A 113,689-nucleotide genomic window follows, 5' to 3' on the forward strand; every position below is an offset into this window, starting at 1 on the left:
CCGGCGGCCTCAGGGGTGCCGGCCAGGGGGCCCTGCTGGCCCAGGTGCAGTGCCAGTGCGGCGCCCGGGCCGGCGGCCTCCAACACGCGCGGCGACTCGAGGCTCTCGCCCTCGTCGAGGACCGTGCAGTAGAACATCACCTGACTGGGCCCCTCGAAGGTGACTTTGGTGTCGCCGTGCATCGGCACGGTGATGATGCCCGCGGCGTCGAGGCGGGTGGCGCACTCATAGGCCTTGGGGCCGTGGGCGCCGATCCAGATCGGGACGTCGATCGGGAAACGGATACCGGACCGGGGCGGGTGCATGAGGCTGACCACGGTGCCGTCGACCTCGGTGTCGCCGCCGGCGAGCAGGGTGCGCAGGTTCTCGGCGTACCGTTCCACGTCGGCCCACTTCGCCGGCTTTCGGCCGATGTAGGCGGCACTGGTGAATCCGGAGCCGATCCCGACGTCGAAGCGGCCCGGCGCGATCGTGGCCAGGTGAGCGACCAGCGCCGCGTTCACGACCAGGTGCCGCAGATGCGGGGTGAGGACGGCGATGCCGAGCCGGATGCGGCTGGTGCGGGCCGCGGCCATCGCCAGGGTGATGCCGGTGTCGGCGTAGGTGACCGGGACGTCGTACACGTAGGCGCGCTCGTAACCCAGCTCTTCGGCCAGCGCGATGTGGTCAGGGGTGTCGAGAGACGGGGGAAAGATCGCACTGACTTCCATCGTTGGTTTCTCCTCGATGAGCGTGGAGGTGAAGAAGAGCAGCCCGTCCGGGTCCGCGCTGTCCTCTCGACGGCGGAACCTGTGTGCATCGCCGGTGTACTCGAAGGACCGGGGATCTGTGAGCCGGGGAACTTCGACGCGTCAGGTACACCGTCACGGACATCTCGTCCCTCGGCCGGCCGGGTGGCGCGTCCTCATGGTGACCGCCGTCACGTCCTGCTGTAAACGAGGGGATTACGAAGAGGCCCATAAGCAAACCTGAGGATCCAGGGTCAGGCGCGTCGACGTGGTGCTAAGTCGTCTGATATTTCGGGTTTGAGATGATTATCGACACTGCTCCCCGCTTTCGTCTCGCAGCCGATCCGGTACGGATGCGGCACCGATTGCATGCAATGACGAAAAAACGGCAAGCCATGGCCGCGTCACCGGCACGAGTGGACGCGCACCCGGCAAGCCCCGACGAATCCGGTGAGGTTCAGCCTGCTTCGGCCTGGATCGGGTGCTCGGTGGCATGCGTGCGCAGGAACGAGACGACCGCGGCAGCCCGCCGGCTCAAGTGGTCGTTCTGCGGCCAGGCAACGACCACACGGTAGTCAGGAACGGTGCTCTCGAGCGGCACGCACGCCAGCGGCAGACCCTCCAGGCTTACGTTCATGGGCCAGCGCTGCAGCATCGGCGAGTAGCCCAACCCGCGTGCGACCAGGGAACGCACGACTTCGATGCTGGGTGAGCTGTGCACGACCTTGGGAGTCACGGCCGCGTGGCGCAGCAACTCCTCTATGTCGTTCGGGCTCGGATGCAGCGAGAACTGTACGAGCGGCTCATCGGCGAGATCGTGGAGCGTCACGCTCTCCCGGTCGGCCAGGGCATGACTCGCGGCCAGCAGAACGTAGGGGCGCAATGTCCGGATCGTTTCCATCGCCACGCCGGGCCCCAGGCGGTTGGCGTAGGTCAGTGCGATCTCGCAGGTGCCGTTCATCAGGGCTCGCCGGAGGTCTTCCTGCGCTCCCTCCACCACGGTGAGCTCGAGCCCGGGGTGCTGGCTCGCGAACGCGTCGTAGAGCGCGGGAATGTACAGGGGCGCCATGGTCGTGAAGCAGCCGAGGGTCAGCGAGCCGCGGAGATCGGAGCCCGGAGCGCGAGCCTGACTAAGAACGCCCGAGGCTGCAGCCAGGACCCGGCGAGCGTCGGCAAGGATGCCCAGCCCGGCTTCTGTGAGGGAAACGCCATGCCCGGGGTGACGCGCGAGCAGGCGCACACCGAGTCTGCGTTCCAGGTCGTTGATCCCTGCGGAGATCGCCGCCTGTGACACGTGCTCGGCCTCGGCCGCGGCTGTCATCGATCCCGAGTCCGCCACTGCCACAAGGTAGCCCAGCTGACGCAGTGAGAAGTTGGGAACCATGAGCAGCCACCTTACGTAAGCCTGAGTCGAGCGGTGACGCGGCCACAAAGCAGTCGGACAGGGCTCGCCCTCACCCAACCATCAGCCCGAGCGCCGTGCGACTGGTGACCCTTCACCATGCAGCACGGTCGGCTCGACCCGTCGCGGCCCTCCAGAGTGCGTGGCCACCGCCACGGGAGGGGGCGACCCGGCCGTGATCCCGTTGGCTGGGGCGTCGGCAAGCCTTCGGATTCGCTTATGACCCCCTTCACCACTCTCCGTTTTACAACGCGTCGTGCGGCTTGCCATCGTGTGACGACGCCCACTCGTGACACCGCGTCGACATTGCGCCTCGTTGCGCGAGCTGAAGACCAGGCAATGCGGACCGTCGACCGGCTCACGTCGTACAGCTTGAGGACGAAGGGGCATGCTCATGCCGCATTTCGCTCGCGTCGGCGAGTTCCCGCGCAAGCGCCACACCGTTTTCCGACAGCCCGACGGGTCTCTGTACTGGGAAGAGCTGATCGGCGAAGACGGATTCGTCGGCGACACTTCTCTCGTCTACCACCGCAACCCGCCGACCGCATTGACGGCTATCGAGCCGATCCCGGTCGCGGGCGAGGAACTGGTACCCAACCACCCGATCACGCCGCTGCATCTTCAGCCCCGGCTGCTGTCGCTCAAGGGCGATGCGGTTCTCGACCGGTCCACCCTGGTCGGCAACGACGACGTGCGCATCGCGTACGCGGTCGCCACCGAGACCAGCACGCTCTACAAGAACAGCGTCGGTGACGAACTCGCCTACGTCGAGAGCGGGCACGGGACTCTCGAGAGCACCTTCGGCCGGCTCGACGTATCCGAGGGTGACCACGTCATCGTCCCGACCTCGACCATCCACCGCTGGGTGGTACCCGACGGTGTCGAGCTGCGGCTGCTGATCGTGCAGGCGACCGGGCACATCGACCCGCCCAGCCGCTACCTGTCGGCGCGGGGCCAGTTCCTGGAGGGCACTCCCTACTGCGAGCTGGACATCCGCCGCCCCGAGGAGCTGGTGTTCGATGAGGGCACCGATGTTCCTGTGGTCGTCCGCACCCGTACCGGTCTGACCCGGCACGTGCACCGACACCACCCCTTCGACGTGGTCGGCTGGCACGGCGGCATGTACCCGTGGGCTTTCTCGATCTTCGACTTCGAGCCCATCACCGGCCGACTGCATCAGCCGCCGCCGACCCAGCAGACCTTCGAGGCCCGAGGCTTCGTGATGTGCGCCTTCGTCCCGCGGCTCCTGGACTACCACCCCGACGCGGTGCCAATCCCCCCGTCACACTCCAACGTCGACAGCGACGAGTTCCTGTTCTACGCCAAGGGCGCCGCCAACACGCGTCGTGGCAGTGGCGTGGGTATCGGCTCTGTCACGGTGCACCCCGCCGGGTTCATCCACGGACCCCACCCCGGCACCGTCGAGCGGGCTCTCGGTGCCGACCGGATCGACGAGTACCAGGTCATGCTCGACACCCACCGGCCCCTGATGATCTCGGCTGCCGCCCGTTCCGTCCTCGACGGGGACTATCCGTTCTCCTGGGCCGCCATGGAGGAGAAGGAGATCAAGACCGATGCGTGAACTCGTGCCCGTCCCCATGCAGGACTCGATGGGCGACGATGTCTATTCCGGGATCGCCCGAGCCGCAGGCCTGCTGTGGTGCGGCCGTGAGCGCGCCGACGCGGGGGCCGGGAACAGCGACACCGTCTTCGTGTACTTCCACCCGAGCTCGAACTTCGTCAACCACTACGCGCTGACGCCCACGGCCGCACTGGGCGTCGACGCGGTCGGCGTGGTGACGCGGTACGGCGGCAACGACACCCAGGTCATCCTCGAGAACTGCCTGGCCGACATCGGCTCGGTCATCCGTCACCTGCGCGACGTCGAGGGATACCGCAAGGTCGTTCTCGTCGGGAACTCGGGCGGCGGGGGCCCTGCGGCCTTCTACCAGTCCCAGGCCGAGACGCCGACCGTGCGCGACGCTCCCGGCGGCGGCGGTACCGACCTGACCAAGGCCACCCTGCCGCCGGCTGACGCGGTGATCCTGCTCAATGCTCACGCCGGCCGCGCCAGCCTGCTGTCGCAGTGGCTCGACCCCGCGATCGTCGACGAGAACGACCCCTTCCGACGTGACCCCGAGCTGGACATCTTCGTGGACCGCGGCGACGCCCTCGACCGCGGGTGGGTGCGTGAGTACCGTGCGGCACAGCTGGCGCGGATGGAGCGCATCACCGCCTGGGTCAGGGCCCAGCAGACCGAACTCGACGAACGCCACGGCGGAACGGTGCCCGACATGGCGTTCACCGTGCACGGCACATGCGCCGACCCCCGGTTCTTCGATGTGTCCCTGGACCCGTCCGACCGCGATCCGGGGACCCTCTGGGGCGACCCGGTGTCGGCGAACCTACGTCCCACGACGCCCGGCAGCACCACCACCCTGCGCTCCTGGTTGTCCCAGTGGTCCGTCACCGATTCCAACGGCTATGGACCCGATTGCCTCCGGCACGTCTCCGCGCCGGTCATGGTCGTCTATGCAACCGGCGACAAGGGCTGCTTCCCCTCCATGGCGCGGGACCTGTACGACTCCGTGCGGCATCCGTCGCGAAAGCTTCTCCCCGTCAAGGGCGCGGGGCACTACTTCGAAGGTCCGTCGCATCTGCTCACCGGTGCGGTCACCGAGATGGTCGACTGGGCTCTCGGTGTCTGAATGCGAGTTGCGTGCGTATCCGAGGTCCTGCCGGCTACGCGTCGGCAAACACTCCCTGTTCGCAGGGTCGGGCGTGGTCACCTGGGGTTCGGCGATCACCAAAGTTCACTGAGAGCTGGCTACCTGTCCCCCCGCAGCGGCGGGACAGGTCGCCAAGCTCACTGACGAGATGGGAGAAGACGGGCCGTGCGTGAGGTGCTGCACCAGCTGCTGGCCTGGTGGGAGGCCGGTCACAGCGTAGGCATGGGCACGGTGGTGGCCACCTTCCGGTCCGCCCCGCGGCCCCCTGGCGCTTCCATGCTGGTGGGGCCTGACACGTCCGCCGTCGGCTCGGTGTCCGGCGGCTGCGTCGAAAGCGCCGTGTACGACCTCGCCCAGGAGGTCGCCTGCTCCGGCACCCCGGTGCTGCGGCGCTACGGCGTCTCGCAGGACGACGCCTTCGCTGTCGGCCTCACATGCGGCGGCATCCTCGACGTCTACGTCGAGAAGGTCAGCCGGGACACCTTTCCCGAACTCGGCGCCATCGTGGCCGACATCGAGGCCGGTCGACCTGTCGCGGTCGCCACGGTCGTGGAGCACCCCGACCCGTCGTATGTCGGGAGACGAGAGGTGATCCACCCCGACGGCTCGGCCGGCAGCCTGGGGGAATCCAGGATCGACGACGCGATCCGCGACGACGCACTCGGGCTGCTGGCGGCCGGCCACCACGGCGCCCTCTCGTACGCCCTCGACGGCGAGCGTCAGGGAGAGGGGATGCGGGTCTTCGTCTGGGCGTTCGCCCCCGCGCCCCGGATGCTCGTCTTTGGTGCGATCGACTTCGCCGCGGCGGTCGCCCGGGTGGGCGGCTTCCTCGGCTATCGCGTCACCGTCTGCGACGCACGACCGGTGTTCGTCACCGCCGACCGGTTCCCCGGGGCGGACGAGGTGGTTGTCGACTGGCCACACCGCTACCTGACCGCCGAGCAGGAAGCCGGGCGGGTCGACGGGCAGACGGTCATCACCGTGCTCACCCACGAGCCCAGGTTCGACGTACCACTGCTGGAGGTGGCACTGCGGTTGCCCGAGGTCGGGTACGTCGGGGCGATGGGCTCGCGCCGTACCCACGACGACCGGATGACCCGGCTGCGGAACGCGGGACTGACCGAGGAGGAACTGGCCCGCATCTCCAGCCCCATCGGCCTGGACCTCGGCGCACGCACGCCCGAGGAGACCGCCATCAGCATCGCCGCCGAAATCGTCGCCGACCGCTGTGGGGCATCGGGGCAGCCCCTGGCCCGTCTGACGGGGCCGATTCACGGGCCGAGGCGGTCCGGGTCGTGACGGCGTCGCCGGTCGGCTCGGCAGACTCCGCAGTTCACATTCGCCGGGGACCTCGCGACTGCAGCGCGGCTGCTGAAGCTGGTCAACCGCTGCTGGGACCCAAGCACCGTCACGACGTTCGCCGACAGGGCGGTCATCGCATGGAGCACCAACCGCTGCCCGGCCTTCGAGGCGAACGCGCACCGCACAGGCTCCACCATCCCCCACGTCGGGTCGGCGAAGCTTCGACCTCCCAGGACCGGATCTCCAACCGACGGCGGTACGCCACCGAATCCGCGGTGGCGTTGTCGACGGCCCGCCCGGTTCAGAGGGAGTCGGGGAACGCCTGGTCCATTCCGAGCAGGCTGAGTGCGTATTCCTCCCGGTTCATCAGGGTGTTGTTCAAGCCGTGCCGGCTGGCGACTTCGAGGTCGCGCCACACCCGCTGAAGCGGGTTGGACAGCGCGAAGCTGCGGGTGCCCCCGATGTCGAGGAGCAGGTCGACGGCGTTGCGGAAGCTGCGTGTGGCGACGGCGGCGGCACCGCGAAGGTTCCCTCGCTCGGCGAGGCTGAGAATCCGGCCCTCGTGGGCCGCGCTGTCGATGGCGTCGGCGGCCCGGAGCAGATGGAAGCGACCCGTGTCGATCGCCGTGCGCGCGTCAGCGAGAGCGAGGCGGTAACTGGGAGCGTCACGGATGTCGCTGTAGGCGGCCGTGATCGGCCGACCCGACTCCATCGAGTCCAGCACCAGATCCCAGGCTCCTTCGGCCATTCCCATGAGCGGTCCCACGATGCCCAGACAGGCAAGAGTACCGATCGGAGCCCGGTAGCCGGGCTCCTCCGGGAGCCAGGCCGCGAACTTCCGTCCCGCGAAGGTCTCCACATCCAGCGTGAACTCACGCGGCACGTACAGATCGTCCGCGACGTAGGTGTTGCTACCGGTGCCGGCCATCCCCGCGACGTACCAGGTGTCCTCGATCGTGAGATCGGCCGCGGACATGAGGGCGAAGCGGACCTCCCGCAGTTGCCCGGCGTTGTCCAGTACCCGGAACGCGGTCAGCGTCCACTGTGCCTGGTGGCTGCCCGACGCGAACGGCCACTTGCCGGTGAGCCGGTACCCACCGTCCACCTCGGTTGCCGCTGCGACGGGCGTGAACTGGCTGATCGCCACATTGTGGGGATCGGTGTAGACGGCGGCTCGCACGTCGTCGGGGAACAGTCCGAAGGAGAAGGCGGTGGTGTTCGCGATGAACGCGACCCAGCCCGTCGAGCCGTCGCCACGCGAGAGTTCGGCGGTGACTTCCACCATGGTGCGCAGACCGCCGCCGAATCCCCCGGACGCACGCGGTGTGCAGACCTGGAAGAGTCCGGCGGACCGCACCGCGTCGGTCACCTCGTCCGTGAGTCGGCGATCGCGCTCCGTGCGTTCCGCGTTGTCCCGCAGGAGAGGGATCAGGTCATGTGCCGTGCGCACCAGCTTCTCGCGGGTAGCTGCTTCATCGGCTGCCGCTTCCGTGGGAATGACCGCGTTGATCGTCATGATGTGGACTTCCTTCGCGGCAGATGTCCGCCTGCCTTCGGGCTCCGGCCGAGTGGACGGAGCGAAATGGGGCTGCGATCGCGTCATTGCGCGCCCGGCACCATCTGGGACTGCTCGCTCAGCTGATGCCAGGTCCGGTTGTGGTAGACCAGCGGGCGCGGCGCGTCACTGCGGGCGGCGACGTCCGGCGCCGCGTAGTACGCATGGGTGGCGTTGACGACGACGAGCGTCGAGGCTCCTGCCGTGAAGGTGGCCGCGACGGTGCCGCGGATGCTCACCGGGGCCGCGACGAAGTGCGGCTCGCCGGTCACCAGTCGGGCCCAGGAGCCGGTGTCCGCGAAGCGGTCCGCTCCGCTCGTCGCACAAAGGAGCGCGAGGTCGACCTGGTCGGCCCCCAGCAGGTGCACGACCACGGACGACGACTCCAGGATCGTCGGCGTCGCCGACGAGAGGACCGACACCGAGAACACGAGCAGAGGTGGCGTCGCGCTCACCGATATCACCGATGTCGCCGTCAAGGCGACCGGGCCTCGGCCGGTATCGGCGGTCACGACCGCGACCCCGCCCGGGTGGTTGCGGAACGCCCCGCGGAAAGCCTCGGCCGACAGCCCCGGCTCCAGAGAGGATTCATCGATCAGCGCAACGTGCTTCCGCGTCTGATCACGGTCAGCGGTCTCGGACATAGGCAGCGTCTCCGGTCAACATCGTCGAAACGATGTGTTCATGGAACCGGAGGTGCCCACCTGCCCGCTTGCCCGATCTCACCAAATCGTTCGCCGTCGATTGCCCTGACGGACCAACTCCTCGCCGGGCGACCGGCATACGTGGCTGGTGGAGGAGAACCTGCGTCGGGGCCGATGACGACCGGGAGGCGCAGCGCGACGCGCCGTTCGAGCTGCCCGGGCCTGCGCACACCTGACGCCGTGGATGACAGTGTTTTTCGCGACGACCGATGCCCATGTCCCGACGGCGGAGCAGGCCTGTTGCCGCCGGCGCCGGGCGGTGTCCGACGGCACGCCAGACGCGCCGTATACGTGAAGTTCTCCACGTATACGGCGCGCCTGCGAGGCCTCGTTCGACCTACTCTCGGCCCGCGGGGGCTCGGACGCCGGGCCCACGGCGAAGGGCACGCCGCGGGAGCCGGGTCACCGGGTTCCCGCCCTGCTCAGTAGGCGACGCTGAACCGTGTCCGGTGGTGGACCGGCGTGTCGATCTCGTCGACGAGCGCGATGGCGTAGTCGGCACCGGAGATGGAGGACTTGCCCTCGGCGTCGGCAAGCAGCACCTCACCACCGACGCGGTAGGTGCCGGTGCGCTCACCGGGGGCCTGTGCGCCGAATTGGGCGGCCGGGCTGAGGTAGAACCAGTCCGCGTCGGTGTCGGCCGCCCGCAGCACGTCCAGGGTCTGGGCATGCGCGACTATCTCGACCTTGACTGCATCCGGGAGATCGACGGTGTCGAGCAACCGCGGCCCGCCCTCCGTCACGTGCAGGCTGCCCGCACCGCCCACCACGCCGAGCCGGGCGCCGCCCTCGACAGCCGCCTTGAGGAGTGACGGGATGAAAGCGGGCAGGAACGGCTCGCCGCCAAGGCTGCTGCGGACCGTGACGACCAGCACATCGGACTTGGCCGCCAGGTCGCCCACGAGAGCCTCGTCAGCAAGGGAACCGGCGACTGGGGTGAGGCCGGGCCGAGGCTCGGCGGAGCCGGTGCGGTTGACCGCGAGTACTGCGTGCCCGCGGCGCAGAGCCTCGTCGATGATGTGGCCGCCGGCGTAGCCGGTCGCACCGAACACAGTGATGATCGCCATGATTTGCTCCCTCGGTAGGTAGTTAGGTCATGAGCGGGACAGGGCCGGTCTGGCTGCGAGTCCGCGCAGCGATCCCTGCACGCGCCGCCGCACTCGAGTGTGGAAGACACCACTACCGCACGCCACCGTCGACGTACTCAAGGGTCCGACAGCACGTGAGGAGCGCCGGAGCGCGGCGGTGGGAACGGTCAGTCCCGGGTGGCGGGGAGGGGCAGGAAACGCCGGAAAGCGGGGACGGCGACAGCGGCGACAAGGACATGCATGACCATCAAGGCGATGACGGCGCCCCAGCTGGTCCCGGGCCGACTGTCGGAGACGCCGACCATGATGTCCGGGATCAGGCTGACGATCAGGATGACGGGCACGAGGGTGCGCAGCAGCCTGTCCGGGCGTGCCGAACGCGCGCGGATGATCGCCCAGGCGGCAGCGGCGATCAGGACACCGAAGACGGTGAGGGGGGCGTAGGCGGAGAGCTGGAGGGGCTGGAAGTCGTCCGAGGCACCGGCGGCGTGGGCTATCACGGCGACGACGGCGTTGACGGCGATGGCGACGACAGCGGTGCCGATCAGACCGCCGGCGATGACGAGGCCGCTGGGGCGCGCCGGGTGGGCGGCGAGCTGGTGGCTCATGGTGTTTCTCCGGATCGTATGAGGACGGGCGGGGAAGCAGGTGGGGTCAGCCAGCTATGACGACGGAGCGGCGGCTGGTGGTGGTGTCGGTGAGCGCGGTGAGCATCCAGGTGGCGACGTCTGCGCGACTGATGGTGTCCGCCATACGCAGGGTGGCCGACCCGGGCACCAGCTTGGTGACGCCGGTGGCGGGACCGTTGGTGAGGCGGACGGCGTGGACGAGGGTGTAGTCGAGGTCGCTGGCGCGCAGCGCGTCCTCGGCGGCAGCCTTGTCCTTGACCATGGCGCCCATTGCCGTGCTGGACATGAACTTGGCGGGTCCGCTCAGGCGATCGCGCAGCACCGCGAAGGAGGACAACTCCACGAACCGACTGACACCGGTGGCGCCGGCTCCGGAGATGACGGCCCGCGTGGCGTCCGTGATGACGGATCCGCCGGTGGCGCCGAGCGTGCTGATCACCGCACCGACGCCCGACATGGCCTGCGTGACGTCACCGACGTCGGTGGCCTGCCCGGCGACCACGTCGAGGCCGGGCTGAGCATCCAGCTTCTCGGGTGAGCGGACCAGCGCGCGGACGGTGTGCCCCGCGGCCAGGGCATGATCGACGACCAGGCGTCCGGTGGCACCGGTAGCACCGAGTACGAGCAGCTTCATGGGGGACCCCTCAAGGCTTCGACGCTGCTCGGAACCCCCGGGCAGTTACTTAAAGCGTTAACTTAAAAGTAGCGCCAATGACTTCAAGCTTCAAGTGAAGACTAGGTGACTTCACTTCAAGCATGAAGCGTTCGGTACATTGGAGGGCATGACGAACACCCCTGCTGACGAGGCACCCCGCTGGCTTGACGAAGAGGAGCGCCACGCCTGGCTCGGACTGGTCGGCATCTTGCGGCGCCTGGAACACGCGCTCGACGCGCAACTGCGCGACGAAGGGCTGACGCACTTCGAGTACGGGGTGATGGCAGCGCTGTCGGAGGCGCCGCAGCGGGAACTGCGCATGAGCTCGCTCGCCGCGTTCGCCGAGGGCTCGCTCTCTCGCCTGTCCCAGGTCGTGGCCCGGCTCGAACGCAAGGGGTACGCCCAGCGCCGCCCCGATCCGGCCGACGGCCGTTACACCCTGGCCACCCTGACCGACGAGGGGTACGAGAAGATCGTCAGCACTGCTCCCGGCCACGTCGCGGAAGTACGCCGCCTGGTGTTCGACCCGCTGACCAAGGCGCAGGTCAAACAGCTCGGCCACATCGGCCAGCGCATCCTGCACACCATCGCCCCCGACCCCTGCGACGCTGACCGCGGATGAGACTCCTCGGGCCGGCGGGACGTGCGCCCATGGGCTCGGCTGCCCGGTCCCCCGCGACGCCGGAGCGCCTCACGGAGTGAACACCCAGACATGTCGGTTCACATGGCTGGGTGCTGCGCGTCTCGTGCTTGTCGGATGCTCCCGAGCGACCGCGCCGCCCGAGGAGAGGTACGACTGCTGTCACGGTTCATGCACAAGGCCGACTCGTCTCATCACGGCCCCCGGTGGCCGTACCCGCGACCTCGTTCGCACGGCCTTCGCCGGGCCGGCGAACTCGGACAGCTGGACCGGGGCACTTCCACACGAGCGTGTCAGGAGCTCCAGGGCAACGTGGTGCCGAGTCGTTCCGCGAGTTCGTGGGCGCTGATGCCGTACGTCTCCCGGATGCGTACGCCGTCGGGGCCGACGTCGAAGACGCCGTGGTCGGTGTAGACGCGGCTGACGCAGCTGGCGCCGGTGAGCGGGTAGGTGCACTCGGGTACGAGTTTCGGTTCACCGGAGCGGGTGAAGAGCGTCATCATCACGTAGACGTCCTTGGCGCCGATGGCGAGGTCCATGGCGCCCCCGACGGCGGGGATGTCCTCGGGCCTGCCGGTGGTCCAGTTGGCGAGGTCGCCGTTGAAGGCGACCTGGTAGGCGCCGAGGACGCAGACGTCGAGGTGTCCGCCGCGCATCATGGCGAAGGAGTCGGCGTGGTGGAAGTAGGCCGCCCCCGGCAGCTCGGTCACCGGGACCTTGCCGGCGTTGGTCAGGTCGGGGTCGACGGCGTCGCCCTCGGCCTTGGGGCCCATGTGGAGCATGCCGTTCTCGGTGTGCAGCACCACTCCGGAGTCGGCGGGCAGATGGTCGGCGATCTTGGTGGGCTGCCCGATGCCGAGGTTGACGAAGGAACCGGCCGGGATGTCCCGTGCGATGACGGCGGCCAGCTCGTCCATCGAGAGCTGATGGTCGGCGCGCACCTGATCGCTCGGCGTGATGGTCATCGTGCCCCCTGGACGGTGTAGTGCCGGGCCGCCACCTGGACGATCCGGTCGACGTAGATGGACGGGGTGACGACAGCCTCGGGATCGAGTTTCCCGGCATCGATGACCTCGTCGACCTGGATGATGGTCGTCGTCGCGGCCGTGGCCATGACCGGTCCGAAGTTGCGGGCCGTCTTGCGGTAGACGAGGTTGCCCATCGCATCCGCGACGTGCGCTCCGATCAGCGCGTAATCGCCCTTGATCGGGTACTCCAGCAGGTACTTCCGGCCGTCGATCTCACGCTCCTCCTTGCCCTCGGCCAGCGGCGTGCCGACCGCGGTCGGGCAGTAGAACGCGCCGATACCGGCACCGGCCGCGCGCATCCGCTCGGCGAGGTTGCCCTGCGGCACCACCTCCAGCTCGATCCTGCCCTCGCGGTAGAGGCCGTCGAAGACCCATGAGTCGGCCTGGCGCGGAAAGGAGCAGAGCACCTTGCGCACCCGGCCGGCGGCCAGCAGCGCGGCCAGTCCGACGTCGCCGTTGCCCGCGTTGTTGGACACGATCGTGAGGTCCTTCGCCCCCTGCCGGATGAGCGCGTCGATCAGGTCGAACGGCATCCCGGCCAGGCCGAAACCGCCGACCAGGATCGTGGACTCGTCCTCGATGCCGGCGACGGCCGCGTCGGTGCTTTCGAGGATCTGCGCCCGGCTCATCGGTCCGCCCCCGTGACATCGCAGTTCTCGAGTACGACGGCCAGCCCCTGACCGACCCCGATACAGATCGCGGCGACGCCGTAGCGCTGCCCCGTCTCCCGCAGCACCTTGGCCAGCGTGGCGAGGACGCGACCACCGGAGGCGCCCAGCGGGTGCCCGATCGCGATGGCGCCGCCCTTCTGGTTGATGATGGCGGGGTCGATCTTCCAGGCGTCGACGCAGGCGAGCGACTGCACGGCGAAGGCCTCGTTGAGCTCGACCGCGCCCACCTGGTCCCAGCCGATCCCGGCCCGGGCCAGCGCACGGTTGGCGGCCTCGACCGGGGCGTAGCCGAAGGCCTGCGGCTCCAGCGCCAGCACGCCGCGTCCGGCGATACGGGCGATCGGGTCGGCGCCGATTACGGCTGCGGCCTTCTCGCTGCCCAACAGCACCGCGGAGGCACCGTCGTTGAGCGGACTGGCGTTGCCCGCCGTGATGGTGCCGCCCTGCTCCGCCGTACGGAAGACCGGCTTGAGCCCGGCCAGAACCTCTGGCGTGGACCCGGCCCGGATGCCCTCGTCGCGCGTCAGCCCGACGCCTCCGACCGGCACCACCAGGTCGTCGTAGAAGCCCGACTCCCAAGCCTCGTGGGCGAGTTGGTGGGAGCGGACGGCGAACTCGTCCTGCCGCTCGCGGGAGATGCCGAAGCGTTCCCGGAGCTGCTCGTTGGCCTCGCCGAGGCTGATCGTCCACTCCTTCGGCATCCGCGGATTGACCAGCCGCCAGCCGAGCGTGGTCGAGACGGCGGTGACATCGCCGGCCGGGAACGGCTTCGCAGACTTCGGCATCACCCACGGCGCCCGCGTCATCGACTCCACGCCACCGGTCAGCACCACCTCGGCATCGCCGGACTCGATCGTGCGACTGGCGATCATCGCCGCGTCGAGGCTCGAACCGCACAGCCGGTTGACCGTGGTGCCGGGCACGCTCACCGGGAGCCCGGCGAGCAGCGCGGCCATACGGCCGACGTTGCGGTTCTCCTCGCCGGCTCCGTTGGCGTTGCCCCACACCACGTCCTCGATCGCGGCGGGGTCGAGGCCCGGGACGCCGGCGAGCGTCGAGGTGATCGCGGCGGCGGCGAGGTCATCGGGGCGGACGCCGCCCAGTGCGCCGTTGAAGCGCCCGAACGGGGTCCGTGTCGCGGCGTAGATGAAAGCACTCATGGCAGCGACGCTAATCGCGGGCCGCGATATTCTGAAGTACTCATATCCGAGCCGATTGATATGGACGACATATGGATCTGCGCCACCTGAGGTACTTCGTGGCGGTGGCCGAGGAGCGGCACTTCGGTCGTGCCGCCGAGCGGCTCCACATGGCCCAGCCGCCGCTCTCCACGCAGATCCGCCAGCTCGAAACCGAACTCGGCGTGCAGCTGCTCCGCCGCACCACGCGCCGCGTGGACCTCACCGAGGCGGGCCGGGCCTACCTGGAGCGGGCGCGCGGGATCCTCGCCGATGTCGACGAGGCCAGCATTCACGCACGGCTCGTCGCCGCCGGTTCTGTGGGCCACCTTGCGATCGGGTGCGTGGGCTCGGCGACGTACAGCCTGCTGCCCGCCCTCTCGCGGCGGCTCACGGAGGAACTGCCCGGCGTCGACTTCTCCTTCCGCGGCGAGATGCTCGCGCCCGACCAGGTCGACGCGCTGCGCACCGGCGCGATCGACGTCGCGTTGCTGCGCCCTCCGGCAGCCGACCTCTCCCTCACCGTGCACACCCTGCGCCGCGACCGACTCGTCGTCGCCGTACCGGTCGACCACCCCCTCGCCCGCCGGAAACGGCTGCGCGCCGCGGACCTGGCCGGCACCGACCTCATCGTGCACTCCGCCGACCGCCGGTCCGTGATGTACGACGTCGTCCTGGGCCTCCTGCGCGATGCCGGCATCGAGCCGCACATCCGCCACGAGGTCGGCGAGACCTCGACGCTGGTCACGCTGGTGGCCGGCGGCCTCGGCGTCGCCGTCGTACCCGAGCCGGTGACCGCGCTGGCCCTCGACGGCGTGGCCTACCGACCGCTGACCGGAGCCGACGCACGCGTGGAACTTGCCGTGGCCCACCGCGCGGACCGCTCCGAGCCGCACCTGGGGCGCACCGTGGGAATCATCCAGGCGATGTTCTGAGACGTCCACCGACGCCGGACACGGTTCGGCGTGGGCCGCGGGGGCGAGGGTGAGACCGGAGCCTGCGGATCTTGACTCAAGCTCACCTGGCCACTCTCGGCGACGAGGGTGTGCGGAGGCAGCGCGTCGAGGTCGATGTCGGCGGTGCTCGTTGGAGGACCATCCTCTGTGCAGCCCCCCGGCCTGGGACCACGCGCAAGGCACCGGACCAAACGCTCAGTCAGTCGTGTCGGCCGAGGGTGTCGGTCAGCGGATGTCGCCGGCGGTTTGTACGCCACTCCAGCGGCTGGTCTCGGCTGCCAGGTCCAGGGGTTCGATGGGCACAGAGGTCGCGTACGCGGCCCACTGCTCGCGCGGGAGCATCCACATGATCTCGAATTCGTTGCCATCGGGGTCTGCGCCGTAGACGCTCTTGGTTGTGCCCCCGTGGCTGGACTCTCCGGTGTACGCGCCGGCCTCGGCCAGTATTTCGCGGGCGTGCTGGAGCTCCTCGATGGTGTCGACCTGCCAGGCCAGGTGGTAGAGCCCGATCCCGCCGCGCCGCTTGGGCGGCGTGGACGGGCCGACCCCCATCAGGCCGAGATCGTGATCATTGACGGAGCGCGGCAACCGCAGAAAGACGGCCCGGCCCCGGGCCTCACGCGCGGCGACCTCCATGCCGAAGACCTCGGTGTAGAACCGCTCGGATCGCGCCACATCGGCGACGAACAGAACGGCATGGTTGAGTCGCACCGGACCGATACTCATCGGGATCCTCCTTGTCGTGAATGCTCGGGAAAGCGTTGCTGGATGGCCCCGCGTCGCTCGGGGGATGCGCGGCAGGCAGCGTCGCCGGCCCCACGTCCCCCGAGCGGTGGTGTCACTGAGCCAGGGTGAATCCGCCGGTCCAGGAGGTCTTATCGCCGGCGGCGAGGATGAGTTGCAGGAAGCAGAGTGCCTCCAGCTCCCGAGCCCGCTTGAGGCCGCCCTCATCCACGGCGCGCAACCCGGCGGCCATGACCACGCCGGCGAGCAGCGCCTTGGCGTCCGCGTCGTCGCCGGTGAGCAGCACGGTGTTGTCGCCCTTGCCGACCAGGTCGGCAAGGCCCTGACCCATGTGCCCCGTGCCGATGATGCTCATGTGTGTCATGACAACCTCCACGAGTTGTAGCTACAACCATGTCACATCGACCAAGTTGTAGCAACAACTATTTTGGTGACATACTGTGCCGCGTGGACACGCGATGGCTCACCCGGGAACAAGTGGCGGCATGGGTACGGCTGGCTGCCGTACTGGAGTTGCTGCCGACAGCCCTCGACAGCCAACTGCGACGCGACGCTCAACTGACGCACTTCGACTACTACGTACTCGCCCTGCTCTCCAAGGCGCCCCAGCGCACGATGCGGATGGCCAAGCTCGCCCAGAGCACCACGGCCACCCTCGCCCGACTCTCCCACGTGGTGCAGCGCTTGGAAGGCCGCGGTCTGCTCGATCGCGTTCCCTGCCCGACGGACCGGCGCGCCACCAACGCCCGCCTCACCGAGGCCGGCTGGCAAAAGGTGCAACAGGCCGCCCCGGGCCACGTGACCTTCGTACGAGACCACGTGATCGACGCGCTCACACCCGACCAGGTCGTCCAACTCGCCGACATCACCCAAGCCATCCTGCACAGGCTCGACCCCAATGCCGGCCGGGCCGACACGACCCGGTCGCACGGCGCGCCCGACTAGCCTCTCGCCCTCGCGAGTGCGAGAGGCCGTGGCCGCGCGCCGGCCGGGACGCAGCTGCCCGGAAACGTCAGTCCATCCATTCCGCAGCGACATCAGCGATGCCTGGTCCGCCGCGGGACCGCGGACCGTCTGTTCGGTGAACAGCTCATAGGCCTTCGTCAGTATCAGCGTGTACAAGCACCCCTGCCGCCTGGTCCGGTGGCGCACCGACAACTCGGCGGAGTCGATAGTGATGGCAGCATGCCGCTACCCCTACTGCACGACCATGTCGCCCGGCTCCGGACACCGCAGATCAAGCAGTTGCCTCACGCGGGGAGGCCATCCAGCACCAGGGACGCAGGCGGCCGGCACCGCACCCTCTACGCCCACCCGTCGGCTTGGAGAGAGCCGCGGTCAGCACCGGAAGAGCGCTCTGCACTCCCCGATCCCAGATCATTCAAGTTTCAATACCTCCTCGAGAGAAGGCCCCGTGCCCGGTCCCATAGTCCACTGGTCCGCCGCCGAGACGGAACGCGCCGGAACACCCCTGGTCCTAGCCCTCCACGGCTGGGGCGCCGACGAGCGGTCCTTCGCCGACCTGGCACCGCAACTGCCTGCCGGGACGACCGTCGCCTCCGTCCGGGCGCCCATACCGGCAGGCAGCGGCTATACCTGGTTCGCCAATCGCGGCATCGGACGGCCGCTTCCGGACTCGATCGCCGACACCGCCCGCTGGCTCTTCGACTGGCTCCACACCGTGCAGCCACAGCATTCCTCCGTCATCGTGCTCGGCTTCTCGGGCGGAATGGCCATGGCCAGCGATCTGATACTCGCACGCCCCGGGGAGTTCTCCGCCGCCGTCCTGCTCTCCGGCACCCTGCCCTGGGACGCGGCCCTCCCGGAGGAACCCGGCCGACTCGGCGGTCTCCCTGTCTTCTGGGGGCGCGACACCGAGGACCAGGTGATCCCGGCCGATCTCGTCGCACGCACCGGGACCTGGCTCCGCGAGCAGTCCGGGGCAGTCCTGCGTGAGCACACCTACCCGGGCCTCGGCCACGCCATCAACGCGAAGGAAGTGGCGGACATCCGCAACTTCCTCACCGCGCTCCCCACACCCGGCGCCGGGGAGTCGGCGTCAGGAACGTGAAGGGCACTGTCACGTCGGCTGACTCGTGGGAGTCAAGTCGGTCAGGCTGAGGAGGCTGTCCGTGGCGGACGCATTGTCGTCGCACAAAGGGCAGCGGTACCCGGTCTGGGAAATCTCCCGCTGACAGACAGGCGCGCGACGCGAGATCACACACACTGGCCGGCGCCCGGAAATCAGCCACACCGCACGGGTCGCAACGGCGGCAGCGGCCCTCGATACGACCGCCGTACCGACCAGGAGGCAGCCCTGCGCGACAAGAACCTACGCGACAATCTTCGCGACGGAATCGCGAGCCTGCTGCGCGATGCGGTCGTCCGTGGTGTCGTCCGCCCCGCCGATGCCGATGGCGCCGATGACCTCCCCGTCGGTCGTCACGATCGGCACACCGCCGGCGACCGGCAGAAGGTTGGAGTCGAGCAGATGGGGAGGCGCCACCTGCATCTGCGGGGATGCCGCGAAGGCCGCGAACTTGGCCGTCGGGACACCGCTCACGGCCGAGGTGTAGGCCTTGCGTCGCGCGGTCTCCACGCCCAGGAGCCCCACACCGTCGTCGCTGAGGAGAACCTTCGTGACACCACTTCGGTTGACCACGACAGCGCACACCTTGTGCCCCTCGGCCCTCCCTGCCTCCAGCGCGGCGAGTGCGGCGCCGTGTGCGATCTCGTAGCTGAGCGGCTCTCGCATGGAGGGGTCCCTTCCCTGGGCGACCGGAAGATCGATCGGCCGCCTTCCGTGAAGTCCGCTCAGTATGCAGCCATCGAGCATAAATGTGAAGCGAGGATCGCATTCACATCTTGCCCGGCCCGGACCTCACCGCGCCGGCGTCCCGAGCAGGTACAGGCAGGCGACGCTCACCAGCTCGTCGGTGAGCTGACGCCATGTCAGCGACTGGTCGGACTCGAACAGTTCGCCGTACAGCACGCGGTTCTGACAGGTCCCGTAGATCAGGCGATAGACGACATCCACACGCACCTCCGGCTCCGGCGCGTCGATCATCGGCGCGATCGGCTCCAGGAACTGCCGGAAGACTCGGGCGGCGTCGATGGCGGCCTCGGAGCCGACCCGGGCCACCGCGGAATCGGTGGCGCCCGCAGCCAGGAAGACCCGCATCAGGCGCTGGTGCGCTTGATACGTCTCGGTGAGTCCGGCGACCGCGGAGGCGACCAGTGCGGCGGGATCCGTGCGCAGCGGAGTGAAGCGGCGGATGATGTCCGCGCGGAACTGGTCGATCATGTCGTGCTGCAAGGCCGCGATCAGACGTTCCTTGTCGCCGAACCGCCGATAAACGCTGCCCACCGAGACGCCTGCCCGGGCGGCGACGGCCGCGACGGTGAGCGCCTCGGTGCCGCCCTCTTCGAGCAGGGCCGTGCCTGCCTCCAGGATCCGCTGCTGGGTCAGCCGGCTACGCGCCTGCTGCGCTGGCGGTAGATCGAGCGACGGTTCGATACTCACCGCACCAGCGTATACGGCGCCAACATCCCCTCCAGCGGCCTCCGTACACGCACCGCCGGACGTGACCAGCGGTGCACTCAAGCGCCCTTCCACCCCCGCCCGACCCCCTGCTGACCGATCAGGCCCTCTGCCCACGAGCACCTGAACATGACCCTTGACGCACTCCCATGTTAAATGCGAATGTGAATTAACAATCCTATTCGAGGTCGCACACGACGGTGCCCTCGCAGGCGCCTCCCCGCAGTCCTGCATGCCCCATCTGCTGTGCACCCGAGCCGCACGGGAGACGCAACGATGACCACCACTTCAGAGGTCGACACCGGCACGGCCTACGGCCGCCCGAAGCCTTCGTACAACGCACGCCTCCGCGAGGTGGGGCCCGGCACCCCCATGGGCGAGGCTCTGCGCCGCTACTGGCACCCGGTCGCCAGCTCGGAGACGCTCGTCGCCGGCGCGCTGCCGCAGAAGACCCGTGTCCTGGGCGAGGACCTGGTCGTGTTCCGGGACGGGCAGGGCAACCCCGGTGTCGTGATCGAGCGCTGCACCCACCGCGGCGCCAGCCTCTTCTTCGGCCGCGTGGAGGACGACGGCATCCGCTGCTGCTACCACGGCTGGAAGTTCGACGTCCAGGGCCGCTGCATCGAGCAGGCCTGCGAGCCGGCCCTGGGGCGCAGGCGCGACGCCGCCCGTCAGCCGTGGTACCCCGCCGAGGAGCGTTACGGTCTGGTCTTCGTCTACATGGGCCCGCCCGAGCTCAAGCCCGAACTCCCCCGCTACGACGCGCTGGAGAACCCCGCCGAGGGCGAGAGGTACTTCGCCAGCTGGCCGGTCCCGCACGCAGCCGTCCTCGGCATGCCGGCGGACTTCAGCTGGCTCAACATCTACGAGAACTCCGCCGACCCGACGCATGTCACCTGGCTCCACTCCACGCACAGCGGATACCAGATGCTGGGCACCGGCACGTTCGGCTACCCCGAGAACTTCTTCGACCCGGCCACCATCGCCGAGCGCCTGACGTACGAGCGCACCGACCACGGCGTGAAGTACACCCAGCGGTTCGAGGTCGAGGGTGAGGACGGCGAGGTCACCGAGTACGGCTTCGCGGTCGACCAGCACCTGCCCAACGTCTTCGGCCTGCCGGACTACGTGAAGGTGACCCCCGACGGGCGGTCGGACCAGTTGCTGTGGGTCGTGCCCTCCGACGACACCAGCCACCGGGTCTTCTTCTCGATCCGCACGAACGACCCCGAGCGCATGGTCCGCTTCGTCATCGGCATCGCGCAGGACGGCAGGCAGAACCACGAGCTCACCAACGAGGAGCGTCAGAAGTTCCCGGGCGACACGGAGGCCCAGGGCTCGCAGGGAGCGATCACCCTGGACTCCGAGGAGACCCTGGCCACCGGGGACCGCGGCGTCGTCATGCTGCGTCGCATGCTCCTGACGATGGCCGACGATGTCGAGGCGGGGCGCGACCCGATCAACATCATCCGCGACGCGTCGGAGGTCCACCACGTCGAGACCGGCGTCTTCACCCTCGGCAAGAAGCGCCCGGCGGACGACACCGCCGACGCCCCGGCCACCGCCGGCATCTGAGCAGGAACCATGAGCAACGAATGGCTCGACACCATCGTGGTCGGCCGGCGCGACGCGACTGCCCGGATCGTGGTACTCGACCTGGTCAGTCCTGACGGCTCCGAGCTCCCGGAGTTCGCCGCCGGCGCCCATGTCGACGTCATGGTGGACGGTGGCGCCGGGCTGGTCCGCCAGTACTCCCTGTGCGGGCCGCCGCACGACCTCACCCGATACCGGCTGGCGGTGCTGGCCGAGACGGAGTCGCGCGGCGGCTCGCTGGGGATGCACCGGCTCAGCAAGGGCGACCGTCTGCGGATCTCCCGTCCGCGCAACAGGTTCGGCGTGTCGGACGAGGCACGTCGCCACCTGCTGGTGGCCGGCGGTATCGGCGTCACACCCCTGCTGGCCATGGCGCACGCGCTCGAAGCCAAGGGCGCGGAGTACGAGCTGCACTACTGCGCTCGAAGCAGGGCGGATGCCGCGTTCCTCGACGAGCTGGAGCACAATCCCTGCGTTCGGCTCCACTTCGACGACGGCCCGGACGAGCAGCGACTCGGCATCGCCACCGACCTCGGCCGGCCCGACCCCGGGACGGCGGTCTACGTCTGTGGTCCCGGGGGCTTCATGGACTTCGTGATCTCCTCCGCACTAGAAGCCGGATGGCCTGGCGACGCGATCCACAAGGAGCGCTTCGCACCCGTGGAAGACACCGCCGCGCACACGGCCGGAGCGACTTTCAGGGTACGGCTGGCCAGGTCCGGCGGCGAGTACGAGGTCAAGGACGGCGAGAGCGTCCTCGACGCCCTGCTCGCGGGCGGCGTCGACGCCCCTTACTCATGCCAGCAGGGGATCTGCGGTGAGTGCATCGTGCGCGTACTCGCCGGAGAACCCGACCACCGCGACGACATCCTGACCGACCGCGAGCGCGCCGACGGCATGTTCACCACGTGCTCGTCACGAGCACGCTCACCGATTCTGGAGCTGGACCTATGACCACAACGCCCACCACCGCCACCACCACCACCGTCCAGGCGATCGAACAGGCAGAGGCCGCATGGCTCGCCGCTCTCGTCGAAGGCGAGAAGGCACTGATTCCCCTCATGCTCGAGGACAGCCGTGTCGTCCACGGACCGGTCGGGAAGGTCGACGACCGGGAGACCTGGGCCCACTTCCATGTGACCCGCCGCCGCTCCGTCTCCGCGAAGGCCACGGAACTGGCCATCACCGTGCGTGGCAACACCGCGATCACCACGTGTTTTCACGAGATGTACACCGTCCTGGACGAGAGCATCGCGCCGTTCCCGATGCAGGAGACGGTGACGAAGGTCTGGGAAGAGACCGACGAGGGCTGGCGCCTGGCGCACATGGTCATGGGCAGGCGTTTCCCGCCGGTCTGAGGTCCCACTGAGCCGGTCACATGCCTCCTACACCACTGTTCGATGAACGGACAAGAGGGTTCAGGACGTGCCGCCGGGCAAGGAAAGTTCGACATACATGGTTGGTACGGCGATCGCCACACATGGTTCATGGCGATCGCCGCTGTCGTGAAGGTAGGGCAACACATGTCAACCACTGAGATTCAGGCACCCACCTCAGGCGCCGTCCGCACCAGTGACCTCTTCATCGCGGGCGAGCACGTCGCGGCCACGGACGGCCGCTACTACGAGACCACCGAGGCCCTGACCGGCGAACCGATCGCACGGGTCGCCGCGGCCTCCGTCGAGGACGTCAACCACGCGGTGGACGCCGCGGCCGCCGCCCTCCCGGAGTGGTCGGCCCTTCCGCCGGCCGCACGGCGGTCGGTCCTGGAACGTGCCGCCGTCCTGCTCGGCGAGCGCACCGACGACATCGTCGCCACGATGAGCCGCGAGATGGGCGCCACCCTGCCCTGGTGCGGCTTCAACGTGCACGTCGCCAAAGGCATGCTCGTCGAGGCGGCGGCCCAGGCGTACGCGGCCGTCGGCGAGGTCATCCCGTCGGACGTGCCCGGCCTCACCGCCCTCGGCGTACGTCAGCCGGTCGGCGTTGTCGTCGGCATCGCACCGTGGAACGCACCCCTGATCCTCGGCGTACGTTCCATCGTGTGGCCGCTGGTGTGGGGCAACACCGTGGTGCTGAAGTCCTCCGAGCAGACACCGCTCACCCAGGCCGCCATCGTCCAGGTGCTGCACGACGCCGGCATACCCGCCGGAGCGGTCAACCTCATCAGCAACGCGCCCGAGGACGGTCCAGGTGTCGTCGAAGCGCTGATCGCCCACCGCGCCGTCACGCGCGTGAACTTCACCGGATCGAGCCGGGTCGGCCGTATCATCGGCGAACTCGGCGGTCGCCACCTCACCCGTGTCGTGCTCGAACTCGGCGGCAAGGCGCCCTTCCTGGTGCTCCCCGACGCCGATCTGGAGGAGGCCGCCGCGGCGGCGAGCTTCGGTGCCTTCATGAACCAGGGCGAGATCTGTATGTCGACCGAGCGCGTCATCGTCGACAGAACCGTCGCCGACGAGCTCTCCTCCCGCCTGGCCGAGCGTGCCTCCAAGCTCGTCGTCGGACCCCCGAGCGACCCCGCCTCCCAGGTCGGTCCGCTGGTCCACGGCGCCGCCCGCGACCACGTGGTCGCACTGATCGACGACGCCCGTGGCAAGGGCGCCCAGGTCCTGGCCGGCGGCACGGCCGACGGCCTGTTCGTGAAGCCCACCGTCCTGCGCGGAGTGACGCCGGACATGCGTATCTACACCGAGGAGACCTTCGGTCCGGTGGTCTCGATCATCGAGGTGGATTCGACCGACGAAGCCGTCACGGTGGCCAACGACACCGAGTACGGACTGTCCGCCGCGGTCTTCGGCAAGGACGCGGCCGCCGCGCTCGACGTGGCCCGCCGGATCAAGTCCGGCATCTGCCACATCAACGGCGCCACCGTGCACGACGAACCCCAGATGCCCTTCGGCGGTGTCGGCGCCAGCGGCTGGGGCCGGTTCGGGTCCCGCGCCGCGCTGGAGGAGTTCACCGAGTTGCGCTGGATCACCATCCAGTCCGGATCCCGCCACTACCCCATCTGACCTGCGCAACGAGATCGATCGGAGATCGAACCATGTCGCAGGCCGACGACGACCGCCACGAGATCCGGCGGCTCACCGAGAACTGGGCGCTGTGGCGCGATGCCGGTGACTGGAGCCGCTTCGCCACGGTGTGGCACCCGCACGACGGCTGGATGAGCGCCACCTGGTTCCAGGGAAGCGCCACCGACTTCATCAAGGCCAGTCGTGAGGGCTTCGAGAACGGTGTCAGCATCCTCCACTTCCTCGGCGGCCACACCGCGGACGTCGTCGGCGACCGGGCCGTCGCCCAGACGAAGATGACCATCAACCAGCGTGCGAACGTCGACGGCGTCGAGGTCGATGTCGTCTGCATCGGCCGCTTCTACGACTTCCTCTCCCGCCACGAGGGGCGCTGGACCCTCGTGCGCCGACAGCCGATCTACGAGAAGGACCGGCTCGACGTCGTGGATCCCGCGGCCTCACTGACGCTGGATGCCGAGCTCCTGAAGCGATTCCCGACCGGCTACCGGAACCTGGCATACCTGCAGACCAAGGCGGGTTTCACGGTGCGGGACGGGCTGCCCGGTCTCACCGGCACAGCCGTCGAACAGCTCTACGAAGAAGGCAAGCAATGGCTGGCAGAGGCCCGATGAAGTTCACCCACGAAACCCTCCCCCAGCGGGTCGTGTTCGCAGCCGGGGAATCACCCGCCTCGGTCGCGGCGGAGGTCGAGGCGCTCGGCGGTTCCAAGGTCATGCTGATCGCGTCGGACCGCGAGAAGGAGCTGGCCGACCCGATCGCCGAGAAGATCCCGGTCGTACTGCGTCACGAGGAGGTCGTGATGCACGTACCGGTCGAGGTCGTGGGGCGAGCCCTGCGGGCCGCGGTCGGCGCGGAAGCGGACATCCTGGTCAGCGTCGGCGGCGGCTCGACCACGGGTCTGGCCAAGGCAGTGGCGCTGACCACCGGGCTGCCGATCATCGCGGTCCCCACCACGTACGCGGGCTCCGAGGCGACCAACGTGTGGGGTCTGACCGAGGGTGAGACCAAGACCACCGGTGTGGACGACAAGGTGCTGCCCGCGTCGGTCGTCTACGACGCAGCTCTGCTCACCACGCTGCCCGGCGAGATGACGGTGGCCAGCGGCCTGAACGCGATGGCGCACTGCGTGGACTCGATGTGGGGGCCCCGAGCCGACCCGATCGACCGGGCACTGGCGCAGGAGGGCATCCGCGCGCTGGCGACCGGCCTGTCGGCGGTGGCCGACGACTCGACCGGCGTCGAGGGCATCGAGCAGACGCTGTACGGCGCCTATCTCGCCGCTGTCGCGTTCGCCTCGGCCGGCTCCGGGATGCACCACAAGATCTGCCATGTCCTCGGCGGCATGTTCAACCTCCCGCACGCCCAGACCCACGCGGTCGTGCTGCCGTACGTGCTGGCCTTCAACGCCCCGCACACCCCCGAAGCTGAGGCGCGCATCGCCCAGGCCTTCGGCTCCCAGAAGGCGAGCGCCGGCCTGGCCGCCCTCCGCGAGGTGCTGGACGCGCCGAGGGCGTTGCGCGACTACGGCATGCCCGAGGACGGCATCGCCAGGGCACTGGGACCGATCATGAAGGCGATCCCGGCCAACAACCCCACTCCCGTCACCTACGCGAACCTGACCCTGCTGCTGCAGGCGGCGTGGGCCGGCGAACCGATCAACTGAGAGAGGCCGCCATGGCTACCTACGTCAACCCCGGCTCGGCCCAGGCGGCCGGTGCCCACGGCGCGATCTACCGTGACGTGTCGCCGGAGCAGCAGGCGGTCGAGCAGCAGCTCGTCGACAACGTCGTGGCCTCCTTCGACCTCTGCGAGGACCCGCGACTGCAGGAACTCATGACCTCCCTGGTCAAGCACGTGCACTCCTTCATCCGAGAGGTCCGGCTGACCGAGGAGGAGTGGGGGACGGCGATCGACTTCCTCACCAAGGCCGGTCACATCACCGACGAGGTCAGGCAGGAGTTCATTCTGCTGTCCGACACCCTCGGCGCGAGCATGCAGACGATCAACGTCAACAACCAGGCCTACCAGGGCGCCACCGAGGCGACCGTCTTCGGGCCGTTCTTCGTCGAGGACTCCCCCGCGATCGAACTCGGCGGCGACCTGGCCTTCGGTGCCCCCGGCGAGCCCTGCTGGGTCGAGGGCACCGTCACCGACACCGACGGCGCCCCGCTCGCCGGCGCGTTGATCGAGGTCTGGGAGGCCGACGAGGACGGGCTGTACGACGTGCAGTACGAGGCCGGCAAGCGTGCCGGCCGGGCGCACCTTTTCTCCGCGGCTGACGGCGGCTACCGCTTCTGGGGCCTCACCCCGACGCCGTACCCGATCCCGAACGACGGACCCGTCGGCAAGATGCTCGACGCGGTCGGCCGCTCACCGCTGCGCGCCAGCCACCTGCACTTCATGGTGTCCCACGAGGGTGCGCGCACGCTGGTGACGCACATCTTCCCCGAGGGCGACCCGATCGGCCGCAAGGACACTGTCTTCGGTGTGAAGGACTCGCTGATCAAACGGTTCGAGCGGCAGCCGGCCGGCTCGGCGACGCCCGACGGCCGGGCCATCGACGGCACCTGGAGCCGGGTGCGCTTCGACATCGTCCTCGCCCCCAAGGGCGTATGACCGCTTGCCGCTCTGCTTCTCCGACCGGGGAGGCAGTTCCGGCGCCGTTTCACACTGACGAGCGGCGCTTCGCCTCGCCCGGGGCCAGTAGGCCGTCCACCACCAGTCCGGCCAGGGCCTCCGCCCTGGCGAGACGTTCCGCCTGCGACAGCCGCCCGGGGCGGCCCAAGCGCCGGGCGAAGGGCTCCTGCACCAGCCCGGCCACGGGAGCGATGATGGCGAAGAACAGGACGTCCATCGGGACCCGTACCACATGCCCGGACGCCATCAGCCTCTCGATGCCGGGCACGACGAGAGCCAGCGTCGGCTCGATGTAACGCTCGTAGAGGTAGTCCAGCCGCTCGGTGTCCCGTCCGGATTCGTCCGCCATCAGCAAGGCCAGATGCGGTTCGCCGATGTTGACCCGGTAGAACTCCCTGACGAACTGCCGCACCACGTCCTCGTCGCCGCTCCCAGGCGCGGCGGGTGCCATGCGCGTGAGTTGAGCCCCGAGCGCGGCGTCCACCACGGCTCGCCAGAAGGCCGCCTTGGACCCGTAGCGGTCATTGATGAAGGTGTGGCTGACCCCGAGACGGCGCGCGAGCTCCCGCGCGGACGCCCGGTCGTAGCCCAGCTCCGAGAACGCCTCCAGGCCGCGCAGCAGGACGTCCCGCTCCGGGGGTACCGCGGCGGAATCCGCACCGGGGCGACCCGGGCGTCGAGTGGTGCTCGATCTATCTCCCAAGTGTCCCCCTCAGCCGGCCGTACGGACGTGTCCGCCAGTCTGACCAGCGTAGTCGCCCGGATCGGCACAACCAGCACGGGTTGACACCGGCCCGGCGGCAGATAAACTGACAGCTGTCGGATATTAGGCGGGACCGTCCATGCGACACACCCCCGGACAGCCGCTCGCGTCATCGGGCGACTGTTCGCCGACCCCCTTCCCCGCGCAACAGGTTTCCCCCAACACGTAACCGCGTTCATCGAGAGTACGAAACAGTTTCGTTCACGAAGACTGTCATCCGTGCAGAACCTCCGCGCAAGGAGCCACCATGCGTAAGACCACCGCCGGCGCGGCCGCCATCGCCTCCGCGCTGATCGCCTCACTCACACTCGCCTCAGGCGGGCCCGCCACGGCGACGACCGCCGCCGACCCGACCGCGGCGCACCACACCGCCTCCACGAAGGGGCTGACCCGGACCGGCCTCCCGGTTCTCATCGACCCCGCCGCAGACCTCACTTACGACCCCGCCCAGTCCAACCAGTCCTGGTACGTGACAGCGCACGTGACCGCCGGGGGCCACCGGTACGGTTTCCTGGCCCACTACCTGAACTCCAGCTTCGGCGAACGAGGGGGCGCCATCTCTAGGGTGTCGATCGTCAACGAGGACACCGGCTGGTACACGAAGTCGGAGATCGCCCTCCCTTCCGCGACGGGACTTTCCGACAAGCAGGGCGTGGACATCCACACCGACAACATCACCTGGACCGGCGACGCCAGGGAGATGAAGCTGCGCGCCAAGGTCCCCGAGGGGACCATCGACGTCACTCTGCGCCCCCGCGGAAACACCCTCTACAACATGGGCACGGGCTACTTCCCCATGTTCGGTGACGCGGAGTACTCCAACTACGAATACGCCCTGCCCACCGTGGACACCTCCGGGTCCCTCACCCTGAACGGCCGCGCCGAGAAGGTCCGCGGGCAGTCCTGGGTGGACCGCCAGTGGGGGCCCCTCCCCGACCTCAGCACGGGCCACGGCTCGTGGTCCTGGATGAACCTCAACCTGTCCAACGGCGACAAGGTCAGCGTCTGGAACCAGAAGTACGACGACAAGAAGAACAACTTCGCGACCATCCTGAAGCCCGACGGCACCCAGACCCTCACCGAGGCGACCCTCACGCCCGACGAATCCACCCTCTGGACCAGCCCGGCCACCGGAAAGCGCTACCCCACGCGCTGGAAGGTCACCATCCCGGGCGAGCACGCCAAGCTGAACGTCACCGTGTACGCCGAGGGCCAGGAACTGACAGTCCCCTCACCCGGCTACGAAGGCAGCGCCGCCGTCACCGGCACCTACGACCACCGCCCGGTCACCGGCGCCACCTACATCGAACTCACCAACGGACAGTAGCCGTCCACGACCGCTCGACACCGGCGAACGCTGTGGCCGACCGGGGGCGCCTCCACAGCGTTCGCCCAGGCTTCGCGGGAAGGCGCACCACATCGCGAACACGAGGCCCGTGGCGGGCGCCGGCCCATGGTCAGGCCGACAACAACTCCGCGAAGTCGCGCGGAAGCCGCGCCCCGTGGCGGTCGACTGATGCCCGCCGGACTGAAGCGAAGATCCCTCGCGTGATCTCGTTGTCCTGGACGAGCGCGGTCATCCCCGGGTGTCTTCACCGGAGAACTCGGCCTTCCCCCGTTCACCTCAGTAGGTGCAGCCCCGCCGCCGAGCTCCAGTTCACGGACCAGGGCCCGACGCCGAGTTCGTCGGTCCGCCAGCACATCCCGGCAGCGAGATCGGGGACCGCGTACGCGACCCGGATGACCATGCTGGTCGTCCTCGCGCGGGTCCAGTGGCGCGGGTGGTGATCGACATCGGCCGTCTCCGCTACGTCGGCGGGCGGGTGAAGCCGGAGGCGCCGCCGTCCACCGGGAGCGCCGCGCCTGTGATGTAGCCGGCTTCGGACGAGGCCAGGAAGAGCACGGCGTCGGCAAGCTCGTCCGGCTCTCCCTCTCCGAGCATGGGAGTGCTGAGCCTGACCCGCTCCCGGAACGCCTCGGCTCCGTCGGACGGAAGTCCCGCCGTGCGGGCGGTGATGTCGGTGTTCATGCCGCCCGGAATGACGATGTTGACCCGGATCCCCTCGCCGATGACTTCGGCGGCGAGGATGCGTGTCAGGTGCTCGAGTGCGGCCTTGCTGGTTCCGTGGGCGACGGTTCCCGTGCCGTCCCTTCGGCCGGCTGCCGGGCCGCAGAAGACGACGGCCCCGCCAGGTGCGAGCAAGGGCCTCAGACCCTGCACGAGGAAGAACGAACCCTTGACGTTGGTGTCGAACACCATGTCCCAGGTCGCTTCGTCCATGTCGTCGAGGCGCTTGACGCCCGCCTGCCCGGCGTTGAGGAAGGCGGCGTCGACGTGGTCGACCCGTGCGGCGACCTCCGTGACCGCGACCTTGATGCCGGCCGACGAGGAGAGATCGGCTGTCACGGCGATCGTGCCGTCTCCGATCAGATCGCTCGCGGTCTTCAGCCGGCCCGGGTCCCGCGCGATGATGATCACGCGTGCGCCCTCTCGCGCGAAGGCCTGCGCGGCTGTCAGTCCCAGTCCTCTGCTGCCGCCGGTGACGAGGCAGGTCTTCCCGAGGAAACGCTGACGCCGGTTCTCGACGGTCGGGTCGCGAAGTCCGGCGTCAGTCGTGTCTTTCACAGTTCTCCTCTCCTTCGTGGGGGGGCAGGAGTGAGGGATCAGGAGGTGCGGTTCACGCGTCGATCTCGACGCCGCCGAACGGTGCTCCACCGTTCAGGACACGCTCCTCCGGAGGAATCGGCGCGAGGCTCACGCGTACGTCGATGCATGTCGGCCGGCGGGCCGCGAGGGCGGCCTCGATCGCGGGGCGGAGCTGGTCGAGTTCTGTGACGTCGACGCCGTCGGCACCGAGAGCTCGTGCCACGCCGCTGTAGGAGCCGTTCGCCAGGCGGTTGTTGGTGACACGGTCCTGTCCGTAGAAGAACTGCTGTGTGTGCAGTGTGGCGCCCCAGGCCTGGTTGTTGAGGACGATCACGACGACCGGGAGCCCCGCCCGGACGAGGGAATCGAACTCGGCGAGGCTGTAGCCGACGGCACCGTCACCGGTGACCAGGATCGTCGCCTTGTCGGACGCCCCGTACTGCGCGCCCAGGGCCACGCCCAGGTTGCTCCCCATCGAGCTGAGGTAGCCGTGCCCGAGGTAGTGCGCCAGCGGCGCGAGGGCGATCGTCTCGGAGAGCCACAGCTCGGTCAGGGCGCCGTCGACGACCACGGTGGCCTGGTCGGGGACGCTCTCGGCGATCGTGCGGACCGCGAGGTACGGGTGGATCGCGTCGTCCTCGTGCTCCTCGGTCTCGGCGGCGAGTGCCGAGCGCCGGGTGGCCGAGATGTCCCGCAGGGTGGCCGGCCAGTCGCCGCGCCCGGAGGGTACGGGGCTGTCGCCCAGACGCTCGTTCAGCAGGCCGACCGTGCCGATCGGATCCGCCTGGACACCGAGTTCCACATCCTGCAGGCGGCCCAGTTCACGGCCGTCGGGGTCGATCTGGAAGATCCGCGCGCTCTTCGGGAGCAGTCGGCCCGTGCCGAACTGTGTCGTCATTCCGAAGCGCAGCCCGAGCAGCAGGACCAGGTCGGGCCGCTCGTCCTCGGGGACGGTGGCCAGGGTCTGGATGAGACCGACGTGCTGCCCGGAGCCGACGATCGCCCCGAGGCCCTCCCAGTCGGAAAGCAGGGCCACTCCGGTGCGTGCGGCGAACTCGTGCAACTGGGCCCGCGCTTCGGCGGTGACGAAGGACTTGCCGACCAGCGCGATCGGCCGCTGGGCGGCTCCGAGCGCATCGATGATCCGATCGACGGCACCGGCGGGGGCAATGCCGGTGCCGTCGATCTCGACGCGGTAGTCCTCGAACTCGTCGACGTCGATCTGCCGGCGCAGGACGTCCCAGGGAATGTCGAGGAGCACCGGGCCCTTGGGCTCGGACTGCGCGGTGCGGATCGCCTGGGCGACCAGACGGGGGATCAGGTCCGTACGGGTGACGCGGTGCGCGAACTTGGTCACCGGGGCAGCCATGGCGACCTGGTTGAATCCGGCCTGCTGGTCGTTGACCTCGTCCGTCTCGAGAGGACCGGAGCCTGTGATGTAGAGCACGGGGGTCCGGTCCAGATAAGCGTTGGCGATCGAGGTCAGCACGTTGGTGAAGCCACCGCCGGCCGTGACGACGGCGACACCCAGGCCCCCGGTGACCCGTGCGTAGCCCTCGGCCGCGTGACCGGCGTTCATCTCGTGACGCACGTCGACGACCCGGAGCTTGGCGTCCATGGCCTCCTGGAGAATGGGGTCGATGTGCGCTCCGGGCAGGCCGAAGGCGACGTTGACTCCGGCTCGCTGCAACGTACGCACGACAAGCCCACTACCGGTTGCGGTTGCCATTCGATGATCCGCCCTTCGGGACGTGCTCAGAGTTTCAAAAAAAGACGCTGGGGACAGGGCCATGTCTCACTGCCTCCCGTACCGGATTCTCGGGTGTGGCCTGGATGACGACAATGGCCGTGTTCGTTGGACGGTCAACGCCTTGTTCGACACAAAAAGGCCGAGACCCGTCGACCGGACCGCGCAAGGAAGGGAAGTCGGACTTACGACCATCCGGAATACGTTGGTGTGTCGTTCCGGGCGATGCAAACTCCACCGGCTCGATATCCGCCTGGCGCCCGGCCGGTACTCGGAGACTGCCGCGAGGACGGCGCGATGCGGCAGCTCAGCACTTCCCCTGCGACCGCCTCGGCGACCAGGTTCCGGACCCGCGTCGCCGCCCGTCCAGCCGGTCAGCACGGCCGCCGGGCCGACGTCGATCACCTCGGCCCGCCGGGGCGGGAAGAGGTGAAAGCCGCAGCGCCGTGCGGCACCGAGGACACCGCCCACAGCTCGCAGCCTTGGCAGATACACCCGGCCGTCAGCCGGTCCGCGAGCTACATCTTGCGCTCGACGATCCGGCGTTGGATCTCGGCGAAGCCGTCGGCCAAGATGTCCAGTTGCTGTTGAGTGAGGGTATCGATCACCAGTTCCCGGACCAGGCCGACGTGACCGGGTGCCGCGCGGCTGATCAACTCCACCCCATACGGAGTGACAGTGGCGATCACTCCGCGGTCGTCGGTGGCGCAGGCTCTGCGACTGACCAGTCCTTCCTTCTCCATTTGCACGATCTGGTAGGTCAGGCCGCTCTTGGTGACCGCCAGCGCTTCGGCGAGCGCCAGCATCCGCATCGACCCGTCGGGGGCGCCGGCGAGGCGAGTCAAGATGCCGTACTGCACGTGGGACAGCCCGGCATCGGTGCGCAACTGCTGATCGAGCACCCGGTTGAGCAGCGTGCTGGCGGTCACGAACGTGCGCCATGCCTGCTGCTCGCGCTGGTCCAGCCACTTGGATTCGTCCACAGGTCCAAACTATCATCACTTGTTCAAGTTCGAACTACCTGTTAGCTTCACCTTGTAGTTCAAGTTCGAACGACTCGCTTCTGTGCGGCGCCATTGTGTGGTGAAAGCCGCGGCGGGTTCGAGCAACCTTTCAAGGAGGAATGTCATGATCGATCGTCGCGCTGTGCTCCGCGGCAGTGGCGCTGTCGCCGCGGGCGCCCTTGCCATCACCGCAGTGGAAAGCGGCAACGACCCGGCGTTCGCGTCGGTCATGCCCGCGCTGATGGGCAACCCGGCCGAAACCGGCGAGTCGCTGGGCTACCCCACGCACCTGACCCACCAGGAGCGGCGCAATCTGGAGACCTTCGACGAGTTGGACTTCGTCGTCTACTCCGGCCAGCAGTGGGACCGAGTCCGTGAAAGCCACTCGGACAAGATCCGCGCGCACTGGCCCGACGGGCACTACACCGACGGCCTGGCCGCGCACATCGAGGACCTGAAGTTCCAGTTCATCTTCGCGCCCGACACGCGCACCGTCGACCACCCGGTCCGTGTGGCCAAGGACAACTTCACCGCCGTGACCGGAGTCAGCACCGGTACGTTCACCCGGCCCATGCCCGACGGCAAAGGCGGCTTCTACCCGCCTACCGGCAAGAAGTACGCCATCAACCTGGTCACCGTCGGCATCTGGAACAGAAAGGGTGTGATGGACGAGGAATTCATCATCTACGACCAGCTGACCTTCATGCGCCAACTCGGGCTCGCCTGAATTCCTTCCTGCGTAGCCGAATTTCCGGGTCTCCATCGGAGCCGTCAGCGCGGGACCACCGCTGTCGCCTCCGGGGGCGAAGACGACAATCGGCTGTCCGGGGCGCAGGCTGAACGACTCCGGAGCCGAGCCCGCCCGGTGACGACGCCGCAGCCGAGCGGTCCCGTCAGGTGCAGAGGGATGCCCTTCGGACGGACAGATGTCTTCCCTCGCTCCCAGCCGTGACCAGTCCCGGGAGGCACATGTGCCTCGCGGGACTGACGTCACACCGAGGCCGAGACGGCGATTTCCGGGTCGTACTCGTAGATCCAGCCGTTCGCCCTCAGCGGGTCGGCCTGCGAGTACGCCAGGTCGCGGGCCTGCTGCTCGGGGCCGTCCGGAAGGTGGTTGATGTGGGACCTTCCGTGCGACACCTCCTGCAGGCGGGCCGTGCGGCGTCGACGGAGTTCTTCGTAGCGCCCCAGCGCCGCGAACGGGTTGTCCCGGTCCTCCGCGAGGCACAGGGCCAGGACGGCGCCGTCCTCGATCGCCTGGGCAGCGCCCTGGGCGAAGAACGGGAACATCGGGTGGGCCGCGTCACCCAGCAGGGTCGCGTTGCCGCGGTTCCAGTGGTCGAGGGGCTCGCGGTCGAGCAACGCCCAGCGTCCCGGCGTGTCGGCCGACCTGATCAGCTCCACCAGACGCGGATCCCAGCCGTCGAACTCGTCGAGCAGTTCCCCGAGCGTCGCGGTGGCCGTCCACGACTCGACACTGCTCGCCCCGGCCGGCGCGAAGGCGACGAGGTTGACGTACTCCCCGCCCGAGACCGGGTAGTGCACGAGGTGGTGGTCGGGGCCGATCCAGAGGGTCTGGGCGTGCCGCCTGGCGAACTCGGGCGCCTTCTGTGCCGGCACGAGGGCCCGGAAGGCGCAGATGCCCGACTCCCTGGCCTGAGTCGGCCCGACGATGGCGCTGCGCACGCGTGAGTGGACTCCGTCGGCACCGATCAGGATGTCCGGGCGAACCGTCTCGCCGTCCTCGAACCGCAGAACCGCCTGGTCGCCTTCGAACTCGACCGAGACGCAGCGCCTGCCGAGGTGGATCGAGTGCTCGGGGACAGCCGACGTCAGGGCGGCCAGCAGGTCGGCACGGTGGGCGGCGTAGGTGTGCTCGCCGTACAGGCGCTTGCACCCGTCCTGCAGGTTCTCCGCGGAGAGGACGACGCCGTCCTCCCAGCGCCGGAACTCCCAGCCGATCTCCATCTGCACCGCGCGCTCGATGAACCGGTCCAGCACACCGAGACGCCGGAGCAGGCGGGCGGCGTTGGGGGCGATCACCAGGCCGGCTCCGACCTCGGTCAGGGCGGCGGCCTGCTCATAGACGTCACTCTGGAATCCCTTGCCGCGGAGGAAGGCCGCGGCAGCGAGGCCTCCGATACCGCCACCGAGGATCGCGATCCTGGGGCCTGCTTCCGTATTCATCATGCTCTTTCACTCCCGTGGACCTCTGGCGAGGCGATAGCTGGCTCCTGCAAGAGTTCGGCAAGGTGCGCACTGAAAGAACTGTTCTATCCATTCAACGAACATTGAAGGTAAGGTGGCCGCTCGGGGCAACACATCATGAAGGAGAAGCCCATGCCTCGTGCGAACGAGCCAGGACGCACCGTCAGCTCCCGACTCTGGGATCTACTGTTCGCCTTTGACCCCAACAACACCGAGCTGACCCTCGCCGACCTGGTCCGACGCACCGGCATGCCGCACGCCACCGCCAGGCGCCTGACACTCGAACTCGTGGAGGCCGGCGCACTGGAACGCACCAGCGACAACCGCTTCGCGATCGGTCTGCCGCTGTGGCGCCTCGGGACCCTCGCGCCACGCGCCGAAACGCTCCGCAGCGCCGCGCAACCGTTCGTGGAGGACCTGTACACGGCTCTTCGCCAGCACGTACAACTGGCCGTCCTCCAGGGCGACCAGGCCGTCATCATCGAGCGGCTGTCGGCCGTCAGCGCCGTCGCTCTGACGTCGCAGGTCGGCGGCCTTCTGCCGTTGCACTGCTCAGGAGTCGGCAAGGTGCTGCTGAGCCACAGCAGTCCGGCCTTCATCGACGAGGTGCTGGCCGGAAGGCTGCGAAGGTTCACTCCCAGGACGATCGTGGACCCGGCCGAACTCCGCAGCGAACTGGCGTCCTGTCGCTCGACCGGAACGGTGGTCGTCAAGGAAGAGCTGAGCGAAGGCGCCGAGTCGGTCGCGACGCGCATCATCGACAGCAGCGGCAAAGTCGTCGCGGCCCTCTCCGTCGTCGTGGCCGCAGGCTCGATCAAGCTGCAAGCGGCCGTTCCCTCGCTGGTCGCGAGCGGACTGGGATTGTCCAGGAGCCTCGGCTGGAGGCCAGGCATCCCCATTCGCACCTCGTGACCTCTCACGAGGGGAGGGAACCGACACATCATGCCGACGGCTGCCGTCGGGAGAGATGCATGGCGCCGAGGCGCCGGCCCTCGCCGAGCGAGAACCACACCCTGGCGGCCACGGCCTGCGTCGGCAACGGCGGCAGGCCGGGCAGGCGCCGGATGCGCATCTTCTGGAAGCACGTCACGACAGCCCGTCCGCCACGCTCCAGGCAGGTCACCTCCCTGGTCTCGGACTCGACCGCGGCTCCCATGGACGGCGTTGCAGTCGAGAAAACGCTCTACTCCATGGACATTCCCGACCGGACCGTGAACGATCACGCAGTCGGGGAGCATGAGTTCACGCTGTTCCTCGTCGCCGTTCGTGATCGCGACGAGCCACGCGGCCTCCGCCCCGACGACCGTGGCCGGTATGCGGGCGTGGGTCCTGCTCGTCTCCGGGTGTGTCGTCACTGTTCGACTCCTGCCCGAGCGTGCCTGTCCGCCGCATCGTGTCCGCCGTGGCCCGCCGCGACTGCTTCTCCTGGGACGAGGTGGAGTCACGGCGGGCGCTCCGGCTGTGTGCCGGCGCCGACACGTTCGTCAGGCGGTCAGCCTTCGAGGGTGTGCGGATCGTCGTCGAGATGAGTCCGGCCCACACCGCCGCGCGCGCCGACGAGAACAAGTGCCGCCGCCACGAGAGCAGCCACTCCACCGAGCACGTACGCGATGGAGTAACTGCTGCTGAGGGCGTCGAAAGCGACGTCCTTGAGCGGGTTGAAGGGCACCGCCTGACCGTTCGGCAGCGTGATGGTGGCCGGCACCGAGTTGGCGCCGAGCGGACCCGATGCCACGGCGTGCACTGCCGCCTCGAGTTGTGGTCTCTGATCCGCGGGAGCATGGGCGGCAGAGGCTTGGAAGGCCTCGTAGGCCTTACTCAGCGCAGGGTCACCGGCCAGCTTGCGGGCGATCTCGTCGGCGGCCCGGCTCAGCGCGACAGCGCCGGCGATCGCGGGACCGAGGGCGAACCCGAGGTCGCGGAACGTGCTCGTGACACCGCTCGCCATACCGGCGAGGTGGTTGGGCAACGTGTTGACCGCGACCGCGGTGATGGAGGCGAAGGCGAGTGCCGAGCCGATACCGGCGAGAGTCAGCGGCCCGGCGATGGCGCTCAGCGCCCGGCTGCTCGTCGGAACACCGGCGAACCACAGCCCGCTGGCGCCGATGAGGGTCAGGGCTGTGCAGAGAACCCACCGGGGGTTGTAGCGCTCGAGCAGCTTGGAGGTGAGAGGCAGCAGTACGAAGCCGATGCCTCCGAAGAAGAGGTAGGCGACGGAGCTCTGCAGTGGGCTGAACCCCTGGATGATGGTGAGCCGGATACTGGTGCCGTACATGATCACGAGGAACGCGAACATACCGATCAGGGTGACCACCGAGTTCATGGCGAAGGCCCGGTTCCTGAACACGCTCAGGCGAAGGAGCGGCTCGGCCGCACGGTTCTCCGCGAAGACGAACAGCGCGAGAAAGACGGCTGCGGCGAGGAACGCGATGACGATCTGCGGTTCCCCCCAGCCGCTCTCGGAGCCCTGGATCACGGCGTACATCAGGGCGAACAGGCCAACCGCGGCCGTGATCTGACCCGGCCAGTCGACGGATCGGCCCTCGGGCGCGGAGGAGTTCTGGGCGAGGGCCAGCGACAGGACCAGGCTCACCGCGGCGATGACGAGGACACCAACGAAGGCCCAGCGCCAGTTCGCGTTCCCGACCCAGCCGAGTTCGATCTTGGCGGAGAGCCCGGCCAGCAGCGGTCCGAGGAAACCGCCGACCGAGAGTGCGGTGGCCCAGATCGCCACGCCACGCGCGCGTGTGGCGGTGGTGTGTGTGCCGGCCGCCACCATGGCGAGGCTTGTCGGGAAGATGGCCGCGGCCCCGACACCGTTGAGGACCTGGGCAAGGATCAGCCACGTCACGCGCGTGTCGGTCGAGGATCCCCCGCCGGGCACCAGGACCGCGAGAGCCGAGCCCACGACGATGAGCGCGGCGCCCCCGATGAGCAGGCGCTTACGGCCGAACAGGTCACCGAACACGCCGAAGCCCAGTCCCAGCGCGGCGACGGGAAGCATGAATGCCTCGGTGATCCAGGTCAGTTGCGCCGAAGACGGCGCGAGATCCTGCTGGATGAGCCCGTTGATGAGCGAAGGGACGGAAAGGGCTATCTGCGCGAGGCACACGGCGAGAACCACCGCGACCAGGGTGCGCGGGGTCAGGGTGTATCTGCCACCCTCTCCCTCTACCGCCTTGGGTGAATCGATCTGAACCATGGACGACTCCTTGGCGCAAAGCGCCGCTGTCGGAACCGGCGTCCGCTGCCGGACCCTGTTGTGGGTGCATCTGTCGCGGCCATCCCGGCAAAACCGCTGCCGTGCCGCCCCTGGACCTTGCGGAGACCTCCGCGCCGTCCTTCCACCGGACCTGATTCAGGACACTCGGCGCGGTAATCCGGCCAGCCGAGCAGCGTCAAGCTAGGAGTGACCCCCGTCACGCTCAACGGTCATGTTCATTAGACGAACAAGCCGCCGCTGATCCCCGGTCCCGAAGCGCACCATCCCTGGAGGACGGCCTTGCCGCTGCCGCCCGGAAGGAGCAGTGACCCATGGCTGGGATGCTGACGGGCAGAACCGCCGTCGTGACCGGAGGCAGTACGGGCATCGGGCAGGAGATCGCCCGCAGGCTCGCGGCGGAGGGAGCGGACATCGCGGTCGCGGACATCGATCCGGCCGACGAGACGCGGGACCTCGTCACGGAAACCGGTCGGCGATTCCTCAGCGACAAGGTCGACGTCTCGGACGAGGACGCGATCAACGGGTTCGCCGCCCGGGTCCGACGTGAGCTCGGCGCCGCCGACATCCTGGTGAACAACGCGGCCGTCGTTCTCCTGGCCGATATCGACCACGTGACCTTCGACGAATGGCGTCGCACCTTCGCCGTCAACGTGGACGGCCCCTTCCTGGCCTCCAGGGCGTTCCTGCCCGACCTGAAGGAGTCCGGGTCGGGACGGATCATCAACATCACGTCCTCCAGCTACTGGACCCCGCCGCCTCCCTTCGTCTCCTATGTCTCCGCCAAGGGCGCGCTGAACGGATTGACCTCCGTCCTGGCCGCCAACCTCGCCACTCACGACATCACCGTCAACGGCGTCGCGGCGAGCCTGGTCCGGACGGCCACGGCCGCGGAGAAGACGAGCGAGTTCTTCTTCGAGCAGACCTTGCGCATGCAGAACATCAAGCGTGTGCAGATGCCGGCCGACGTCTCGGGCGTCGTGGCGTTTCTCGCCTCCGACGACGCCGCGTTCATCACGGGGCAGATCGTCGTCGCGGACGGCGGAGGCACGCGCCGCTGAGGGGGCCCTTCGGAGGGGGCACCCGCCCCCTCTCGGCAACCTCCTGGTCAGCTCCGGCGATGAGATGGCCGTCGACCCGCGCTCCCCGCGCCGGATCCGCACGGTCGAGCGGTGGCATCACCCGACCGCGAGATCCTCCGCAGTCGCATCCTGGGTGACGTGATGCCCGGAAGGGCGTTGTGCGCTCAGGGCCGCCTGACTGTACGACGGATGCGGAGACGGCGGATGCGATTGACATGCTCCTCGGGCTGAACCCCGAGGATTCTGGCCGTCCTCACCTGTTGCTGTGCGCTACGCGGCACAGGTTCGAGTGGGGATTCCGTGGCTTCCTGCTTCTTCGCGCTGTGCCGGGACGAGTCCCGGTCCTACCGGCGCTCCGCAGGCCGATACCGCCAGTCCGGCGGCCTGTTTGACGTTGATCGCGGCGTTGTGGTCGCGATCGTGGACAGTGTTGCAGGCGGGGCAGGTCCACTCCCGCACATGCAGGGGTTTGGGCCCGTCCCGGTACCCGCAGGTCGAGCACACCTGGCTGGTGGGCTCGAACCGCCCGATCTTCACGAACGTCCGCCCGTACCGCTGCGCCCTGTACTGAAGCATGTTCACGAACTGGGCCCAGCCCGCATCGTGCACACTCTTGGCCAGCCGGGTACGCGCGAGTCCGGATACCGCCAGGTCCTCCACCGCGACCGCTTGGTTCTCGCGGATCAACGTCGTGGAGAGCTGGTGGTGGAACTCCTTGCGCGCATCGGCCACCCCCGCGTGAGCGCGGGCGACCTTCAGACGGGCCTTTTCCCGGTTCTTCGACTCCTTCTCCTTGCGGGAGAGTTCCCGCTGGGCTTTCTTCAGCTTCTTCTCCGCCCGGCGCAAAAACCTCGGGCTGTCGATCTTCGTGCCGTCGGAGAGGACAGCGAAGTGAGTGAGGCCCAGGTCGATGCCGATCGCGGCCTCGGGGTCCGGATCGTCCCAGCGGGCCCGGTCCGTCTCGTCGTCGGTGTCGATGACGAAGCTGGCGAAGTACCGGCCCGCCGCATCCAGGATCACCGTCACGCTGGAGGGCACTGCGGGCAGGACACGCGACCACTTCACCCTCACGTCACCGATCTTCGGCAGGGACAGCCGCCCGGCCTCGGTGATCTTCCAGCGGGCGTTGGCGGTGAACCGGATCGCCTGCCGGGTGTCCTTACGCGACTTGAAACGCGGCGCACCCACCCGCTTGCCCTTGCGCTCCCCTTTATGGGAGGCGAAGAAGTTCCGGTACGCGGCCTCGACATCCCGCAAAGACTGCTGCAGCACCACCGAGGAGACCTCACCCAGCCAGCAGCGCTCGACCGTGTGGCGGGCCTGGGTGATCAGCCGTTTCGACAGCTCGGCCGCGCCCGGGTACGGCAGGTCCGCGGCACGGGCGACCTCCCGGGCCCGTACTGCGTCGTTGAACACCACCCGTGCGCACCCGAACGCCCTGGCCAACGCCGTGCGTTGACCGGGCTCCGGGTACAACCGGAAGGCATACCGAAGCTGCATTCGCCGATCGTACGAACACACGACACCCCCTGTCGCCGGGAACAGCCGTTCTCCACCTCACCCCTGCGGCCCGCAACGTCCGGCTCCGCCGCAACGACACCGTGTCGCTCCGCCCCACAATCACGAGATCGGCTTCACCACCGGCGTGAACGCCGATGCACTGCCGATGAACCCGGTAGCGGGACGGCGCCCAGGCATGAACCGGGACAGCCAAGCGCTCCTGCCGGCCGACGGACTCGTCCGTCGCAGGCTCGGTGGCGTCCGACCGGCGCAACAGCCCTCGCACCGTCCCCGGGGCCACTCCGCTCACCGCCGGATCACATGAGCCCGCGGCGCGTGCACGTCTGGGGTGCCGGACCGGAACGTACCGATGATCAGGTGGGCGCCAGGAGTCGAGCCGGCTACCACTCACGTGATTAGTATGTTGACATAGGTTTACTTTCATAGGTAACTTGGAGTCGTGACCGGAATCAGTGAGGCTCGTCCGAGCCAGGGCGTCGACCAGGTGGCCGCAGGCCTCGTGGCGTGTCTGCCCGCGCTGAACCGGTACGTCAAACAGAGCATCGACCGGCGACTGCCCTACCCTCAGCTCCCCGAGCGGCAGTTGGCCCTGCTCCAGTACGTTGCCGAGCACGACGGCGCGACCGTCCACCAGGCTGCCGACGCTCTGCGGATGATGCCGAACAACGTCAGCGCCCTGGTCACCCGCCTCACCGACGCGGGCCTGCTGGAACGGCACCAGGACGACGCCGACAAGCGCGTCGCGCACCTGCGTGTCACCGCCGAGGCCCGGCAACGTATCCGCCAGGCCGAGGACGTCGCGGCGCGACAACTCGCGGCCGCGCTACGGACTCTCACGGACGGCGACCGCGACGCCCTCGGCTCGGCGCTCGGCGCCCTCGAGGCTCTCACCCGGCGCCTGCGCGACCACTCCGCCGCCTGACCGTTCGGCCCTGCTCCATTACACCCACCGCCCTTGCCGCCGCTGCGGCAGGGCTGGGTGTGCTGCCCCTTGCGCAGGCCCCGCACACAGCTCGCTCCCACATGTCCACGCGCCCCAGCCGCGCTCCGCACGTCCCGAGGACAGCTCACACATGTCTGTCACCGCTGTTTCCACAGCGCACACTCCCGTATCCGACCCCCACCCCCGCGGTCTTCGCGCCAACCCCTGGCTGACGCTGATCGCCGTCGGGCTCGGTCTGTTCATGGTCGGCCTCGACGGCTCCGTCGTCTCGATCGCCAACGCCGAGATCGCCCGCGACCTGAGCGCCACCACCGCCGAACTGCAGTGGGTCACCAACTCCTACCTGCTCGCCCTCGCCGCCGCCCTCATTCTCGGCGGCAAGCTCGGCGACCGCTTCGGCCGCCGCACCGTCTACCTCGTCGGCGTCGTCGGATTCACCGTCGCGTCCGTCGCGATCGGCCTCGCCGGCTCGGTCGAGGGTGTCATCGCCTTCCGGGCCTTGCAGGGCCTGTTCGGTGCGCTGCTCATGCCCAACACCCTGGCGTTGCTGCGGGCGGTGTTCCCGCCGAAGAAGTTCGGCATGGCGGTCGGCATCTGGGCGATGATCTCGTCGGTGGCCACCGCGCTCGGCCCGATCGTCGGCGGACTGCTCGTCCAGCATGTCAACTGGGAGTCCGTCTTCTACATCAACGCCCCCATCGGCGTGATCGCCCTGGTCTTCGGTCTCGTTGTACTGCCGCAGTCCAGGAACGAGGCGGCGGCGAGCGAGAAGTTCGATGTACCCGGCGTCGTGCTGCTCGCGCTCGGACTGATCGCTGTCGTCTTCGGCGTCGTCAAGGGCGAGACGTGGGGCTGGACTTCGGCCGGCACGTTCGGCGCGATCGGCGGCGGCGTCGTCGTCCTGGTCCTCTTCGGCTGGTACGAGACTCGTGTCGCGCACCCTCTCCTGCCCATGCGGCTGTTCCGCAACCCGGCTCTGACCATCGGTACGATCGTCACCGCGCTGAACTTCTTCGTCCTGCTCGGCGCGATCTTCTTCGTGATGCTGTACCTCCAGAACGTGCACGGCTTCACGCCCGTGGAGTCCGGTGTGCGCACCCTGCCGCTCAGCCTCGCCTCCATGGTGGCCTCGCCGCTCGGCGCGAAGCTCACCGAGAAGTTCGGCCCGCGCCTGACCATGCCGCTCGGGATGGTGTTCCAGGCCGGCGCCGCGTTCGCGATGCTCGCGTGGAGCGCCGACTCCTCGTACGCCGCCATGTGGCCGCCGTTCGTCGCGCTCGGTCTCGGCGTCGGCATGGTGATGGCCGCGTCCTCCGACGCGATCGTCGGCAACGCCCCCGTCAAGGACGGCGGCATCGCGGGTGGCCTCCAGGCCACCTCGCTCCAGGTCGGCGGCGCGCTCGGCACCTCGGTACTCGTCTCCCTCATCAGCAGCCGCGTCGGCTCGACTCTCACGGACTCACTGACCGACGCCGGCGTTCCCCACTCGGCGGCCGCTCGCTTCGGGGAGGCGAAGGACGCGGTCGCGATGGGAGTCGCCCCGGTGTCCGACGCGATGCCCGCACAGCTCAGGGCAGCCGTGGTGGAAGGCAGCCACACCGCCTTCATGACCGGCGTCCACACCGCCGTCCTGGTCACCGGCATCCTCGCCCTCGTGGGCGCCGCCCTGGCGGCGTTCGGCCTCCGAGGCCGGGAGGACGGAAACCACGAGACCAACGAGAACAACGAGCACGACACGAAGGTGCCGACCCCGGCCGCAGCCGCTGACCGGGCCTCCGCCGGCGTCCCGGTCAAGTCATCACCCTGATCTCGCGGGGGGGGGCCGGCAAGTGGGCCGCGTGGTGGCCCACCCGGACGGTTCGTACACGGTGGAAGCGCCGGACGCGGGAAGCTGCGTGCTCCATCGCCTCCGCCGACGGCTACCAGCCGCAGGCGTCCACCGTCGTGGTCGGCGGCAAGCCGGTCTCGTACGACATCCTGCTTCGAGTACACGGTCACGGCGGCCGACTACACGCCGAAGGCCACCCACCTGACCGTTCACGGCTCCGGTGTGGAAAGCCACGACATCGAGCTCTCCCACTCGGGCGAGTGACACTCGCCCGGTCGGACACGCCCTTGCGTTCCGGACGTGCCCGGCCTGGTGGTGAAGGACCCTGGACCCGGTGAACCCGGACCGGTGGCGGCGGCCTGTCGCCACCGGCCCGGGTTCACCACGAAAGTTCTTCCGGCTCTGACTCGACATCGGCGAGGACCGCTACCCGAGCATCTGGGACACCGTGGCGGACGGTACCGCCTCTCAGGACCAGTACAGGCGCAACGGCAGGGACTGCAGATGCCGGACGGTGAGTTCACGCTGGTAGGCGAGCCGCTCCGGTGGGACCGCCGGCTCGAAGCGTTGCACCGTGCCCAACAGCACCTCCACAGCGATGCGCACTTCGAGGCGGGCGAGGGCGTGCCCCAGGCACGTGTGCGCTCCCCGGCCGAACGCGAGGTGCGCGTGGGGCGAGACACGATCGAGGTCCAGCTCGTCGGGCCGTTCGACCAGCTTCGCGTCACGGTTGCCCGCGCCGAAACTCACCAGAAGACGAGCGCCGGCCGGAACCGGACAGCCGCCGATCTCGGTGTCACGGGTCGCGGTCCGGAACAGTCCCTGAACCGGCGATTCCAGCCGCAGCGACTCCTCGACGAACGTGGCGAGCCGCGACGGGTCCTGCCGCAACCGGTCAGCCAGCCGCGGATCCTCGGCCAGCAGCCTGGCGCTGCTGCTGATGGCATCGGCGGTCGTCACGTTACCGGCGAACAGCAACTCGATGACAAACAGCGTGGCGTCCTCCGCGCCGAGGCCGGCGGCCGCGATCGTATGCAGAATGGTGGTCTCCTGCTCGACACCGGCCGCAGCCTCCAACGCCGGGGCCAGGAGGGCACCGAACTCCTCGCAGGCCAAGCTGAAGCCGGCCGGGTCGGGTGAACCGACGAGGGAGGAAAGCACCTTCTCCGAGAGCCGCCGCATCACACCGGTGTCCGCTTCCGGGATGCCCAACAGCGTGGCGATGACGGCGATGGGCAGCTTGACGGCGAAGTCGGTCACGAAGTCGACCTCCTCCCGTCCACGCAGGCCCTCGATCAGCTCCGCGCACATCGTCCGGATCTGCGGCTCGAAGCGGGCGACCCGGCCGGACGTGAACGCCCTGGCCGCCAGCCGCCGGCGTCGACTGTGCTCCGGAGCATCCGTGGTGACCAGATAGAACGCGGCCCCCGTCTGCTCACTCCCCGGTTCGACCGGCGTGAGTCCGAGCGTGTCGCGCGAGGAGAAGGTCTCGACATCACGCAGCACCGTGTCGACGTCCTCGGCCCGAGTGACCATGAAGGCGCCCGCCTCCTCGACGAAGGGCACGCCTCGCTCTCGCAGTTGGGAGTACAGCGGGTAGGGGCAGTACGCGGCCTCGGGTTCGACCTGGATATTCCTGTCATGGCTGGACATGGGTTGCTCCCTGTTGTCCGTTCAGCAGCTCACTGACATGGGGAAGACCTGACCGGCCATGCTGCATGGACTCCGCCCGTGCCGACAGAACAGCACCGTTGAACGAACAACACCTGCCGCCTGATGAGAGCTGCCGGGTCGGAGAGACGTGGTGCCGTAGCCGCCGGCAGGTGAGCACTTTCGCCGCCGAAAGCAGTCGAGTTCTGGTGTCAGACCCTGCCCCTGCTGGTCGGCCGGGAGGCCGGATCGCTGATGGGGTGGCGTGCCCGCCGGGCAGTGGGGCGTGAGCACACCGGCGCCGAGGTCAGCTGGACCGTCGCCCATCGCACCTTCGTCGCGCGTCCCGGCGCGGAGGACCAAATCCTGCGTATCGCTCGGCAGTTACGGCTCAGGACGCCCGACTCCTCCCCCTCGACAGGGCGCTACGCCTCACCTTCAGTCGCTGTCGACAAGGCCTGGACCGCCTGGGTGACATCCGTACGGAGGTCGTCGAGGCTGTGGTCGGGGCCGAGCACCATGCGCCGCAGCTGCGGCATGGCGATGCTCCAGCCGGTCAGGGCAAGGGTGAAGAACACGCGGGCGCGGGCGTCGCCGGCCCGGCCGCCCGACGCCGCGGCGTCGATCTTGTCCTGGTAGTGGGCTGTACGGGCCTCCTCCGCGGGAACCGGCCGGTCGCCGATCTCCAGTGCCTCCCACATGACGAGCCGCAACGCCTCGGGGTGGGCATGGTGGTAGTCGAAGAGACGCCCGGCGTATACGGGGAGGTCCTCGCTGGGGGGTACGGCGTCGGCGAGGTCGGCCAACACATGTTCCAGGACGACTGCGAAGAGCTTGTTCTTGTCGCCGAAGTAGTCGTAGATGGCGCGCTTGTTGGCCTTGGCCTCGGCGGCGATACGGTCCACCCGCGCACCGGCGACGCCGTGCGCGGCGAACTCCGCGGTCGCCGCCGCGAGGATACGTTCCCTGGTCGCTGTGGAGTCGTAGGCCATGCATCCCATGCTAACGAACTGGTTCGTTTGACGTATCAAAGGTGGTCGTGTCAGGGTCGAAATTCGAACCATCCAGTTCGTTCGGTTGGAGATATGTGATGTCCCGGAACGATCCGCCCCTTCCCGAGTCGCCGGGCATGGGGCGCAGGCTTCCCCTCCTCATGGCGCTGGCCTGCGGTGTCAGCGTCGCGAACGTCTACTTTCCGCAAGCCCTGACCCCGCTCATCGCCGACGGTCTCGACATCTCTCCGGCCACGGCGACGGTCGTGGCGACGGTGACCCAGCTCGGCTACGCGGCCGGGCTCTTCCTGCTGGTCCCGCTCGGCGACCGCCTGCCGCGCCGTCCGCTGATCACCGGACTGCTCGTCGTGACCGGCCTCGCCCTGCTGGCCGCCGGTCTCGCCCCGGCCTCCGGTCTGCTGCTCGCGGCCGGCAGCGTGGTGGGCCTGGCGACCGTGGTCCCGCAGCTCCTGCTTCCCATGGCCGCGGGGCTGGTCGAGCCGGACCGGCGTGGCAGTGTGATCGGCACCCTGCAAGCCGGACTGATCGGCGGCATCCTGCTGGCCCGCACCTTCGGTGGCGTCCTGGGCGAGCACCTGGGCTGGCGTGCGCCGTACCTGGTCGCCGCCGCTCTGACCGCACTGCTCGCCGTGGTCCTCGGCCTCGCCCTGCCCAGCACCGCCCCCGCCGTACGGGACCGCTACCCGACGCTGCTGGCCGACACCCTGCGCCTGCTCCGCGACGAGCGGCAGCTTCGGCGTTCCGTGTACTTCCAGGTCACCGTCTTCGGCGGGTTCAGCGCCGCCTGGACGGCGCTGGCCCTGCTGATCACCGGCCCCCGGTACGACATGGGAACCCAGACCGTGGGCCTGCTGGCCCTGATCGGCGCGGGCAGCATGTTCTGCGCGCCGACGGCCGGCCGCCGGGTCGACCGGCTCGGCGCCGACCGGTTGAACCTGTGGTGCATCCTGGCCGCCCTCGCCTCGGCGGCGGTGCTCACCGCAGGTCTGCTGGGCGGAGCGCCGGGGCTCGTGGGGCTGGCCGTCGGGCTGCTGCTGCTCGACGTGGCGGTGCAGTGCGGCCAGGTCGCCAACCAGGCCCGCATCTTCGCCCTCCGGCCCGAGGCTCACAGCCGTCTCAACACCGGCTACATGACCTGCGCGTTCCTCGGTGGCAGCGCCGGTTCATGGCTCGGCACGCGCGCCTACACCGCACTGGGCTGGGGCGCCGTGTGCGCGCTGATCGCCGTCACCGGGATCATCGCGCTCGCCACGTACACGACCGGCCGCCCCAGGCGCTACGGCAGCCAGGGCGACCGGCTCCAGCCGGTTGCCTCCGCCCGCTGAGCACCGGCGCGATCAGCGCCTGATGCACCGGTGCCGGCCGTAGGCACGCCCCCGCCCCTGGGCGGGAGGCCGGGTGGTAACTGCCGTATGGGTAAGCACAGTTACCAGGCTTTAGCTGCGGCCCGTGTGTTGGCGATCGGCCGAGAACGTCAACCCGAGCGGCGGGCGAACTCGTACCTCTCCCCCGCAGACCGAATCTCGCACACCCTCTTCGAGGCGACCGGAAGTACTCCGTTAAACGTCGGCGCGGGCTCTGGCTCCCCGTCAGCCGGGCCTCTTGGACCACGCCGCCTCGACCGCGTCGGCGAGGGCTTCTCCCTTGGCGAAGCCGTAGTACGCGGCGAACTGCAGCACGATCTCGTCCATCTCCTCCTTGGTGATGTCGCCGGAGTGGAGCGCGGCGGTGACGTGCGACCGCAGTGGGACGGGCGAGTCGTCGAGGGCGACGCAGGCGACGGTGATGATCCGGCGTTCGCGACGGGTCAGTCCGGGGCGCTGCCACACATGGCCGAAGACGAAGCCGAGGATGCCGGCTTGCCGGTACGGCGAGTTCGTGGGCGGTGCGGGGAGGAGGTTGACGTCCGTGAATTCCTCGGCGCCCCGCTTGAGTCGCTCGTCCCAGGCGTCGGGACCGAGCGTGTCGTTGCCCAACTGGGGCCAGGGCGGTGTCTGTTCGCCGCGCTCACGATGGATGCGGTCCCACTGTCGGGCGACGGCGCCCTCCAGGTGGGAGGCCTTGGGCCAGCCGCAGTACACCGCGAAGTGCAGGACGAACTCCAGCATGGGTTCCAGGGCGATGTCGCCGGACGCGAGTGCCGCGTGGACGTGGTCCTCGATGGGCTGGGGTGCGTCGGCTGCGGCCACGCAGGTCAGGGTGGTCCAGCGGCGGTCCCGGCGGCTAAGGCCGGGGCGCGACCAGACCTCGCCGTACAGGAAGTCGCGTGAGGCACGGCCGAACGGGGTGCGAGCCGTGGGCGGTTGGCGGTCGGGGAGCACGTCGGTCAGGGTCCGCACTGCGGGGTTGTCGTTCATCTCGGTCTCCTGGGGCGGGAGTTCGGGCGGGTCGTCACGCTCACGCACGGATGAAGACGTTCTTGGTCTGGAGGAACTCGTACAGGCCCTCCTTGCCGCCTTCTCGTCCGTAGCCGCTCTGCTTGTAGCCGCCGAAGGGGGCGCCCGGGGGCTGGCCCGAGGCGCCGTTGACGAGGACGGTGCCCGACTGGAGCTGCGGGACGACGCGTTGGACGCGGGAGACGTCTCGGGTGTGCAGGGCGGTGCCGAGGCCGTAAGGGGTGGAGTTGGCCAGCTCGACCGCCTCGTCCTCGGTCTCGAAGGGGATCAGGGCGAGCACCGGGCCGAAGACCTCGTCCCGGCCGACCTCGCCGTACGGATCGACGTCCGCGAGGACGGTCGGGTCGATGAAGTAGCCGTCACGGTTGTCCGGGGGCAGGGTTGAGGGGTCGGTCGCGTGGCCGCCGACGACGACGCGGCTGTCCTTCGCGGCGCGTTCGACCATGCCGAGGATGCGTTCGTGCGCTGCCTTGCCGATGACCGGACCGAGTGCCGTCGCCTGGTCGAAGGGGTCGCCGACGCGGAGGGCGGCAGCCGCCGCGCCGGTGGCGGTGACCACCCGGTCGTACACTTCGCGGTGGACCAGCATCCGGGTGGTGAGGTTGCAGCCCTGGCCGGAGAGGGTGAAGCAGGAGCGGACGGTCTCGGTGACGGCCTCGTCGAGGTCGGCGTCGGCGAAGACGATGTTGGCCGTCTTGCCGCCGAGTTCGAGCACGACGGGCTTGAGGGTGTGGCGGGCCGCGTCGAGGATCTTCTTCGCGGTCGGGATGCCGCCGGTGAAGGAGATCTTCGCGACGTCGGGGTGGCGGACCAGCCGGTCGCCGGCTTCCGGGCCGCCGGGCAGGACGTGCAGCACGCCCGGGGGCAGCCCGGCCTCCAGGGCGATCTCCGCGAACCGGGCCACGGTGAAGGGTGCCAGGTCGGGAGCCTTGACCACGACACAGTTGCCGGCCGCGAGCGCGGGGGCGACCTTCATGCCGACCGACATGATCGGGCCGTTCCAGGTCAGGATGATCCCGACGACGCCGTACGGCTCGGGCACGGTGTAGTCGAGGCCGGGCACCATGCGGGGGCTGGGCGGGATGGTGGCGCCCTCCAGTTTGTCCGCCCAGCCGGCGTAGTAGCCGAACCAGCCCGCGCTCAGATGGGCCAGGGCCGCGGACGTGCGGATGGGCACACCGAGTTCGAGGGCGTTGATCCGGCCGAGCTCCGGCACACGCTCAAGCATCAACTCCTCCACGCGCTGGAGGATGCGGCGGCGTCGGTCCGGGGACATCCCCCGCCACTCGGGGAAAGCGTTCTTGGCCGCCGCGACGGCCGCGTCGACCTCCTGCGGCCCGGCGAGCAGGACGGTGCCGTTCGTGCGGGCGGTCGCGGGGTTGACGTGGTCCTGCGGGCCGGCGGAGGTGCTGTCGAACCAGGTGCCGTCGACGAGGGGGCCGGTGGTGCCGAGGTCATGGGACAGGGCCGTGGTCATGTCGGTGCCGCCTTGGGGTCGTCCGGGTGGGGCGGGGGTCAGGTCGCCGGGCGCCGGCCCAGCGTCGCCAGGGTGTGGGTGGTCAGGTCCGCCAGGGTCTGGGGCCGGGCGGCACGGGCCGTGTCGGCCACATCGAGCAGCAGGCCGACGTCCTTGTGCAGCAGGGGCAGGGCCTGACGCAGTCCGTCGGTGTTGAAGCCGGAGGCGGCGAGGATGGCCGCCGCACGGCTTCCTCCCGTGCCGTGGGCCAGTACCTGCGCGACGGCGGCCCGGTCGATGCCGAGGCCGTCGGCGAGCGCGTAGGTGTCCAGCGCCAGGCCGACCTGCGCGGTGAACACGAAGTTGTTGAGCAGCTTGGCGAGTTGGCCGCTGCCCAGCGGTCCGAGGTGGATCACCGGGTCGGCGAAGGCGCCGAACACCGGGCGGCACCGGGCGACGTCCGTCTCCCGTCCGCCGGCCATGACCAGCAGCCTGCGCTGTGCGGCAGCGCCGCCTCCCCCGCTGACCGGGGCGTCCACGACGGCGATCTCCCGTTTGGCGGCCTCGTCGGCGACACGCCGGCAGGTGTCGGGGTGGACGGTGGAGTGGATGGCGACGACTCCTCCGGGAGCCATGCCGGTCAGTACGCCGTCGGGTCGCAGCAGTACGTCCTCGACGTCAGCGTCCGCGACGACGCACAGGCACACGAGGTCGCTCGCGGCGCCCAGGTCTGCCGGCGTCGCGGCCACAGTGCCAGCCGTGTCGGCGAACCCGTCCGTCGACGTTCGGCGGCGCGCCCACAGCGTCAGAGGGAAGCCCTCTTCGGCGATCCGGCGGGCCATCGGCGCGCCCTGGCTGCCCAGTCCGATGAAGCCGACCCGTGTGGTGGGTGCGTTCGCGCCGGTCACAGCCGGGTGACCCAGCCGCCGTCGACGCTGATCGTCTGCCCGTTGATCCAGGCGCCGGCCGGGGAGGCGAGCAGGAGGAGGGGGCCCAGGAGGTCTTCGGCGGGGGCGGACTTCTTGCCCGGGATGGCGGAGGCCAGGGCGGCGCGTATGGGGTGGTCGGCGGGGAGGCTGCGCATCCCGGGTTCGTTCTCGACCAGGCCCGGCGCGATGGCGTTGACGTTGATGCCGTGCGGGCCGAGGGAGCGGGCGAGGCCGACCGTGACGTTGACGAGGGCGAGTTTGCTGACGCCGTAGATGCCGCCGCCCATGAAGGCGCCGGCGGAGACCTGGTTGATGATCCGTCCGCCGCCGCGTTCGATCATCGACGCCTTGACCGCGCCCGCGCAGACGACGGCGCCGAACACGTTGACGCGCATGACCCGGTCGAACCAGTCGCCCGGCAGGTCCAGGATGTCGACCTGGGGGATTTCGGCCATCAGGGCGGCGTTGTTGACCAGGATGTCGATGCCGCCGAAGGCGTCGGTCGCCTGTGCGGCCATGTCGGCGGCGGAGGCGCGGTCGGTGATGTCCACCCGCACGCCGAGTGCGTGCAGGCCGTCGGCGGCGAGAGCCTTGGCGGCCTGCTCGGCGCCCTCGCCGTTGAGGTCCGCGAGGACGACGGAGGCGCCGGCTTCTGCCAGTGCGCGGCCGTAGACCTGGCCGATGGCACCGGCGCCGCCCGTCACGACGGCGACCTTGTCGTCCAGGCGGAGCCGGTCGATGGTGCTGCTGCTCATGGGGCGTCCTTCGTCAGACGGGACAGGTAGGCCTCGACATCGGCACCGTGTTCGCGCAGTTCCTCGGCGGCTTCGGGTGCGGTGAGGATGAGGAAGCGGTCGTGGGTGACGCCCTCGGCGACGAGTTCTCCGACCGAATCGGCGTCCAGGACAGGGAAGTTCGGGCCGCGGGGCGGGGCCGGTTTCCCGTAGAAGGCGATCTGCTCGACGATGTTGGTGGCGACGCCTGCCGGGCACAGGCAGGAGACGCCGATGCCGCGCGGACGCAGGTAGAGGGCGAGTGCCTCGGACAGTCCGACGACGGCGTGCTTGGTCGCGGTGTACGGCAGCCGGTCGTACCCGTAGGGCAACAGGCCTGCCGTGGAGGCGGTGTTGACGATATGGCCCGACCCCTGCTCCAACAGGTGAGGCAGGAAGGCGAGGTTGCTGCGGACGACGCCCAACAGGTTCACGTCGACGACGCGTTGCCAGGCTTCCAACGGGATGTCCTCGACGGGGCCGACGGCGAGGATGCCGACGTTGTTCATGACCAGGTCGATCCGCCCGAAGCGGTCGAGGGCCAGCTTCCGGACCGCCTGAAGGTCGTCGAGGCTGGTCACGTCACAGACCGCGGGGACAGCCCGGTCACCGAGTTCGTCGGCGACCGTCTGGGCCCGTTCGTCCACGAGGTCGGTGACGACCACCCGCGCGCCGCGCCGGGCGAAGGCATGGGCGGCGGCACGGCCGATCCCGCTGCCGGCACCGGTCACCACCGCCACGGCGTTGTGCAGATCGATGCTCATCGGACGCTCGCTCCTCCGCTCGCGGGTGGGAATGCGGGTGTTCAGGGGTACAGCGGCAGGGCGGGCTCGCTCGGTCCGCTCTCGCCCAGCACGACCTCGGTCGTGGCGGAGAGCGGGGCCCGGAGGAAGCCGACCAGGCCGTCCAGCAGGTCACCGACGTGAACAGCGAAGGGCAGCACGCTTCCGCCCCGCGTCCGGGTCCGCTCACGTTGGGCGGCGGCGTGCACGCCGAAGGCGAGAACCTGCGCGATGCGATGACCGAGCAGCGGTTCGGGAAGATGCGGAAGGAGCGCGCCGATCCGCTCGACGAAGTCGGTGGTGGGCTTGGCGAGTTCGGCCGGAAGACTCTCGAAGAGATCCCGGCGACCGTGTTGCTGAAGCATGGCGACGAAGCTGAGGTAGTGGCTGCCCTCCTGCTCGCCCTGTTCCAGGACGGGCAGGATGTGGCATTCCACCCACGCTCGGAGATCATCGGGGCGCCGGCGGGCCACCAGCAGCCGCCGCCGCTCGTTCAGGTCCGGCAGGCGGTACTCGAAGATCTCCTGGACCAGGCGTTCCTTGGATCCGAAGTGGTACTGCACCGCCGTGTTGTTGCCGTTCCCGGCCTCCGCGCTGATCTGGCGCAGGGACACCCCTTCGAGGCCGTGGACGGCGAAGAGCCGCTCGGCGGCCAGGACGATCTGCTGTTTCACGGACGGTTGCACCACGGCGGCAAACCCCTTGGAGATTCTTGTTATGCAGGTTCGAGAATTCTATTTCCGAATATCAGGGATCTATCTGCGTCGTGCCGTGAAACCAACTGCCTCAACAGTCAGCCAACGGAACGGGACGACGGAGCGGCCGAGGGCGGGAACACCCGCTCACCGCTCCGGGCGTCGACTATCCCGATGGCCTCGATCGGGCAGGACTCGGCGACTTCCAGCACCTCTTCGGAGGCCGGCAGGCTCTCGGACCGCGCCCGTCCCTGTCCGTCCTCGTCGAGACGGAACTCCTCCGGTGCGGCGGCCACACACAGGCCCGTGCGGACGCAGACCCGCTTGTCGACCGTGACGGTCCAGCGGTCGGCCATCACCGGGCTCCTTCGACGACCAGCGGCAGGGTCTTCCAGCCGCGTACGGTCGAGGTCTGCGCCAGTTCCGCCTGGTCCCAGTCGACGTCCCAGCCGGGGAACAGTTGCAGGAGTTCCTCCGCCGCGATCCGGCCTTCCAACCGGGCCAGGGCGGCTCCCAGGCAGTAGTGGGCGCCGACACCGAAGCTCATGTGCTGGCTGACCCGGTGGATGTCGAAACGGTCCGGATCCTCGAAGCGCCTGGGGTCACGGTTCGCGGCCGCCTGGACGAACAGGATCGCGCTGCCCGCCGGCACGGTACGGTCGTACAGCTCGACGTCCTTGGTGACGTACCGCGCGGTGAACGGGCCGGTCGGCTCGAAGCGCAGGATCTCCTCGATCGCGTTCGGGATCAGGGACGGGTCGGCGGCCAACTCCCGTCGCGCGTCGGGGAATCGTGCCATGAGCGCGCCGAACCAGCCGACGAGGCGGCCCGTCGTCTCGTTGCCGGCGCCGGCGACGACCGTGCAGTAGGTGAGGACCTCCTCGTCGGTGAGGGTGCGGGTGACGCCGTTCTCGTCCTCGAACTCGGCGGTCATCAGCTCGGTCATGAGGTCGTCGGAGGGATGCTTCTTGCGCCACTCGATGTAGTCCCTGAAGGCGTCCGTGCTGAGGATCTCCTCGTGGTTGATCTTTCCGCCGTCCTGGGTGCCCAGCGTGTCGTCGGTGTAGTCGCGGATGGCGGGCTGGTCGGCCTCCGGGATGCCCAGCAGCATGCCGATCACCCGCATCGGCATCTCCGCGCCGACGGCCTCGACGAGGTCGAACCGCCCTGCCCCGGTAACCGGTTCGAGAGCCCGGCGGCAGAAGGCGCGCACGCGCGGTTCCAGGGTGGCGATACGGCGGGGTGTGAACACCCGGGCGAGCAGGCGGCGATGGATGTCGTGGACGGGCGGATCCTCGAAGATGAGGGTGCCGGGCGGGAGTTGGACGTCCGCCTGAACGATCTCCAGAATGTCCCCGCGCGCGGAGGAGAAGGTCTGCCAGTCGGCGAGACCGCGCTGTACGTCGGCGTAGCGGCTGACGGCGTAAAAGTTGTGCTTGGCGTTGTGGTACAGCGGCGCCTCTTCGCGGAGCCGGGCGTACAGCGGGTAGGGGTCGCGGGCGAGGGCGGGGTCGTAGGGGTCCCAGTAGATCGTGTCGGTGGTCGTCACGGACACAACTCCTCTGCTGTACGGCTCACTTGAGCAGGGCGCCGGCGTCGATGGGCAGGGTCACTCCGGTGATGAAACGGGCCTCGTCGGAGGCGAGGAACAGGACGGCGTTGCTGATGTCCAGCGGCTCGACCCACGGGGTGGGAAGCACGTGCATGCCCTGCGAGACGGCCGCGAAGTCGTCGACCGTGGGGTTCTCCAGGTCGGGGCGGAACATCCGGTAGGTGGCCTCGTGCATCACCATCGGCGTGTTCACCTGGGTTGGGTGCAGGGTGTTGACACGGATTCCGCGCGCTCCGAGCTCCCCTGCCATCGTGCGCATCAGCCCCACCACGCCGTGTTTGGCGGCGATGTAGTGACCGATGTTCGCGTAGCCCTTCAGACCGCCCACGGAACTCGTCAGGATGACCGAACCGCCCCGGCCGCCCGCCACGATGTGCGGGGTGGAGACCTTGGCGGACAGCCAGACGCCGGTCAGGTTGACGTCGATCATGTCGCGCCAGGTCTTCTCGTCCATCGCGTCGAGCGTGGCCCCGTCGCTGCCGATACCGGCGTTGGCGACGACGATGTCCAGCCGCCCGAACTCGGCGACACCGTCGTCGACCGCGGCCTTGAGCGCGTCGTGGTCGCGTACATCCACCTGCACGGCGTGGATGCGACGGCCCAGCTTCTGTACCTGGTTGACGGTCTCGTCCAGGTCCTCGGGCGTGGACATGGGGAAGGTGACGCCCTCGAGCTGCTTGCAGACATCGACAGCGATGATGTCGGCGCCTTCTTCCGCCAGCCGTACGGCATGACTGCGCCCTTGACCACGGGCTGCTCCGGTGATGAAGGCGACCTTGCCCTCGACTCGTCCGGGCATGACTGACCTCGATTCGTGAGTGAGCTGGAGTGCGGCGAGTTGGGTGGCATGGGCGGGAGAGGCCGGCCGGACATGGAGTAAGCGGCCGTTGGGGACCGATGCGAGGAGGAGCGGTGCGGCGACGCGCTGTTTCACGGACGGTTGAACCACGGCAGCAGACCCACTGGAGATCCTTGTTATGCAGGTTCGAGAATTCCATTTCCGTATGACAGGAATCTAGATGCGTGGCGGTGTGAAGTCAACTGCCTTAACAGTCAGTCAATGGATCGGGGGAGCGGAGCGGCCGAGGGCGGGAACACCCGCCCACCGCCGTCCGTTTCCGCGATGGAGATGTCCTCGACCGGGCAGGACTCGACACTCCCCGTCACTGGCTCGAACGCCGGGAGGGCCCGCGTCGAGGAGGAGCGGGAGCGGCAGATCCTCCTCATCACCGCGAGGAGACCCGGGCCGAACTCGCCGCGCGCGCCGAACGCCACCGCGAGGCGCATCCGCAAGCGCTCACCCACCGTCTCGCGAAGACGGGCAACGAGCTGCTGCCCGAGGCGTCCCCGACCGTGCCACTCACGCTGACGACGGCCCTCGGCCGGGTCATCATGATGTGGAGAACACGTTGGGCATGACGGCTCGTCACGCGGAAGCCCTGGCCTTCGCGGAGCAGTTCCTCCAGCGCCACGAGGGTGGCGACGCGGAGACCTGAGGGTGCGCGCGAATCACATTCTGATCAGTGGTAGATCTTTGTTCGCGTCGTCGAGGAGGGTGAGCACACCGTGGATCAGGCAAAGGCACGTGGACCGTACGCCAAAACACCGGCCCGCAGGGCGGAGATCGTCCGCGCGGCCCGCGGCAGCTTCGCCGAGCACGGATACGCCAAGGCCTCCCTGCGCGACATCGCGGAACGGGCCGGCATCACCCACGCCGGGCTCCTGCACCACTTCCGCAACAAGGACGAACTCCTCGCAGAGGTGCTCGCCGACCGCGACTCCGAGGAGTGGCAGCGGGGCTTGGACGAGGTCGAGCGACCGGACCAGCTCGGCCCCTACCTCGCCGAACTCGTCCGCCACCACCAGAAGACCCCCGAGCTGATGCGGCTCTGGATCGAACTCGCGGCGGCGGCCTCAAGGCCCGATCACCCGGCGCACACCTACTTCGTCGAGCGTTACGAACGCAGCCGCGCCCAGTTCGTCGACGGATTCCCGGACGAGGCGGCCCGCGGCAGGCTCCGTGAAGGCGTCAGCCCCGAGAGCGCCGCGGTTCTCTTCCAGGCCGTGCTCAATGGGCTCCAGCTGCAGTGGGTCCTCGACCAGAACCTCGACATCGTGGGGCCTGTCACTGACTTCGTCCGACTGCTGTTCACCCGGGACGACGCCGTCGACGCCGTGTGATCAGTCCCGGACAAGGTCCAAGAGCGGCCGAGCCGTGCCGCAGACACTCATACAGTCGGTGTCACCCAGCACCGCAGCCCGCCGAAGGGATGCTCCCGCGCCCCTGAACCACCCTGGGTCCTTGTGCGCAGTTCGAACGCAGGCACGGTGAGCATCTCCCGTGCGGGGCACCCGCGTCGTCGGCGCGGCACGGGCGCGGCGGCGCTCGGCGACGGCCATCGGCCGCCCAGCGGGACACAAACCCGCCCACAAATGTAACGCTCGGGTTACGAAACCGCCCCACACTCTTCCTTCCCCTGTGATCCCGGTTTACGTTCCAGCAAAAACCAACCACTTGGTAAGTGTTGACGCTGGGGCACAGGCCCGCCCGAGCACGCATCGACGCCCCGGCTGCCCGAGCGCCGCTGGACCGTCACTTTCGTCAGTCAGGAAGGCAGTCGACGATGACCGAACTCGCTCCCGGATTTCTCTGGGGCGCATCCACAGCACCGCACCAGATCGAGGGCAACAACCTCAACAGCGACTTCTGGGCGAACGAGGGACGCATCCCTGGCATGGAGCGCAGCGGCGACGCCTGCGACAGCTACCACCGTTACCGCGAGGACATGCGGCTGCTCGCGGACGCCGGCCTGAACGCCTACCGCTTCGGCATCGAATGGGCTCGCATCGAGCCCATCCCCGGCCTGGTCTCGCGCGCCGAACTCGCCCACTACCGGCGCATGATCGAGACGGCCTTCGAACTCGGCCTGACCCCGGTCGTGACCCTGCACCACTTCACCAGCCCTCTCTGGTTCTCCCAGGAGGGCGGCTGGCTCGGCGACCGGGCCATCGACAGGTTCCGGACCTACGTCGAGACGGTCACACCGATCCTCGACGGCGTCGAGTGGGTCGTGACCATGAACGAGCCGAACATGCTGGCCATCATGGTCGGCATGGCGCGGGCCTTCCAGAACCCGCAGGCCGACGGGGCGTGGCAGAGCCCCACCCTCGACAACGAGGGCCCGCGCCCGCAACTGCCCGCCCCCGACGTGGTGATCGGCGCACGGCTCGTCGAGGCACACCAGGCCGCGCGAAAGGTGCTGCACGAGCGGACCGACGCCAAAGTCGGCTGGACGGTCGCCAACCGCGCCTTCGTGGCCCGTCCCGGAGCGGAGAACAACAAGCGGGATCTGGAATACGTCTGGGAGGACCTCTACCTGGCCGGGTCGCGCGGCGACGATTTCGTGGGCGTGCAGTCGTACTCCAGCCAGTGGGTCGATCTGGACGGCATCGAGCCCCACCCGCCGCACCCGGACAACACGCTCGTGGGCACCGCCTACCGGCCCGACGCGCTGAGCATCGCGGTACGTCACACCGCCAAGGCCACCGACGGGCTGCCGATCCTGGTCACCGAGAACGGCATCGCCACCGGCGACGACACCCGCCGTATCGCCTACACGGGCGAAGCCCTGGAACATCTCGGCAAGACGATCGCCGACGGCGTGGACGTACGCGGCTATCTGCACTGGAGCCTGCTCGACAACTACGAGTGGGGCCACTGGGAGCCGACGTTCGGCTTGGTCGAGGTCGACCGCGAGACGTTCGAGCGCCGCCCCAAGCCCTCTCTGGCCTGGCTGGGCGAGACCGCCCGCCGCGGCCGGATCTGACCACACCGTCACAGGAGGACACACCGTGCAGGTTTCCGTACCCGACGTCTCGTCGAAATCCCTGGCCGAACTCGTCTCACTGACAGGGCGGCGCGCCGTCGTGACCGGCGCGAGCCAAGGGCTGGGCCGAGCCGTCGCCGAGCGGCTGGCCGAAGCGGGAGCTCACGTGCTCGTCGCGGACATCCGCGACGAACTCGCCACCGCCGTCGCCGAAGACCTCAACACCCGGGGGCAGGGCCGTGCCCTGGCCGCCCACCTGGACGTCACCGACTCCGACAGCGTCGTGGCCGCCGCCGACCTCGCGGTCCGGGAGCTCGGCGGGATCGACATCTGGGTGAACAACGCCGGGATCTTCCCCAGCGTCCCCGCCTTGGAGATGTCCGACAAGGCCTTCGACGAGGTGTTCGCCGTCAACACCCGCGGGGTCTTCCTCGGCTCCCGGGAAGCGGCTCGCCGGATGAGCGAGGCCGGACACGGGGGCGTCATCGTCAACGTCGTCTCCACGGCCGGGTTCCGTGGCACGGCCCCCGGGCTCGCCGCGTACGTCGGCTCCAAGCATGCGGCGCGCGGCCTGACCAGCCAACTCGCCCTGGAGTTCGCCCCGTTCGGCATCCGGGTGCTGGGCGTCGCACCGACGTTCGTACCGACCGAGGGAAACCTGGCGGCAGCCGCCGCGGCAGGGGTGGACTCCGAAACGATCATGTCCGTGATGCAGCCGGGCCCCCTCGGCCGGCTCGGCGTGCCCGACGACGTCGCCCGGGTGGTGCTGTTCTGCGCCAGCGACCTCTCGGCCTTCATGACGGGCAGCACGCTCCTCGCGGACGCCGGCGAAACGGCTTGAGGCGCGCCGCCCCGACCACCACGACCGCTCCGATCACCCGGTAGGAACTCCATGCTCTCGCCCCGCACCACGCCCACCCGCGATGTCGTCGGCCTGGACGGCCTGTGGCGGTTCGCTCTCGGTACCCGGGCCGGCGCCGCCCCCTGGGCCTCGCGCCTCGCCCCGCCGCTCGAAGTCCCGGTGCCCGCCAGCTACAACGACCTCTTCGTGGACCCGGAGATCCGTGACCACGTCGGGGTCGTCTGGTACCAGCGCGACGTGCGCGTGCCGCGCGGCTGGAGGGGTGAGCGTGTGATCCTGCGCTTCGGGTCCGTCACTCATGCCGCGCAGGTCTATGTGGACGAACGGCTCGTGGCCGAACACACCGGCGGCTACACACCGTTCGAGGCGGACCTGACCGGCGTCGTCGAGCCGGGCGCCGAGTTCCGGCTGACGGTTGGCGTCGACAACCGGCTGACGAACCTGACCATCCCGCCCGGCACCGTCACGACCGGCCCCGACGGCCGCGAACGGCAGTCGTATCTGCACGACTTCTACAACTACGCCGGCATCGCCCGGCCGGTCCGCCTCTACAGCATGCCGACGACGTTCGTCGGGGATGTCACCGTCGTCACCGGGCGGGACGGTTCGGCCGGCACCCTCGGCTACAGCGTGGAGACCGCCGGTGTGCACGCCGAGACGGCCGCCGTGCGGGTGCGCGCGGTGGACGAGGCCGGCCGGACCGTCGCGGAGGGGACGGGCCACGAGGGTGTCCTGCGTATCGAGGACGTCACCCTCTGGCAGCCGGGCGCGGCCTACCTCTACGACCTCGTCGTGGAACTGGCCGTGAACGGCGATCCGGTGGACAGCTACAGCCAGCCCTTCGGTGTCCGGACCGTCGAGGTGCGCGGCACCGACTTCCTCATCAACGGGGAGCCGTTCTACTTCACCGGATTCGGCAAGCACGAGGACACCCCGGTCCGCGGCAAGGGCCATGACGACGCCTATCTCGTCCACGACTTCCAGCTCATGCAGTGGACGGGCGCCAACTCCTTCCGCACCTCCCACTACCCCTATGCCGAGGAAGTGCTGGACTTCGCCGACCGGCAGGGCATCGTCGTCATCGACGAGACCGCCGCCGTCGGCCTCAACCTGGGTGTCCAGGGCGGACTGACCGGCGTTCCCCCGACCCCGACCTTCGCGCCGGAGAACTTCGGCGGGACCACGCGGGACGTCCACGCCCAGCACCTGCGGGAGCTGATCGAACGGGACAAGAACCACCCGAGCGTGGTGATGTGGTCGCTCGCCAACGAACCCGCCTCCAACGAGGACGGCGCCCGCGAGTACTTCGAGCCGCTGGTCGAACTGGCCCGCAAACTCGACCCGACCCGGCCCCTCACCTACTCCGCCGTCATGTTCGCGACACCGCAGAACGACCAGATCGGCGACCTGTTCGACGTCCTGAGCATCAACCGCTACTACGGCTGGTACCTGTTCACCGGCGACCTCGCGACCTCCGAGGGATACCTGGAGCAGGACCTGCGCGGGTGGGTCCAGCGCTTCGGCAAGCCCGTCATGATGTCCGAGTACGGCGCCGACACCCAGCCCGGCCTGCACTCCGTCTGGGACGCCCCGTGGAGCGAGGAGTACCAGAGCGACTTCCTCGCCATGTACCACCGCGTCTTCGACCGCATCCCCGAGTTCGTCGGCGAACACGTGTGGAACTTCGCCGACTTCCAGACCTCGCCCGGCATCCACCGTGTCGACGGCAACAAGAAGGGTGTGTTCACCCGTGACCGGAAGCCGAAGTCGGCCGCGTTCGCGCTGCGCCAACGCTGGCAGGGCCTGGAAGGCGGCAAGCCCGGCCAGACCGCGGCCGACTGACACCTCGCGCGCTGGAGGGATGCGGCCCCGTCCTCGGCGCGACGACCGGGAAGCCGCCGGGCCGGCCGACCCGCGCCGGCACACTGCACCGAACCGGTCACTGACGGCACGGACCCGGCGACGCAGGGCGTGCGTTCTGCCGTCCTGCCGACCCTGTCCGTACCTTCCATCACACCGGTGCGGACACGCGGCCCGACGACCGTAGGGGCGGGCACCATCTCCGCCCATCGTGAGCGGCAGGACCCAGCGCCACCCCGTGACGGGACCCGTCGGCGGTACGGCGTCGACCGTACCGCCGGCGTCCCGGCAGCCAGGACCGCTTCGTTCCACCGCTCCCATCGCTCCTCGGCGGAGCTGATGGAGTTACCGCTCCACCAGGGCAGTTGCCATGCGACCGGGGGTCCGGCTCGCGCACCCAGCCCGGGCGAGCTCCGTTCCGCGCGCCCGCCCACCCTGTCCGTACTCCCCCGGCAGCCGCCGCCGCGCCCTGCGACCATGTTGACGAAGGAGTCTCCATGCCTCACGACGACCGGGACGTCAGGGTGGTGCTGCCCCCGTCCACAGCCTCACCGCAGGACGCCGACCAGGCTCCCGCCCCACCCGAGATCGAGGCGCCGCCGCTGCAGCGGGTCACCAGGGGCTACCTCGTCTGGCTGATGATCGCCAGCTTCGGTGGCTCCCTGGCCCTGATGGTCCCCCTCGCCTACTCCCTCGCTGTGCGCATCGACGACCTCGCACCCGGGCACGAGGAGCGGCTCGGCTACGTCACCGGGTCCGCGCAGTTCGTCTACCTGGCCCTCAGCCCCCTGATCGGCCTGTGGAGCGATCGCACACGCTCCCGGCTCGGCCGTCGTACCCCCTTCATGATCGGCGGCGCCCTGCTCGGCACCACCGCGCTCGTCGGGGTCGCCCTCGCGCCGTCGGTCCTGCTGCTGGGCCTGGCCTGGGTGGTCGGCATGATCGGCTGGGCGACCGCCGGGCAGGCGATCCAGAACGTCCAGGCGGACCGGGTGCCCGAGGAGCAGCGGGGCCGGATCTCCGCCCTGACCAGCGTCATGACCCAGATCGCCCCGGTGCTCGGCATCGGCCTCGCCTACGCGGTGGCCTCCAGCACGTTCCTGGTGTTCCTGGTCCCGGGCGTCCTGGGTGCCGCCATGGTGGTGCTCTTCCCCGTGCTCAAGCCCGAGGGCGACTCCCGCGCGCTGGTACACAGCGGCGGTGTGACGTTGAAGGGCATGGTCGCCAGCTACGGCTTCAACCCACGCAAGTGCCCGGACTTCGGCTGGAACTGGCTCGGCCGCTTCGTCTTCTTCATGGGCCTGTACTTCAACACCACCTTCGGCACCTTCTTCTATGCGCAACGGCTCGACCTGCCGGTCAAGGAAGTCGCCGGGATCGTGGCGGTCATCGGGACCATCGGCGTGGTGGCCGCGGCGGGCGGCGCCATCGGGGGCGGCTTCCTCTCCGACAAGCTCGGCCGGCGCAAGCTGTTCACGCTGATCGGCTCCACGGTGTTCGTCGCCGGGGCCGTCACCGAGGCGTTCGCCCACTCACTGCCCCAACTGGTCGTCGGCGCGGTGCTGATGCAGTTCGCCATCGCCCTGTTCAGCGCCGTCGACCAGGCGATCGTGTTCGCGGTCCTGCCGGACCGGGCCCAGGCGGGCCGATACCTCGCCGTCGTCGGCTTCGCGCAGAAGATTCCCAGCGCCGTCGCCCCACTGATCGCCCCGCTCGTCATCACCCTGGGTGTCACCTCGGGCGGTGAGAAGAACTACACCCAGCTCTACCTGCTCGGCGCGGTCCTGGCCCTGGTCGGTGGCCTCATCGTCAAGTTCAAGATCAGGTCGGTCCGATAGGCCCCCTCCCGGCCGTCGCCCCGAGTAGCGTCCTCCGAATTCCGAGAAGGCACATCATGCGCAACGCTCCGTTCGACCTGACCATCGACAGCGGTGGAGACGACTTCCCCGTGTCAGGGCCCGCGCCCCGGTTGTCGTGGAGGCCACCGTCCGACACAGCGCACCCGGTGGCGTACGAGGTCCAGTGCACCGTCGACGGCGAAGCACGGGCCACCGTTACCACCGCCGTGGGCGAGCACCGTTTCCTCCCCTGGCCCTGGGCGCCGCTGGACAGCGGTCGCCGGGTCGCCTGGCGGATCCGGGCGCCCGCCACCGACGGCGACTCGCCCTGGTCGCAGTGGCACGCGTTCGAGAGCGGTCTTCTGGACACCGACTGGCAGGCACACTGGATCAGTCCCGCCGGGGCCTCGGATCGCGGATACGGCAGACGGCCCGCGTACATGCTGTCGGCCCGGTTCCACGTGCCGACCGGGGTACGCTCGGCACGGCTCTACGCGACGGCACTCGGCGTGTACGAGGCGTACGTCAACGGCGAGCGGTCCGGCACCGCTGAACTCTCGCCCGGGTCCACCTCCTACGACCGTACGCTCCACGCCCAGGCCTACGACGTCACCGCCGCCGTCGTCACGGGCGACAATCGGATCGAGATCCTGCTGTCCGACGGCTGGTACCGGGGCCAGGTGGGCGCCTTCCGCCAACCGGCAGGCTGGGGCACGATGCCCGGCGCGCGGGCCGAACTACACCTCGTGCACGAGGACGGCACACGACGGGTCGTCCGCACCGACGGAACGTGGACGAGCACGGAGTCGGCCATCACCCGGGCCGACCTCATGGACGGACAGACCACCGACTTCCGGGTCGGACCAGGCGTCGAACACCCCGTTCTCGTGGACCAGGTCGAGGCACCCCCGATCACCTGGTCGGAGGGACCGCCGGTTCGGATCGTGGAGTCGCGCCCCGCCCGGTCGGTCCGGCAGCTGGAGGACGAGCTGTGGATCGCGGACTTCGGCCAGAACGCCTCCGGCTGGATCAGCCTCAGCGATCTCGGCCCGGTCGGCACCCGTACCGTCATCGACTACGGCGAACACGTGGGCGCCGACGGCGACCTGACAACCACTCACCTGGACGCGAGCCGGCCGGGACAGGCGCCGATCCCGTTCGTGCAGCGCGACGAGGCCGTGTCCTCGGGCGGCGGCGAGACGTTCGAGCCGCGCCACACCGTGCACGGTTTCCGCTACGCCCGCCTCCGCCGCGACGGTGCCCCACTCGACCAGGCGAGCCTCGTCATGCGGGTCGTCCACTCCGACCTGCGCCGTACCGGCACCTTCGCCTGCGGCCACGAAGACCTCGGCCGCCTCCACGACATCGCCGACTGGAGCTTCCGCGGCAACGCCGTCGACGTGCCGACCGACTGCCCCACCCGCGAACGGCTCGCCTGGACCGGCGACTACCAGCTCTTCGCCCCCACCGCGACGCGCCTGTACGACGTCCTGGGTTTCAGCCGCAAGTGGCTGCGCTCCGTCCGCGACGACCAGCTGCCCGACGGCCGGATCGCCAACTTCTCGCCCGACGGACGCCGTATCAAACACCACCTCGACGACCAGTTCGCCATGATGACCGGCTCGGCGGGCTGGGGGGATGCCGTCGTCGCCGTCCCGTGGGAGCTCTACGAGTCGTACGGCGACCAGGAGGTGCTCGCCGAGAACTGGGGGGCGATGGTCCGCTGGGTGGATTGGGCCCTCGACACCGCCCGCACCGCCCGCCACCACACCCGCGTCGAACGCTCGCCCGAGCCGCTGCCGCACGAACAGTACCTCTGGGACGGCTCCTTCCACTGGGGCGAGTGGACCGAGCCGAAGAAGAAGGCGGCCGACGGCACGCGCATCGACCCCGTCCAGAACGACCCCGTCGCCTGGTTCATGGCGGACAAGGGTGAGATCGGCACGGCGTTCCTGTACCGCTCGACGGCGACCCTCGCCCGCATCGCGCGCGTTCTGGACCGCACCGAGGACGCGGACCGCTACGCCGCGACCGCCGAGCGGATCCGCGACGCCTGGCGCACCGAGTTCCTCTCCCCCGACGGACGTACCACCGGCGACACCCAGGCCGGCTATGTGCGCGCGCTGGACCTCCGACTGGTGCCCGACGCGCTGCGCGAAGCCGCCGCCGCGCGGCTGGTCGAGCTGATCCGCGCGGCCGGCACCCACCTCACCACCGGGTTCCTCGCGACCGGCGATCTGCTGCCGGTCCTCGCCGACACCGGACACCCCGACATCGCCTACGAGTTGCTCCTCCAGCGCACCGCGCCCTCCTGGCTGTACATGCTCGACCGGGGCGCGACCACCGTCTGGGAGGACTGGGAGGGCGTCGACGAGACCGGCACCGCCCACGAATCCCTGAACCACTACAGCAAGGGCGCGGTGATCCGCTTCCTGCACACCCACGTGCTGGGACTACGGCAGACGCCGGGATCGATCGCCTGGGAGTCCTTCGAGGCCGCGCCCGTCCCGCACCCGTCCGTTCCCTGGGCCCGGGGCACCCACGAGTCCCCGCAGGGCACGATCGCCGTCGAGTGGCGGACGGACGGAGACCTGCTGACCATCACGGTCGACGTCCCGCCGGCCACCACCGCACGCATCGTCTTCCCCGACGGCACCGCCGTAGAGCCCCTCGGCTGCGGCAGTTTCAGTGCCACCCGTCGCATACGGGAGGCGGATTGAAGATCCACCGATCTGAAGTGTCTGGTCACGGGGCCGGTATGAGTCGTTGATCATGTACTCGTGTCGGCCGTGGGCAGTTGTCAGACCTCAAGATCGTCTGCCTCGGCGGTGATCACGGATCCGTGGATGCTTGCACGCGGATATGGCAGCTCCCCACGATCCGGACGGGAGGTACGCCAGGTGACCCACGACACCGCACCGGAATTTCGCGCCCTGATCATGGCCCGCAGAGCCGAACTCGATCTGCCGGCAGAGAAGTTGGGCGGGCAGCTTCAGGAGGTGCGCGACGAGCTGGAGGAACTCGCGGCCGCCGAGCGGGTCGCGCGTCAGCCGGCCGAGCAGCTGCACGCCGAGGCGGAAGAGAGGGCGCCCGCGCCGGCCCCGGGCAGGGCGCGGGCTGTGTCGTGCCGCTGGTGCCGCCGCGCGAAGGCGCCGCCGATGAGACGGTCCTGCCCGAGGACTGCCAGCGGATCATGGACGTGGTACGGCGGGGGGCCAGGCCGGTCATGGTCAAGCAGGTCTGCCCCGAGCCGGGGATCTCCACCGAACCGGCGCGCTCGGAGGCGATGCGCGCGAAGGGGAGCAGCCCTCACCCTCCGGCCGGCCGTCGGCGGCTTCCTGAGCGGACGGCTGGATCGGCAGGGGGGCCGGCACCCGCGTGCGGCGGATCTCTCCCCCTGCGAAACTGCTCATCCGTGCAGGTCGGATTCGTTCGAACTGCCACCGACGCCAAGTCCGTCGAACTGGTGCGCAGCGACCTCGGCCGCCCCTCCGCGCCACGGACTCCACGCCTGCCGCGAGATCGCCCGAGGACGGCTCGGCCTGAACAGCAGTACGGCTGGTCACTCGCCGTGCGGGAGTGTTTCCGCGTCCTGGCAGGTGGGCTGGCCGCCTTCAGCACCTGGTGCGTTCTGGACCGCGAGAATACGGACGCGGTCACGGTCACCGAGGGCACGCCAACGGTGTGGTGTGCCGCCGGGGTAGGTGAGACTGTCGCCGGGGCCCAGGCGCTCGACCCGGCGACCGTCCGGGGCCTGGATGTCGATCTCTATCTCGCCGTCCACGACGTAGAGAAACTCGTCGCCGGGGTGCTCGTAGTAGTCCTGGAAGTCCGGGTGCATTCCGCGGTATTCGACCGGGTGGAGGCGCAGCGGAGCGGTGCCGAGCATGCGGGCGACGCCACCGTCCTTCGACACCGCCACCCCGTCCTCGTCCCCGGCGCGCGTCACTCGGATCGCGGTGCCGGGGGCGGCCGGTGCCACTGCCTGGACGAACAGTGCCTGCTGGGTGGTACCGAGGGCGCGGGCGATGCGGTGCAGCGAGGACATGCTGGGCCGGGTCAGGCCCCGTTCGAGCTGGCTCAGGAAGGGGTGTGAGAGTTCCGCGAGCCTGGCGAGCTGGACCAGGGTCAGTCCGCGCTCCTTGCGCACGCGCCGGATGACGGCGCCGAGTTCGGTCTGCAGGGCGGCGTCGCTCGGGCCGCCTTCCGGAGCCGTGTCGCCCGACGCGTCCGCGCCGGTGCGTGGGGAGGAGGAGTCCGAGGTGGTCAGCTCTGGCATGGGTGGATCCTAAAGGGCTCGGCCGGCTCGATGGACTCGGCCGGCTCGGTCGGCGGGCGGTCGAGGTGGGGAGCGGGGAGGTTTTACCCCTGTGAAACAAGCACCTCCCTATGCTGAATGTTGATGGCACGAACATTACCTTCGTTCGTGGCCATCCCTCTCCTCACCCGACGCCCCCGGAGCCCGTATGCCTGCGGCCAGCCCAGACCAAACCCTCGCCCCTCATTCCGACGCGGCCTTCCTCGACGCCATGTCGGCCTTGGCCGGCGGCGTGTGCGTCGTCACCACGACAACTCCCGACGGCCGTCCGGCCGGATTCACCAGTACCGCCGTGATGAGCCTGAGCAGGGACCCGCGGTTGCTGGCGATCGGAGTGGGCCGGCACAGTCGTACGCTGCCGTTCCTGCTGGAGTCGGGGAGGTTCGCCCTGAACGTCCTGCATGCGGGCGGCGAAGACGTCTCGCGCCGGTTCGCCGACTCCGGGGCCGACCGGTTCGGGGATCTCGACTGGGAGCAGGCCGACGACCTGCCGCTGCTCGGCGGACACAGTTCCCACATGATGGTCTGCCGGGTGGAGCAGGACGTCCCGGCGGGCGACCACCGGCTGATCATCGGCCTGGTCGAGAAGGTGCTCCCGGGCCTGGGCCATGGCGCCGGTTCGCTGGTCTACCTGGGGCGCGACTACCACCCTCTCCGCCACCCGGCTGAGTTCGGCGCGGGCTCGTGATCCGCCCCGGCTGGTTCTCGGTACGGGAGACCGGACCGGGCGTGCACCTCCTCGCCGAACCCGGGCACGTCAACAGCTACCTGGTCCTGGGTGACTCGTTCGCCCTGCTCTACGACACCGGCATGGGCATCGCCGACATCGGCCGCGAGGTCCGCGCACTGACGGGACTGCCCCTGCTGGTGGTCAACTCGCACCACCACTACGACCACCGGGGCGGCAACGCCTCCCTGTCCGGCGAGGCCGAGGAGTTCGCGGTCCACGCCGCCGGCGCCGAACTGCACGGCTCACCGGCCCCGCGCGAGTGGCTGGAGTCGTACGCACACATCGCACGCGGCCTGCGCGAGCGGTACGAGGTCTTCCACGCTGCGGACTCGGACGCCTTCTTCCTCACCGACTCCCGCATCGAGGTCCGCCCGGTTCCCGAGCTGGAACACTGGAGGATCGAGGCCGTTCGCCCCACCCGCCTGCTGCACGAGGGCGACGTGATCGACCTCGGCGGGCGCCGGCTGCACGTCCTGCACACCCCCGGACACTCACCGGACGGCATCTGCCTGTGGGAAGCGGAGACCGGACTGCTGCTCGCCGGGGACACCCTGATCAGCGGCACCTTCTTCGCCCATGTCCCGGGCGCCGACCTGCCCGCGTTCGCCGGCTCCACCCGGCGACTGGCCGGACTGCCTGTCACCACCGCGCTGCTCGGGCACAACCTGCGCCACCGGGAGACCGCGGACTTCGTCTCCCGGGTCGCGGACGCCTTCGAGCGGGTGCGCGACAACGACACCCGCCCTTCGCGGTCGGCCGACATGTTCGGCACCGCCGTATGGCGCCACGACTTCGACGGCTTCGCGGTCCTCACCGCCTTCGACGAACCGCCCGCGGTGCGCCCATGATCTCGCCCCTGCTGCTGCGCGGCGCGCGGGTCCCCGGCGGTCCCGTCCGCGACCTGCTGCTGGAAGGCGGCCTGGTACGCCGCGTCGCCCCGGCCGGCACAATCCCCGCCGGGCCGGCCGAACTCGACCTGTCCGGACACCTTCTGCTGCCCGCCCTTACCGAACCCCACGCCCACCTCGACAAGGCTCTGACCTGGGACCTCGTCGGAGCCCCGCCCTGCGACCTGCCGTCGGCCGTGGCCGCCTGGCGGGCGTACGCCGAGAAGGTCGACGAACGCGACGTCGGCTCCCGCGCCCGGCGGGCGCTGGAGCAGTTGGTGGCGAACGGCGCCACCGCCGTCCGCACCCACGCCGACATCCTGCCCGGCGACGACCCGCTGCGCGGACTGCGCGCCCTGCTGCGGCTGCGCGAGGAAGTGCGCGGTCGGGTGACGCTGCAGGTCTCCGTCCTGCACGTCGACGCGCCCGAGCCGCTGCTGCGCGAGGCCCTCGCCATGGGAGCCGACCTGCTGGGCGGCTGCCCCCATCTGTCCCCCGACCCAGCTGCCGCCGTCGAGCGTGCGGTGGCGCTGGCCGCCGAGTGCGGCGTCGGGCTCGACCTGCACGCCGACGAGAACCTTGACCCGGCCTCCCAGGATCTGCGGCTGCTCGCGGCCGCGGTCCGCCGCCACGGCTTCACCGGGCCGGTGACCGCCGGGCACTGCGTGAGCCTGGGCGCCATGGAGCCGGAGGAGGCCGCCCGGGTGGCCGAGGAGACCGCCGAGGCGGGCATCGGAGTGGTGACCCTTCCCCTGACCAACCTCTATCTCCAGGGCCGCGGGCATCCGTCGTCGACACCGCGCGGGCTGACGGCAGTGCGCGCCCTGCTCGACGCGGGCGTCCGCTTGGCGGCCGGCGGTGACAACGTCCGCGACCCGTTCAACCCCGTGGGCCGGGGCGATCCGCTCGAAACCGCCGCGCTTCTCGTGGCGTCCGGCCATCTGACCCCGTCCGAGGCCGTGCACGCCGTGACCGCCGGAGCCAGATCGGTGCTCGGACTGCCGGCGGCCGGGCCGTACGAGGGTGCCGTCGCCGATCTGCTCGCCGTGCGCGGCACGTCGCTCTCGGAAGTACTGGGAACGGCGAGCCCCGACCGCCTGGTCATCAGAGCCGGGCGTGTGGTCAGCCGTACCACCGTCCTTCGCGAACTGTTCTGACCCACCGAGACGTACACCGCGCCGATATGGGGCGGAAACAATCAATGTTCATGCTATCAACATTCACTGCCGCCACCTGGTGAGGAGCAACGCGTGCCGGTCGCACAGAATACGGCGCTGACCTTCGACGGCGTCCACAAGCACTTTCCCAGCGGAACGACAGCCCTGGCGGACGTGACACTGTCCGTGGCACCGGGCGAGTTGGTCGCGGTGGTCGGCCCCTCCGGCTGCGGCAAGTCCACCCTGCTGCGGCTGGCCTCCGGTCTTGACAGCCCGACCGCCGGGACCGTCCGGACGGAAGGGGGTTCCGTCGGTTACGTCTTCCAGGACGCCACCCTGCTGCCCTGGCGCAGTGTCCTGGCCAACGTCGAGCTACCGGCCGAACTCGCCGGGACCGACCGTGCCGAACGGCGCGCGACAGCGCTTCAGGCGCTGCGTCTCGTCGGTCTGGACGGCTTCGAGAAACAGCTGCCGAGCCACCTCTCGGGCGGGATGCGCATGCGCGTCTCGCTGGCCCGCGCCCTGATGATGAGCCCGTCGCTGTTCCTCTTCGACGAGCCGTTCGGCGCCCTGGACGAGATGACCCGGCTGCGGATGCAGGAGGAGCTCCAGCGCCTCTTCGCCGAACAGGGCTTCGCCGGCCTGTTCATCACCCACTCCGTCTCCGAGGCGGTCTTCCTGGCGACCCGGGTGGTCGTGATGTCCCCGCGGCCGGGCCGGATCACCACCGTCTTCGACGTCCCCTTCCCGTACCCCCGCCCGGCCGAGCTGCGCTACTCCCCCGAGTTCGCGCGGACCGTCGGCGAGGTGTCCGCCGCGCTGCGAGGAGATGCCCCGTGACCGTCCCCGCCTCCACCGCCGGCACCGTACCGGCCGCCACCGCCCGCCAGGCGCCTCCCGCCGATCGCGCCCGCCGACGCGGGCGTCGGCTCGCCCGGCTGGTCCCGCTCGCTTCCTTCGCCCTGGCCGTCGGCGTCTGGTACGCCGTCAGCTACCTCGCCCTCTCACCCGACCGACGCTTCCTCGTGCCGCCGCCCCACCAGGTGCTCACCACCTCCTTCCTGGACTGGACGCACCTCCAGCCGATGCTCCAGGCACTGGGACTGACAGCCCAGATCGCCCTGGTCGGTCTGCTCATCGCGACGTTCGCCGGCATCGGCACGGCCGTCCTGATGAGCAGGGGCCGGCTCCTGGAAGGGCTCATCTACCCGTACGCCGTCGTCCTGCAGACCGTGCCGATCCTCGCACTCGTACCGCTGCTCGGTATGTGGTTCGGCTTCGGCTTCACCAGCCGGGTCATCGTGTGCGTGCTGATCGCCCTCTTCCCGATGATCAGCAACACCCTCTTCGGACTCCAGTCCGTGGACCAGGCCCACCACGACCTGTTCACCCTGCAGAAGGCGAGCCGCTGGGCGCGCCTGCGCAAGCTCGAACTGCCCGCCGCCCTCCCGGCGATCTTCACCGGGCTGCGCACTTCCTCGGGCCTGTCCGTGATCGGCGCCATCGTCGGCGACATGTTCTTCAAACAGGGCAGCCCCGGCATCGGCACACTGCTCGACGTCTACCGCGCACGCCTGCAGTCCGAGGACCTCTTCGCGGCGATCCTGCTCGCCTCCCTCTTCGGCGTTACCGTCTTCGCCCTCTTCACCCTCCTCGGCCGGATTTGCGTCGGGTCCTGGCACGCCTCGGCCTCCGACGGCCGCTGACGGCACCGCACCTCCCGCACTGATTTCTCACCCTCCCGTCCTTCTCCGCTCGCCCTCCCTGGAGTCCGCCATGCCCGCATTCAGCAGACGCGCCTGTACCGCGTACGTTTCCTCCCTGTTCGTTCTCGTGTCCCTGAGCGCTTGCGGCGCCGGTTCCGAGACCACCACCGCCGGCTCCGCCGAGAAACTGACGGCCGCACCGAGCGCGGAGCGGCTCTCGGGGGTCTGCCCCAAGACCGTCGTCGTCCAGATCGACTGGGAGCCCGAGGCCGAGCACGGCCCGGTGTACAACCTGGTCGGCCCCGGCTACACCGTGGACACGGACAAGAAGCGGGTCACCGGACCGCTCGTCGTCGACGGCGCCGACACCGGCGTGAAGATCCAGGTCCGGGCAGGGGGCGGGGCGATCGGCTTCCAGAGCGTTCCCTCACAGATGTACGTCGACAAGTCCATCACCCTGGGCACGGTCACCACGGACGACGCCATCGCCGCCGCCGCCAAGCAGCCCGTGACCGCGGTGGCGTCGCTGATGAGGAAGAGCCCGCAGATGCTGATGTGGGATCCGAAGACCCACCCGGACTGGAAGACGATCGCGGACATCGGCAAGAGCGACGCCAAGATCATCACCAGCGAGGGCGCCACGTACGCGGAGCTGCTCGTCGACAAGGGACTCATCAAGAAGAACCAGGTGGACAGCAGTTACGACGGGTCGCCGTCCCGATTCGTCTCCGATCCGAAGATCGCCATGCAGGGGTTCGCCACCGCCGAGCCGTACATCTACCAGCACGAGGTGAAGGCCTGGGGCAAGCCGGTCAGGTACCAGCTGCTGTCGGACGTCGGCTACTCCGTGTACCCGGAGCCGCTGTCCGTCCGCAGCGGTGAGCTGACGAAGCTCACCCCTTGTCTGAAGAAGCTGGTGCCGATCATCCAGAAGTCAACCGCGGGCTTCGCCGCGAAGCCCGACCACGCCCTGGACGTCATCAACGACCTGGTGACGCAGTACAACACCAGCTGGGTCTACTCCAAGGACACCGGAACCTACGCCGCCGGGCAGATGGTGAAGCTCGGTCTCCTCGGCAACGGAGCCGACGGCAGCGTGGGCGGATTCGACATGGCCCGGGTCAAGGACACGCTCACCACCTTCAGGCCGCTGCTCACCGACAGCGGCGCCAAGGTGCCCGCCGACCTCACCGCGGACCGGCTGGCCACCAACGAGTTCATCGACACCTCCATCGGGATGAAGACCTCATGACCAGCGAGCCCACCACTTCCATGCTCCCCGCCGCCGAACTGCGCCGGCTCACCGAGCTCGTCGCCGACGGAACGCGACCCGGGGTGGCCACGGGGAACACCGCCACCCCCGGCCTCGAGGCGTTCTGCGCCGAGGCGTCCGCCCTGCTCGGCGCGGACGCGGTCGTCCGGGACGACGCCACGCTGGACAAGGCCTCGCGTGACTGGGCCCACATGTCCCCGATCCTGACGGCCAAACTGCCCACCGCCGGACGCGCCGAGGCCGTGCTGCGCCCCACCGCCCACGACCAGCTGCCGGCCGTCCTCGCCCTCGCCCACCGCCACCAGGTCCCCGTCACCCCACGGGGCAAGGGCACCGGCAACTACGGCCAGGCGATCCCGCTGCACGGCGGCGCCGTCCTGGACCTCAACGGCTGCGACCGCATCCTCGACGCGGGCGACGGCTGGATCGCCGCCGAGGCCGGGGCGAAGATGTCCGACCTGGAGGCGCACGCCCGTACGCTCGGCCAGGAGCTGTGGATGTTCCCCTCCACCTTCGGCACCACGCTCGGCGGCTTCCTCTCCGGCGGCAGCGGCGGCACCGGCTCCCTGGTGCACGGCACCAACGCCGACGGCTTCGTACGGGAGGTGACCGTCGTCCCGTGCACGGCGGACGCCGCCCCTCTCACCGCCCGGGGCGCCGACTGCCTGCCGTACCTGCACGCCTACGGCACCACCGGCATCATCGCCACCGCCACGGTCGCCCTCCAGCCGGCCCGGGTGTGGACCGGCCTGTTCACCGCCTTCGACACCTGGGCGGCGGCCACCGCGGCGCTCACCGACCTCGTCCGCCTGGAACCCGCCCCGCGTCTGGTGTCGCTCGACGAACCCGGCCTCGTCGAGACGTTCACACCGGACACGGCACTGGACCCGGCCGCGCTGAGCCTGCGCGCCATCGTCGAGGAGGAGGCCGTCGACGACGCCCGCGCCGTCGTCGAGGGCCATGGCGGACGCGTCCTGGAGGTCCGCCCCGCCCCACACGGCCCCGCGCTGGTCAGCTCGCTGTCCTTCAACCACCCCACCTACCACCTGATGAAGGCGAAGGCCGGCTGCTTCCACCTGGAGATCCGCGGTGACGTCCTCCTCGGCGACCCCGCCGCCGTCAAGGCCGTCTTCCCCGGCACCCTGCTCCACCTGGAGGGCATGCGCACCGGCACGGTCGGCATGCTGATGGCCGACTACCAGGACGAGGAGACCGTCTACGCCGGGATCGAGGCACTCCAGGCCCAGGGCGTCGGCGTCCACGACGTGCACAACTGGTACGTCGACCGGCGCCTGGACACCGTCCGCGCCACCGCCCGCGGCATCGACCCGCTCGGCCTGCTCAATCCCGGCCACCTTCCCACGGTCTGAGAGACACGCCATGACCTTCACCCGCTTCACCGACCTCAGCGGACCGGCCGTCACCGGCCTGTCCCCCGACACCGTGGCCGTCCTCCCGGTCGGCGCGATCGAACAGCACGGCCCCCATCTGCCCGTCGCCACCGACTACTTCATGGCCGAAGCGGTCGCCGAAGGGGCGGCGCGGGCGGCGGGCGCGGACCGCGAGATCACACTGCTGCCCGGTCTGGCCTACGCCAAGTCCGACGAACACGCCTGGTCCGCCGGCACGTTGTGGCTCAGCGCGAGCACCCTGTTCGCGGTGCTCGACGACATCGGCCGCTCCCTGGCCGCCGGTCCCGTGCGCCGCCTGGCCTTCCTCAACGCACACGGCGGCAACAGCGCCCTGCTGAGCGTGGCCCTGCGCGAACTGCGGGTCAAGTACGGCCTGTTCACCTTCCTCCTGCACGCCTCCCTCCCCGCCGACCAGGGCGGCACGTCCCCGGCCGGCGAACTCGGACTCGGCGTGCACGGCGGACTCAAGGAAACCTCCGCCATGCTCCATCTCCACCCGGACCTGGTCGACATGAGCCAGGCGCGGCGCAGCGTCCCCGAACACCTCACCGCCTACGAACACATCGGCTTCGGCAAGCGGGTGTCCTTCGGCTGGACCAGCGACGACTTCCGCACCGGCACCGGCGTGATCGGTGACCCGACCGAGGCCACCGCCGAACTCGGCCGCAAGTTCGTCGAGAGCGCCGTGGCGGACGCGGCCGCCGCGTTGCGCGAGTGCGCCCGCTTCAGCCCAGCCCCCTGACCTTCACGAGGAGTTCGTCCACCATGCCCGTCCCGCCGCTGCACAAGCCGCTGCGCGAGATCACCGCGCACCACATCACCGCGGGCGACACCGTCAAACTCGCGGTCCTGACCGGACCCCGCGACGGGTCCCCCACCACCGTCGTCTTCGAGATCTGGGAGCCCGGCGGCGCACAGCCGGTCAACTGGCACCCCGAGTCCGTCGAGACCTTCGTCGTCCTGGCCGGCCGCGGCCGCGCCGTCAGCGACGAGCACGAACGCGACCTCGCGCCGGGAGACATCCTGGTCCTGCCCGTCGGCTCCAAGCACCGCATCACCAACACCTCCGCCACCGAACGCCTCTACACCCTCACCGTCATGGCCCCCGACGAGGGCTTCGCCGACCTGATCGAGCGCGGCCCGGCCGCCGTACTCGACGAGCGGGATCTCGCCGTACTGCGAGCGTCGGCCTGATGGACGACCTGCTGAACGCCTTCTGGTCGTACGAGGCGGCGCTGGCCGCCGACGACCTGACGGCCCTCGACCACTGGTTCGGCGACTCCCCCGACACCCTGCGCGCCGAAGGCGACATCGTGCTGACCGGACCCGCCGCGATCGCCGACTTCCGGCGCACCCGCACCGGCGGCGCCCCACCGCGCACCGTGGAACGGGTCCACGAGGTACGACTCGCCCCGGACCTGGCCGTGCTCACCGCCGAGACCCTGCGCGCCGACGGCTCACGCGGCCTGCAGACCCAGGTCTGGCAGCGCAGCCCGGAGGGCTGGCGGATCCGTGCCGCTCACGTCAGCGCCGTACCGGGGCGGACGGTCCAGGCCCCTGGCTCCGGTGCCGGGGCGGTATGGCGCAGGACCGGCGAACCGCTGGTCGCGGGAGCGCCGGACGGCCCCCTGTCCGGTGTCCGGATCGCGGTCAAGGACCTCTTCGCCGTCGCCCGCCACCGGACCGGGGCGGGCAACCCGGCCTGGCTCGCCGAGGCGGCTGTGGAAGAGACACATGCTCAGGCGGTACGTCTCCTGCTGGACGCCGGAGCCGACATCGCCGGCATCGCCCACACCGACGAGCTCGCCTTCAGCCTCTCCGGCGCCAACGTCCACTACGGCACCGCGCCCAATCCGGCCGCGCCCGGCCGCATCCCCGGTGGATCCAGTGGCGGCCCCGCCTCCGCGGTCGCCCACGGCTGGGCCGACCTGGGCCTGGCCACCGATACCGCGGGCTCCATCCGCGTGCCCGCCTCCTACTGCGGGCTGTACGGCTGGAGACCCACCCACGGGACTGTGCCGACCGGTGGCCTGCTGGCGCTGGCACCCTCGTTCGACACGGCGGGGCTGTTGGCCCGCGACCCCGGCCTGCTGCGTACCGCGGCCGGAGTGCTGCTGAAGCGGACCGACGCGCGACCGGTCCGCCACCTGGTCGTGGACGACCGGCTCACCGCCCTCGCCGAACCCGAGGTCCAGGCCTCCTTCACGGCAGCCTGCCGGGCCCTGGCCCTCCGTGCCGGGCTGCCCGCGGCCGACCGGATCGCCGTGGCCACCGACGACCTGGACGACTGGCTGGACGCCTTCCGTACGGTGCAGGCGGCCCAGGCGTGGCGACAGCACGGCGCCTGGATCGACAAGCATCCCGGCGCCCTCGCCCCGGAGGTCGAGGCCCGGTTCGCCGCCGGGCGGGACGTGCCGGCGGAGGGGCTCGGGGCGGCGGAAAAGACGCTGGCCGAGGCCCGCGCCCACCTCGGCGTCGCCCTGCCGCCGGACACCGCCCTGCTGCTCCCGGCGACCGGCGGCAGCGCCCCGCCGACCGACGCCGGACCGCGGGAGGTGGAGGCCGTACGGGCGGCCACCCTGCGGCTGACGTGCCTGGCCTCGATCGCCGGGTTGCCGTCGGTCGCCCTGCCCCGCCTGCGGGTGCGCGGGCTGCCGGTGGGCCTGTGCCTGGTCGGGGCACGCGACACCGATCTCGCCCTGCTGTCGCTCGCCACGCACTGAACGCCACGAGACGAAGGAGCATGTGACGTTGACCCCGTCCCAGGGCCTGATCGGCCCCAACACCCGCAACGCCTGGCGGGCGGAGCCCGGGAGCGTGCGTCTGGCGCGCACCACGCGGCCGCCCCGCACGGCCACCCTGGAGGCCCTGCCCCGGACGGTGGTCGTCGACCTCGCGGCGACCGCGCTGATCGTCGTCGACATGCAGAACGACTTCTGCCACCCGGACGGCTGGCTTGCCTCCATCGGCGTCGACGTCGGTCCAGCCCGCGCTCCCATCCCCGTCCTCGCCGGTCTGTTGCCCCGCCTGCGGGCCGCCGGCGTCCCCGTCGTCTGGCTCAACTGGGGCAACCGGCCGGACCGGGCCAACCTGCCGCCCGGTGTCCTTCACGTGTACGACCCGGACGGCACCGGCGCGGGCATCGGCGCCCCGCTGGCCTCCGGCCTCGGCCGCGTACTGGAGCGGGGCAGCCCGTCGGCGGCCGTGGTCGCCGGGCTCGAAGCCGCCGAGGAGGACCTGCACGTCGGCAAGTACCGGATGAGCGGCTTCCAGGACACCGAACTCGACAGCGTCCTGCGCAACCTGCGCGTCGACAGCCTGCTGTTCGCCGGGGTCAACGCCGACCAGTGCGTCCTGGCCACCCTCATGGACGCGGCGAACCTCGGCTACGACGTGCTGCTCGTCGAGGGGGCCACCGCGACCACCTCCCCGGCCTTCTGCATGGACGCCACCCTCTACAACGTCCGTCAGTGCTTCGGGTTCACCCTCGCCGCCGACGCCCTGAGCCGGGGTCTGGCGACCGCTGCGAGCGCGCCGTGCTGAACATGCTCCAGCCCGGCCGGGGCCCCGTCGACGGCGACCACTACCTCACCGCCGACCCCGGGCTCGTGCACTGGGGGCACCTGCCCAACGCCACGGCCGAGCCCGTCCTGACCGTCGGCTCCGGCGAGACCGTCACCGTCGACACCATCAGCCACGAGGGGATCCTCGCCGACCAGGGCCGTGACCCCACCGCCTTCTTCGCCGCCGCCGGCATCCCCGCGGCGGGCCTGCTCCAGGACGCCGTCGAACTGGCCGCTTCCGCCCGCGACCACGACCCCGCCGTGCACGGACCGCATGTGGTCACCGGACCCGTGGCGCTGCGCGGCGCCCGGCCGGGCGACGTACTGGAGATCGAGGTGCTACAACTGCGCCGCAGAGCCCCGTACGGAGTGATCAGCAACCGCCACGGCAAAGGCGCGCTGCCCGGCGAATACCCCCTGCTTCCCGCCGGAGCACCGCCCGACGCCCCCGCGCCCACCGTCAGTCTCGTCGCGACCGTCGACGCGGGCGGACTCGGACGGCTGCCCACGGGCGACGGCCGCCATCTCTCGTTCCCGCTGCGCCCCTTCCTGGGCATCATGGGCGTGGCCCCCGCCACCGAAGCGGCCGTTCACTCGGTGCCGCCCGGCCGCCACGGCGGCAACCTCGACGTCCGCCATCTCGGCACCGGCGCCCGCCTCTTCCTGCCCGTCCAGGTGCCCGGCGCCCTCTTCTACGCGGGCGACCCGCACTTCTCCCAGGGCGACGGAGAGGTGGCACTCACCGCCTTCGAAGCACCACTGCGCGCGACCCTGCGGCTGACTCTGCACACCGACCGCGCCACCCGGTCGCTGGCCGCCCGGCTGCGCGCCCCCTTCGCCGAGACGGAGACGGAACACCTCGTCCTGGGCCTCGACCCTGACCTCGACGAGGCGATGCGGCACGCCGTCCGCGACGCCCTGACCCTGCTCACCGACCGGTACGCCGTGCCGGGCCCGGTCGGCCTGGCCTACCTCAGCGCCGCCGCCGACTTCCATGTCTCCCAGGTGGTGGACGGCGTCAAGGGCGTGCACGGCCGACTGTCCAAAGCCGATCTCTCATCATTGAACCCACCCCTGTGGTGATCCGCCCACACCACCCGTGCCAGCCCCATGACCAGCACGTTCAGGGGGAATAACGCTCATACCCTGCTGATGCGCGGTGGCGTCTCCCTCGTCGGAGGCGGGGACGTCCCGATCAGCCACCAGGCGCCGTCGTCCCGCGACGATCTACCCGTCCGCGCCGACGCACGCGCGTCGCGGTCGTCCGACCTGTACGACGCAGGCGCACAGCGGACAGCAGGCTGGGGTCAGACGACCAAATCCGTCCACCGGGTGCGGCGGCGACGGGCGGTCATGTACGGCGTCGGCCGGTCACGCGCAAGCCCGGACCGGACCGGACCGGCACAGACCTCACATCCTGTCCACCGTCTCCTCGGCGTTCGGGCAGCCGGGCCCATTCGAAGTGATGGTTGTGGTACCCGAGCCGGATCCCCGCTCCGGCCAGTTCCCGTGCGGCCGCGTTGAGACGGCCGGCGAAGGCGCGTATGCCGTCGTGGCTCTCCAGGGCCCGCACGTCGAAGCCGTCCACGAGCCACGGAATCGGCACGAAGGCGGTGTCCATGCCGAGGATGCGGCAGGTCTCGATCGCGGACGCCTGGCTGTCGGCCGAGACAGCGATGTGCACCGCGCTGACGCCGAGATTCGCCTCGTCCAGATCCGCCCGCAACGCGCGTGCGGAGGACGCCAGTTCGTCAGGAGGCGTGCTCCACAGGCCGAGGGCGAACGGCACGACATGGCGGAAGCCGAGCGCGGCAAGGCGCGAGAGGGTACCGGGGCGGTCGGCTTGCAGAGCCTCGATCACGCTGTACAGCTGAACGGCGAGGATGCCGGGACTCATACTTCGTCCTCAGGTTCCGCGGGTCTACGGGTCCGCGGGAAGGTCATACGCATGAAGGACCGGATCGGGCCGACGATGTCGAGCTCCTGGTCGAGCAGCCACTGCAACTGAAGGCCGTTGAGCACGGCTTGCAGCAGGGTGGCAGCGTGGTCGGGGCAGAGCGCCGCATGGAGTTCGCCGCGTTCGTCCTTCCCGAGCATGCCCCGGGCGAACTGGTCGCGTCCCCAGGCGTAGCGCTGCGCGAAGTAGCCGTGCGCGGGGTGCTCCGGGCGGGAGGCGGCCGCCGCGAGCTCGATCCACAGGCGCATCAGTTCGGGGGCCTTCTGGTGGTGGCGCAGCATGTCGCCGAGGTAGGGCGCGAGATGGTCCATGTCGGACACCTGCGCCTCGGCGTACCGCCGTTCCTCGGCATCGCGTTCGGCGAGCACGGCGGCCAGCAGGTCGTCCTTGTTGCGGAAGTGATGCAGCAACCCGGCGTGGGTGATGCCGGCTCGTTCGGCGATGTCGCGCAGCGAAGCCTTCGTGAATCCGTGTTCCGCGAAGCTCTCGCGAGCCGCCCGGACGATCTCGGCCCGTCTGGCGGGGGTCTTGGTGTACGGGCCGCGGGCCTTGGCCTGGGTCACAGTGCGCTTCCTCTTCCCGGATCCCGCATGACGCTACAAAAACCTTCCAAGCCTTAGATTTTCATTGCCTGCCCGGAGTGTGGGCGGCGACCGCCGCGAGCGCAAGGGGCGGGGCGCGACGATTTCGCGCCAGGTAACGCTCTGATTACGAACGAGGCCTCCCATCTTCCCGCGCCTTCCGCCGGGGCTTACCTTCCGAGTGAAATTCAACCACGTGGTAACTGTTCACATGACGGGACCCACCGGCGGATCCGCGACCGCTCCACCGTCCCTGTGCACCACCCGCATGCCGGCCTCACGGGGCTCCGCCGCACACCCCCACATGTGCATCGGCCAACTCGTGCACCCCATGCATGACCACGCCCACATACCGACGCACTGACGAAGGCCTCGGCTCTTCAGGTTCCAGGACGAAGGAATCCGCCCATGCGTATCCGCTTCTCGCATTCCCGGCCCACGCCACGGCCACGACAGCGCTCACAGGCCCTTGCCGCCGCCGTGACCGTCACCCTGCTGGCAACAGCCACAGCCGCGTGTGACACCGCCCCGGCCGCCACGTCGAGCTCCGGCGCCGACGCGACCCTCTCGCTGTCCATCCTCGGCACGCCCAACTCGTTCGACCCCGCCCAGCTCATCGAGGGCCAGCAGACCTACGTCTGGGATTCGATCTTCGACACGCTGCTCCTCCAGGACAACAAGGGCGTACTCCACCCCGGCGCGGCCCAGAGCTGGTCGTACTCGAAGGACGGTCTCGCCCTCACGCTGAAGATCCGCCAGGGCATGAAGTTCAGCTCCGGCGATCCCGTCGACGCGAACGCGGTGAAGGCCACCCTGGAGCGGATCCGGTCGACACCCGGGCAGAGCCAGCTGTCGCTGGCCTCCGTCTCCTCGGTCGAGACCCCCGACCCCGCGACGGTCCTCATCAAGCTCAAGCGGCCCGACGCCTCGCTGCTCGCCGCGCTGTCGACATCGCCCGGCGTGATCGGCGACCCGAAGACGATGGCTGCGAAGAGCTCCATCCTGAACCCGGTCGGCTCGGGTCCCTACACCCTCGACACCAAAACCACGGTCAACGGCTCGGTCTACGTCCTCAAGAAGCGCGACGACTACTGGAACAGGAAGGCGTATCCGTTCAAGACGGTCAAGATCCGCGTGATCACCGACCCGACCGCCTCGGCCAACGCCCTCAAGGCGGGCGAGACCAACGCCGGTACCGTCGACGTCTCTCAGATCTCCGCGATCAAGGCGGCCGGCTTCCAGATCTCGCACGTGCAGGCCACCGCGGGCGCCTTCCTCGTCCTCGGCGACCGCGCGGGCAGCAAGCTGAAGCCGCTCGGCGACCTGCGCGTACGCAAGGCCATCAACATGGCCTTCGACCGACAGAAGATCGTCACCCAGATGCTGCGGGGATCCGGCAAGGCCACCGACCAGTTGTTCAACCCGCAGGGCGGGGCTTACGACGAATCGCTCAACAAGCTGTACCCCTATGACGTCGCCGGGGCCAAGAAGCTCCTCGCCAACGCCGGCTACCCCAAGGGGTTCTCCGTCACCATGCCGAGCCTCGTCTTCACCAAGAGTTTCGAGCCGATCTTCACCCAGGCCCTCGCCGACATCGGCGTCAAGGTGACCTGGGAGCCGGTGCCCGCGCAGCAGACCACCACCGCCGTCGCCTCGGGCAAGTACCCGATGTTCCTGCTCGTGGAGGGCCTCGCCTCCGACGCCGTCATGACCCGCAGCTTCTACACCCCGGCCGGCTTCCGCAACGTCTTCCGCTCCACCGACCCGAAGCTGACCGACCTGCTCGGCCAGGCCTCCCGGGAACTCGACCCCGCGAAGTCCGCCGGGATCTACCGGGAGATCAACCAGTTCGGCGTCGAGCAGGCGTGGCTGGCGCCCGTCTTCTACCTCGGTACCGACTGGGCCACCAAGAAGGGCATCACCTATCTCGGTGACGGCTCCTCCACCATGGCCACCATCCGCCAGTTCGGCGTGGCCGGCTCCTCGCAGTCCGGCGGGTGAGCAGTCCACCATGACGCTCTATGTGCTGCGTCGCCTGACTGCGGGCCTCGTGCTCGCGGTCCTGGTGACCATGATCACGTTCACACTGCTCAGCACATCCTTCGACGATGTCGCGAGCAGTGTCCTCGGCAACGGCGCCACCCCGCACCAGATCGCCGCCCAGAAGGCACAGATGGGCCTCGACCGCCCCTTGGCGGCGCAGTACGGTGACTGGCTCGCGCACGCGGTCCGCGGCGACCTCGGCACCTCGTACTTCACCAGCGAACCGGTCCGCTCGGCCATCACCGCCCGGCTCGGCGTCACCCTGTCGATCGTCGTCGTCGCGCTGCTCGCCACCTCCCTCATCAGCGTCGCCCTCGGGGTGGCCGCCGCCGCGCGCGGCGGCGCCGTCGACCGGTTCGCACAGGGCGCCGCGATGATCGGCTACCTCGTCCCGAGCCTGCTCGTCGCCATCGCACTGGTCTACGTGTTCGCCGTCAAGTTGCACGTGTTCCCGGCCACCGGATACACCACCTTCAGCGAGAGCCCGAGCCGCTGGGCCAGCTCCATCGCCATCCCGGTGGTCGCCCTGATGATGGGCGGGATCGCCAGCCTGACCTCGCAGATCCGCGGCGCCATGATCGGCGAACTGCACAAGGACTACGTCCGCACCCTGCGCACCCGGGGCATCCCCACCCGCTCCATCGTCCTGCGGCACGCCCTGCGCAACGCCGCGGGTCCGGCCCTGACGGTGCTGTCCCTGGAGTTCATCCAGATGCTCGGCGGGGCCCTGATCATCGAGCAGATCTTCGCGCTGCCGGGCTTCGGGCAGTACGCGTTCAACGCCTCCCTGCAGGGCGACGTGCCGATCATCATGGGCATCAGTCTCTTCGGCGTGCTGCTCGTCGTGGTCGTCAACCTCGTCGTCGACCTGCTGGGCGGCTGGCTCAACCCGAAGGCGAGGACGGTCAGTTGACCACCACACACAAGGAAGGGCGGCGCCGCTCGGCGCTCCGGCACCTGATCGCCGACCCGCAGGCCGTCATCAGCGCGAGCCTGCTGATCGTCGTCGTCCTGCTGGGGCTCCTCGCACCCGTCCTCACCGAGCACGGTGCGAACGAGGCGAAGCTGGACGCCGTCAACGCCGGCGTCGGCGACCACGGCTACCTGCTCGGCGGGGACAAGAGCGGCCGCGACATCTTCGCCAGGCTGCTGTTCTCCATCAACACGAGCGTGGTCTCGGCGCTCATCGGCGCGAGCATCGGCCTCGCGATCGGGATTACGTCCGGGCTGGTCGGCGGCTACTTCGGGAAGCGGGTCCACGGCGTCACCGAATGGCTCTTCAGCCTGGTCATGACGTTCCCCGGACTGCTCGTACTCATCATCCTGATGCCGGTCACCAAGGGCGACTACCGGGCCACCATGGTCGTCTTCGGCGTCCTGCTCTCCCCCGGCATCTACCGGCTCGTACGCAATCTGGTTCTCGGCGTGAAGAACGAGCTCTTCGTCGACGCCGCCCGGGTCTCGGGACTGCCCGACCGCCGCATCCTGCGACGGCACGTGTTCGCCGTGGTGCGCGGCCCGGTGATCATCGCCACCGCGTTCCTCGCCGGTTCCTCCATCGCCGTCCAGTCGGGCCTGGCCTTCCTGGGCGTCGGCTCGAACACCGTGCCGAGCTTCGGCGCGATGATCTCCGAGGGCTTCACCAACTTGTACGAGGAGCCGCTTCAGTTCCTGTGGCCGAGCCTCGTTCTCGGCATCATCACCGCTTCGCTGGTGCTCCTGGGGAACTCGCTGCGGGATGCCTTGGAGGGCGGGCGCCCCAAGCCGGTCCGTATCGTGACCGCCACCGGGTACCGGCCGCCGGCCGCGGAAGGGGACGCCGTCACCGGACTGCTCACCGTCGACGACCTGGCGATCGCCTACCCGGGCCCCGACGGTGAACTGAAGGAGGTCGTCAGCGGCGTCACCCTGAGCGTGGCGGCCGGGGAGACCCTCGGTCTGGTCGGCGAGTCCGGCTCCGGCAAGACACAGACCGCGTTCGCCGCGCTCGGCGTGCTGCCCGCGGAGGCGGTCGTCACACGCGGCTCGGTCCGGCTCGACGGCCGCGAGCTGCTCGGCCTGAGCGAGCGCGAACTGCGCGCGGTACGAGGCACATCCATCGCCTACGTCCCCCAGGAACCCATGTCCAACCTGGACCCGTCCTCCACGGTGGGCGCACAGCTCGTGGAGGGCCTGCGCGCGGCGACGCCCATGTCGAGGGGCGAGGCCCGCAAACGGCTCCTGGCGCTCCTCGCCCGGGTCGGCATACCCGACCCCGAACGCACCTTCCGGTCCTACCCGCACCAGATCTCCGGCGGCATGGCACAGCGCGTCCTCATCGCGGGTGCCGTGGCGAGCCGTCCCCTGCTGCTCATCGCCGACGAACCGACCACCGCTCTCGACGTGACCGTCCAGGCGGAGATCCTCGATCTGCTGCGCGATCTCCAACAGGAACTGAACATGGCTGTGCTGCTCGTGACCCACAACTTCGGCGTGGTCGCGGACATCTGCGGCCGCGTCGCCGTCATGCGAGAGGGCACGGTCGTCGAAACCGGCACGGCGGAAGAGCTGTTCGCCGCGCCGAAGCACCCCTACACGCGCATGCTCCTGGACGCGATCCTCGATGAGACCGCACTGCGCACCGACCCGCCGGCCGCCCCCGCGGACGTGCTCGAGACGGAGACCCGATGACCACACTGCTGGAGGTGAGCGACCTGCGCGTCACCTACCCGGGGCGGGGCTTCCGAGCCCGCCCCCACGAGGTCCTGCACGCTGTCTCGCTCACCGTGGGGCAGGGCGAGACCCTGGGTGTCGTAGGCGAGTCGGGGTCGGGCAAGACGACCATCGGCCGATCCGTGCTCGGCCTGGTGGCGCCCAGCGGAGGCACAGTCCGATTCCAGGGCCACGACATCACCCACGCCGGGCGGAAAGAGCGCCGCGCCCTGGCCCGGGACATCCAGGTGGTCTTCCAGGACCCGTACTCCTCCCTCAACCCGGCCCTCACCATCGGCGACATCCTCAGCGAACCGCTGATCGTGCAGGGTGCCGCCGCGAGTGCGGCCCGGACCCGGGTCACGGAGTTGCTCGACCAGGTGGGACTGCCGAAGGACGCCTCGCAGCGACTTCCGCGGGAGTTCAGCGGCGGCCAACGGCAGCGCGTCGCGATCGCTCGCGCCCTCGCGCCCGCCCCACGGCTCGTCGTCTGCGACGAACCGGTCTCCGCGCTCGACCTCACCACCCAGGCCCGCGTCCTCGATCTGCTCATCGACATCCAGCGGCGCACCGGCGTCGCCTACCTGTTCATCTCGCACGACCTCGCGGTCATCCGGCACATCAGCCACCGCGTGAGCGTCATCCACCGAGGCGACATCGTCGAGACCGGCCCAGCAGGCGACGTCACCACGAGCCCCGAACACCCCTACACGCAAAGACTGTTGCTGGCCGCCCCGGTCGCGAACCCGGCCGAACAGCGTCGGCGGCGCGGGGCCCGGCAACTCCTGTGATCCACTCGCCGTACCACCGAGCCGGTGTCCGTCACGGCGGGTGGGACCCGGCGGCGAGCGGCTGGAAGCCGTACCGATTAGCAAAGAGGCCGGGCTACCGGGGGCGAAGCGCACGATCAGGATCAGCAGGATTCCTTCGATGACTACGGACTCACCCGTCTGCTGTTCCTGAAGCAGACGGGTGAGTCCGTAGTAGGCGACGCCCACGCCGACGACGGGTCCGAGTACCGTGCCCACGCCGCCGACCACGGCCATGAGCACTTCCTTCAGGCCAGCAGGGTCGCCCGAGCGGAAGTTCCGTCCAGCCGCGATCGTGTGGCAGAGCGCGTAATACGCGCTCTCGTGTAGCCAGCGTTCGTGGTAGGACGCGGTACCGCCACAGCGGGACAGCGGCGGGCGTCGGTCAGGCTGGTGACCAGCCGGTAGGAGCCGGTGAACACGGTGTTGTCGTCACAGGTCACCGTGATCTCCGCGTCGATGATCCGGACCTTGACGGTGCCGATCACCGATAAGTAAGACCCCTCAGCGAGTCGGGCCAGGACGGGGGGTGCACCGATTGCTGGGTCACCGGCCCAGTACCTGGGCACCGGTCGCGATCACCCCGTCGAGGGAGGCGTTGGCGTCGAAGGCCTTGCCTCACAGCACCAGCATGTCCGCCTTCAAAAGGTGCAGCAGGCGGCCGGTGTATGCGGTCTCGCCCTCGTCGGTGGGGCCGAAAACTCACCGATCCAGGATCCCGCCCCCGTCTCGACCAGCGTCATCAACTCCAGCGTGGAATAGCCGTGATGAGCTGTCCGTCCGAGCCAGGCCCGGTTGCGCGAATCAAGCACCCCCAGCAAGCTGCAGCCGTCGACCGAGACCGTCCGGTACATACCGGACCGAACCCCCGGCGTCGTCGGACGAGCCAGGAGCCCCGCGAGCGCCCCGAACAGCTGCTCAATTCCATTCCGAACACTTTGTTGGTACGTCCTGACAAACCTGTTGACATCCCTGCAGGGCGGCTCCATAGTCTCACCAACTAGAGCGCGCTACTAAAGCGCTCCAGTCGCTACTCAGGCAGTCCACACCTACGGCTGCCACAGAAGAACGAGCCGCCACGCACGGCCCAGACACACACCGCGTCGCCACACGGCAATCACCCGTCAGCCGCCGCCGGACGCGGTTCCGCTCACCGCAGACTCCACCCCGACAAGCACAGCGAGGTGCAAGGGACATGCACAGAAACCACCGAGCCGCCATTCTCACCGCCACCGTCCTCGCCGGGACCCTGCTCGCCGCCGGCTGTTCCAGCAGCTCGGGCGGCAAGAAGTCCGAGGAAGGAAGTGCGGACGCCTCGGCAGGCAAGGCCACGACCCCGCGCATGACCGTGGCCATGGTCACCCACGCCTCCCCCGGCGACACCTTCTGGGACCTGGTCCGCAAGGGCGCCCAGGCCGCGGCCGCCAAGGACAACATCAAGCTCGTCTACTCCAGCGACCCCAGTGCCGGCAACCAGGCCAACCTGGTGCAGAACGCGATCGACCAGAAGGTCGACGGCATCGCGCTCACTGCTGCCAAGCCGGACGCCCTGAAGGATGTCGTGGCCAAGGCCAAGACGGCAGGCATCCCCGTCGTCGGTTTCAACTCCGGTGTCAGTGACTGGAAGAAGCTCGGCATGCTGGAGTACTTCGGCCAGGACGAGAACATCGCCGGCCAGGCCTTCGGCCAGCGCCTCAATCAACTCGGCGCCAAGCACGCCCTCTGCGTCATCCAGGAACAGGGCCAGGTCGCCCTGGAGGCCCGCTGCGCCGGCTTGAAGAAGGGCTTCAGCGGCAAGACCGACATCCTCTACGTCAACGGCACGGACATGCCGTCGGTGAAGTCGACGCTCACCGCCAAGCTCACGCAGGACAAGTCCATCGATCAGGTGGTGACCCTGGGCGCCCCGATCGCACTGACGGCAGTCCAGTCGCTGTCCGACGCGAACAGCAAGGCCAAGCTCGCCACCTTCGACCTCAACAAGGATCTGGTCAAGGCCATCCAGGACGGCACGATCGAGTTCGCGGTCGACCAACAGCCCTATCTGCAAGGCTACTTGGCTGTGGATGCCCTGTGGCTCTACAAGACGAACGGCAACTTCAGCGGTGGCAGCAGTGCGCCCGTCCTCACGGGCCCGGCCTTCATCGACAAGACCAATGTCGATGCGGTGGCGAAGTTCGCCGCCAACGGAACCCGGTGATGAGCATGACCCAACAGGCTGAGCCGGCGGTGACCACACCGCCGGCCCCCGGCCCCCGGACGACAGATGGCCGCACCGCTGAACGGCCTCTGATGATGCGGCTGTTGGCGCGCCCCGAGGTGGGTGTCTTCCTCGGCGCCGCCGCCGTGTACGTGTTCTTCCTGATCGCCGCTCCACCGGTGCGGGACGGCGCATCGATGGCGAACATCCTCTACGGATCGTCGACCATCGGCATCATGGCCCTGCCGGTCGCCCTGCTCATGATCGGCGGCGAGTTCGACCTCTCCGCCGGTGTCGCCGTCATCACCTCCGCGCTGACCGCGGCCATGCTCAGCTACCAGCTCACCACGAACGTGTGGGTCGGCGTGATCGCCGCCCTGGTGGTGTCGCTGGGGGTCGGGTTCCTCAACGGCTGGCTGGTGGTCAAGACCGGCCTGCCGAGCTTCCTGGTCACACTGGGAAGCTTCCTGATCCTTCAGGGCGTCAACCTCGCCGTGACGAAACTGGTCACCGGAAACGTCGCCACCGACGACATCAGCAACATGGACGGCTTCGGCCAGGCCAAGAAGGTCTTCGCGTCGTCCTTCGACGTCGGCGGCGCGCAGGTGAAGATCACCATCGTTTGGTGGCTGGTGTTCGCGGCCATCGCCACCTGGGTGCTGCTGCGCACGAAGTACGGCAACTGGATCTTCGCGGTCGGCGGCAACAAGGACTCCGCGCGGGCCGTCGGTGTCCCCGTCGCGTTCACGAAGATCTCGCTGTTCATGCTGGTCGGCTTCGGCGCCTGGTTCATCGGGATGCATCAGCTGTTCTCCTTCAACACGGTGCAGTCCGGTGAGGGTGTCGGCCAGGAGCTGATCTTCATCTCGGCGGCGGTGATCGGTGGTTGTCTGCTGACCGGCGGCGCCGGTTCCGCGATCGGCCCGGTCTTCGGGGCGTTCATGTTCGGCATGGTCCAGCAGGGCATCGTCTACGCCGGCTGGAACCCCGACTGGTTCAAGGCGTTCCTGGGCGTGATGCTGCTCGGCGCCGTCCTGATCAATCTGTGGGTGCAGCGCACCGCGACCCGGAGGTGACCTACATGACCGACAACACGACCAGCACCCACGGTGCGATCCTGACCGACACCGTGCCCGAGGGCGGCGACCACCCGCTTGTCCAACTGCGCAACGCGGGCAAGTCGTACGGCAACGTCCGTGCCCTGCACGGTGTCGACCTCGCCGTTCGCCCGAGCCAGGTGACCTGTGTGCTGGGTGACAACGGTGCGGGCAAGTCGACGCTGATCAAAATCATCTCCGGGCTGCACCAGCACACCGAGGGCGAGTTCCTCGTCGACGGCGAACCGGTGCACTTCACCACCCCCCGGCAGGCGTTGGACAAGGGCATCGCGACGGTCTACCAGGACCTGGCGGTCGTGCCGCTGATGCCGGTGTGGCGCAACTTCTTCCTCGGCTCCGAGATGACCAGCGGCCCCTGGCCGTTCCGGCGCCTCGACATCGAGCGGATGAAGAAGACGGCGGACGAGGAACTGCGCAACATGGGCATCGTCCTGGACAACCTCGACCAGCCCATCGGCACCCTCTCCGGCGGCCAGCGCCAGTGCGTCGCCATCGCCCGCGCCGTCTACTTCGGCGCCCGCGTCCTCATCCTCGACGAACCCACCGCCGCCCTCGGCGTCAAGCAGTCCGGTGTGGTCCTCAAGTACGTGGCAGCGGCCCGCGAACGCGGACTCGGGGTCATCTTCATCACCCACAACCCCCACCACGCCTACATGGTCGGCGACCACTTCAGCGTGCTGCGCCTGGGCACGATGGAACTCTCCGCCGAGCGCAGCGACATCACCCTCGAAGAGCTCACCAACCACATGGCCGGCGGCACCGAACTCGCCGCCCTCAAGCACGAGTTGTCCCAGGTCCGCGGCGTCGACGTCGAAGAACTCCCCGAGGAGACGGACCTCAAGGCCTCTGCGAGCAAGGCCGGGTCCGAGGCATGAGCACCCTGCGGATCGGAGTGATCGGCGCCGGCAACATGGGCGCCGATCACGCGAAGACCCTGCATCGTCATGTCTCCGGCGCCGTGGTCACCATGGTCGCCGACCTCGACGAGGGACGGGCCACCGGCGTCGCCGGTGCCCTCCCGGGCGCCCGCGCCACTGGCGACCCGTACGCGGTGATCGCCGACCCGGAGGTCGACGCCGTCGTCGTGGCCTCACACGACTCCACCCACGCCGACCTGTCCATCGCGGCCGTACGGGCCGGAAAACCCGTACTGTGCGAGAAACCTCTCGCACCCACCGTCGGCGCATGTCTCCGTGTCGTGCGCGAGGAGCAAAGGACCGGCCGACCACTGATCTCGCTGGGTTTCATGCGCCGCTTCGACCCGGCCTACGTGGAACTGCGCGAGGCGCTGACCGTCGGCGCCTGCGGGGCGCCCCTGCTGCTGCACTGCGTCAGCCGAGGGGTCTCCTCCGCGCCCGGGGCCACTGACGAGTCGAGCATCACCGGATCGGCGATCCATGAGTTCGACACCGTGCCCTGGCTGCTCGACTCCACTGTCGTGGAGGTTAGTTGGCATGCTTCGCGCTCCGCGTCGGCGGTGACCGGGCTGCGCGACCCGCACCTGATGCTGCTGCGCACCGCGGACGGTGTCCTGACGACCGTCGAGGTGTTCCTCAACGCCACGTACGGATACGACGTCCGCTGCGAAGTCGTGGGCGAGCATGGCACGTTGGCCCTGGCCAATCCCGCCCGGCTGATCGCCGACTCGGCCCGGACCCGCTCCCAGGGCTACCCGGCCGACTGGCGGCCCCGGTTCGCCGACGCCTACCGCCTCGAACTCCAGGCCTGGACCGACGCCGTGGCGACTGGCGGTCCGCCGCCACTCGCCACGGCGCGCGACGGTCTGCTGGCCGGCGCGGTGGCCGAGGCCGCCATCACGTCCATGAAGAACGGGGGCCGGACCATCGCCGTCCAGGTTCCGGAGGTCTGAACATGCCCACCTTCCCCAGCGCCCTGCCCGCTCCGCGTACCCCGGCCCCGGAGGACGCCCCCTCCCTGCGCTGGGGCGTCCTGGGTACCGGCTGGATCGCCGAACGCTTCGTGCGTTCCGTGCAGTGCCACACCCGCCAGCGCTTCACGGCCGTCGCCTCCCGCGACGCCTCCCGCGCAAGGGAGTTCGCGGACCGCCACGGCATCGCTCATTCCTACGGTTCCTACGAGGAGTTGGCCGCGGCGGCGGACGTCGACGTCGTCTACGTCGCCACCGAACACACGGCCCACCTGGCCTGTGCCCGGATCGCCCTTGAAGGCGGCAAGCACACACTGGTGGAGAAGCCGCTCGGCCTGAACGCCGTCCAGGCCACCGAGATCGCCCAACTCGCAGCGGAACGCGGCCTGTTCTGCGCCGAGGCCCTGTGGAGTTTCTTCCTTCCCAGGTTCGATGTCGTCCGGCAGGTCCTCGACTCCGGCGCCCTCGGCGATGTCCGCACGGTGCTGGCCGACTGCGGCGAGCACTTCGCCGCCGGGCATCGTATTCTCCGCCCCGATCTGGCGGGCGGTCCCCTTCTCGATCTGGGCACCTATCCCGTCGCCTTCGCCGCTTCGGTGCTCGGCTCACCTGTGGAGGTGCTGGCCTCCGCGCAGGCGCACCCGGCGGGTGTCAACGGCCAGACCTCCGCCCTCCTCCAAGGCGCCGACGGCGCTCAGGGCATCCTCCACACCACCCTCTTCAGCGACACGCCCACAACAGCCACCATCGCCGGAACTCACGCCACGCTGCAGCTGCCCGGCCCCTTCTACCAGCCCGGCGACATCGTCCTCACCATCGCGGGAAGCGGCACGCGACTTATGTACACCGAACCGCACACCGCCCATGACGCGCTGCACTTCGAGGCCGCGGAGGTGGCCCGCCGTATCACCGAAGGCCGACTCCAATCCCCGCTGCGCCCGTTGCGCGACTCCGTGGCCACACTGAAGGTGATGGACGAAATCCGACGGCAGGGCGACATCCACTTCCAGGGAGAGGAGGGGAGCGGGGCAGCGGGAATCCCTCTCGATGCCGCCTGACGACCGCTCAGCCCGTCGGCGATGGCGGTGCACTGGTCCCTCGCACTACGAGTTTCGGCTCGACCAACGCTTCGCGCATCTCCCGTTGGGGGTCCTTCCGGCGTTCCACCGCGAAACTCACCGTGTGCCCGGCCATGGGCCCCGCGTCCTGGCGCACGGTGGTCAGGCCGATCGGCATCAGGTGGGAGAGATCGCTGTCGTCGTAGCGATCACGGACAGGTCCCACGGAGCCTCGATGCCCGCCCGGGTCAGGGACTTCAACAGGCCCGTCACACTGCGGTCGTTGCCCGCGAGGACCCCGGGCAACGGCCGCCCCTCGTCGCGCTCCGCCACCGGCAGCCGGCCGGTCTCGATGCCGGACCGCTCGGTGTGCTCAGCGGGGATGGTCCGCTCCCCGGCCTCCAGTCCGTGCCGGCGCATCGCGGCCCGGTAGGCACGCCGGCGCTCAGCCGAACCCGGACCGCGTCCGCCGTCAAAGCGACGCAGGCCAGGCGTCCGCCACCGCGCCGAGCTCTTCGGACGCCGACAACAGTTGCACCATGGCCGACCCCCGACTGCTGCGTCGCCGAAGCTGCCCGACGCCGCTGGACTGGAATGCCGCAGTGCCCGGCGTCCGCAGGCGGACGTCGGGCGCTGCCGGATTCCGGCGGATGGATCACACGGCGAGTTCCTTGGTGATCCGGTCGAGCATGAACGCCGAGGATTCGTGGGCGCGTTCCTCCCAGGCGAAGACGCAGGCGGTGGCGACGCCGTCGAAGTTCAGTTCGCGCAGGGTGCCGAAGAAGGCGTCCCAGTCGACCTCGCCCTGGCCGATGTCGAGGTGCTGGTGGATACGCGCGGTGGTGCCGGGCGGGTTGAGGATGTAGCGCAGTCCGGAGGAGCCCTTGTGGTTGAAGGAGTCGGCGATGTGCACGTGCCGTAGCTTGTCGCCGGCGTAGCGCATCATCGCCGCGATGTCGGCCGTCGGGTCCGTGCCCGAGAGGTGGAAGGAATGGGGCGCGCAGTAGAGGTAGTTCACCCAGGGTTTGTTGATCGCGCGGACCAGGTCGACGGCCGGGGTGTTCTCCTCACAGAAGTCGTCCGGGTGGGCCTCCAGGTTCAGGGCGATGCCTTCGCGCTCGAAGACCGGCAGCAGCTCCTCCAGTGAGCGCCAGAACGCGGCTTCGCTCTCGGCGGCTCGCTCGGGGCGGCCGTTGAACTCCGAGTTCATCAGGGGACATTCAAGGACCGCGGTGATCTCGATCATCCGCCTCCAGTAGCGAACGGCGGACTGCCGCTCGGTCTCGTCGGGCGAGGACCACTTGTACAGCGGCAGCACCGACGACAGCTTCACGCCGTGCGCGCGCAGCGAGTTCTTCAGTTCCGCGATGCGCTCGTCGTCCGCCCGTGGGTGCAGGAAGAACGGCATGAAGTCGTCGCGCGGCGACAACTCGATGTACTCGTAGCCGAGTTCGGCCACGGTGCGGACCATGTCGTCGATCGGCAGGGCGCGGAACATGTACGGGTCGAGGGCGATCTTCATGCGGTGCCTCCGTAGAGGGTCGGGCGGGGCTTGAGGTCCGTGGCGACGACGCGGCCCGACTCCAGGGCCTCGACGGTCGCGCTGGTGATGACGGTGGCGGCGTAGCCGTCCCAGGCGGAGGGGCCCGTGGGCTCGTCGCCGGCGGCGATGCCCGCGATCCACTCGCGGAACTCGGTGTCGAAGGCGTCCCGGAAGCGCCCCACCCAGTCCGTGAGTACTTCGGTGCTGTGCTGAGCGGCGGTCCGGACACCCACGGTGGCCGGGTCGGGCAGCCGTACGAGGCCCTCCTCGCCGACCGCCTCGCACTGGATGTCGTAGCCGTACTGGCAGTTGACGAAGACCTCCAGATCGATCCGGACGCCCTTCGCCGTCTCGAAGAGCATGATCTGCGGGTCCTTGAGGTGCGCGAACCGCTTGCTGGTGGCGCGCGGGGTGACCACCTGCGTGGAGACGATCTCGTCGTCCAGCAGCCAGCGCAGCACGTCCACCTCGTGTACCGCCGTGTCCAGGGCCGCCATCGAGGAGGTGTACGACTCCGGCACGGTCGGGTTGCGGTGGGCGCAGTGCACGATCAGCGGTGCACCGATGCGGCCGGAGTCGATCACCTGTTTCATCTGGCGGTAGCCGACGTCGTAGCGGCGCATGAAGCCGACCTGGACGAGGCGGCGACCGCCCGCCGCCTCCGCCTCGATGATCTTCAGGCAGTCCTCGGCGGTGGTGGCGAGGGGCTTCTCGCAGAACACCGGTTTCCCGGCGGCTATCGCGTTCAGCACGTGCTCGGCGTGGGTCGGGCCCCATGACGTCACGAGGACGGCGTCCACGTCGTCCGCCGCGATGAGTTCGGCACCGTTCGCGTACACCCGGGCGCCGACCGGCGCCGCCGCCTCGTCGGCGCGGGCGGCGTCGATGTCGGTGACCGCGGTGATCCGGGCTCCGGTGACGGTGTGGGTGAGGCGTCGGATGTGCTCGTGGCCGATCCAGCCGGCACCGATGACTCCTACACGTACGGTCATGGTCATTCCTTCAAGAGGGGTCAGGAGAAGCGCGCCCGGAGTTCGGCTTCGAGGGTTTCGAGGGTGCGGCCCCTGGTCTCGGGGACGTGGAGCTTGACGAAGGTGATCGAGAAGACGCCCGCAGTCGGGAGACGGCGGGCGGGGCGTCGTCCGTGAGGGCGGGGTGCCCGGGTGGCGTCGTCCCCGGCCTCCCCGGCCGTCTCCTAGCGGTCGTCGTTCGGGCGTCGGGTGCCCGTCAGGCCGCACTCGGCCAGGTGTTCACGGGTGCTGGTCGCGATGGGAAGCGGCACCTCGGGAGCGCACGGGTACAGGTCTTGCTCGACGATCACGAACAACTCGGCGTCGAGCTGGGCGAGTTCGGCCACGACGTCGGCGGGCTTGGGCACGCCGGCGGGCGGCGACACGCACACCCCGCGCTTGACGGCCTCGCCGAACGAGAGGTCCTCTGCGGCCACCTGGGCGAGGATCTCCGGGTCCATCTGCTTGATGTGGACGTAGCCCATCCGCTCGCCGAACCGGCGGATCAGGTCCAGGTTGTCGCCGCCGCCGTAGGCCACATGACCGGTGTCGAGGCAGAGGTTGGTGTAACGGCCGTCCGACTCGTTCAGCAGCCGCTCGATCTCCGGCTGGGTCTGGATGTGGCTGTCGGCGTGCGGGTGGATCACCAGCCGGACGTCGTACTCGTCGAGGAGCAGCTTGCCCAGCCGGTCGGCGGCCCTGCCGAAGCCCGCCCACTGCTCGGCGGTCAACTCGGGCGACTCGGTGAACGCGCCGGTCTTCTCGTCCCGGTACATGGGAGGGATGAAGACGAGGTGGTGGGCGCCCGCGGCAGCGGTCAGCGTGGCGACCTGCCGGACGTGCGCGAGCATCTCGTCCCACGCCTCCGGGCGGTGCAGCGCGCCGAAGGCCGTACCGCCGGAGACCTGGAGCCCGCGAGCGTCCAGCTCCTCCTTCAGCCGCCGGGGGTCGATGGGGAGGTAGCCGTACGGGCCGAGCTCCAGCCACTTGTAACCGGCCTGCACGAGCTCGTCGAGGAAACGGGTGTACGACACCTGGTGCTCGTCCTCGGGGAACCAGACGCCCCAGGAGTCGGGGGCGGAGCCCAGGCAGAGGTTGCCCGCTGTGATGCGGAGCGGAGATGGCGCCGTAGCCATGGCGTGTCCTTCGGGAAAGGGGACGGAGGTCAGTTGGAGGTGGGGAAGCTGAAGCCGGCGGTGACCTGCTGGGCGGGCTGGGGCCAGCGGGTGGTGACGACCTTGGGGCGGGTGTAGAAGCGGATGCCTTCGGGGCCGTGGATGGGGTTGTCGCCGATGAGGGAGTCCTTCCAGCCGCCGAAGGAGTAGTAGGACATCGGGACCGGCACCGGCACGTTGATGCCGATCATGCCGACCTTGATCTTGCGCTGGAAGGTGCGGGCGGCTTCGCCGGAGGCGGTGAACAGGGCGGTGCCGTTGCCGTAGGGGTTGGCGTTGATCAGCTCGATGGCCTGGTCGAGGCTTTCTGCGCGGACGATCGCGAGGACCGGGCCGAAGAGCTCCACCTTGTAGGCGTCCATCTCGGTGGTGACATGGTCCAGGAGAGAGGGGCCGGTGAAGAAGCCGTCCTCGTGCCCGTCCACCTTCAGCCCACGGCCGTCGACCACCACGGTGGCGCCCTGCGTCTGGGCGGTGCCGACCGCGTTCTCCACGCGCTCCTGGGCGGCCTTGGTGACGAGGGGACCCATGTCGGTACCGGGGGCGTTACCGGGGCCGACCTTGATCTCGTCGGCCTTGCGGGTGAGGATCTCCACCAGGTCGTCGGCGGCGTCGCCCACCGCCACGGCCACCGAGACGGCCATGCAGCGCTCGCCCGCGGAGCCGTAGGCGCCGGCGGTGATGTGGTTGGCGGCGAACTCCAGGTCGGCGTCGGGGAGGACGACGGCGTGGTTCTTGGCGCCGCCGAGGGCCTGGACCCGCTTGCCGTGCGAAGTCGCCTGCTCGTGCACGTACTTGGCGATCGGCGTGGAACCGACGAAGGAGACGGCTTCGATGCCGGGGTGGGTGAGGATGGCGTCGACGGCGTCCTTGCCGCCGTGCACGACATTGAACACGCCGTCGGGCAGACCGGCCCGCTTGTACAGGTCGGCGACGAAGTTGGCGGCCGAGGGGTCACGCTCGCTGGGCTTCAGGATGAAGGTGTTGCCGGTCGCGATGGCGATCGGGTGCATCCACAGGGGCACCATGGCCGGGAAGTTGAAGGGCGTGATGCCGGCGACGACACCGAGCGGCTGGCGGAAGTTGTGCACGTCCACACCGCGGGAGACCTGGTCGGAGAAAGAGCCCTTGAGGACGTCGCCGAGGCCGCAGGCGAACTCCACGACTTCGCGACCCCGGGTGATCTCGCCGCGGGCGTCGTCGACGGTCTTGCCGTGCTCGGCGGAGATGATCCGGCCGAGCTCCTCCTCGTGCTCCACGAGGAGCTGGCGGAAGGCGAACATGACCTGGGTGCGCTGGGTGAGGGAGGACTCCGACCAGGTCTCGAAGGCGCGGGTGGCGGCCCGGACCGCGGAGTCGATGTCGGCGGTGGTGCCGAGGACCACCCGGGCCTGTTCGGCGCCGGTGGCCGGGTTGAACACCGGCTGCGTGGCCGAGCCGGAGCCCGGTGCGGAGGAGCCGTTGATCCAGTGCTCGATGGTCTTCACGGTGCGGGTTTCCTTTGCGGCGAAGGGAGCTACAGGTAGTGGTGCTGGGCCTGCTTCCGGGCGGCGTACGTCTCGTACGCGCTGCGGGTGGTGTCCAGGGCCGATGTCTGGCTGACCGGGACGTCCCACCAGCCGTGGCCGGGCGGGTTGGGCCCGTACAGGTCGGTCTCGACATGCACCACGGTGGTGCGGCTCGCCGCCTTGGCCTTCTCCATCGCGGAGCGGAACTCGTCGACGGTGGCGGCGTGCAGGACGTCGGCGCCGAGCGAAGAGGCGTTCATCGCCAGGTCGACGGGCAGGACGTCCCCGTCGAGGAGGCCCGAACTACCGTCCCGGTAGCGGTACTTGGTGCCGAACCGCTGGGAGCCCAGCGACTCCGAGAGCGCGCCGATGGAGGCGAAGCCGTGGTTCTGCACGAGGACGACGATGACCTTGAGCCCCTCGGAGACCATGGTCACGATCTCCTGGGCCATCATCAGATAGGAGCCGTCACCGACGAGGACGACGACCTCCCGCGACGGGTCGGCCATTTTCGCGCCGACGCCGGCGGCCACCTCGTAGCCCATGCAGGAGTAGGCGTACTCGACGTGGTAGGCCTTGGGATCCCGGGCCCGCCACAGCTGTTGAAGATCGCCGGGCATGGAGCCGGCCGCGTTGATGACGACGGCCCGGTCGTCCAGGACGTCGTTGAGGGCGCCGAGGATCTCCGTCTGGGCGGGCAGCGGGCCGTGGCCGAGGTTGAAGCACCGGTCTTCGATCTCCCGTGTACGGGCGATGAGTTCACGGGTGCGCTCGCGGTACTCCGGGTCGACCTCCCAGTCCGTCAGCGCGCCTGCGAGAGCCTGGACGCCGAGCCGGGCGTCGGCGACCAGCGGTTGTGCCGAGTGCTTGACGGCGTCCAAGCGGGCGACGTTGAGGTTGACGAACGCGACGTCCGGATTGCCGAAGACGGTGTGGCTGGCCGTCGTGAAGTCGGAGTAGCGCGTGCCGATGCCGAGGACGACGTCGGCTTCCCGCGCCAGCTCGTTCGCCGCGTACGACCCGGTCGAGCCGATGCCACCCACCGCGTAAGGGTGGTCCCACGGCACCGCGCCCTTGCCCGCGTGGGTGTCGGCGACCGGGATACCGGTGGCCTCGGCGAAGGCCCGCAGGGCGGTCTCCGCGCCGGAGTACACGGCCCCGCCGCCCGCCACGATCAGCGGCCTGCGCGCCCCGCGCAGCAGACGGGCGGCCCGCTCGATCGCGGCCGGTTCCGGCACCGGACGGCCCACATGCCACACCCGGCGCCGGAAGAAGGAGACCGGCCAGTCGTACACCTCGGCCTGTACGTCCTGTGGCAGCGAGAGCGTGACCGCGCCGGTCTCCACCGGGTCGGTGAGCACTCGCATCGCTGCCAGCGCGGCCGGGATCAGTTGCTCGGGGCGGGAGACGCGGTCGAAGTACTTCGACACGGCGCGGAAGGCGTCGTTGACGGTGACGTCCCCGCCCCGTGAGTCCTCCAGCTGCTGCAGGACGGGGTCGGCGGCGCGGGTGGCGAACATGTCGGAGGGCAGCAGGAGCACGGGCAGCCGGTTGGTGGTGGCCAGCGCCGCGCCGGTGATCATGTTGGTGGAGCCGGGACCGGTGGAGGCGGTGCAGGCGAAGGTGGCCAGCCGGTCGCGCATCTTCGCGTAGGCGACGGAGGCGTGGACCATGCCCTGCTCGTTGCGGGCCAGGTAGTACGGCAGGTCGGCCTCGCCGGTGGTGGCGGCCTGGAGCAGGGCCTGCCCGATGCCGGCGACGTTGCCGTGGCCGAAGATGCCCCACACGCCGGGGACGAGCCGCTGTTCCTGGCCGTCGCGCTCGCTGTACTGGTTGGCGAGGAAGCGCACCAGTGCCTGGGCGGTGGTGAGTCGGACGGTGGTCATCAGTTCTCTCCGAAGGGCAGCCGGTCATCGACGTCCTGGGTGGACCATGTGGTCCGCACCCAGCCGTGGGCGGGGTCGTCGCAGATCAGCCAGGCGCGGTCCTGGCCTGGACCGGCCATGACGTTGAGGTAGTAGAGGTCGTAGCCGGGCGCCGCGATCGAGGGGCCGTGCCAGCCGTGCGGGATCAGCACGGTGTCCCCGGATCGCACTTCGGCCAGCACGTCGATGGGCCGCTCGGGGGTGCCGTAGACCCGCTGGTAGCCGAAGCCGTTCCCGTCGCCGGAGACCTGGAAGTAGTAGATCTCCTCCAGCTCGGATTCCTGGTCGGGCAGCGCCTGGTCGTGCTTGTGCGGTGGGTACGACGACCAGTTGCCGCCCGGCGTGAGCACCTCGCACACCAGCAGTTGCTCCGCCTCGAAGGTGCCAGGCAGGCAGTAGTTGTTGACCTGCCGTGAGCACGCCCCCGCACCGCGCAGTTCCACGGGGACGTCCTCCTTGGGCCCGTACCGAGCGGAGAGTGAGCTCCGCTCGGTACGGGCGGAGGGCAGCGCGAACAGACCTCCCTGCGCACTGCTGATCTGCGCCTCCGACTCGGGAGGCAGATAGGCGAAGTCGGTGACCGAGGCGAATACACCTGTCCGGCCTTCGAGTTCGAAGTGCTGTCCGGCGACCGTGACGGTGCATCCGCCTGCCAGTGGCAGCACCAGGAACTCCGAGTCCCCAGTGGACAGGGTGTGCGCCTGGCCCGGCTTCAGGGTCAGGATCCTGAGGCCGGAGTATCCCCACCCCGCCGACTCGGGTGTGACCACGAGGTCGTAGGGACCGTCGGCTGAAGTCCCCTTCGGCAGGTGGTACTTGCTGCTCACAGCAGGCTCACCGCCTTGTCGACCGCGCCGGCGACGTCGCCGCCCGCGGGATAGAGCAGGGAGCGGCCGACGACCAGACCCTGCGCGGTGGGCTGCCTCAGGGCCTTGCCCCATGAGGCGAACGCGGCCTCTGGATCCTTGACCTCACCGCCGAGCAGCAACGCGGGGAGAGTGGAGGAGGCCAGGACACGCTCCATGTCCTGGACGACGGGGAGCTTGAGCCAGGTGTAGGCGGTGCGACGACCCAGTCCCGAGGCGATGGAGATCGACTTGACGACGGCGTCGGTCGAAAGATCGTTGCGGATCTTCCCGCCCTGCCACACCGAGAGGAACGGCTCGACCATGGCGATGAGGTGCCGGTCGTTGAGCTCGTTGACCGCTCGAGCCGTCTCGGACAGGGCGGCCGGGGTCGCCGGGTCCTCCAGCGCGATCCGGGTGAGCATCTTGCCGCCGTCGAAGCCCATCGCGGCGATGGTCTCAGCGTCGTAGCCGGTGAACCGGTCGTCGACCTCGAACACCGAACCCGCCAGCCCGGCGCGGTTCATCGAGCCGAAGACGCTCTTGCCGTCCAGGACGCCGAGCAGCAGCAGGTCTTCCAGGATGTCGGCCGTGCTCAGGACTCCCGTGACGCCGGGGCGCTCCAGGGCGACGCAGAGGCGGTCGAGGAGCTCGAAACGGTCGGCCATGGCCATCGGCTCGCCGCCGATGCCGTTGGCGCCGCGCGCGGGATGGTCCGCCGCGATGATCATCGCCTTGCCGTGGGTGCCGAGGAGCGAGGAGGCTTTCACACGGCGTGCGGCGGCCGCTGCGATCGCGCCGGGGTCGTTGACCCGGACGTTCACGATCCGGCTCAGGTTGTCGGACAGCACGTCGTCACACCTCTCGCTGAGAGTCGTCGGGGGTACCGGCGGTCGCGGGGTGGAGCTTCGCCTCCACCTCGGCTGCGGTCGGCATGGCGTCGGAGCAGGACAGGCGGCCCGCGACGATGGCGCCGGCAGCGTTGGCGAAGGCGACCGTGCGGCGGGTCTCCCAGCCGGACAGCAGCCCGTGGCACAGCGCCCCGCCGAAGGCGTCACCGGCACCCAGTCCGTTGACCACGACCACCGGGACCGGCGGGATCTCGACCGCCTGACCGTCCCGGTCCATGGCCAGGACACCCTTCGGGCCCTGCTTCACCACGGCCAGCTCGACGCCGACAGCGAGCAGTGCCTTAGCGGCCGCGTACGGCTCGCGCTCGCCGGTGGCGACCTCGCACTCGTCGAGATTGCCGACGGCCACGGTGGTGTGCCGCAGTGCCTCCGTGTAGTACGCACGCGCCTGGTTCGCGTCGGCCCGGGCTGCGTCTTTCCAAAACATCGGCCGCCAGTCAAGGTCGAACACTGTCGGGCCGGACTTCGCTCGGTGCGCCAGCGCGGCGAGCGTCGCCGACCGGCTCGGCTCCTCGCTCAGCCCGGTCCCGGTGACCCAGAAGATCCGTGCGTCGCGGATCGCGTCCAGGTCCAGTTCTCCCGGCTGGATGTCCAGGTCGGGGGCCTTGGGCAGCCGGTAGAAGTACAGCGGAAAATCGTCCGGAGGGAAGATCTCGCAGAACGTCACCGGGGTTGGCGCGATGTCCGACGTGCCGACGAACCGGCTGTCCACGCCGTACCCGTCCAGGGCCGTGCGCACGAAATCCCCGAACGGGTCGCGGCCCGTCTTGGTGATCACGGCGGCGGAGTGGCCGTAACGAGCGGCGGCCACGGCCACATTGGTCGGACTGCCGCCGAGGTACTTGCCGAACGAGGTGACCTCCGCCAGCCCCACGCCGGTTTGGAAGGGATACACATCCACCCCCACACGGCCCATGGTCAGCATTTCGAACGGCATCACGCTGGTTTTTCCCTTTCGTGCCAGAGACGGAGACTCTCACCGGATATGCTGACGCGCTCTACTAGCGCGCTCTAGTCTGTGTACGATGACCCCTGTCCAAATGTCATGTCAATACCCTGTTGCCGGGAGATTTCGAGAGGGCCCGTAGGGTGGGCCGCGTCGGAGGGTGGATTCACAGGTGGATGCGTCGGGAAAGCGGCGGCCTACGATGGCGGACGTCGCAGCGAAAGCCGGGGTGTCCCGGGCGCTCGTCTCGATCATCTTCCGTGGTCAGCCAGGAGCGAGCGAAGAGACCCGAGAGCGGGTACTGCGGGTCGCCGACGAGATCGGCTACCACCCCGACAGCGCGGCCCGGCTACTGGCCCGCGGCCGCAGCCGCACGCTCGGCGTGATGTTCACCGTGCACCAGACCTTCCACGCGGACCTCATCCAGGGGATCTACCCGGAGGCCGAACGTCTCGGCTACGACGTCCTGCTCTCCGCGGCCACTCATAGCCGTAGCGAGGTGAAGGCGGCCGAGGCGCTGCTCAGTCACCGCTGCGAGGCACTGATCCTGCTCGGCCCCGAGGCCGAGGCCGCGTACCTCGACGAACTCGGACACCGGGCAGCGACCGTCTCGGTCAGCCGCCGGGTGCCCAGCGCCCGCGTGGACTTCGTACACAGTGCCGAAGGCAAGGGCGTACAGCAGGCCATGGAGCATCTCGTCGAACTGGGGCACCACCGGATCGTGCACATCGACGGTGGCAGGGGACCCGGATCGGCCGAGCGGCGGCGTGCCTACCGGGCCGCGATGCGCCGGCACGGGCTGGAGTCCGAGGCGCGGGTGATCCCCGGAGAGCACACGGAGGAGTCGGGCATCGAGGCGGGCCGCCTGCTCGTGGCGGAGCGCGATCGGGGACAGACCCTTCCGACCGCGGTCCTCGCGGGCAACGACCGGTGCGCATGGGGCCTCCTGATGGCCTTGACGCGTGCGGGCGTTGAAGTCCCGCGCGACATGTCCGTCGTCGGGTACGACGACAGCCACCTCTCCCATCTGATGCCGATCGGCCTGACCACCGTCCGCCAGGACGCGGCTCTCATGGCGGAGCACGCCGTGCGGTTCGCCGTGGAGCGGTTGGAGAAACCGGACCTGGAAGCTCGGGAGGTCGTACTGGACCCGAAGCTGGTGGTACGCGGCACCAGTGACACGGCACCGCAGACATCGCCCTGAGACATCGGCGACCGGGGGCGGAGGGAGGCGGCCTCGTGGGATCGGGGCACGCACGCGGTACCCCCAGCAGTTGGGGCTTTCGGCCTTGCCGCGCTGAGTGTGGCACCGACCGCACGCCTGCCTGGGATCGAGCCCTTGACCATGTGGGCGAGGAGCCAGGACGACCTGCTGGACAGTCGCTCCAGCTCCGCGTGCGGGAGCCTGCGCCGTGCGTCCCGTTCGGAGGCGCCCTTGCGGAACTCCGTGGCCAGCTCTGCGACCGCGGCAGGGGCCTCGGCGTCGTCGGCGATGACGTGCATGGCCCTCATCCGGCGGCCGCCAGCAGCGTCGTACGGCCGCCCAGCACGGCCGAGAACTGATCCGTGATCTGTCTTCCGCTGGCGGCGCGGTGACGAGGCGGGCCGCGCCGAGGCGGTCGCGTACGGCGGGTCGGTGGGATACCCCGAACATCCGCTCGACTGGAAGGAGTGACCCCGGCGGCGCCATTCCTCCGCCAGCAGTTCGTACGAGCGGACCCGGTCCGTGTGATCATGCGCAGACGAAGAACCTGCCGGTGGCCGCCCCTCGGCTCTCGGGTCGGGCAGCCGCTCACGCGACCCGACGTCATGACTTCTGATCATGCTGTTGACCTGCAACCTGCTTACTCGTGGCGACGCCAGCCGCGTGGAGGCCCTGAAGCTGCATTACGGGTCAGTCATGTGCGTCGGTTTGTCGGGCACAATCGACAGGAGCTGGTTGGTTCTCGATCCATGCGAGCCCTCCGAGGTCCAGTTGATGCCGGGCGCGAGTTACTGCGACGTAGGCCAGACGGGCGTCCGTTTCGCTCACAGTTTCTGGGATCGGACGGCCGCTGTCGTCCACCTGATCGCTGTCCGACGGCGGGGGAAAGTCGTCGGCGATTCTGACCCCGAGCCACTCCCGGCCTTTTGCCTTGTGAGCGGTGGATACCGTGACCTCGGCGTTGTCTTCGTCGGTCAGCGCGTCGACGGCAGCGATGACGGCTTCGGGCCCGTAGGTGTCGACAAGTTCTACGAACGGCTGGAGATCCCGGCCGGCGGGATCGTATTCCGCGTACTCCTGCAACTCACCCCATGAGGCGAAGAGAACCAGTTCGGGGTGGGATGTGCGTCGGCCGTCCTTGAGGTCCCGCGCGGCGCGCGCCAGTGCGATGAGCGTCTGTCCGCCTCGGGTGAGCGCCACCCGGCGGCCCGCCTCCAGCAGTCTCATGACCTCGGTCATGGCGCCGATGTTGGTGCGGCACAGCACGGCGTCCGGACACGTGACCGGGCCGACCTTCGTTGGAATGGTGTCAGAACCGGTCAGCCGGATCGGCGCGTCGGTGAACGCGAGCCACCGGTTGGCTTGTTCGGCGAGGAGCGGGCCGAAGCGGAAGGAGCGGGTCAGGGTGAGGTGGGTGGCGTCGAAGCCTGTCATCACGTCCCGGGCCCCGCGCCACCCGTAGATGGCTTGGGCGGAGTCGCCGACCATGACCAGTTGGGCGTGTGCGCGTTGGGCTGCGAAGACCTGATCCAGGACGGGGTTGGTGTCCTGCGCCTCGTCGAGGAGGAGGAAGTCGGCGTCGATCTTCGGCTCGGTCAGGGCCCACATCTTCAGGTAGTGGTCGTGGTCGAACCGGACCACGCCGTCCTCGACATTCTGTAGATCGTTCCATGCCTTTCCGACGAACGGCATGACGGCTTCGGCGAGTTGGGCACGCTCGTTCGGTGTGCCCAACCTGCGCAGAGCCGGCACGTGGTGGGGGGCCGGGGTCTTGTCGGCGGACTGGCAGAAGCGGGTGACCGTACGCAACACGGTGTGGGACAGGGTCCGATGGCTGATCTCGTGATCACCGATACGGACGGGGGAGCCCACGCCCAGGGCACGCCCGATCCGCCAGGCGGGCTGGCGCGGGCTGTTGAGCCGGCGAGTGAACCGGTGGCCGACGGCTGCGAAGGCCGTGGCGTGAGCGGTCCTGCACTGCACGGAGCGCGGGAACCGGGTGGCGGCGTCGTCGGCGATGTCCTTGTTGAAGGCGAGGTAGCGGCCTCGACGTCGAGTGTTCGCGGCCAGCAGAGCCAGCGTGCTGGTCTTGCCTGTGCCGGCGCCGGCCTGCAGCACCATGTGGCGGCCGTCCCGGAAGGTGTCGACGGCATGGGCCTGTTCGTCGGTGGGGGTATGCAACAGGGGCTCCGCAGTGGAGAAGGGGCAAGGGGTCGTGTGCACGGTGCTTCGACACTGGTCGTCCGAGTCGCGCGAGGAGCCCGACGGTGAGCGCTGGCGGTCGAGCAGGACGCGTGCCGCACACGCGAGCAGGGCTTCAGGGGTGTGATGGACGAGGAGGTCCCGGAGCTGTCTGGTCAGGTGACGGGTGCAGGCCCGCTCGGCGCGTTCAACTACTCCTACGACGGTTTGGGCCAGGAAGTCCGCGCGCTTCTGCCCCCGAGCTGTCGCGGCCTGACGGATCGTGGAGCGCATGGCGCGGGTGAACGCGACGTTGAGCAGGACCTGATCTGATGCGTCGGGGCAGTGGGTCGTCAGAACGTCGATGGGCAGGAGTCGGTCGAGTTCGTGGCGGAGGAGGGACCGCAGCGCGTGTCGCGATGACTTTGCCCCGCGCACGGCCATCAGGCGGGTGCCGTCCGCGTTCGCCGCGAGCGGCACTCTGCGGCAGGCTCTGTGCAGCTCTGTTCGGGTGACCGGCCTGGCCAGGATGATTTCTACGGCATGCCGTCTCCTCATGACCGGACCGCCTTCTGTGCTCCGCCGCCCGGATGCGGTCGGCGGCTGTGGGTGGGGAGACGTCGGTGTACGTACGCGTGGTGGACGAGCGGGTCGAAGGGTTCCCAGTCCGTCAGTGCCAGATCCGCGGCTGTTGGGGTGGCCGCGTGCTGGGGGCAGCGCTGTGTTCGCCAGCGGAGCTGTTCGGCGTACGTCAGGGAGCTCAGGTCGTACAGGGCCATCATCTCGGCAGGCAGCGCCAGTTGCCCCTGGGTGGCCGTTGCGGGAACCAGTCTCCAGACGCCCGCTGGGCCGTCGGAGGCGAGCATCCCGACGGTGCATCGGTCGCGTCGCCGTGTCTGGGCCACGCACTGGATCTCGTCCAGGGGACGTGCGGCGAGGTAGCGGACGTACAGGATCTGGACGACGGGTCTAGCGGGCCGGCAGGGGCCCTCCGGCTGCCGGGCCGCAGGGCCCGCCGGTGCTGCCGATGCTGCCGCTGGGGTGAAGCTTCCGGCATCCACCATGCGACGCGTGTTCACGGCCAACGTCCGACGGAGGCTCGTCAGCTCGTGGACCACGGCGGTGTCGGCATCACGGGCCGGGCAGACGCTGGCGTGGGTCAGTCGGCACCAGGCGCTGCCGTCTCCGGAGGGATACGCGAGGCCGGAGCTTACGTGCCAGCGGTGGTCGGCGGGCACCACGGCCGTCGGCAACTCCTGGGGATGCAGGCGGACGGGACGGTCCCGGACTCGCTGATACCACTCGACTTGGTTGCCGCATTCACAGCAGCGGTCTCGCTGGGCACAGCGCAGAAGTCTGCTGGGGCTGTCGGGATCGACACACAGCGAGCGTCGCGGGTGGGCAAGGGCTGGGCTGCTGTCCCAGCGTCGAGGTACAGGTGAAGGGCGCATGTGCGCGAAGGTGCCAGCTCACACGCCGTAGAGGGACGTCTGGGCCGTGAATGTCCACCGAACAGCCCCACCAGGGCGACATGCGTTCGACTTGACGTCCAGGCGTTCGCACCGTGCTGCCCGATCGACTGAACACCCGCCAGGCTCGGACGGCTCGTCATTCACTCATCGCTTGCGGGGGTTCATGCCCGTGGAACAGGGCGCCGAAGAGCTCATCGAGTGGAGCGCCGAGCGCGTGGGCGAGGCCATCCCACTTTGACAGAGAGGGGTCTTTGCTGGTCAGCGGGGCTGGTGTGATGTCTCGTAGGGGTGCTCGTGCTGGTTGAGGTGGAGATCGGTAGCACGTGATCATCCGTCACGGGTGGTCTCTGGCCTTCTCGTACGGGGGACTTCGGCTGCCGCTAGGTTCTGCGGCGGGAGGGATGTTCATGACGGACGTGCTGACCTGGACGGTCGAGCGACGGGTTGAGCTGGCGGAACGTGCCGAACTGCTGCGCAAGGAGCTGGCCGGGATCGATGCCGAGGTGGCCCGGCTGGAGGCCGCCGAGGTGGTGTTCGGGCAGTGGGCCGAGGCGACCGACGGCGGTCGGCAGTCGTCGCGGATTGTGGAGCCGGAGCCGGAGCCGGAGAAGGTGGTGGTCGGGCCCGGTGCGGGTGGGATGCGGCTGGTGCCGGACCGGACGGAGGGGATGGGGGCGGAGGTCCTTACGCCGGAGTATCAGCGGATCATGGCGATCGTGGCCGGCGCGGGCGGCCCGGTGATGGCCAGGGACGTCGCGATCGCCCTGGGCCGTGAGACCACACCGGGCAAGGTCGAGCCGGTCCGCGGTCAGCTGCGCAAACTCTCCGACCAGGGGCTGGCTGGCCCGGACCGGATCCGGCCGCTACCTGCCGAGCTGACCGGCGAAGACTGCCGCGGAGCGGCCGATTCCCGCCGTAACACGAAAGCCCCCAGCGGGAGTTGGTGAGTGTGTGAAGACAAACCAGTCCGCCGAGGGCTCTCACGACGTTGTCTACCAGGTCCGCCTCCCGCTGTCGAAACGGACCATCGACCTCGTCGCCGGTCTCATACGTCGCCGTCGTCACGATGACCGAGACGACCGGTGACCTGATCGCGGTCGGCGAGATGACCGACCGCCCGATCGAGCCGCGCTCCCTCGCCGACGGGCTGCGCGCCGACGGCCTGTCCACCGTCCTCGGCGGGGTCTTCAACACCTTCCCGTACACGGCGTACGCCCAGAACGTCGGCCTGGTCGGGATGACCCGGGTCCGCAGCCGCTGGGTCGTAGCCGTCGCCGGCGGCATCCTGGTCGTGCTCGGCCTGCTGCCCAAGCTGGGCGCGGTCGTCGCGGCGATACCGGCGCCGGTGCTCGGCGGCGCGGGTCTGGTCATGTTCGGCACGGTCGCCGCGAGCGGTCTGCGCACCCTGACCCAGGTCGACTTCAAGGACAACCACAACCTCACCGTCGTCGCCGTCTCGGTGGCCGTGGGCGTGCTCCCGGTCGGGGTGCCGACGATCTACGCGCAGTTCCCGGACTGGTTCCAGACGGTGATGAACAGCGGCATCAGCGCGGGCTGCCTCACGGCGATCGTCCTGAACCTGCTCTTCAACCACCTCCCGGCGAAGGGGAGTTCACCGGTCACCACCGCTTCCGCCACCGCGACGGAGCCGGTCGTCTAACGCAGCAGTCCGGCCGGGACCGTCGCGGCCAGCACCCCGTACCCCGCCGGATTGAGATGCAGCCAGTCGCCGACCTGGAGGGCCGGGAGCAGTCGGCGCGGTTCGGCCGGATCGCGCACGGCACGGTCGAAGTCGAGCACCGCGTCGAAGCAACGGGCCCTGCGGATCCACGAGTTGACAGCTTGGCGGGCGGACTCGCGTTCGCCCGCCGGGTCGTCGTAGGTGTTGCCGCCGAAGGGGAGCAGGGTCGCGCCGTAGACACGGATGTCGTGGGCGTGGGCGCGGACGACGATCTGGCCGTAGGCGGCCAACAGGTCCTCTGTGACCTGGTGTTGGGCGGCGGGGGTCGCGTCGGCGGTGCCGATGTCGTTGACGCCCTCGAAGACGATGAGGCGGGTGACTCCGCTGCGGGAAAGGACGTCGCGGTCCAGGCGGGCGAGGACGTTGGGGCCGAGGCCGTCGTTGAGGACCCGGTTGCCGCCGGCGGCCTGGTTCAGGATCGCCACGGCGGCCGTGTCGGGGTGGGTGCGGAGGCGGTCGTGGAGCTGGTCGGGCCAGCGGTCGTTGGCGTTGGTCGTGGAGCCCCGGCCGTCGGTGAGGGAGTCGCCCAGGATCGCCACGGCCGTGGTGGTGCGCGGGGCCAGGACCTCGACGTCGCTCAGCAGATACCAGTGGTCGACCTGGGTGGCCCCGGGCAGATCCTCGTCCTGGGTGTGGTTTCCGATCTGGAGATACGACGTCGTGCGCGAGCCCGGGTGCGAGGTGAGCGCGAGCGAGGGCTGGCCCGTCGCCAGGTAGGTCGTCACGGTCAGGACGGTCGCGGCGCGCAGCTCCAAGTCCATTGGGTCGGAGACCAGTTGGGCGCCGACTGGGACAGTCGCCGAGCCGCGCCCGGCGAAGGTGACCGTTCTGCCGCTGCCGGGCACGATCGCGCTCGCTCCCGCTCTGCCGTCCTGCGGGAGCGCCACGGTCACGGTGGTGAGCGGGAGTGGGGTGTCTCCGTAGGCGTTGGAGAAGCGCAGGCGCAGCTTCCCGCCTCCGGTGGTGACGCGGAGTGTCTGGCGCAGGGTGGTGTCGACGAGGACCGACCTGGTTCCGGTGAACGGCGCGGGTGGCAGATTGCCGGGTTCGGTGAGCTGGGGCATCGCCGTCCAGGTGTTCACCCAGTGCGTGACGGAGGGGACCGAACTCCCCTCTGCGCGTGCGGGGTTGGTGGCGACCAGGGCCGACAGTGCCGTCGCTGTCGTGGCGACGAGCGCGGTCCGTCTCGTGGGCTGCACTGAATTCACCTTCCCCGAAGAGGAGTCGGGCGCAGAAGAGGAGTCGGGCGCAAGCAACACCAGGTACGGGTCAACCGACCGTGCAGGCCGTCCCGTTGAGCGTGTAGGCCGTCGGTGCCGCGCTGTTGCCGATGTGGTTCGCCTGGTAGCCGATGGTCACGCTCGCACCCGGCGCGATCGTGCCGTCGTAGGAGGCGTTGGTGGCCGTCACCGTGCCGGAGGCCGGTGTGTAGGTGGCGCCCCAGCCGTTGGTGATGGTCTGGCCGGTGGGCAGGGTGAAGCCGAGCTGCCAGCCGTTGACCGTGCTCGTCCCGGTGTTGGTGAGCGTCACGGACGCGGTGAGGCCGGTGTTCCAGGCGCTGGTGGTGACCGTCACCTTGCAGGGGCCGGTCGAGGGCGGGGGTGTGGTGCCGCCGCCGGACAGGCCGAAGAAGGTGAGGACGCGGGCGCCCATGCCGTAGGTGTAGAGGTTGTGGGTGACGCCCTGGAGGCTGATCGCCTCGACGGGGGCCTGGTCACCGGTGGCGCCGTAGCGGGTGCGGGTCCAGCCGGTGGCCGGGGAATCGGTGGCGGCCGGGGTCTGGCTGACGCCCTGCACATTGGTCCACTGTTTGATCTCCTCGCCGAAGTTGGGGTAGCGCAGGATGTCGTCGGCGGTCCCGTGCCAGAGCTGCATGCGAGGGCGGGGGCCGGTGTAGCCCGGGTCGGCGGCGCGCACCAAGTCGCCCCACTGCTGCGGGGTTTGGACGACCGTGCCGCCCGCGCAGGCGCTGTTCCACTCGGAGCCGTCGGTGGTGGCGAAGCAGCCGAACGGTACGCCGGCGAAGGCGGCGCCGGCGGCGAACACGTCGGGGTAGTCGCCGAGCAGGACGTTCGTCATCATCGCGCCGGAGGAGATGCCCAGGGCGAAGACGCGGGAGGTGTCGGCGGAGTAGGTGCCGGTCACCCAGTCGACCATCGACTTGATGCCGACCGGGTCGCTGCCGCCGTCGCGGTGCAGGGCCTGGGGCGAGGAGACGTCGAAGCACTTGCTGGCGCGGGTGACCGACGGGTAGACGACGATGAAGCCCAACTGGTCGGCCAGCGAGGCGTATTCGGTGCCGGAGTACATCGCGGGGCCCGATCCCCCGCAGTAGTGCACGGCCACGACGATCGCCGGGTGCGCGGTGACGGCGGCCGGGACGTACACGTACATCTGGAGGTTGCTGGGGTTGGTGCCGAAGCCGGTGACCTCGGTGAGGGTCGCGGTGGGGACGGCCTCGGTGCGGGCGGCGGCCGGGGGTGCCAGCAGGGTCAGGGCCGCGAGTAACGGCACCAGCGCTCCGAAGAGGGCGACGAGCACCGAACGCGACGGCTTTCTTGAGGACTTGAGGGTGATTCCGGCTGCGGGCGCCATGGGTGCGTCCCTTCCTGATCGCGGCTCGTGGGGCATCGCTCAGGCAAAGCAATCGGGGAGAACAATCGGCATCGTGGCATGCACATGAGCGCCATGGAAGCGCTCCCACACTCCGAATACTTTCGCGCCGAGCGTTGACTAGAAAGCGCTTGCACTCTACGTTCCGTTCATAAGTGTGACCGCACGGTCCTTCATGGCGTACATCGTTCACGTACTCGATCCCCCATGCCCTCCCGAAGGGACGCACCCGCATGCGTACTCGACGATCAGTTCTGGCGGCCGCCGCTCTCGCCGCGACGGCCGCGCTCACGCTCCCCCGGTCCGCGTCGGCGGCCGACGCCTCGCCGGTCGGATTCGGCGCCGGGACGACCGGTGGCGGCAGCGTCACGGCGGTCACGGTGTCGACACTGGACGCCTTCAAGTCGGCGGTCACCGGCAGCGGTTCGAAGGTGGTCAAGGTCAACGGCCTGATATCGCTGAGCGGTCAGGTCGACATCGGGTCCAACACGACGGTCCTGGGCGTCGGTTCGGCGTCCGGGTTCACCGGTGGCGGGCTGCGCCTGAAGAAGGTGACGAACGTCGTGGTCCGCAACCTCAACATCAGCAAGCCGGTCGCGCCCGCCGACGGCATCACCGTGCAGGCGTCGACGAAGGTGTGGATCGACCACAACGCCTTCTCGTCCGACCTCGACCACGACAAGGACTACTACGACGGTCTGCTCGACATCACGCACGCCTCCGACTACGTCACCGTCTCCTGGAACACCTTCAAGAACCACTACAAGGGCTCGCTCGTCGGCCACAGCGACAACAACGCGAGCGAGGACACCGGACATCTGCGGGTGACCTACCACCACAACTGGTTCGACCAGGTCAACTCCCGTATCCCCAGCCTGCGTTTCGGCACCGGGCACTTCTACGACAACTACGTCGTCGGCGCCGAGACGGCCGTGCACTCGCGCATGGGCGCCCAGATGTACGTCCAGAACAACGTCTTCCGCGACACGGAGGTCGCCCTCACGACGAACCGGGACAGCGACGTGGACGGCTACGCCAACCTCAGCGGCAACGACCTCGGTGGAGCCGCCACCGAGATCTCACAGGTCGGCACGTTCACCAGCCCGCCGTACAGCTACACCGCCGAGCCCGCCTCGACCGTCGTCGCCTCGGTGACCGCGGGCGCGGGCACCGGAAAGCTCTGACCACTCCCCCACCTCGGAGAAGGAATCGGGACATGACTTCTTCCGCACGATCGCGCGCGCTCACCGGCGCACTGGCCGCCTTCGGGCTCTCTGTTGGCATGATCATGGCATCCGGCACACTCTCGCCGGCCAGCGCCGCCACCTGGCCCACGGCCAGCGGCAGCCAGGCCGTGACCTCCACGATCTCGGTCTCGGGCACCAAGGACTACGGGATGCTGCGCCTGTACGGCAGCGGCGACCTGGGCACGGGCAGCCAGGACGAGGACCAGGGGCCGATCCTGGAACTGGCCGCCGGTGCCGTCGTCAAGAACGTCATCATCGGCTCGCCCGCCGCCGACGGCATCCACTGCCTGGGCAGTTGCACGCTGCAGAACGTCTGGTGGGAGGACGTCGGCGAGGACGCGGCGACGTTCCTGGGCTCCTCGTCGTCCAACGTGTACACCGTCTCCGGCGGTGGCGCGAAGGAGGCCAGCGACAAGGTCTTCCAGTTCAACGGCGCCGGGACGCTCAACGTCTCCAACTTCGCGGCGCAGACCTTCGGTACGTTCGTCCGCTCGTGCGGCAACTGC

103 protein-coding genes and 2 pseudogenes (2 of these 105 only partly in view) are annotated in these 113,689 nt (G+C 69.4%); 53 read left to right on the top strand and 52 right to left on the bottom strand.

Annotation, left to right across the window (positions count from 1 at the left end):
* Positions 1-710: the 5' portion of an LLM class flavin-dependent oxidoreductase gene (locus tag ACIRRY_RS14145; RefSeq protein WP_403971863.1), read on the bottom strand. It extends 301 nt beyond the left edge of the window; the window shows 710 of its 1,011 coding nt (coding positions 1-710); the start codon lies at positions 708-710; its stop codon lies off the left edge, out of view.
* 475 nt (positions 711-1,185) lie between these two features.
* A complete protein-coding gene (locus ACIRRY_RS14150) occupies positions 1,186-2,112 on the bottom strand; it encodes a LysR family transcriptional regulator (RefSeq protein WP_403971865.1) in 927 nt (308 codons plus the stop codon).
* A 412-nt stretch (positions 2,113-2,524) separates the two neighbouring features.
* Between ACIRRY_RS14150 and ACIRRY_RS14155 the strand changes: the two genes are divergently transcribed.
* The 3 genes from ACIRRY_RS14155 (at position 2,525) to ACIRRY_RS14165 (ending at position 6,158) form a co-directional block, all read left to right on the top strand.
* Entirely contained in the window at positions 2,525-3,712 is a 1,188-nt protein-coding gene (locus ACIRRY_RS14155) for a homogentisate 1,2-dioxygenase (RefSeq protein WP_403971867.1), read from the top strand.
* Entirely contained in the window at positions 3,705-4,838 is a 1,134-nt protein-coding gene (locus ACIRRY_RS14160) for a hypothetical protein (protein WP_403971869.1), read from the top strand. The genes ACIRRY_RS14155 and ACIRRY_RS14160 overlap by 8 nt, the downstream gene beginning before the upstream one ends.
* 186 nt (positions 4,839-5,024) lie before the next feature.
* The gene (locus ACIRRY_RS14165; RefSeq protein ID WP_403971871.1) at positions 5,025-6,158 is read left to right on the top strand and encodes an XdhC family protein; all 1,134 of its coding nucleotides are present in this window, start codon (positions 5,025-5,027) and stop codon (positions 6,156-6,158) included.
* Between the two features lie 304 nt (positions 6,159-6,462).
* Here ACIRRY_RS14165 and ACIRRY_RS14170 read toward each other — a convergent pair whose 3' ends face one another.
* From ACIRRY_RS14170 to ACIRRY_RS14190, 5 genes are all read right to left on the bottom strand, one after another.
* The gene (locus ACIRRY_RS14170) at positions 6,463-7,677 is read right to left on the bottom strand and encodes an acyl-CoA dehydrogenase family protein (protein ID WP_403971873.1); all 1,215 of its coding nucleotides are present in this window, start codon (positions 7,675-7,677) and stop codon (positions 6,463-6,465) included.
* Positions 7,678-7,760: 83 nt separating this feature from the next.
* Positions 7,761-8,360 carry a flavin reductase family protein gene (locus tag ACIRRY_RS14175; protein WP_403971875.1) on the bottom strand — a complete coding sequence of 200 codons (600 nt, stop codon included), beginning with the start codon at positions 8,358-8,360 and terminating at the stop codon, positions 7,761-7,763.
* A 482-nt stretch (positions 8,361-8,842) separates the two neighbouring features.
* On the bottom strand, positions 8,843-9,487 hold the full coding sequence (locus ACIRRY_RS14180) for an NAD(P)-dependent oxidoreductase (RefSeq protein ID WP_403971877.1): 645 nt from the start codon (positions 9,485-9,487) through the stop codon (positions 8,843-8,845).
* A gap of 188 nt (positions 9,488-9,675) precedes the next feature.
* A complete protein-coding gene (locus ACIRRY_RS14185; protein ID WP_403971879.1) occupies positions 9,676-10,116 on the bottom strand; it encodes a DUF6069 family protein in 441 nt (146 codons plus the stop codon).
* Positions 10,117-10,162: 46 nt separating this feature from the next.
* Complete coding sequence (locus ACIRRY_RS14190; RefSeq protein WP_403971881.1) at positions 10,163-10,771, bottom strand: NAD(P)-dependent oxidoreductase; 609 nt, start codon at positions 10,769-10,771, stop codon at positions 10,163-10,165.
* Positions 10,772-10,919: 148 nt separating this feature from the next.
* Here ACIRRY_RS14190 and ACIRRY_RS14195 point away from each other — a divergent pair, with 148 nt between their 5' ends.
* Positions 10,920-11,414, top strand: a complete 495-nt coding sequence (locus ACIRRY_RS14195) for a MarR family winged helix-turn-helix transcriptional regulator (protein ID WP_403971883.1) — start codon at positions 10,920-10,922, stop codon at positions 11,412-11,414.
* Between the two features lie 311 nt (positions 11,415-11,725).
* Here the strand turns inward: ACIRRY_RS14195 and ACIRRY_RS14200 are convergent, their stop codons facing one another.
* Genes ACIRRY_RS14200 through ACIRRY_RS14210 form a run of 3 tightly spaced genes read right to left on the bottom strand, consistent with a single transcriptional unit; the run spans position 11,726 to position 14,291 of the window.
* Positions 11,726-12,397, bottom strand: a complete 672-nt coding sequence (locus ACIRRY_RS14200) for a 3-oxoacid CoA-transferase subunit B (protein ID WP_403971885.1) — start codon at positions 12,395-12,397, stop codon at positions 11,726-11,728.
* Positions 12,394-13,089, bottom strand: coding sequence for a 3-oxoacid CoA-transferase subunit A (locus ACIRRY_RS14205; protein WP_403971887.1), 696 nt, complete (start codon positions 13,087-13,089; stop codon positions 12,394-12,396). The genes ACIRRY_RS14200 and ACIRRY_RS14205 overlap by 4 nt, the downstream gene beginning before the upstream one ends.
* On the bottom strand, positions 13,086-14,291 hold the full coding sequence (locus tag ACIRRY_RS14210) for a thiolase family protein (RefSeq protein WP_403971889.1): 1,206 nt from the start codon (positions 14,289-14,291) through the stop codon (positions 13,086-13,088). The genes ACIRRY_RS14205 and ACIRRY_RS14210 overlap by 4 nt, the downstream gene beginning before the upstream one ends.
* Before the next feature lie 71 nt (positions 14,292-14,362).
* Here ACIRRY_RS14210 and ACIRRY_RS14215 point away from each other — a divergent pair, with 71 nt between their 5' ends.
* Positions 14,363-15,244 (top strand): LysR substrate-binding domain-containing protein, encoded by an 882-nt coding sequence (locus tag ACIRRY_RS14215; protein ID WP_403971891.1) that lies wholly within the window; start codon positions 14,363-14,365, stop codon positions 15,242-15,244.
* Between the two features lie 246 nt (positions 15,245-15,490).
* Here ACIRRY_RS14215 and ACIRRY_RS14220 read toward each other — a convergent pair whose 3' ends face one another.
* Entirely contained in the window at positions 15,491-15,991 is a 501-nt protein-coding gene (locus ACIRRY_RS14220) for a VOC family protein (protein ID WP_403971893.1), read from the bottom strand.
* A gap of 112 nt (positions 15,992-16,103) precedes the next feature.
* Entirely contained in the window at positions 16,104-16,373 is a 270-nt protein-coding gene (locus tag ACIRRY_RS14225; protein ID WP_403971895.1) for a hypothetical protein, read from the bottom strand.
* Positions 16,374-16,456: 83 nt separating this feature from the next.
* Here ACIRRY_RS14225 and ACIRRY_RS14230 point away from each other — a divergent pair, with 83 nt between their 5' ends.
* Together ACIRRY_RS14230 and ACIRRY_RS14235 are read left to right on the top strand one after the other, a co-directional pair.
* Entirely contained in the window at positions 16,457-16,954 is a 498-nt protein-coding gene (locus tag ACIRRY_RS14230; RefSeq protein ID WP_403971897.1) for a MarR family winged helix-turn-helix transcriptional regulator, read from the top strand.
* 469 nt (positions 16,955-17,423) lie between these two features.
* Complete coding sequence (locus ACIRRY_RS14235) at positions 17,424-18,080, top strand: alpha/beta hydrolase (protein ID WP_403971899.1); 657 nt, start codon at positions 17,424-17,426, stop codon at positions 18,078-18,080.
* A 261-nt stretch (positions 18,081-18,341) separates the two neighbouring features.
* Here ACIRRY_RS14235 and ACIRRY_RS14240 read toward each other — a convergent pair whose 3' ends face one another.
* Together ACIRRY_RS14240 and ACIRRY_RS14245 are read right to left on the bottom strand one after the other, a co-directional pair.
* Entirely contained in the window at positions 18,342-18,764 is a 423-nt protein-coding gene (locus ACIRRY_RS14240) for a heme-binding protein (RefSeq protein WP_403971901.1), read from the bottom strand.
* Between the two features lie 126 nt (positions 18,765-18,890).
* Positions 18,891-19,532 carry a TetR/AcrR family transcriptional regulator gene (locus tag ACIRRY_RS14245; RefSeq protein ID WP_403971902.1) on the bottom strand — a complete coding sequence of 214 codons (642 nt, stop codon included), beginning with the start codon at positions 19,530-19,532 and terminating at the stop codon, positions 18,891-18,893.
* Between the two features lie 294 nt (positions 19,533-19,826).
* On the opposite strand from ACIRRY_RS14245, the gene ACIRRY_RS14250 reads away from it, so the two are divergent.
* From ACIRRY_RS14250 to ACIRRY_RS14280, 7 genes are all read left to right on the top strand, one after another.
* Entirely contained in the window at positions 19,827-21,125 is a 1,299-nt protein-coding gene (locus tag ACIRRY_RS14250) for a Rieske 2Fe-2S domain-containing protein (protein WP_403971904.1), read from the top strand.
* Positions 21,126-21,134: 9 nt separating this feature from the next.
* A complete protein-coding gene (locus ACIRRY_RS14255) occupies positions 21,135-22,097 on the top strand; it encodes a PDR/VanB family oxidoreductase (RefSeq protein ID WP_403971906.1) in 963 nt (320 codons plus the stop codon).
* The gene (locus tag ACIRRY_RS14260) at positions 22,094-22,501 is read left to right on the top strand and encodes a nuclear transport factor 2 family protein (protein ID WP_403971908.1); all 408 of its coding nucleotides are present in this window, start codon (positions 22,094-22,096) and stop codon (positions 22,499-22,501) included. The genes ACIRRY_RS14255 and ACIRRY_RS14260 overlap by 4 nt, the downstream gene beginning before the upstream one ends.
* Positions 22,502-22,666: 165 nt before the next feature.
* A complete protein-coding gene (locus tag ACIRRY_RS14265) occupies positions 22,667-24,157 on the top strand; it encodes an aldehyde dehydrogenase (RefSeq protein ID WP_403971910.1) in 1,491 nt (496 codons plus the stop codon).
* A 32-nt stretch (positions 24,158-24,189) separates the two neighbouring features.
* Positions 24,190-24,789, top strand: coding sequence for a nuclear transport factor 2 family protein (locus ACIRRY_RS14270; protein ID WP_403971912.1), 600 nt, complete (start codon positions 24,190-24,192; stop codon positions 24,787-24,789).
* Positions 24,786-25,841 (top strand): maleylacetate reductase, encoded by a 1,056-nt coding sequence (locus tag ACIRRY_RS14275; protein WP_403972281.1) that lies wholly within the window; start codon positions 24,786-24,788, stop codon positions 25,839-25,841. The genes ACIRRY_RS14270 and ACIRRY_RS14275 overlap by 4 nt, the downstream gene beginning before the upstream one ends.
* Positions 25,842-25,852: 11 nt before the next feature.
* A complete protein-coding gene (locus tag ACIRRY_RS14280) occupies positions 25,853-26,794 on the top strand; it encodes a dioxygenase (RefSeq protein WP_389100667.1) in 942 nt (313 codons plus the stop codon).
* A gap of 49 nt (positions 26,795-26,843) precedes the next feature.
* Here ACIRRY_RS14280 and ACIRRY_RS14285 read toward each other — a convergent pair whose 3' ends face one another.
* On the bottom strand, positions 26,844-27,518 hold the full coding sequence (locus tag ACIRRY_RS14285) for a TetR/AcrR family transcriptional regulator (protein ID WP_403971914.1): 675 nt from the start codon (positions 27,516-27,518) through the stop codon (positions 26,844-26,846).
* A 307-nt stretch (positions 27,519-27,825) separates the two neighbouring features.
* On the opposite strand from ACIRRY_RS14285, the gene ACIRRY_RS14290 reads away from it, so the two are divergent.
* Positions 27,826-28,905, top strand: a complete 1,080-nt coding sequence (locus ACIRRY_RS14290; RefSeq protein ID WP_403971916.1) for a lipocalin family protein — start codon at positions 27,826-27,828, stop codon at positions 28,903-28,905.
* Between the two features lie 292 nt (positions 28,906-29,197).
* Here the strand turns inward: ACIRRY_RS14290 and ACIRRY_RS14295 are convergent, their stop codons facing one another.
* The 4 genes from ACIRRY_RS14295 to ACIRRY_RS14310 form a co-directional block, all read right to left on the bottom strand.
* Entirely contained in the window at positions 29,198-29,326 is a 129-nt protein-coding gene (locus tag ACIRRY_RS14295) for a hypothetical protein (protein ID WP_403971918.1), read from the bottom strand.
* A gap of 59 nt (positions 29,327-29,385) precedes the next feature.
* Positions 29,386-30,204, bottom strand: a complete 819-nt coding sequence (locus tag ACIRRY_RS14300; protein ID WP_403971920.1) for an SDR family NAD(P)-dependent oxidoreductase — start codon at positions 30,202-30,204, stop codon at positions 29,386-29,388.
* Between the two features lie 52 nt (positions 30,205-30,256).
* Positions 30,257-32,017: a thiamine pyrophosphate-binding protein gene (locus ACIRRY_RS14305; RefSeq protein WP_403971922.1), complete on the bottom strand. Its 1,761-nt coding sequence runs from the start codon at positions 32,015-32,017 to the stop codon at positions 30,257-30,259.
* Positions 32,018-32,490: 473 nt separating this feature from the next.
* Positions 32,491-32,955, bottom strand: coding sequence for a MarR family winged helix-turn-helix transcriptional regulator (locus ACIRRY_RS14310; protein WP_403971924.1), 465 nt, complete (start codon positions 32,953-32,955; stop codon positions 32,491-32,493).
* Between the two features lie 145 nt (positions 32,956-33,100).
* Here ACIRRY_RS14310 and ACIRRY_RS14315 point away from each other — a divergent pair, with 145 nt between their 5' ends.
* The gene (locus tag ACIRRY_RS14315) at positions 33,101-33,703 is read left to right on the top strand and encodes an ester cyclase (RefSeq protein ID WP_403971926.1); all 603 of its coding nucleotides are present in this window, start codon (positions 33,101-33,103) and stop codon (positions 33,701-33,703) included.
* A gap of 263 nt (positions 33,704-33,966) precedes the next feature.
* On the opposite strand, the gene ACIRRY_RS14320 is transcribed toward ACIRRY_RS14315, so the two are convergent.
* A complete protein-coding gene (locus ACIRRY_RS14320; RefSeq protein WP_403971928.1) occupies positions 33,967-35,166 on the bottom strand; it encodes an FAD-dependent monooxygenase in 1,200 nt (399 codons plus the stop codon).
* A gap of 150 nt (positions 35,167-35,316) precedes the next feature.
* Here ACIRRY_RS14320 and ACIRRY_RS14325 point away from each other — a divergent pair, with 150 nt between their 5' ends.
* A complete protein-coding gene (locus ACIRRY_RS14325) occupies positions 35,317-36,096 on the top strand; it encodes an IclR family transcriptional regulator (RefSeq protein ID WP_403971930.1) in 780 nt (259 codons plus the stop codon).
* 28 nt (positions 36,097-36,124) lie between these two features.
* Here ACIRRY_RS14325 and ACIRRY_RS14330 read toward each other — a convergent pair whose 3' ends face one another.
* Together ACIRRY_RS14330 and ACIRRY_RS14335 are read right to left on the bottom strand one after the other, a co-directional pair.
* Positions 36,125-36,340 (bottom strand): hypothetical protein, encoded by a 216-nt coding sequence (locus ACIRRY_RS14330; RefSeq protein ID WP_403971932.1) that lies wholly within the window; start codon positions 36,338-36,340, stop codon positions 36,125-36,127.
* Positions 36,341-36,676: 336 nt separating this feature from the next.
* Positions 36,677-38,386, bottom strand: a complete 1,710-nt coding sequence (locus tag ACIRRY_RS14335) for an MFS transporter (protein ID WP_403971934.1) — start codon at positions 38,384-38,386, stop codon at positions 36,677-36,679.
* A 332-nt stretch (positions 38,387-38,718) separates the two neighbouring features.
* Here ACIRRY_RS14335 and ACIRRY_RS14340 point away from each other — a divergent pair, with 332 nt between their 5' ends.
* Positions 38,719-39,465 (top strand): SDR family NAD(P)-dependent oxidoreductase, encoded by a 747-nt coding sequence (locus tag ACIRRY_RS14340; protein ID WP_403971936.1) that lies wholly within the window; start codon positions 38,719-38,721, stop codon positions 39,463-39,465.
* Between the two features lie 291 nt (positions 39,466-39,756).
* Here ACIRRY_RS14340 and ACIRRY_RS14345 read toward each other — a convergent pair whose 3' ends face one another.
* The gene (locus ACIRRY_RS14345; protein ID WP_403971938.1) at positions 39,757-40,986 is read right to left on the bottom strand and encodes an RNA-guided endonuclease InsQ/TnpB family protein; all 1,230 of its coding nucleotides are present in this window, start codon (positions 40,984-40,986) and stop codon (positions 39,757-39,759) included.
* 469 nt (positions 40,987-41,455) lie between these two features.
* On the opposite strand from ACIRRY_RS14345, the gene ACIRRY_RS14350 reads away from it, so the two are divergent.
* On the top strand, positions 41,456-41,929 hold the full coding sequence (locus tag ACIRRY_RS14350) for a MarR family winged helix-turn-helix transcriptional regulator (RefSeq protein ID WP_403972283.1): 474 nt from the start codon (positions 41,456-41,458) through the stop codon (positions 41,927-41,929).
* Positions 41,930-42,080: 151 nt separating this feature from the next.
* A complete protein-coding gene (locus ACIRRY_RS14355; RefSeq protein WP_403971940.1) occupies positions 42,081-43,757 on the top strand; it encodes an MFS transporter in 1,677 nt (558 codons plus the stop codon).
* A gap of 489 nt (positions 43,758-44,246) precedes the next feature.
* On the opposite strand, the gene ACIRRY_RS14360 is transcribed toward ACIRRY_RS14355, so the two are convergent.
* Together ACIRRY_RS14360 and ACIRRY_RS14365 are read right to left on the bottom strand one after the other, a co-directional pair.
* Positions 44,247-45,431 (bottom strand): cytochrome P450, encoded by a 1,185-nt coding sequence (locus ACIRRY_RS14360; RefSeq protein ID WP_403971942.1) that lies wholly within the window; start codon positions 45,429-45,431, stop codon positions 44,247-44,249.
* Positions 45,432-45,853: 422 nt separating this feature from the next.
* The gene (locus ACIRRY_RS14365) at positions 45,854-46,420 is read right to left on the bottom strand and encodes a TetR family transcriptional regulator (RefSeq protein ID WP_403971944.1); all 567 of its coding nucleotides are present in this window, start codon (positions 46,418-46,420) and stop codon (positions 45,854-45,856) included.
* Positions 46,421-46,518: 98 nt separating this feature from the next.
* Here ACIRRY_RS14365 and ACIRRY_RS14370 point away from each other — a divergent pair, with 98 nt between their 5' ends.
* On the top strand, positions 46,519-47,766 hold the full coding sequence (locus ACIRRY_RS14370) for an MFS transporter (protein WP_403971946.1): 1,248 nt from the start codon (positions 46,519-46,521) through the stop codon (positions 47,764-47,766).
* Between the two features lie 264 nt (positions 47,767-48,030).
* On the opposite strand, the gene ACIRRY_RS14375 is transcribed toward ACIRRY_RS14370, so the two are convergent.
* The 10 genes from ACIRRY_RS14375 to ACIRRY_RS14420 all read right to left on the bottom strand — a co-directional run bounded on the left by ACIRRY_RS14375 (position 48,031) and on the right by ACIRRY_RS14420 (position 56,371).
* On the bottom strand, positions 48,031-48,846 hold the full coding sequence (locus tag ACIRRY_RS14375) for a carboxymuconolactone decarboxylase family protein (protein WP_403971948.1): 816 nt from the start codon (positions 48,844-48,846) through the stop codon (positions 48,031-48,033).
* Positions 48,839-50,314: an aldehyde dehydrogenase family protein gene (locus ACIRRY_RS14380; RefSeq protein ID WP_403971950.1), complete on the bottom strand. Its 1,476-nt coding sequence runs from the start codon at positions 50,312-50,314 to the stop codon at positions 48,839-48,841. Before ACIRRY_RS14380 ends, ACIRRY_RS14375 begins: the two co-directional genes overlap by 8 nt.
* Before the next feature lie 38 nt (positions 50,315-50,352).
* Positions 50,353-51,201, bottom strand: coding sequence for an NAD(P)-dependent oxidoreductase (locus ACIRRY_RS14385; RefSeq protein ID WP_403971952.1), 849 nt, complete (start codon positions 51,199-51,201; stop codon positions 50,353-50,355).
* Entirely contained in the window at positions 51,198-51,977 is a 780-nt protein-coding gene (locus ACIRRY_RS14390) for an SDR family oxidoreductase (RefSeq protein ID WP_403971954.1), read from the bottom strand. Before ACIRRY_RS14390 ends, ACIRRY_RS14385 begins: the two co-directional genes overlap by 4 nt.
* Complete coding sequence (locus tag ACIRRY_RS14395) at positions 51,974-52,759, bottom strand: SDR family oxidoreductase (protein WP_403971956.1); 786 nt, start codon at positions 52,757-52,759, stop codon at positions 51,974-51,976. Before ACIRRY_RS14395 ends, ACIRRY_RS14390 begins: the two co-directional genes overlap by 4 nt.
* 41 nt (positions 52,760-52,800) lie before the next feature.
* Positions 52,801-53,466 (bottom strand): TetR/AcrR family transcriptional regulator, encoded by a 666-nt coding sequence (locus tag ACIRRY_RS14400; protein WP_403971958.1) that lies wholly within the window; start codon positions 53,464-53,466, stop codon positions 52,801-52,803.
* 104 nt (positions 53,467-53,570) lie between these two features.
* The gene (locus tag ACIRRY_RS14405; RefSeq protein WP_403971960.1) at positions 53,571-53,828 is read right to left on the bottom strand and encodes a ferredoxin; all 258 of its coding nucleotides are present in this window, start codon (positions 53,826-53,828) and stop codon (positions 53,571-53,573) included.
* Complete coding sequence (locus ACIRRY_RS14410; RefSeq protein WP_403971962.1) at positions 53,828-55,021, bottom strand: cytochrome P450; 1,194 nt, start codon at positions 55,019-55,021, stop codon at positions 53,828-53,830. Before ACIRRY_RS14410 ends, ACIRRY_RS14405 begins: the two co-directional genes overlap by 1 nt.
* A 25-nt stretch (positions 55,022-55,046) precedes the next feature.
* Complete coding sequence (locus ACIRRY_RS14415) at positions 55,047-55,883, bottom strand: mycofactocin-coupled SDR family oxidoreductase (protein WP_403971964.1); 837 nt, start codon at positions 55,881-55,883, stop codon at positions 55,047-55,049.
* Positions 55,884-56,137: 254 nt separating this feature from the next.
* Entirely contained in the window at positions 56,138-56,371 is a 234-nt protein-coding gene (locus ACIRRY_RS14420; protein ID WP_403971966.1) for a hypothetical protein, read from the bottom strand.
* 279 nt (positions 56,372-56,650) lie between these two features.
* Between ACIRRY_RS14420 and ACIRRY_RS14425 the strand changes: the two genes are divergently transcribed.
* The 6 genes from ACIRRY_RS14425 to ACIRRY_RS14450 all read left to right on the top strand — a co-directional run bounded on the left by ACIRRY_RS14425 (position 56,651) and on the right by ACIRRY_RS14450 (position 66,191).
* Positions 56,651-57,265 (top strand): TetR/AcrR family transcriptional regulator, encoded by a 615-nt coding sequence (locus tag ACIRRY_RS14425; protein WP_403971968.1) that lies wholly within the window; start codon positions 56,651-56,653, stop codon positions 57,263-57,265.
* 443 nt (positions 57,266-57,708) lie between these two features.
* Entirely contained in the window at positions 57,709-58,911 is a 1,203-nt protein-coding gene (locus tag ACIRRY_RS14430; protein ID WP_403971970.1) for a family 1 glycosylhydrolase, read from the top strand.
* Between the two features lie 25 nt (positions 58,912-58,936).
* A complete protein-coding gene (locus tag ACIRRY_RS14435) occupies positions 58,937-59,752 on the top strand; it encodes an SDR family NAD(P)-dependent oxidoreductase (RefSeq protein ID WP_403971972.1) in 816 nt (271 codons plus the stop codon).
* 51 nt (positions 59,753-59,803) lie between these two features.
* The gene (uidA, locus tag ACIRRY_RS14440) at positions 59,804-61,615 is read left to right on the top strand and encodes a beta-glucuronidase (RefSeq protein ID WP_403971974.1); all 1,812 of its coding nucleotides are present in this window, start codon (positions 59,804-59,806) and stop codon (positions 61,613-61,615) included.
* A gap of 515 nt (positions 61,616-62,130) precedes the next feature.
* Positions 62,131-63,471: an MFS transporter gene (locus tag ACIRRY_RS14445; protein WP_403971976.1), complete on the top strand. Its 1,341-nt coding sequence runs from the start codon at positions 62,131-62,133 to the stop codon at positions 63,469-63,471.
* Positions 63,472-63,527: 56 nt separating this feature from the next.
* Entirely contained in the window at positions 63,528-66,191 is a 2,664-nt protein-coding gene (locus ACIRRY_RS14450; RefSeq protein WP_403971978.1) for a family 78 glycoside hydrolase catalytic domain, read from the top strand.
* 842 nt (positions 66,192-67,033) lie between these two features.
* On the opposite strand, the gene ACIRRY_RS14455 is transcribed toward ACIRRY_RS14450, so the two are convergent.
* Positions 67,034-67,750 (bottom strand): helix-turn-helix domain-containing protein, encoded by a 717-nt coding sequence (locus tag ACIRRY_RS14455; protein WP_403971980.1) that lies wholly within the window; start codon positions 67,748-67,750, stop codon positions 67,034-67,036.
* 187 nt (positions 67,751-67,937) lie between these two features.
* On the opposite strand from ACIRRY_RS14455, the gene ACIRRY_RS14460 reads away from it, so the two are divergent.
* From ACIRRY_RS14460 to ACIRRY_RS14515, 12 genes are all read left to right on the top strand, one after another.
* Positions 67,938-68,477, top strand: coding sequence for a flavin reductase family protein (locus ACIRRY_RS14460; protein ID WP_403971982.1), 540 nt, complete (start codon positions 67,938-67,940; stop codon positions 68,475-68,477).
* Complete coding sequence (locus ACIRRY_RS14465) at positions 68,474-69,367, top strand: MBL fold metallo-hydrolase (protein WP_403971984.1); 894 nt, start codon at positions 68,474-68,476, stop codon at positions 69,365-69,367. Before ACIRRY_RS14460 ends, ACIRRY_RS14465 begins: the two co-directional genes overlap by 4 nt.
* Positions 69,364-70,563 (top strand): amidohydrolase family protein, encoded by a 1,200-nt coding sequence (locus tag ACIRRY_RS14470; protein WP_403971986.1) that lies wholly within the window; start codon positions 69,364-69,366, stop codon positions 70,561-70,563. The genes ACIRRY_RS14465 and ACIRRY_RS14470 overlap by 4 nt, the downstream gene beginning before the upstream one ends.
* 93 nt (positions 70,564-70,656) lie before the next feature.
* On the top strand, positions 70,657-71,403 hold the full coding sequence (locus ACIRRY_RS14475) for an ABC transporter ATP-binding protein (protein ID WP_403971988.1): 747 nt from the start codon (positions 70,657-70,659) through the stop codon (positions 71,401-71,403).
* Complete coding sequence (locus ACIRRY_RS14480) at positions 71,400-72,269, top strand: ABC transporter permease (RefSeq protein ID WP_403971990.1); 870 nt, start codon at positions 71,400-71,402, stop codon at positions 72,267-72,269. The genes ACIRRY_RS14475 and ACIRRY_RS14480 overlap by 4 nt, the downstream gene beginning before the upstream one ends.
* Positions 72,270-72,339: 70 nt before the next feature.
* Positions 72,340-73,521, top strand: a complete 1,182-nt coding sequence (locus ACIRRY_RS14485; RefSeq protein WP_403971992.1) for a hypothetical protein — start codon at positions 72,340-72,342, stop codon at positions 73,519-73,521.
* A complete protein-coding gene (locus ACIRRY_RS14490; RefSeq protein WP_403971994.1) occupies positions 73,518-74,912 on the top strand; it encodes an FAD-binding oxidoreductase in 1,395 nt (464 codons plus the stop codon). The genes ACIRRY_RS14485 and ACIRRY_RS14490 overlap by 4 nt, the downstream gene beginning before the upstream one ends.
* Before the next feature lie 10 nt (positions 74,913-74,922).
* Positions 74,923-75,696, top strand: coding sequence for a creatininase family protein (locus ACIRRY_RS14495; protein WP_403971996.1), 774 nt, complete (start codon positions 74,923-74,925; stop codon positions 75,694-75,696).
* Between the two features lie 23 nt (positions 75,697-75,719).
* Positions 75,720-76,148, top strand: a complete 429-nt coding sequence (locus ACIRRY_RS14500) for a cupin domain-containing protein (RefSeq protein WP_403971998.1) — start codon at positions 75,720-75,722, stop codon at positions 76,146-76,148.
* Positions 76,148-77,677: an amidase gene (locus ACIRRY_RS14505; RefSeq protein ID WP_403972000.1), complete on the top strand. Its 1,530-nt coding sequence runs from the start codon at positions 76,148-76,150 to the stop codon at positions 77,675-77,677. The genes ACIRRY_RS14500 and ACIRRY_RS14505 overlap by 1 nt, the downstream gene beginning before the upstream one ends.
* A gap of 28 nt (positions 77,678-77,705) precedes the next feature.
* Positions 77,706-78,497: a cysteine hydrolase family protein gene (locus tag ACIRRY_RS14510; RefSeq protein ID WP_403972002.1), complete on the top strand. Its 792-nt coding sequence runs from the start codon at positions 77,706-77,708 to the stop codon at positions 78,495-78,497.
* 2 nt (positions 78,498-78,499) lie between these two features.
* Positions 78,500-79,600 carry an acetamidase/formamidase family protein gene (locus ACIRRY_RS14515; RefSeq protein ID WP_403972004.1) on the top strand — a complete coding sequence of 367 codons (1,101 nt, stop codon included), beginning with the start codon at positions 78,500-78,502 and terminating at the stop codon, positions 79,598-79,600.
* A gap of 268 nt (positions 79,601-79,868) precedes the next feature.
* Here ACIRRY_RS14515 and ACIRRY_RS14520 read toward each other — a convergent pair whose 3' ends face one another.
* Positions 79,869-80,414, bottom strand: coding sequence for a sugar phosphate isomerase/epimerase family protein (locus ACIRRY_RS14520; RefSeq protein WP_403972006.1), 546 nt, complete (start codon positions 80,412-80,414; stop codon positions 79,869-79,871).
* Positions 80,411-81,037, bottom strand: coding sequence for a TetR/AcrR family transcriptional regulator (locus tag ACIRRY_RS14525; protein ID WP_403972008.1), 627 nt, complete (start codon positions 81,035-81,037; stop codon positions 80,411-80,413). The genes ACIRRY_RS14520 and ACIRRY_RS14525 overlap by 4 nt, the downstream gene beginning before the upstream one ends.
* Before the next feature lie 426 nt (positions 81,038-81,463).
* Between ACIRRY_RS14525 and ACIRRY_RS14530 the strand changes: the two genes are divergently transcribed.
* From ACIRRY_RS14530 to ACIRRY_RS14545, 4 genes are read left to right on the top strand one after another with little or no spacing between them, the layout of a single operon-like run.
* A complete protein-coding gene (locus ACIRRY_RS14530; RefSeq protein ID WP_403972010.1) occupies positions 81,464-83,056 on the top strand; it encodes an ABC transporter substrate-binding protein in 1,593 nt (530 codons plus the stop codon).
* A gap of 10 nt (positions 83,057-83,066) precedes the next feature.
* Complete coding sequence (locus ACIRRY_RS14535; protein WP_403972012.1) at positions 83,067-84,011, top strand: ABC transporter permease; 945 nt, start codon at positions 83,067-83,069, stop codon at positions 84,009-84,011.
* The gene (locus ACIRRY_RS14540) at positions 84,008-85,768 is read left to right on the top strand and encodes an ATP-binding cassette domain-containing protein (protein WP_403972014.1); all 1,761 of its coding nucleotides are present in this window, start codon (positions 84,008-84,010) and stop codon (positions 85,766-85,768) included. The genes ACIRRY_RS14535 and ACIRRY_RS14540 overlap by 4 nt, the downstream gene beginning before the upstream one ends.
* Entirely contained in the window at positions 85,765-86,580 is an 816-nt protein-coding gene (locus tag ACIRRY_RS14545) for an ATP-binding cassette domain-containing protein (protein ID WP_403972016.1), read from the top strand. Before ACIRRY_RS14540 ends, ACIRRY_RS14545 begins: the two co-directional genes overlap by 4 nt.
* A gap of 266 nt (positions 86,581-86,846) precedes the next feature.
* On the opposite strand, the gene ACIRRY_RS14550 is transcribed toward ACIRRY_RS14545, so the two are convergent.
* The gene (locus ACIRRY_RS14550) at positions 86,847-87,086 is read right to left on the bottom strand and encodes a hypothetical protein (protein ID WP_403972018.1); all 240 of its coding nucleotides are present in this window, start codon (positions 87,084-87,086) and stop codon (positions 86,847-86,849) included.
* A gap of 707 nt (positions 87,087-87,793) precedes the next feature.
* Here ACIRRY_RS14550 and ACIRRY_RS14555 point away from each other — a divergent pair.
* The 5 genes from ACIRRY_RS14555 to ACIRRY_RS14575 are packed head-to-tail and all read left to right on the top strand — an operon-like array spanning position 87,794 to position 92,862.
* Positions 87,794-88,798, top strand: coding sequence for a sugar ABC transporter substrate-binding protein (locus tag ACIRRY_RS14555; protein ID WP_403972020.1), 1,005 nt, complete (start codon positions 87,794-87,796; stop codon positions 88,796-88,798).
* Positions 88,798-89,874: an ABC transporter permease gene (locus tag ACIRRY_RS14560; protein WP_403972022.1), complete on the top strand. Its 1,077-nt coding sequence runs from the start codon at positions 88,798-88,800 to the stop codon at positions 89,872-89,874. Before ACIRRY_RS14555 ends, ACIRRY_RS14560 begins: the two co-directional genes overlap by 1 nt.
* A 5-nt stretch (positions 89,875-89,879) precedes the next feature.
* Positions 89,880-90,791 (top strand): ATP-binding cassette domain-containing protein, encoded by a 912-nt coding sequence (locus ACIRRY_RS14565; protein WP_403972024.1) that lies wholly within the window; start codon positions 89,880-89,882, stop codon positions 90,789-90,791.
* Positions 90,788-91,786 (top strand): Gfo/Idh/MocA family oxidoreductase, encoded by a 999-nt coding sequence (locus ACIRRY_RS14570; protein WP_403972026.1) that lies wholly within the window; start codon positions 90,788-90,790, stop codon positions 91,784-91,786. The genes ACIRRY_RS14565 and ACIRRY_RS14570 overlap by 4 nt, the downstream gene beginning before the upstream one ends.
* Positions 91,787-91,788: 2 nt before the next feature.
* Positions 91,789-92,862 (top strand): Gfo/Idh/MocA family protein, encoded by a 1,074-nt coding sequence (locus ACIRRY_RS14575; protein ID WP_403972028.1) that lies wholly within the window; start codon positions 91,789-91,791, stop codon positions 92,860-92,862.
* A gap of 7 nt (positions 92,863-92,869) precedes the next feature.
* On the opposite strand, the pseudogene ACIRRY_RS14580 reads toward ACIRRY_RS14575, so the two are convergent.
* From ACIRRY_RS14580 to iolC, 9 genes and pseudogenes are all read right to left on the bottom strand, one after another.
* Positions 92,870-93,336, bottom strand: a pseudogene (locus ACIRRY_RS14580) (substrate-binding domain-containing protein); the annotation flags it as partial.
* 181 nt (positions 93,337-93,517) lie between these two features.
* Positions 93,518-94,384, bottom strand: a complete 867-nt coding sequence (locus ACIRRY_RS14585; protein WP_403972030.1) for a sugar phosphate isomerase/epimerase family protein — start codon at positions 94,382-94,384, stop codon at positions 93,518-93,520.
* Positions 94,381-95,397 carry a Gfo/Idh/MocA family oxidoreductase gene (locus ACIRRY_RS14590; RefSeq protein ID WP_403972032.1) on the bottom strand — a complete coding sequence of 339 codons (1,017 nt, stop codon included), beginning with the start codon at positions 95,395-95,397 and terminating at the stop codon, positions 94,381-94,383. Before ACIRRY_RS14590 ends, ACIRRY_RS14585 begins: the two co-directional genes overlap by 4 nt.
* Before the next feature lie 203 nt (positions 95,398-95,600).
* On the bottom strand, positions 95,601-96,551 hold the full coding sequence (locus ACIRRY_RS14595; protein WP_403972034.1) for a TIM barrel protein: 951 nt from the start codon (positions 96,549-96,551) through the stop codon (positions 95,601-95,603).
* Positions 96,552-96,580: 29 nt separating this feature from the next.
* Positions 96,581-98,077, bottom strand: coding sequence for a CoA-acylating methylmalonate-semialdehyde dehydrogenase (locus ACIRRY_RS14600; protein WP_403972036.1), 1,497 nt, complete (start codon positions 98,075-98,077; stop codon positions 96,581-96,583).
* 29 nt (positions 98,078-98,106) lie between these two features.
* Entirely contained in the window at positions 98,107-99,984 is a 1,878-nt protein-coding gene (gene iolD, locus ACIRRY_RS14605) for a 3D-(3,5/4)-trihydroxycyclohexane-1,2-dione acylhydrolase (decyclizing) (protein WP_403972038.1), read from the bottom strand.
* Positions 99,984-100,850: a 5-deoxy-glucuronate isomerase gene (gene iolB / locus ACIRRY_RS14610; protein WP_403972040.1), complete on the bottom strand. Its 867-nt coding sequence runs from the start codon at positions 100,848-100,850 to the stop codon at positions 99,984-99,986. The genes iolD and iolB overlap by 1 nt, the downstream gene beginning before the upstream one ends.
* The gene (locus ACIRRY_RS14615; protein ID WP_403972042.1) at positions 100,847-101,719 is read right to left on the bottom strand and encodes an aldolase; all 873 of its coding nucleotides are present in this window, start codon (positions 101,717-101,719) and stop codon (positions 100,847-100,849) included. Before ACIRRY_RS14615 ends, iolB begins: the two co-directional genes overlap by 4 nt.
* 4 nt (positions 101,720-101,723) lie before the next feature.
* Positions 101,724-102,716: a 5-dehydro-2-deoxygluconokinase gene (gene iolC / locus ACIRRY_RS14620; protein ID WP_403972285.1), complete on the bottom strand. Its 993-nt coding sequence runs from the start codon at positions 102,714-102,716 to the stop codon at positions 101,724-101,726.
* 211 nt (positions 102,717-102,927) lie between these two features.
* Here iolC and ACIRRY_RS14625 point away from each other — a divergent pair, with 211 nt between their 5' ends.
* Entirely contained in the window at positions 102,928-103,929 is a 1,002-nt protein-coding gene (locus ACIRRY_RS14625; protein WP_403972044.1) for a LacI family DNA-binding transcriptional regulator, read from the top strand.
* A 690-nt stretch (positions 103,930-104,619) separates the two neighbouring features.
* Here ACIRRY_RS14625 and ACIRRY_RS14630 read toward each other — a convergent pair.
* Both ACIRRY_RS14630 and ACIRRY_RS14635 read right to left on the bottom strand, forming a co-directional pair.
* Entirely contained in the window at positions 104,620-106,110 is a 1,491-nt protein-coding gene (locus tag ACIRRY_RS14630; protein WP_403972287.1) for a UvrD-helicase domain-containing protein, read from the bottom strand.
* 554 nt (positions 106,111-106,664) lie between these two features.
* Positions 106,665-107,561 carry a DUF6083 domain-containing protein gene (locus ACIRRY_RS14635; RefSeq protein ID WP_403972046.1) on the bottom strand — a complete coding sequence of 299 codons (897 nt, stop codon included), beginning with the start codon at positions 107,559-107,561 and terminating at the stop codon, positions 106,665-106,667.
* A gap of 428 nt (positions 107,562-107,989) precedes the next feature.
* Here ACIRRY_RS14635 and ACIRRY_RS14640 point away from each other — a divergent pair, with 428 nt between their 5' ends.
* Together ACIRRY_RS14640 and ACIRRY_RS14645 are read left to right on the top strand one after the other, a co-directional pair.
* On the top strand, positions 107,990-108,529 hold the full coding sequence (locus ACIRRY_RS14640) for a hypothetical protein (RefSeq protein ID WP_403972048.1): 540 nt from the start codon (positions 107,990-107,992) through the stop codon (positions 108,527-108,529).
* 104 nt (positions 108,530-108,633) lie between these two features.
* Positions 108,634-109,242 (top strand): annotated as a pseudogene (locus ACIRRY_RS14645) (solute carrier family 23 protein); the annotation flags it as partial.
* On the opposite strand, the gene ACIRRY_RS14650 reads toward ACIRRY_RS14645, so the two are convergent.
* Both ACIRRY_RS14650 and ACIRRY_RS14655 read right to left on the bottom strand, forming a co-directional pair.
* On the bottom strand, positions 109,239-110,522 hold the full coding sequence (locus ACIRRY_RS14650) for an SGNH/GDSL hydrolase family protein (protein ID WP_403972050.1): 1,284 nt from the start codon (positions 110,520-110,522) through the stop codon (positions 109,239-109,241). The pseudogene ACIRRY_RS14645 and the gene ACIRRY_RS14650 overlap by 4 nt on opposite strands.
* Before the next feature lie 70 nt (positions 110,523-110,592).
* The gene (locus ACIRRY_RS14655) at positions 110,593-111,918 is read right to left on the bottom strand and encodes a PHB depolymerase family esterase (protein ID WP_403972052.1); all 1,326 of its coding nucleotides are present in this window, start codon (positions 111,916-111,918) and stop codon (positions 110,593-110,595) included.
* A 251-nt stretch (positions 111,919-112,169) separates the two neighbouring features.
* On the opposite strand from ACIRRY_RS14655, the gene ACIRRY_RS14660 reads away from it, so the two are divergent.
* Positions 112,170-113,120: a polysaccharide lyase family 1 protein gene (locus tag ACIRRY_RS14660; protein WP_403972054.1), complete on the top strand. Its 951-nt coding sequence runs from the start codon at positions 112,170-112,172 to the stop codon at positions 113,118-113,120.
* Positions 113,121-113,152: 32 nt separating this feature from the next.
* Positions 113,153-113,689 carry the 5' portion of a pectate lyase gene (locus ACIRRY_RS14665; protein WP_403972056.1) on the top strand. It continues 258 nt past the right edge of the window, so the window shows 537 of its 795 coding nt (coding positions 1-537); it begins with the start codon at positions 113,153-113,155; its stop codon lies off the right edge, out of view.

The organism is Streptomyces sp. NPDC101776 (assembly GCF_044766845.1).
In the GTDB taxonomy this organism is placed as follows: domain Bacteria; phylum Actinomycetota; class Actinomycetes; order Streptomycetales; family Streptomycetaceae; genus Streptomyces.

Bases quoted from the DNA above. Each gene is read 5' to 3' on its own strand.
- ACIRRY_RS14565 (WP_403972024.1), top strand. From the start codon at position 89,880: ATGACCGACAACACGACCAGCACCCACGGTGCGATCCTGACCGACACC.
- iolD (WP_403972038.1), bottom strand. From the start codon at position 99,984: ATGACCACCGTCCGACTCACCACCGCCCAGGCACTGGTGCGCTTCCTC.
- ACIRRY_RS14255 (WP_403971906.1), top strand. From the start codon at position 21,135: ATGAGCAACGAATGGCTCGACACCATCGTGGTCGGCCGGCGCGACGCG.
- ACIRRY_RS14185 (WP_403971879.1), bottom strand. From the start codon at position 10,116: ATGAGCCACCAGCTCGCCGCCCACCCGGCGCGCCCCAGCGGCCTCGTC.
- ACIRRY_RS14220 (WP_403971893.1), bottom strand. From the start codon at position 15,991: ATGAGTATCGGTCCGGTGCGACTCAACCATGCCGTTCTGTTCGTCGCC.
- ACIRRY_RS14430 (WP_403971970.1), top strand. From the start codon at position 57,709: ATGACCGAACTCGCTCCCGGATTTCTCTGGGGCGCATCCACAGCACCG.
- ACIRRY_RS14505 (WP_403972000.1), top strand. From the start codon at position 76,148: ATGGACGACCTGCTGAACGCCTTCTGGTCGTACGAGGCGGCGCTGGCC.
- ACIRRY_RS14275 (WP_403972281.1), top strand. From the start codon at position 24,786: ATGAAGTTCACCCACGAAACCCTCCCCCAGCGGGTCGTGTTCGCAGCC.
- ACIRRY_RS14585 (WP_403972030.1), bottom strand. From the start codon at position 94,384: ATGAAGATCGCCCTCGACCCGTACATGTTCCGCGCCCTGCCGATCGAC.
- ACIRRY_RS14560 (WP_403972022.1), top strand. From the start codon at position 88,798: ATGAGCATGACCCAACAGGCTGAGCCGGCGGTGACCACACCGCCGGCC.
- ACIRRY_RS14520 (WP_403972006.1), bottom strand. From the start codon at position 80,414: ATGAGTCCCGGCATCCTCGCCGTTCAGCTGTACAGCGTGATCGAGGCT.
- ACIRRY_RS14490 (WP_403971994.1), top strand. From the start codon at position 73,518: ATGACCAGCGAGCCCACCACTTCCATGCTCCCCGCCGCCGAACTGCGC.
- ACIRRY_RS14360 (WP_403971942.1), bottom strand. From the start codon at position 45,431: ATGTCCAGCCATGACAGGAATATCCAGGTCGAACCCGAGGCCGCGTAC.
- ACIRRY_RS14150 (WP_403971865.1), bottom strand. From the start codon at position 2,112: ATGGTTCCCAACTTCTCACTGCGTCAGCTGGGCTACCTTGTGGCAGTG.
- ACIRRY_RS14555 (WP_403972020.1), top strand. From the start codon at position 87,794: ATGCACAGAAACCACCGAGCCGCCATTCTCACCGCCACCGTCCTCGCC.
- ACIRRY_RS14340 (WP_403971936.1), top strand. From the start codon at position 38,719: ATGGCTGGGATGCTGACGGGCAGAACCGCCGTCGTGACCGGAGGCAGT.
- ACIRRY_RS14515 (WP_403972004.1), top strand. From the start codon at position 78,500: ATGCTCCAGCCCGGCCGGGGCCCCGTCGACGGCGACCACTACCTCACC.
- ACIRRY_RS14320 (WP_403971928.1), bottom strand. From the start codon at position 35,166: ATGATGAATACGGAAGCAGGCCCCAGGATCGCGATCCTCGGTGGCGGT.
- ACIRRY_RS14250 (WP_403971904.1), top strand. From the start codon at position 19,827: ATGACCACCACTTCAGAGGTCGACACCGGCACGGCCTACGGCCGCCCG.
- ACIRRY_RS14325 (WP_403971930.1), top strand. From the start codon at position 35,317: ATGCCTCGTGCGAACGAGCCAGGACGCACCGTCAGCTCCCGACTCTGG.
- ACIRRY_RS14210 (WP_403971889.1), bottom strand. From the start codon at position 14,291: ATGAGTGCTTTCATCTACGCCGCGACACGGACCCCGTTCGGGCGCTTC.
- ACIRRY_RS14495 (WP_403971996.1), top strand. From the start codon at position 74,923: ATGACCTTCACCCGCTTCACCGACCTCAGCGGACCGGCCGTCACCGGC.
- ACIRRY_RS14305 (WP_403971922.1), bottom strand. From the start codon at position 32,017: ATGGCCCTGTCCCCAGCGTCTTTTTTTGAAACTCTGAGCACGTCCCGA.
- ACIRRY_RS14215 (WP_403971891.1), top strand. From the start codon at position 14,363: ATGGATCTGCGCCACCTGAGGTACTTCGTGGCGGTGGCCGAGGAGCGG.
- ACIRRY_RS14290 (WP_403971916.1), top strand. From the start codon at position 27,826: ATGCGTAAGACCACCGCCGGCGCGGCCGCCATCGCCTCCGCGCTGATC.
- ACIRRY_RS14590 (WP_403972032.1), bottom strand. From the start codon at position 95,397: ATGACCGTACGTGTAGGAGTCATCGGTGCCGGCTGGATCGGCCACGAG.
- ACIRRY_RS14355 (WP_403971940.1), top strand. From the start codon at position 42,081: ATGTCTGTCACCGCTGTTTCCACAGCGCACACTCCCGTATCCGACCCC.
- ACIRRY_RS14365 (WP_403971944.1), bottom strand. From the start codon at position 46,420: ATGGCCTACGACTCCACAGCGACCAGGGAACGTATCCTCGCGGCGGCG.
- ACIRRY_RS14415 (WP_403971964.1), bottom strand. From the start codon at position 55,883: ATGCCCGGACGAGTCGAGGGCAAGGTCGCCTTCATCACCGGAGCAGCC.
- ACIRRY_RS14195 (WP_403971883.1), top strand. From the start codon at position 10,920: ATGACGAACACCCCTGCTGACGAGGCACCCCGCTGGCTTGACGAAGAG.
- ACIRRY_RS14260 (WP_403971908.1), top strand. From the start codon at position 22,094: ATGACCACAACGCCCACCACCGCCACCACCACCACCGTCCAGGCGATC.
- ACIRRY_RS14240 (WP_403971901.1), bottom strand. From the start codon at position 18,764: ATGCGAGAGCCGCTCAGCTACGAGATCGCACACGGCGCCGCACTCGCC.
- ACIRRY_RS14535 (WP_403972012.1), top strand. From the start codon at position 83,067: ATGACGCTCTATGTGCTGCGTCGCCTGACTGCGGGCCTCGTGCTCGCG.
- ACIRRY_RS14270 (WP_403971912.1), top strand. From the start codon at position 24,190: ATGTCGCAGGCCGACGACGACCGCCACGAGATCCGGCGGCTCACCGAG.
- ACIRRY_RS14370 (WP_403971946.1), top strand. From the start codon at position 46,519: ATGTCCCGGAACGATCCGCCCCTTCCCGAGTCGCCGGGCATGGGGCGC.
- ACIRRY_RS14625 (WP_403972044.1), top strand. From the start codon at position 102,928: ATGGCGGACGTCGCAGCGAAAGCCGGGGTGTCCCGGGCGCTCGTCTCG.
- ACIRRY_RS14635 (WP_403972046.1), bottom strand. From the start codon at position 107,561: ATGCGCCCTTCACCTGTACCTCGACGCTGGGACAGCAGCCCAGCCCTT.
- ACIRRY_RS14545 (WP_403972016.1), top strand. From the start codon at position 85,765: ATGACCACACTGCTGGAGGTGAGCGACCTGCGCGTCACCTACCCGGGG.
- ACIRRY_RS14315 (WP_403971926.1), top strand. From the start codon at position 33,101: ATGATCGATCGTCGCGCTGTGCTCCGCGGCAGTGGCGCTGTCGCCGCG.
- ACIRRY_RS14335 (WP_403971934.1), bottom strand. From the start codon at position 38,386: ATGGTTCAGATCGATTCACCCAAGGCGGTAGAGGGAGAGGGTGGCAGA.
- ACIRRY_RS14390 (WP_403971954.1), bottom strand. From the start codon at position 51,977: ATGAGCAGCAGCACCATCGACCGGCTCCGCCTGGACGACAAGGTCGCC.
- ACIRRY_RS14660 (WP_403972054.1), top strand. From the start codon at position 112,170: ATGCGTACTCGACGATCAGTTCTGGCGGCCGCCGCTCTCGCCGCGACG.
- ACIRRY_RS14330 (WP_403971932.1), bottom strand. From the start codon at position 36,340: ATGGGAGCCGCGGTCGAGTCCGAGACCAGGGAGGTGACCTGCCTGGAG.
- uidA (WP_403971974.1), top strand. From the start codon at position 59,804: ATGCTCTCGCCCCGCACCACGCCCACCCGCGATGTCGTCGGCCTGGAC.
- ACIRRY_RS14190 (WP_403971881.1), bottom strand. From the start codon at position 10,771: ATGAAGCTGCTCGTACTCGGTGCTACCGGTGCCACCGGACGCCTGGTC.
- ACIRRY_RS14485 (WP_403971992.1), top strand. From the start codon at position 72,340: ATGCCCGCATTCAGCAGACGCGCCTGTACCGCGTACGTTTCCTCCCTG.
- ACIRRY_RS14450 (WP_403971978.1), top strand. From the start codon at position 63,528: ATGCGCAACGCTCCGTTCGACCTGACCATCGACAGCGGTGGAGACGAC.
- ACIRRY_RS14570 (WP_403972026.1), top strand. From the start codon at position 90,788: ATGAGCACCCTGCGGATCGGAGTGATCGGCGCCGGCAACATGGGCGCC.
- ACIRRY_RS14265 (WP_403971910.1), top strand. From the start codon at position 22,667: ATGTCAACCACTGAGATTCAGGCACCCACCTCAGGCGCCGTCCGCACC.
- ACIRRY_RS14655 (WP_403972052.1), bottom strand. From the start codon at position 111,918: ATGGCGCCCGCAGCCGGAATCACCCTCAAGTCCTCAAGAAAGCCGTCG.
- ACIRRY_RS14530 (WP_403972010.1), top strand. From the start codon at position 81,464: ATGCGTATCCGCTTCTCGCATTCCCGGCCCACGCCACGGCCACGACAG.
- ACIRRY_RS14155 (WP_403971867.1), top strand. From the start codon at position 2,525: ATGCCGCATTTCGCTCGCGTCGGCGAGTTCCCGCGCAAGCGCCACACC.
- ACIRRY_RS14205 (WP_403971887.1), bottom strand. From the start codon at position 13,089: ATGAGCCGGGCGCAGATCCTCGAAAGCACCGACGCGGCCGTCGCCGGC.
- ACIRRY_RS14420 (WP_403971966.1), bottom strand. From the start codon at position 56,371: ATGCGCCTCGCGGTGGCGTTCGGCGCGCGCGGCGAGTTCGGCCCGGGT.
- ACIRRY_RS14380 (WP_403971950.1), bottom strand. From the start codon at position 50,314: ATGACCACGGCCCTGTCCCATGACCTCGGCACCACCGGCCCCCTCGTC.
- ACIRRY_RS14405 (WP_403971960.1), bottom strand. From the start codon at position 53,828: ATGGCCGACCGCTGGACCGTCACGGTCGACAAGCGGGTCTGCGTCCGC.
- ACIRRY_RS14160 (WP_403971869.1), top strand. From the start codon at position 3,705: ATGCGTGAACTCGTGCCCGTCCCCATGCAGGACTCGATGGGCGACGAT.
- ACIRRY_RS14175 (WP_403971875.1), bottom strand. From the start codon at position 8,360: ATGTCCGAGACCGCTGACCGTGATCAGACGCGGAAGCACGTTGCGCTG.
- ACIRRY_RS14200 (WP_403971885.1), bottom strand. From the start codon at position 12,397: ATGACCATCACGCCGAGCGATCAGGTGCGCGCCGACCATCAGCTCTCG.
- ACIRRY_RS14455 (WP_403971980.1), bottom strand. From the start codon at position 67,750: ATGCCAGAGCTGACCACCTCGGACTCCTCCTCCCCACGCACCGGCGCG.
- ACIRRY_RS14445 (WP_403971976.1), top strand. From the start codon at position 62,131: ATGCCTCACGACGACCGGGACGTCAGGGTGGTGCTGCCCCCGTCCACA.
- ACIRRY_RS14170 (WP_403971873.1), bottom strand. From the start codon at position 7,677: ATGACGATCAACGCGGTCATTCCCACGGAAGCGGCAGCCGATGAAGCA.
- ACIRRY_RS14575 (WP_403972028.1), top strand. From the start codon at position 91,789: ATGCCCACCTTCCCCAGCGCCCTGCCCGCTCCGCGTACCCCGGCCCCG.
- ACIRRY_RS14180 (WP_403971877.1), bottom strand. From the start codon at position 9,487: ATGGCGATCATCACTGTGTTCGGTGCGACCGGCTACGCCGGCGGCCAC.
- ACIRRY_RS14295 (WP_403971918.1), bottom strand. From the start codon at position 29,326: ATGGTCATCCGGGTCGCGTACGCGGTCCCCGATCTCGCTGCCGGGATG.
- iolC (WP_403972285.1), bottom strand. From the start codon at position 102,716: ATGCCGTTCGAAATGCTGACCATGGGCCGTGTGGGGGTGGATGTGTAT.
- ACIRRY_RS14280 (WP_389100667.1), top strand. From the start codon at position 25,853: ATGGCTACCTACGTCAACCCCGGCTCGGCCCAGGCGGCCGGTGCCCAC.
- ACIRRY_RS14595 (WP_403972034.1), bottom strand. From the start codon at position 96,551: ATGGCTACGGCGCCATCTCCGCTCCGCATCACAGCGGGCAACCTCTGC.
- ACIRRY_RS14470 (WP_403971986.1), top strand. From the start codon at position 69,364: ATGATCTCGCCCCTGCTGCTGCGCGGCGCGCGGGTCCCCGGCGGTCCC.
- ACIRRY_RS14640 (WP_403972048.1), top strand. From the start codon at position 107,990: ATGACGGACGTGCTGACCTGGACGGTCGAGCGACGGGTTGAGCTGGCG.
- ACIRRY_RS14345 (WP_403971938.1), bottom strand. From the start codon at position 40,986: ATGCAGCTTCGGTATGCCTTCCGGTTGTACCCGGAGCCCGGTCAACGC.
- ACIRRY_RS14460 (WP_403971982.1), top strand. From the start codon at position 67,938: ATGCCTGCGGCCAGCCCAGACCAAACCCTCGCCCCTCATTCCGACGCG.
- ACIRRY_RS14395 (WP_403971956.1), bottom strand. From the start codon at position 52,759: ATGAGCATCGATCTGCACAACGCCGTGGCGGTGGTGACCGGTGCCGGC.
- ACIRRY_RS14500 (WP_403971998.1), top strand. From the start codon at position 75,720: ATGCCCGTCCCGCCGCTGCACAAGCCGCTGCGCGAGATCACCGCGCAC.
- ACIRRY_RS14225 (WP_403971895.1), bottom strand. From the start codon at position 16,373: ATGACACACATGAGCATCATCGGCACGGGGCACATGGGTCAGGGCCTT.